Annotated in this window: 104 protein-coding genes and 3 pseudogenes (1 of these 107 cut by a window edge); 55 read left to right on the plus strand and 52 right to left on the minus strand. The window is 60.3% G+C overall.

Annotated features, from left to right (window positions below; genetic code table 11):
- The first annotated feature begins 233 nt into the window (after positions 1-233).
- The 6 genes from FHT93_RS32070 (at position 234) to FHT93_RS32095 (ending at position 6585) form a co-directional block, all read left to right on the plus strand.
- Positions 234-1217 (plus strand): arabinose ABC transporter substrate-binding protein, encoded by a 984-nt coding sequence (locus FHT93_RS32070; RefSeq protein WP_018115414.1) that lies wholly within the window; start codon positions 234-236, stop codon positions 1215-1217.
- A gap of 69 nt (positions 1218-1286) precedes the next feature.
- Positions 1287-2792: an L-arabinose ABC transporter ATP-binding protein AraG gene (gene araG, locus FHT93_RS32075; RefSeq protein ID WP_183851158.1), complete on the plus strand. Its 1506-nt coding sequence runs from the start codon at positions 1287-1289 to the stop codon at positions 2790-2792.
- A 17-nt stretch (positions 2793-2809) separates the two neighbouring features.
- Complete coding sequence (araH, locus tag FHT93_RS32080) at positions 2810-3766, plus strand: L-arabinose ABC transporter permease AraH (RefSeq protein ID WP_183851159.1); 957 nt, start codon at positions 2810-2812, stop codon at positions 3764-3766.
- 144 nt (positions 3767-3910) lie between these two features.
- A complete protein-coding gene (locus tag FHT93_RS32085) occupies positions 3911-4645 on the plus strand; it encodes an FCD domain-containing protein (protein ID WP_018115411.1) in 735 nt (244 codons plus the stop codon).
- A gap of 135 nt (positions 4646-4780) precedes the next feature.
- Entirely contained in the window at positions 4781-5485 is a 705-nt protein-coding gene (locus tag FHT93_RS32090) for a GntR family transcriptional regulator (RefSeq protein WP_018115410.1), read from the plus strand.
- 158 nt (positions 5486-5643) lie between these two features.
- Complete coding sequence (locus tag FHT93_RS32095) at positions 5644-6585, plus strand: dihydrodipicolinate synthase family protein (protein ID WP_113013793.1); 942 nt, start codon at positions 5644-5646, stop codon at positions 6583-6585.
- 121 nt (positions 6586-6706) lie between these two features.
- Here the strand turns inward: FHT93_RS32095 and FHT93_RS32100 are convergent, their stop codons facing one another.
- Complete coding sequence (locus FHT93_RS32100; protein WP_018115408.1) at positions 6707-7060, minus strand: helix-turn-helix transcriptional regulator; 354 nt, start codon at positions 7058-7060, stop codon at positions 6707-6709.
- Between the two features lie 49 nt (positions 7061-7109).
- Positions 7110-7310: a hypothetical protein gene (locus FHT93_RS32105; RefSeq protein ID WP_018115407.1), complete on the minus strand. Its 201-nt coding sequence runs from the start codon at positions 7308-7310 to the stop codon at positions 7110-7112.
- 152 nt (positions 7311-7462) lie between these two features.
- Between FHT93_RS32105 and FHT93_RS32110 the strand changes: the two genes are divergently transcribed.
- Positions 7463-7948: a hypothetical protein gene (locus FHT93_RS32110; protein WP_018115406.1), complete on the plus strand. Its 486-nt coding sequence runs from the start codon at positions 7463-7465 to the stop codon at positions 7946-7948.
- Positions 7945-8172 (plus strand): hypothetical protein, encoded by a 228-nt coding sequence (locus FHT93_RS32115; protein WP_018115405.1) that lies wholly within the window; start codon positions 7945-7947, stop codon positions 8170-8172. Before FHT93_RS32110 ends, FHT93_RS32115 begins: the two co-directional genes overlap by 4 nt.
- On the opposite strand, the gene FHT93_RS32120 is transcribed toward FHT93_RS32115, so the two are convergent.
- Complete coding sequence (locus tag FHT93_RS32120) at positions 8138-9196, minus strand: LysR family transcriptional regulator (RefSeq protein WP_018115404.1); 1059 nt, start codon at positions 9194-9196, stop codon at positions 8138-8140. The genes FHT93_RS32115 and FHT93_RS32120 overlap by 35 nt on opposite strands.
- 376 nt (positions 9197-9572) lie before the next feature.
- On the opposite strand from FHT93_RS32120, the gene FHT93_RS32125 reads away from it, so the two are divergent.
- Positions 9573-9818 carry a hypothetical protein gene (locus tag FHT93_RS32125; protein ID WP_183851160.1) on the plus strand — a complete coding sequence of 82 codons (246 nt, stop codon included), beginning with the start codon at positions 9573-9575 and terminating at the stop codon, positions 9816-9818.
- A 41-nt stretch (positions 9819-9859) separates the two neighbouring features.
- Here the strand turns inward: FHT93_RS32125 and solA are convergent, their stop codons facing one another.
- The 6 genes from solA to FHT93_RS32155 all read right to left on the minus strand — a co-directional run bounded on the left by solA (position 9860) and on the right by FHT93_RS32155 (position 15682).
- Positions 9860-10990 carry an N-methyl-L-tryptophan oxidase gene (gene solA, locus FHT93_RS32130; RefSeq protein ID WP_183851161.1) on the minus strand — a complete coding sequence of 377 codons (1131 nt, stop codon included), beginning with the start codon at positions 10988-10990 and terminating at the stop codon, positions 9860-9862.
- 9 nt (positions 10991-10999) lie between these two features.
- Positions 11000-12493 carry a histidine ammonia-lyase gene (hutH, locus tag FHT93_RS32135; protein WP_183851162.1) on the minus strand — a complete coding sequence of 498 codons (1494 nt, stop codon included), beginning with the start codon at positions 12491-12493 and terminating at the stop codon, positions 11000-11002.
- The gene (locus FHT93_RS32140) at positions 12490-13266 is read right to left on the minus strand and encodes an ATP-binding cassette domain-containing protein (RefSeq protein WP_018115400.1); all 777 of its coding nucleotides are present in this window, start codon (positions 13264-13266) and stop codon (positions 12490-12492) included. Before FHT93_RS32140 ends, hutH (FHT93_RS32135) begins: the two co-directional genes overlap by 4 nt.
- A 27-nt stretch (positions 13267-13293) precedes the next feature.
- Positions 13294-13998 carry an ABC transporter permease subunit gene (locus FHT93_RS32145; protein ID WP_018115399.1) on the minus strand — a complete coding sequence of 235 codons (705 nt, stop codon included), beginning with the start codon at positions 13996-13998 and terminating at the stop codon, positions 13294-13296.
- Positions 13999-14008: 10 nt separating this feature from the next.
- Complete coding sequence (locus tag FHT93_RS32150; protein ID WP_018115398.1) at positions 14009-14734, minus strand: ABC transporter permease subunit; 726 nt, start codon at positions 14732-14734, stop codon at positions 14009-14011.
- 105 nt (positions 14735-14839) lie between these two features.
- Complete coding sequence (locus tag FHT93_RS32155; protein WP_113013788.1) at positions 14840-15682, minus strand: transporter substrate-binding domain-containing protein; 843 nt, start codon at positions 15680-15682, stop codon at positions 14840-14842.
- Positions 15683-15858: 176 nt separating this feature from the next.
- On the opposite strand from FHT93_RS32155, the gene hutC (FHT93_RS32160) reads away from it, so the two are divergent.
- Positions 15859-16614, plus strand: coding sequence for a histidine utilization repressor (hutC, locus tag FHT93_RS32160; protein WP_183851163.1), 756 nt, complete (start codon positions 15859-15861; stop codon positions 16612-16614).
- A gap of 50 nt (positions 16615-16664) precedes the next feature.
- Here hutC (FHT93_RS32160) and FHT93_RS32165 read toward each other — a convergent pair whose 3' ends face one another.
- From FHT93_RS32165 to hutI, 5 genes are read right to left on the minus strand one after another with little or no spacing between them, the layout of a single operon-like run.
- Positions 16665-17249 (minus strand): HutD family protein, encoded by a 585-nt coding sequence (locus FHT93_RS32165; protein ID WP_183851164.1) that lies wholly within the window; start codon positions 17247-17249, stop codon positions 16665-16667.
- A 3-nt stretch (positions 17250-17252) separates the two neighbouring features.
- Positions 17253-18941 carry a urocanate hydratase gene (gene hutU / locus FHT93_RS32170; protein ID WP_113013785.1) on the minus strand — a complete coding sequence of 563 codons (1689 nt, stop codon included), beginning with the start codon at positions 18939-18941 and terminating at the stop codon, positions 17253-17255.
- A 17-nt stretch (positions 18942-18958) separates the two neighbouring features.
- On the minus strand, positions 18959-19759 hold the full coding sequence (gene hutG / locus FHT93_RS32175; protein ID WP_183851165.1) for an N-formylglutamate deformylase: 801 nt from the start codon (positions 19757-19759) through the stop codon (positions 18959-18961).
- 1 nt (position 19760) lies between these two features.
- A complete protein-coding gene (gene hutH, locus FHT93_RS32180; protein ID WP_183851166.1) occupies positions 19761-21296 on the minus strand; it encodes a histidine ammonia-lyase in 1536 nt (511 codons plus the stop codon).
- Positions 21293-22552, minus strand: a complete 1260-nt coding sequence (gene hutI, locus FHT93_RS32185; RefSeq protein WP_113211050.1) for an imidazolonepropionase — start codon at positions 22550-22552, stop codon at positions 21293-21295. The genes hutH (FHT93_RS32180) and hutI overlap by 4 nt, the downstream gene beginning before the upstream one ends.
- Before the next feature lie 124 nt (positions 22553-22676).
- Between hutI and FHT93_RS32190 the strand changes: the two genes are divergently transcribed.
- Together FHT93_RS32190 and hutC (FHT93_RS32195) are read left to right on the plus strand one after the other, a co-directional pair.
- A complete protein-coding gene (locus FHT93_RS32190; protein ID WP_183851167.1) occupies positions 22677-24023 on the plus strand; it encodes a formimidoylglutamate deiminase in 1347 nt (448 codons plus the stop codon).
- 57 nt (positions 24024-24080) lie between these two features.
- Positions 24081-24806 (plus strand): histidine utilization repressor, encoded by a 726-nt coding sequence (gene hutC / locus FHT93_RS32195; RefSeq protein WP_112969753.1) that lies wholly within the window; start codon positions 24081-24083, stop codon positions 24804-24806.
- A 231-nt stretch (positions 24807-25037) separates the two neighbouring features.
- On the opposite strand, the gene FHT93_RS32200 is transcribed toward hutC (FHT93_RS32195), so the two are convergent.
- Complete coding sequence (locus FHT93_RS32200) at positions 25038-26063, minus strand: LacI family DNA-binding transcriptional regulator (RefSeq protein WP_018115388.1); 1026 nt, start codon at positions 26061-26063, stop codon at positions 25038-25040.
- A 268-nt stretch (positions 26064-26331) separates the two neighbouring features.
- Between FHT93_RS32200 and FHT93_RS32205 the strand changes: the two genes are divergently transcribed.
- The 5 genes from FHT93_RS32205 (at position 26332) to FHT93_RS32225 (ending at position 31975) form a co-directional block, all read left to right on the plus strand.
- Positions 26332-27378 carry a sugar ABC transporter substrate-binding protein gene (locus FHT93_RS32205; protein WP_183851168.1) on the plus strand — a complete coding sequence of 349 codons (1047 nt, stop codon included), beginning with the start codon at positions 26332-26334 and terminating at the stop codon, positions 27376-27378.
- A gap of 68 nt (positions 27379-27446) precedes the next feature.
- Entirely contained in the window at positions 27447-28268 is an 822-nt protein-coding gene (locus FHT93_RS32210; protein ID WP_018115386.1) for an ATP-binding cassette domain-containing protein, read from the plus strand.
- Complete coding sequence (locus FHT93_RS32215) at positions 28265-29524, plus strand: ABC transporter permease (protein ID WP_018115385.1); 1260 nt, start codon at positions 28265-28267, stop codon at positions 29522-29524. The genes FHT93_RS32210 and FHT93_RS32215 overlap by 4 nt, the downstream gene beginning before the upstream one ends.
- 24 nt (positions 29525-29548) lie before the next feature.
- A complete protein-coding gene (locus tag FHT93_RS32220; protein WP_112542079.1) occupies positions 29549-30277 on the plus strand; it encodes an SDR family oxidoreductase in 729 nt (242 codons plus the stop codon).
- Positions 30278-30340: 63 nt separating this feature from the next.
- Positions 30341-31975: an FGGY-family carbohydrate kinase gene (locus FHT93_RS32225; protein ID WP_183851169.1), complete on the plus strand. Its 1635-nt coding sequence runs from the start codon at positions 30341-30343 to the stop codon at positions 31973-31975.
- 27 nt (positions 31976-32002) lie between these two features.
- Here the strand turns inward: FHT93_RS32225 and FHT93_RS32230 are convergent, their stop codons facing one another.
- A complete protein-coding gene (locus tag FHT93_RS32230) occupies positions 32003-32896 on the minus strand; it encodes a helix-turn-helix domain-containing protein (RefSeq protein WP_183851170.1) in 894 nt (297 codons plus the stop codon).
- Positions 32897-33188: 292 nt separating this feature from the next.
- On the opposite strand from FHT93_RS32230, the gene FHT93_RS32235 reads away from it, so the two are divergent.
- On the plus strand, positions 33189-34640 hold the full coding sequence (locus FHT93_RS32235; RefSeq protein ID WP_183851171.1) for an aldehyde dehydrogenase: 1452 nt from the start codon (positions 33189-33191) through the stop codon (positions 34638-34640).
- Positions 34641-34667: 27 nt separating this feature from the next.
- Here FHT93_RS32235 and FHT93_RS32240 read toward each other — a convergent pair whose 3' ends face one another.
- Positions 34668-34904, minus strand: a complete 237-nt coding sequence (locus FHT93_RS32240) for a hypothetical protein (RefSeq protein ID WP_183851172.1) — start codon at positions 34902-34904, stop codon at positions 34668-34670.
- A gap of 56 nt (positions 34905-34960) precedes the next feature.
- Positions 34961-35203, minus strand: coding sequence for a DUF982 domain-containing protein (locus tag FHT93_RS32245; protein ID WP_112969640.1), 243 nt, complete (start codon positions 35201-35203; stop codon positions 34961-34963).
- A gap of 450 nt (positions 35204-35653) precedes the next feature.
- Between FHT93_RS32245 and FHT93_RS32250 the strand changes: the two genes are divergently transcribed.
- Both FHT93_RS32250 and FHT93_RS32255 read left to right on the plus strand, forming a co-directional pair.
- Positions 35654-36454, plus strand: a complete 801-nt coding sequence (locus tag FHT93_RS32250) for a GNAT family N-acetyltransferase (protein WP_018115378.1) — start codon at positions 35654-35656, stop codon at positions 36452-36454.
- Between the two features lie 97 nt (positions 36455-36551).
- Positions 36552-37019: an MEKHLA domain-containing protein gene (locus tag FHT93_RS32255; protein WP_112969642.1), complete on the plus strand. Its 468-nt coding sequence runs from the start codon at positions 36552-36554 to the stop codon at positions 37017-37019.
- Positions 37020-37098: 79 nt separating this feature from the next.
- Here FHT93_RS32255 and FHT93_RS32260 read toward each other — a convergent pair whose 3' ends face one another.
- Entirely contained in the window at positions 37099-38037 is a 939-nt protein-coding gene (locus FHT93_RS32260) for a sugar-binding transcriptional regulator (RefSeq protein ID WP_183851173.1), read from the minus strand.
- Between the two features lie 84 nt (positions 38038-38121).
- Here FHT93_RS32260 and FHT93_RS32265 point away from each other — a divergent pair.
- From FHT93_RS32265 to FHT93_RS32330, 14 genes and pseudogenes are all read left to right on the plus strand, one after another.
- Positions 38122-38394, plus strand: a pseudogene (locus FHT93_RS32265) (HAD family hydrolase); the annotation flags it as partial.
- Positions 38395-38434: 40 nt separating this feature from the next.
- Positions 38435-39979, plus strand: a pseudogene (locus tag FHT93_RS32270) (ABC transporter substrate-binding protein); the annotation flags it as partial.
- A gap of 82 nt (positions 39980-40061) precedes the next feature.
- Positions 40062-41078 (plus strand): ABC transporter ATP-binding protein, encoded by a 1017-nt coding sequence (locus FHT93_RS32275; RefSeq protein ID WP_113148043.1) that lies wholly within the window; start codon positions 40062-40064, stop codon positions 41076-41078.
- Positions 41075-42058, plus strand: coding sequence for an ABC transporter ATP-binding protein (locus tag FHT93_RS32280; protein ID WP_183851174.1), 984 nt, complete (start codon positions 41075-41077; stop codon positions 42056-42058). The genes FHT93_RS32275 and FHT93_RS32280 overlap by 4 nt, the downstream gene beginning before the upstream one ends.
- 11 nt (positions 42059-42069) lie before the next feature.
- Positions 42070-42999 (plus strand): ABC transporter permease, encoded by a 930-nt coding sequence (locus FHT93_RS32285; protein WP_183851175.1) that lies wholly within the window; start codon positions 42070-42072, stop codon positions 42997-42999.
- A 9-nt stretch (positions 43000-43008) separates the two neighbouring features.
- Entirely contained in the window at positions 43009-43887 is an 879-nt protein-coding gene (locus FHT93_RS32290; protein WP_113206401.1) for an ABC transporter permease, read from the plus strand.
- A 32-nt stretch (positions 43888-43919) separates the two neighbouring features.
- Positions 43920-44658, plus strand: a pseudogene (locus tag FHT93_RS32295) (glycerophosphodiester phosphodiesterase family protein).
- 584 nt (positions 44659-45242) lie between these two features.
- Positions 45243-45809 carry a TadE family protein gene (locus tag FHT93_RS32300; protein ID WP_246715536.1) on the plus strand — a complete coding sequence of 189 codons (567 nt, stop codon included), beginning with the start codon at positions 45243-45245 and terminating at the stop codon, positions 45807-45809.
- A complete protein-coding gene (locus tag FHT93_RS32305; protein WP_183851176.1) occupies positions 45796-46389 on the plus strand; it encodes a TadE/TadG family type IV pilus assembly protein in 594 nt (197 codons plus the stop codon). Before FHT93_RS32300 ends, FHT93_RS32305 begins: the two co-directional genes overlap by 14 nt.
- Positions 46390-46424: 35 nt before the next feature.
- On the plus strand, positions 46425-47786 hold the full coding sequence (locus FHT93_RS32310; RefSeq protein ID WP_162729967.1) for a Tad domain-containing protein: 1362 nt from the start codon (positions 46425-46427) through the stop codon (positions 47784-47786).
- Positions 47787-47989: 203 nt separating this feature from the next.
- On the plus strand, positions 47990-48976 hold the full coding sequence (locus FHT93_RS32315; protein ID WP_183851177.1) for a phosphodiester glycosidase family protein: 987 nt from the start codon (positions 47990-47992) through the stop codon (positions 48974-48976).
- 361 nt (positions 48977-49337) lie between these two features.
- On the plus strand, positions 49338-50003 hold the full coding sequence (locus FHT93_RS32320) for a nitroreductase (protein ID WP_183851178.1): 666 nt from the start codon (positions 49338-49340) through the stop codon (positions 50001-50003).
- Between the two features lie 157 nt (positions 50004-50160).
- The gene (locus tag FHT93_RS32325; protein ID WP_183851179.1) at positions 50161-50460 is read left to right on the plus strand and encodes a DUF982 domain-containing protein; all 300 of its coding nucleotides are present in this window, start codon (positions 50161-50163) and stop codon (positions 50458-50460) included.
- Positions 50461-50688: 228 nt separating this feature from the next.
- A complete protein-coding gene (locus FHT93_RS32330) occupies positions 50689-51180 on the plus strand; it encodes a GNAT family N-acetyltransferase (protein ID WP_183851272.1) in 492 nt (163 codons plus the stop codon).
- 227 nt (positions 51181-51407) lie between these two features.
- Here the strand turns inward: FHT93_RS32330 and ehuA are convergent, their stop codons facing one another.
- The 11 genes from ehuA to FHT93_RS32385 form a co-directional block, all read right to left on the minus strand.
- The gene (gene ehuA, locus FHT93_RS32335; RefSeq protein WP_183851180.1) at positions 51408-52187 is read right to left on the minus strand and encodes an ectoine/hydroxyectoine ABC transporter ATP-binding protein EhuA; all 780 of its coding nucleotides are present in this window, start codon (positions 52185-52187) and stop codon (positions 51408-51410) included.
- Positions 52184-52873 (minus strand): ectoine/hydroxyectoine ABC transporter permease subunit EhuD, encoded by a 690-nt coding sequence (gene ehuD / locus FHT93_RS32340; protein ID WP_183851181.1) that lies wholly within the window; start codon positions 52871-52873, stop codon positions 52184-52186. Before ehuD ends, ehuA begins: the two co-directional genes overlap by 4 nt.
- An 11-nt stretch (positions 52874-52884) precedes the next feature.
- Complete coding sequence (ehuC, locus tag FHT93_RS32345; RefSeq protein ID WP_112542096.1) at positions 52885-53550, minus strand: ectoine/hydroxyectoine ABC transporter permease subunit EhuC; 666 nt, start codon at positions 53548-53550, stop codon at positions 52885-52887.
- 60 nt (positions 53551-53610) lie between these two features.
- Positions 53611-54462, minus strand: coding sequence for an ectoine/hydroxyectoine ABC transporter substrate-binding protein EhuB (gene ehuB / locus FHT93_RS32350; protein ID WP_112542097.1), 852 nt, complete (start codon positions 54460-54462; stop codon positions 53611-53613).
- A 61-nt stretch (positions 54463-54523) separates the two neighbouring features.
- Positions 54524-55537: a N(2)-acetyl-L-2,4-diaminobutanoate deacetylase DoeB gene (gene doeB / locus FHT93_RS32355; protein ID WP_183851182.1), complete on the minus strand. Its 1014-nt coding sequence runs from the start codon at positions 55535-55537 to the stop codon at positions 54524-54526.
- A 4-nt stretch (positions 55538-55541) separates the two neighbouring features.
- Positions 55542-56720 carry an ectoine hydrolase DoeA gene (doeA, locus tag FHT93_RS32360; protein WP_183851183.1) on the minus strand — a complete coding sequence of 393 codons (1179 nt, stop codon included), beginning with the start codon at positions 56718-56720 and terminating at the stop codon, positions 55542-55544.
- Entirely contained in the window at positions 56717-57730 is a 1014-nt protein-coding gene (gene eutC, locus FHT93_RS32365) for an ectoine utilization protein EutC (protein ID WP_183851184.1), read from the minus strand. The genes doeA and eutC overlap by 4 nt, the downstream gene beginning before the upstream one ends.
- On the minus strand, positions 57727-58746 hold the full coding sequence (gene eutB / locus FHT93_RS32370; RefSeq protein WP_183851185.1) for a hydroxyectoine utilization dehydratase EutB: 1020 nt from the start codon (positions 58744-58746) through the stop codon (positions 57727-57729). The genes eutC and eutB overlap by 4 nt, the downstream gene beginning before the upstream one ends.
- Positions 58747-58814: 68 nt before the next feature.
- Positions 58815-60263, minus strand: coding sequence for a PLP-dependent aminotransferase family protein (locus tag FHT93_RS32375; protein WP_183851186.1), 1449 nt, complete (start codon positions 60261-60263; stop codon positions 58815-58817).
- A gap of 177 nt (positions 60264-60440) precedes the next feature.
- Entirely contained in the window at positions 60441-61844 is a 1404-nt protein-coding gene (locus FHT93_RS32380) for an aspartate aminotransferase family protein (RefSeq protein WP_183851273.1), read from the minus strand.
- Between the two features lie 13 nt (positions 61845-61857).
- Positions 61858-63336 (minus strand): NAD-dependent succinate-semialdehyde dehydrogenase, encoded by a 1479-nt coding sequence (locus FHT93_RS32385; protein ID WP_183851187.1) that lies wholly within the window; start codon positions 63334-63336, stop codon positions 61858-61860.
- Between the two features lie 120 nt (positions 63337-63456).
- Here FHT93_RS32385 and FHT93_RS32390 point away from each other — a divergent pair, with 120 nt between their 5' ends.
- Positions 63457-63924, plus strand: a complete 468-nt coding sequence (locus tag FHT93_RS32390; protein ID WP_112542103.1) for an Lrp/AsnC family transcriptional regulator — start codon at positions 63457-63459, stop codon at positions 63922-63924.
- Positions 63925-64375: 451 nt separating this feature from the next.
- Positions 64376-65035, plus strand: a complete 660-nt coding sequence (locus FHT93_RS32395) for a response regulator transcription factor (protein ID WP_112542104.1) — start codon at positions 64376-64378, stop codon at positions 65033-65035.
- On the opposite strand, the gene FHT93_RS32400 is transcribed toward FHT93_RS32395, so the two are convergent.
- Positions 65032-66834 carry an ATP-binding protein gene (locus FHT93_RS32400; protein WP_162728503.1) on the minus strand — a complete coding sequence of 601 codons (1803 nt, stop codon included), beginning with the start codon at positions 66832-66834 and terminating at the stop codon, positions 65032-65034. The genes FHT93_RS32395 and FHT93_RS32400 overlap by 4 nt on opposite strands.
- Here FHT93_RS32400 and FHT93_RS35975 point away from each other — a divergent pair.
- The 5 genes from FHT93_RS35975 (at position 66790) to FHT93_RS32425 (ending at position 81569) form a co-directional block, all read left to right on the plus strand.
- Positions 66790-74841, plus strand: a complete 8052-nt coding sequence (locus FHT93_RS35975; protein ID WP_183851188.1) for a peroxidase family protein — start codon at positions 66790-66792, stop codon at positions 74839-74841. The genes FHT93_RS32400 and FHT93_RS35975 overlap by 45 nt on opposite strands.
- A gap of 72 nt (positions 74842-74913) precedes the next feature.
- Positions 74914-76677 carry a type I secretion system permease/ATPase gene (locus FHT93_RS32410; protein WP_112969666.1) on the plus strand — a complete coding sequence of 588 codons (1764 nt, stop codon included), beginning with the start codon at positions 74914-74916 and terminating at the stop codon, positions 76675-76677.
- Positions 76674-79133, plus strand: a complete 2460-nt coding sequence (locus FHT93_RS32415) for a cadherin-like domain-containing protein (protein ID WP_183851189.1) — start codon at positions 76674-76676, stop codon at positions 79131-79133. Before FHT93_RS32410 ends, FHT93_RS32415 begins: the two co-directional genes overlap by 4 nt.
- A 14-nt stretch (positions 79134-79147) precedes the next feature.
- Complete coding sequence (locus tag FHT93_RS32420) at positions 79148-80470, plus strand: HlyD family type I secretion periplasmic adaptor subunit (RefSeq protein WP_183851190.1); 1323 nt, start codon at positions 79148-79150, stop codon at positions 80468-80470.
- Positions 80471-80711: 241 nt separating this feature from the next.
- Positions 80712-81569 carry a polysaccharide deacetylase family protein gene (locus FHT93_RS32425; RefSeq protein WP_183851191.1) on the plus strand — a complete coding sequence of 286 codons (858 nt, stop codon included), beginning with the start codon at positions 80712-80714 and terminating at the stop codon, positions 81567-81569.
- Positions 81570-81855: 286 nt separating this feature from the next.
- On the opposite strand, the gene FHT93_RS32430 is transcribed toward FHT93_RS32425, so the two are convergent.
- Positions 81856-82119 carry a hypothetical protein gene (locus FHT93_RS32430; RefSeq protein ID WP_246781772.1) on the minus strand — a complete coding sequence of 88 codons (264 nt, stop codon included), beginning with the start codon at positions 82117-82119 and terminating at the stop codon, positions 81856-81858.
- A gap of 91 nt (positions 82120-82210) precedes the next feature.
- Here FHT93_RS32430 and FHT93_RS32435 point away from each other — a divergent pair, with 91 nt between their 5' ends.
- Both FHT93_RS32435 and FHT93_RS32440 read left to right on the plus strand, forming a co-directional pair.
- A complete protein-coding gene (locus tag FHT93_RS32435) occupies positions 82211-82498 on the plus strand; it encodes a PRC-barrel domain-containing protein (RefSeq protein WP_183851192.1) in 288 nt (95 codons plus the stop codon).
- Positions 82499-82576: 78 nt separating this feature from the next.
- The gene (locus FHT93_RS32440; protein ID WP_183851193.1) at positions 82577-83080 is read left to right on the plus strand and encodes a cupin domain-containing protein; all 504 of its coding nucleotides are present in this window, start codon (positions 82577-82579) and stop codon (positions 83078-83080) included.
- 77 nt (positions 83081-83157) lie between these two features.
- Here the strand turns inward: FHT93_RS32440 and FHT93_RS32445 are convergent, their stop codons facing one another.
- The 4 genes from FHT93_RS32445 to FHT93_RS32460 all read right to left on the minus strand — a co-directional run bounded on the left by FHT93_RS32445 (position 83158) and on the right by FHT93_RS32460 (position 86576).
- Positions 83158-83337, minus strand: coding sequence for a hypothetical protein (locus FHT93_RS32445; RefSeq protein ID WP_183851194.1), 180 nt, complete (start codon positions 83335-83337; stop codon positions 83158-83160).
- A gap of 36 nt (positions 83338-83373) precedes the next feature.
- Complete coding sequence (locus tag FHT93_RS32450; RefSeq protein ID WP_112969671.1) at positions 83374-84417, minus strand: porin; 1044 nt, start codon at positions 84415-84417, stop codon at positions 83374-83376.
- 348 nt (positions 84418-84765) lie between these two features.
- Complete coding sequence (locus FHT93_RS32455; protein ID WP_112969672.1) at positions 84766-86103, minus strand: GAF domain-containing protein; 1338 nt, start codon at positions 86101-86103, stop codon at positions 84766-84768.
- Positions 86100-86576 carry a hypothetical protein gene (locus FHT93_RS32460; protein ID WP_112542116.1) on the minus strand — a complete coding sequence of 159 codons (477 nt, stop codon included), beginning with the start codon at positions 86574-86576 and terminating at the stop codon, positions 86100-86102. The genes FHT93_RS32455 and FHT93_RS32460 overlap by 4 nt, the downstream gene beginning before the upstream one ends.
- 167 nt (positions 86577-86743) lie before the next feature.
- Here FHT93_RS32460 and FHT93_RS32465 point away from each other — a divergent pair, with 167 nt between their 5' ends.
- Positions 86744-87451 (plus strand): hypothetical protein, encoded by a 708-nt coding sequence (locus FHT93_RS32465; RefSeq protein ID WP_183851195.1) that lies wholly within the window; start codon positions 86744-86746, stop codon positions 87449-87451.
- A 233-nt stretch (positions 87452-87684) separates the two neighbouring features.
- Here FHT93_RS32465 and FHT93_RS32470 read toward each other — a convergent pair whose 3' ends face one another.
- The 4 genes from FHT93_RS32470 to FHT93_RS32485 all read right to left on the minus strand — a co-directional run bounded on the left by FHT93_RS32470 (position 87685) and on the right by FHT93_RS32485 (position 92214).
- Positions 87685-89727 (minus strand): acyltransferase family protein, encoded by a 2043-nt coding sequence (locus tag FHT93_RS32470; protein WP_183851196.1) that lies wholly within the window; start codon positions 89725-89727, stop codon positions 87685-87687.
- Between the two features lie 165 nt (positions 89728-89892).
- On the minus strand, positions 89893-90543 hold the full coding sequence (locus tag FHT93_RS32475) for an alpha/beta fold hydrolase (protein ID WP_183851197.1): 651 nt from the start codon (positions 90541-90543) through the stop codon (positions 89893-89895).
- A 91-nt stretch (positions 90544-90634) separates the two neighbouring features.
- Positions 90635-91171: a cytochrome b/b6 domain-containing protein gene (locus tag FHT93_RS32480; protein WP_112542120.1), complete on the minus strand. Its 537-nt coding sequence runs from the start codon at positions 91169-91171 to the stop codon at positions 90635-90637.
- Positions 91168-92214: a catalase family peroxidase gene (locus FHT93_RS32485; protein ID WP_113211087.1), complete on the minus strand. Its 1047-nt coding sequence runs from the start codon at positions 92212-92214 to the stop codon at positions 91168-91170. Before FHT93_RS32485 ends, FHT93_RS32480 begins: the two co-directional genes overlap by 4 nt.
- A gap of 549 nt (positions 92215-92763) precedes the next feature.
- Between FHT93_RS32485 and FHT93_RS32490 the strand changes: the two genes are divergently transcribed.
- The 6 genes from FHT93_RS32490 to FHT93_RS32515 all read left to right on the plus strand — a co-directional run bounded on the left by FHT93_RS32490 (position 92764) and on the right by FHT93_RS32515 (position 97322).
- On the plus strand, positions 92764-93213 hold the full coding sequence (locus tag FHT93_RS32490; RefSeq protein ID WP_183851198.1) for a hypothetical protein: 450 nt from the start codon (positions 92764-92766) through the stop codon (positions 93211-93213).
- 271 nt (positions 93214-93484) lie between these two features.
- Positions 93485-93757, plus strand: a complete 273-nt coding sequence (locus tag FHT93_RS32495) for a BON domain-containing protein (RefSeq protein WP_112542124.1) — start codon at positions 93485-93487, stop codon at positions 93755-93757.
- Between the two features lie 125 nt (positions 93758-93882).
- Entirely contained in the window at positions 93883-94230 is a 348-nt protein-coding gene (locus FHT93_RS32500) for a DUF1236 domain-containing protein (protein WP_183851199.1), read from the plus strand.
- 122 nt (positions 94231-94352) lie between these two features.
- Positions 94353-95177 carry a DUF1236 domain-containing protein gene (locus tag FHT93_RS32505; RefSeq protein WP_183851200.1) on the plus strand — a complete coding sequence of 275 codons (825 nt, stop codon included), beginning with the start codon at positions 94353-94355 and terminating at the stop codon, positions 95175-95177.
- 54 nt (positions 95178-95231) lie between these two features.
- Positions 95232-95384 (plus strand): hypothetical protein, encoded by a 153-nt coding sequence (locus tag FHT93_RS32510; protein ID WP_183851201.1) that lies wholly within the window; start codon positions 95232-95234, stop codon positions 95382-95384.
- A 177-nt stretch (positions 95385-95561) separates the two neighbouring features.
- Positions 95562-97322 (plus strand): MOSC and FAD-binding oxidoreductase domain-containing protein, encoded by a 1761-nt coding sequence (locus FHT93_RS32515; protein WP_183851202.1) that lies wholly within the window; start codon positions 95562-95564, stop codon positions 97320-97322.
- Between the two features lie 129 nt (positions 97323-97451).
- Here FHT93_RS32515 and FHT93_RS32520 read toward each other — a convergent pair whose 3' ends face one another.
- Entirely contained in the window at positions 97452-97712 is a 261-nt protein-coding gene (locus FHT93_RS32520) for a hypothetical protein (protein ID WP_112542128.1), read from the minus strand.
- A gap of 1149 nt (positions 97713-98861) precedes the next feature.
- Between FHT93_RS32520 and FHT93_RS32525 the strand changes: the two genes are divergently transcribed.
- Complete coding sequence (locus tag FHT93_RS32525) at positions 98862-99218, plus strand: hypothetical protein (protein ID WP_112542129.1); 357 nt, start codon at positions 98862-98864, stop codon at positions 99216-99218.
- Between the two features lie 165 nt (positions 99219-99383).
- On the opposite strand, the gene FHT93_RS32530 is transcribed toward FHT93_RS32525, so the two are convergent.
- The 11 genes from FHT93_RS32530 to FHT93_RS32580 form a co-directional block, all read right to left on the minus strand.
- Positions 99384-100319: an acyltransferase domain-containing protein gene (locus tag FHT93_RS32530; RefSeq protein ID WP_183851203.1), complete on the minus strand. Its 936-nt coding sequence runs from the start codon at positions 100317-100319 to the stop codon at positions 99384-99386.
- Positions 100320-100328: 9 nt separating this feature from the next.
- On the minus strand, positions 100329-101276 hold the full coding sequence (locus FHT93_RS32535; protein WP_348649811.1) for an AEC family transporter: 948 nt from the start codon (positions 101274-101276) through the stop codon (positions 100329-100331).
- Positions 101276-102148, minus strand: a complete 873-nt coding sequence (mdcB, locus tag FHT93_RS32540; protein WP_112969684.1) for a triphosphoribosyl-dephospho-CoA synthase MdcB — start codon at positions 102146-102148, stop codon at positions 101276-101278. Before mdcB ends, FHT93_RS32535 begins: the two co-directional genes overlap by 1 nt.
- Before the next feature lie 11 nt (positions 102149-102159).
- Complete coding sequence (mdcG, locus tag FHT93_RS32545) at positions 102160-102840, minus strand: malonate decarboxylase holo-[acyl-carrier-protein] synthase (protein ID WP_183851204.1); 681 nt, start codon at positions 102838-102840, stop codon at positions 102160-102162.
- Entirely contained in the window at positions 102818-103537 is a 720-nt protein-coding gene (mdcE, locus tag FHT93_RS32550) for a biotin-independent malonate decarboxylase subunit gamma (protein ID WP_183851205.1), read from the minus strand. The genes mdcG and mdcE overlap by 23 nt, the downstream gene beginning before the upstream one ends.
- Positions 103524-104462: a biotin-independent malonate decarboxylase subunit beta gene (locus FHT93_RS32555; protein WP_183851206.1), complete on the minus strand. Its 939-nt coding sequence runs from the start codon at positions 104460-104462 to the stop codon at positions 103524-103526. Before FHT93_RS32555 ends, mdcE begins: the two co-directional genes overlap by 14 nt.
- The gene (gene mdcC, locus FHT93_RS32560) at positions 104459-104773 is read right to left on the minus strand and encodes a malonate decarboxylase acyl carrier protein (RefSeq protein ID WP_113013741.1); all 315 of its coding nucleotides are present in this window, start codon (positions 104771-104773) and stop codon (positions 104459-104461) included. The genes FHT93_RS32555 and mdcC overlap by 4 nt, the downstream gene beginning before the upstream one ends.
- Before the next feature lie 12 nt (positions 104774-104785).
- Positions 104786-106429 carry a malonate decarboxylase subunit alpha gene (gene mdcA, locus FHT93_RS32565; RefSeq protein ID WP_183851207.1) on the minus strand — a complete coding sequence of 548 codons (1644 nt, stop codon included), beginning with the start codon at positions 106427-106429 and terminating at the stop codon, positions 104786-104788.
- A gap of 129 nt (positions 106430-106558) precedes the next feature.
- Positions 106559-107353 (minus strand): alpha/beta hydrolase, encoded by a 795-nt coding sequence (locus FHT93_RS32570; protein ID WP_183851208.1) that lies wholly within the window; start codon positions 107351-107353, stop codon positions 106559-106561.
- A 420-nt stretch (positions 107354-107773) separates the two neighbouring features.
- A complete protein-coding gene (locus tag FHT93_RS32575) occupies positions 107774-108610 on the minus strand; it encodes an acetoacetate decarboxylase family protein (protein WP_348649812.1) in 837 nt (278 codons plus the stop codon).
- Positions 108611-108732: 122 nt separating this feature from the next.
- Entirely contained in the window at positions 108733-111591 is a 2859-nt protein-coding gene (locus tag FHT93_RS32580; protein WP_183851209.1) for a winged helix-turn-helix domain-containing protein, read from the minus strand.
- 401 nt (positions 111592-111992) lie between these two features.
- Here FHT93_RS32580 and FHT93_RS32585 point away from each other — a divergent pair, with 401 nt between their 5' ends.
- The 4 genes in view from FHT93_RS32585 to FHT93_RS32600 are tightly spaced (at most 36 nt apart) and all read left to right on the plus strand, a layout consistent with a single transcriptional unit that may run on beyond the window.
- Complete coding sequence (locus tag FHT93_RS32585; protein WP_183851210.1) at positions 111993-113345, plus strand: ABC transporter substrate-binding protein; 1353 nt, start codon at positions 111993-111995, stop codon at positions 113343-113345.
- A gap of 36 nt (positions 113346-113381) precedes the next feature.
- Entirely contained in the window at positions 113382-114359 is a 978-nt protein-coding gene (locus FHT93_RS32590) for a branched-chain amino acid ABC transporter permease (RefSeq protein ID WP_348649814.1), read from the plus strand.
- The gene (locus tag FHT93_RS32595; protein WP_183851212.1) at positions 114356-115288 is read left to right on the plus strand and encodes a branched-chain amino acid ABC transporter permease; all 933 of its coding nucleotides are present in this window, start codon (positions 114356-114358) and stop codon (positions 115286-115288) included. Before FHT93_RS32590 ends, FHT93_RS32595 begins: the two co-directional genes overlap by 4 nt.
- Positions 115278-115343, plus strand: partial view of an ABC transporter ATP-binding protein gene (locus FHT93_RS32600; RefSeq protein ID WP_210299464.1) — the beginning only. It continues 723 nt past the right edge of the window; the window shows 66 of its 789 coding nt (coding positions 1-66); the start codon lies at positions 115278-115280; its stop codon lies off the right edge, out of view. Before FHT93_RS32595 ends, FHT93_RS32600 begins: the two co-directional genes overlap by 11 nt.

Consider the following 115343-nt stretch of genomic DNA (forward strand, 5'->3'; position numbering starts at 1 on the left):
ATCGGTCACTCGAATGTCAATATATATAGGATTTATTTTCGGGCTCAGAGATGGTCAAGAGCCTGTTTCCCGCCAATTTATCGATCAACGGCGCCGCGTCGGAGACTTCAACTGCCTTTTCACCCGCGAAATCGCAGAAATAATCATACACAAATATTGACTGGTATGATGTTTGTTCCTATTCAGTAGTCGCTGCCGAGTGAGCGGCAGATCGAGATTTAGGGAGAGAGATTATGCGCTTCTTCAAAGCAGCCGTCCTCGCTGGCGCCTTTGCCGTTCTGGCCGCCGGCTCCGTATTGGCGGAGGATGTCAAGATCGGGTTCATCGTAAAGCAGCCGGAAGAGCCCTGGTTCCAGGACGAATGGAAGTTCGCTGACCAGGCCGCCAAGGAAAAGGGTTTCACCGTCGTCAAGATCGGCGCCGAAGATGGCGAGAAGGTCCAGTCGGCGATCGACAACCTCGGTGCGCAGGGCGCCCAGGGCTTCATTATCTGCACGCCTGACGTCAAGCTCGGCCCCGGCATCGTTGCCAAGGCTGCCGCCAACCAGCTCAAGCTGATGACCGTCGACGACCGTCTGGTCGGCGCCGACGGCAAGCCGCTGGAAGACGTGCCGCACATGGGCATTTCCGCTACCAAGATCGGCGAAGGCGTGGGCCAGGCGATCGTCGATGAAATGAAGAAGCGCGGCTGGGACATGAAGAATGTCGGCGCGATCCGCGTTTCCTACGATCAGCTGCCGACCGCCGTCGACCGCGTCGAAGGCGCGATCTCGGTTCTGAAGGCTGCCGGCTTCCCGGCCGAAAACATCTACGACGCGCCGCAGGCAAAGACGGATACGGAAGCAGCGCTCAATGCCGCGACTACCGTTCTCAACAAGCATGCCGACGTGAAGTACTGGATCGCCTTCGGTCTCAACGATGAAGCCGTTCTCGGCGCCGTGCGCGCATCGGAATCGGTCGGCATTCCCGCCGACAACATGATCGGCGTCGGCATCGGCGGTGCGGAATCGGCGATCAACGAGTTCAAGAAGCCGTCCGCAACCGGCTTCTTCGGCACGGTCATCATCTCGCCGAAGCGTCACGGCTATGAAACCGCACTCAACATGTATGACTGGATCGCCAACGGCAAGGAGCCGGAAAAGGTCACGCTGACCTCGGGTTCCCTCGCTCTGCGTGGCGACTACGAAAAGGTTCGCAAGGACCTCGGCATCGAATAATCATCCTCCGACGATGATTTCATCCCGGCGGCGCTATCCGCCGCCGGGCCTATTCTCGACGGAGCGATGATGGCCTTCCTCGAATTCAATTCCATTTCCAAGGGCTATCCGGGCGTCCAGGCTCTGTCCAACGTCTCCTTCGGTGTCGAAAAGGGCGCCGTGCACGGGCTGATGGGCGAAAACGGTGCCGGAAAATCCACTCTGATCCGCGTGCTCTCCGGCGACCAGTCGGCTGATGAAGGCAGCATTCTCATCGATGGCGTCGAGCAGAAATACAGCTCCGTCCGCGATGCCTTCCATGCCGGCGTCATCGTCATCCATCAGGAGCTGCAGCTCGTTCCAGAACTGACGGTTGCCGAAAACCTCTGGCTCGGCCGTTTTCCCGGCAAGGCTGGTGTCATCAACGGCAAGACACTGATCGAGACGGTGCGCGCCAGGCTCGACGAGATCGGCATCGATGTCGACCCTTCCGCAAAAGTGTCGTCTCTTTCGATCGGCGCCCGCCAGATGGTCGAGATTGCCAAGGCCGTGATGCTCGATGCGCGGGTGATCGCGCTCGACGAGCCGACCTCGTCGCTCTCCTCGCGCGAAAGCGAAATTCTCTTCACGTTGATCGGCAAGCTCAAGGCCAAGGGCACGGTCATCCTTTACGTCTCCCATCGCCTGGACGAGATCTTCCGTCTCTGCGACAGCCTGACGGTGTTGCGCGACGGCAAGCTCGCCGCCCATCATCCCAAGGTCGCCGAGACGACGCGCGAGCAGATCATTGCCGAAATGGTCGGGCGCGAGATCAGCAACATCTGGGGCTGGCGCGCGCGGCCGCTTGGCGAAGTGCGCCTCGAGGTCAAGGCCCTCTCGGGCTCCAAGCTTCGCACACCCATCAGCTTCTCCGTCCGCAAGGGCGAAATTCTCGGCTTCTTCGGCCTGATCGGTGCGGGTCGAAGCGAGATGGCGCGGCTACTCTATGGTGCCGACCATCGCCATCAAGGCAGCGTCACAATCGACGGCGTGGCCGTTTCCGCCAACAACCCGAAGGCGGCGATCAGCGCTGGCATGGTGCTCTGCCCCGAGGATCGCAAATTCGACGGCATCATTCAGGGCCGGTCGATCGAGGAAAATATCGCGATCTCCTCGCGTCGCCATTTCTCGCCCTTCGGTGTCTTGAACCCGAAGAAGGAGGCCTCGGTCGCCGAGCAGTTCATTGCCAAGCTTCGGGTGCGCACACCCTCGCGCAAGCAGGACATCATCAATCTCTCCGGCGGCAACCAGCAGAAGGTCATCCTCGGCCGCTGGCTCTCCGAACAGGGCGTCAAGGTGCTCGTTATCGACGAGCCTACGCGCGGCATCGATGTCGGCGCAAAGTCGGAAATCTACGAAATCCTCTACGAACTCGCCGCCGGCGGCATGGCGATCGTCGTCATCTCCAGCGAGTTGCCCGAGGTCATGGGCATTTCCGATCGCATCATGGTCATGTGCCAGGGCCGCGTTGCCGCCAATGTGGCGCGCGCCGATTTCGACGAACGCAGCATTCTGACCGCGGCGCTGCCCGACAAGAATGCCGCCGGCACAATCTAATTTCAGGAAGAGCAGTCATGAACGCGTTGAAAAAAATATTTCTCGGCGAACAGGGTCTGGTGGTGATCTTCGCGATCGCCTTCGTAATCGTCTCGCTGACCGTGCCGAGCTTCCTGACCGAACGCAATATGCTGGGCCTCCTGCAGTCCGTGGTGACGATCGGCATCGTCGCCTGCACCATGATGTTCTGCCTTGCCTCGCGCGACTTCGACCTCTCGGTCGGCTCCACTGTTGCCTTTTCCGGCATGATCGCCGTGATGGTGTCGAACTCGACCGGCTCCATTCCGCTTGGCCTGCTGGCAGCCCTGATCTGCGGCAGCATCGTCGGCGTCGTCAATGGCGTGGTCATTGCCCGCTTCCGCATCAACGCGCTGATCACCACGCTCGCCACCATGCAGATCGTCCGCGGCCTCGCGCTGATCGCGTCCGACGGGCGCGCCGTCGGCATCAACGATCCGGCCTTCTACCAGCTGGCGCTGTCGCGTTTCCTGACGGTGCCGACGCCGATCTGGATCATGATCCTGCTCTTCATCGTCTTCGGCTTCGTGCTGAACCGCACCGTCTTCGGCAAGAACACGCTGGCGATTGGCGGCAATCCGGAAGCTTCGCGCCTTGCCGGCGTCAATGTCGTCAATATGCGTATCTGGATCTTCGCGCTGCAGGGTCTCGTCTGCGCCATCGCCGGCATCCTGCTCGCATCGCGCATCACCTCCGGCCAGCCGAATGCGGCCACCGGGCTTGAGCTTTCCGTCATCTCGGCCTGCGTGCTCGGCGGCGTGTCGCTTGCCGGCGGACGGGCGGCGATGACCGGCGTGATCGTCGGCGTGCTGATCATGGGCATTGCCGAAAACGTCATGAACCTGCTCAACATTCAGGCCTTCTATCAATATGTGGTACGCGGTCTTATTCTGCTGATCGCTGTCCTGCTCGACAATATGCGCTCGTCGGCTGCCGGGCGCGGCAGCCGTGCGTGATGATCGGATTTCTTGGGAGAAGCCTGCTGAGCCTGAGGTTGTCCATTGATGAGAAAGCATGACGCTGCTCATGGTGACAACAAGACCAGCGGTATGGGGGACGTTATGAGCACGCGATCGGGACTTCTGCGAACGGGAAGTGCGGTGGCCAAACCCGAACAGGGACGCCGCACGGTGCGCGAGGAGCTTTTGAAGAAGCTCATCGGCCAGATCGTGTCGGGCGATATTGCCGAAGGATCGTTGTTGCCGAATGAAGCCGAGCTCTCCGAGGTCTATGGTGTCAGCCGCACCAGCCTGCGCGAGGCCATGCAATATCTCTCGGCGCTCGGCATGGTGCGCTCGCGCACCCGTGCCGGCACCAGCGTGCTGCCGCGCGAGAACTGGAACTATCTCGATCCGCTGGTCCTCGATGCGACACTCGAATTCAGCGATGACCGCGGTTTCTACGATTCCCTGCTCGACGCTCGCCAGTTGCTGGAGCCCGCGGCTGCCGCACAGGCGGCTGCGAACGCCACAGCCAAGCAGCTCGCCCAGATCGCCGCAGCCTTCGAGGACATGGTGGCGGCCAACGCCCGCGATAATGAGGCCTGGAGCCAGGCCGACCTCGAATTTCATACCGCCATCATCAATGCGAGCGGCAACTGGGTCTTCCGCCAGTTCGCCACCGCCATCCGCGCCGCTCTGCTTGCAAGCTTCCGCCTGACGAACCGGGCAAGCCAGAGCCACGACTACGCCATCGCCCGGCACCAGGACGTGCTCGATGCGATCCGCATGCGCCGGCCAGATGCGGCGCGCTTTGCGATGGAGCAATTGATCGGCACGGCCCGCATGGAGTTGAGCGACGCTCTTCGCGTCAGCAAGCCGGGCAAGCAGGAGTAGGTGCTGACACCTCAGTCCGGCAAAGGAACATTCAAAATTCCGTCTGCCGACAGAAAGTATATAGTGTTTGAAGTCGCCTGACGGATTCGCTAGTAGACGGGTATAAACTCGGCTGCTTGAAAGGAAAACCGAAGCGTGGACGAGATCGAAAAACTGCAAACGCACCGGCGCGGCTCCGGCGTATCGACGGTTTACGAGACGCTTCGAAACGAGATCATCGAGTTGAAGCTGCCGCCGGGCAGCCCGATCGACGAACAGCAGTTGTCCGATCGGTTTGCGCTATCGCGAACGCCGATCCGCGAGGCACTCGTACGGCTTGCCGCCGAAGGTCTGATCACGACGCTCACCAACCGCGCGACGATTGTCTCGAACATCGATTTTCTCGGCTTGCCGGAATTTTTCGATGCGCTGACGCTGATGTATCGCGTGACGACGCGGCTTGCAGCCGCCAACCACTCCGAAGGTGATATCGCCGTCATCCGCGTTCAACAGAAGGCCTTCGAGATTGCGGTCACTGACCGCGATGTCCTCGGCATGATTTCGACCAATCGCGACTTCCATATCGCGATCGCGCAGGCCGGCCGCAACCGCTATTACGTCGAACTCTTCACCCGGCTGCTGGACGAAGGACGTCGCATTCTCAGGCTCTACTATTCTTCCTTCAACGATGTCCTGCCGCGCCAGTATGTCGGCGAGCACGAGGAGATGATCCAGGCGATCATCAAGCGCGACCTGACGCTCGCCGATAGTCTCGCATCTGCCCATGCCGACCAGATCGTCCGGCAGATTCGCTCCTACATTACCGCCGATTCCCGTCACAACGCCGGCCTGGCGCTCTAGCCGCTCCTTTCCGATTATTTCCCCGCCGCCGGAACCGACCCAGGTCATGGTTATGAAAATTCTTGCTTGTATTTTTCTTGTCGACAAGAAGTCGGCAAACTGTTAAATCCGTTCTCAACCCCGCCGTTGGGGAGTTTCCAGAGAACGAGAGATTGACGATGACTGGTTCCGTATTCCAAGGCTGCATCCCGGCGCTGATGACGCCCTGCAAGGATGACCGTACTCCTGACTTCGGCGCGCTCGCCCGCAAGGGCAAGGAATTGATCGACCTCGGCATGTCTGCCGTCGTCTATTGCGGCTCGATGGGCGACTGGCCGCTGCTGACGGACGAACAACGCCAGGAGGGCGTCAAGCGCCTCGTCGAGGCGGGCGTTCCCGTCATTGTCGGCACCGGTGCCGTCAATACCAAGTCTGCCGCAGCCCATGCCGCCCATGCCGCGGCGGTCGGTGCCAAGGGACTGATGGTCATTCCGCGCGTCCTGTCGCGTGGCTCGTCCGTTTCGGCCCAGCGGGATCATTTTTCGGCGATCCTTGAGGCTGCGAAGGGCCTTCCGGCAGTCATCTACAATAGCCCCTATTACGGCTTTGCAACGCGCGCCGATCTGTTTTTCGATCTGCGCTCGCGCTTCTCGAACCTCGTCGGTTTCAAGGAGTTCGGCGGCAAAAGCGACATGACATATGCGGCCGAAAACATCACGTCGGGCGATGATGCGCTGACGCTGATGGTCGGTGTCGATACCGGCGTCTATCATGGTTTCGTCAATTGCGGCGCAGGCGGCGCCATCACCGGCATCGGCAACGCGCTGCCGAAGGAAGTCCTGCACCTCGTTTCGCTTTGCGAGAAGGCCGCCAAGGGTGACGCAGTGGCTCGCAGCGCCGCCCGCGAGCTCGAAGAGGCGCTGACGGTTCTGTCGACCTATGACGAAGGTCCGGATCTCGTGCTGCACTACAAGTATCTGATGGTGCTGAATGGCGAGAAGGAATACACGCTGCACTTCAACGAGACCGACAAGCTGAGCAACTCGCAGCGCCGTCATCTCGAAAACCAGTATCGCCTGTTCAAGAGCTGGTACGCCGCACGTTATCCGAACGCCGCCTGAGCCTGCCGGGAGTGCCGGAGGCCTCGCAGCTTCCTGCGAGGCCAAAACGGGCGTCGCCCCATCAGGTGGGCGTCGCACCGCCGGCAAATGAATTGACCTTGGTCAGGCCGCTTGATGCCGGTCAGTTTGCCACATCGCTGGCGGCCAGGGAGTGGACCAGCATCGTCAGATTGCGTCGGATCTTCACATCGGAGATCCGTCCGATTTCTTCCACGAGATGGGCTGCCTCGTCCTCGACGCCAGCACCCGCCTCCGTTTCGACGCCGTTGACGAACCAGCCGGCATCCACCTTCATGAAGTCGCATAGCCGCAACATGACCGCGACAGACAGTCGGTTTGTACCGTTCTCGTATTTCTGGATCTGCTGAAACGCGACGCCGATATGCGCGGCGAGTTCGCTCTGCGTGACGCCGCGAGCGGCGCGCACCGAGCGTAATCTTTGGCCGATCGCCAAATTCAGTTCCTGATCTTTCATACCTGTCCTTGAGAATACTTCCGTCGACTGCAGGTTTTTCGGGCTCTCTTTACATGATCGGCTTTTGAGGTCCACCTCCATCTGTCAAAAGCGTCAGTTGTTCTTTGAGTTGCCGTTGTTCTGTTTCGGAAAGCCGCGCAATCTCATTTTCGACGAAGCTCGCAATGGCCCGCGGGTCGTCGCCAAACCGGCGTGCCCCTTCCGCACAAAGCGCGATAATGGTTGCCATCGGACTGGCAGGGTCCGTCATATTTGAAATCCCCCCTGAAATCTTCGTCCTTCGCGCAGCACGCGTTCTGCGGTTGAAGTGGGTTGTACAGACAAAGAGGCGGACCGATGGTGAACAAATATCCTAATCTTCGATGCCAAGTCGCAACGACCCCGGATCACGTTCGGGATGCGATGATCTTGAGAAGCATCTGCTTTGTCCATGAGCACGGTATCTCGCCCTCCTTCATCTTCGATGGCAACGATCATCAGGCCACGCATTTCGTCTTTTATGATGGCGAAGAGCCGGTTGGTTCGCTTCGCATCCGCTGGTTCGCTGATTTTGCCAAGTATGAACGAACCTGCTTCCGCGAGAAGTACCGACACCCTTTTACGGTTAAGCGTTGCATTCAGATGACCTTCGATCATGTGGCGCGCAAGGGCTATACGAAGGTTCTGACCCAGGCGGAGCAGCGTCTTGCGCGGTTATGGACCATCCTCTTCGACCTGGAGATCGTCGACAGCCCGCCGGTGGAAATCGCCGGCCATCCGGAGCCCTATCTGACCGTTGTCGGCACGATCCCTGCATCATCTGATCCGATTACCATGGAAAGCAGCAGCGCCCTGCTGTTGCGCGTCGAAGGTCAATGGGACGCCCCAAGTTCGTTTGAGACAGCATGACAATGGCAGGTTTTGGCAATGCGGGCGACAGGTCCGCAACGGCTGCGCTACAGGAAGAAATCCTGACGCGCACGAAACTCCACACCGAAATGGTGCGTCGTCTCGTCAATGATCCGACCGTACAGCCGATTGAGCTGGCCGGCTTCCTCGAGGACGTCGCGAATGCCTATCTTTCGATTTCGGAAGAGCTCAGCCAAATTGTGAAGGCGGCGGAGGGGCGATAGTTTCGAGCATCTTGCGCAGGCTTTCTTCCTGCTCATGCTGCCCGGACGGGAAGGTCAGGCCGGTACTGAACGACGGATTGCTCCTGAAGATATCGACAATCCAGTCATAGACAGCGGCCACCGGCCTCGATTGCCGTCTATTGGCAACCGAGATCAGATAGATGGGCAGGGCGACATGCACGCCGAGATCAAGCGGCACGAGTTCAGGATCTGCAAGCACGTAATTGCCGAGCAACCCCACGCCGGCGCCGTTACGGACAAGAGCAAAATAGGCGAGCGAGTTTTCGCAATTGTGAGTCTGGTGGCCGGCTTCGACAAGGCGGCGCCAGCCATCCCAGATCTCGCGTTCGGAAGCATAATAGTTGCACTGCACGTAGACATGCTGGGAAACGAACTGGCGCTGCGGAACCCCGGATTTCTTCAGATAATCACGGCTGGCAATCGGAACGAGATGAAGAGTGCCAATCTCGACGCAATCGACATCCGCCCGCGAAATCGGCGAGAGCGAGATCATCAGATCGGCCTGGTTCTTCTCGAAGTTGACGAGCGACACCTGCTCCCGGATGTCAAGGTTGAGCCGGGGATAGTTGTCGTTCAGACGGGGCACGGCGGGACCGACGATGGCGACGGCGAGGCCGGATGTTACGCTGACGGCAACCCGTCCGGTAACAGCGTCCATCTCGTCCTTCAGATCGTTGGAAAGGGCAAACAGCTGGAAATCAAGCTCTGCAACCTGGATGGCGAGTTTGCGCCCGGTTTCCGTCAGCGTGACGCCGGAAAAGGTCGAGATGACGAGCTGCGAACCAATCTGGTCCTGCAAGCGCTTCACGTCGCGACTGACCGTCGGCGCACTCGTGCCGAGCAGCTCAGCTGCCTGGGCAAAGGAAGGGCTTTTGGCGACGGCGAGAAAGGTTCTGAGCTCGCGCCAGATTGGCTGCGAAAGCAGACCCCTGATTTCGAGTGGCGATTTATCCAGATCGGCACGTTCGCTGCCGAATGGAAGAGGAGGGAAGGGTTTGTTCACGACCGTCTCGCGTATTAGTGGAGGCGCAACAATATACTTAATCTGGGATTACGGGCAATTGTTGAAGAATCGCAGCTTATCGGTGCGCCGGTCGCCGTTTAGTGGTCGCGATCGCTAATTCTAGTCGCAACTTTCGGGACGCTACTTATAGGGTGTGTAGATATACTTCGGAGATCGGGAAATGCTATCGTTTATCTATCCACAATCGCATAAAGCATTTCGTTTACGCAACTCATAGGGTGTGTTAGCGTTTTCGTAGCGGGCAAGATCCGATTCAACATTCCGTTTCGAGATCGATGCAGGCGGACCTGCTCGATCGCGAAACTTTCGCCAGGCTCGGAGGCAAATCAAGGCGATGGCCGATGGAATTTCTGATATGAATGACAGCAATGGTCCGGTGGGATTTCTGCGACTTTTCCGTCTCATTTCTGCGGCGAGAAAGAGCGCCTCATCGTTGGAGCTCATGGATCTCGTGCGGCTGATGGACATGGCGCTCATGCAGACGGCACTCGACTGGGAAGGGCTTGATGCCGAGAACCTGGATGAGCGCGCATTCGTCAACCTCATCCGCGAGAAGCGGGAAATTGCCGACAGGCCGCGTATACACGCTGTCCCGAACTGACGTGATCATCACCAGCTTCCGAGGGTCGCAGGAGCTTGTGTTCAGATCTTTGCAAAGGAAAAGGCGTTGATGGGGAGGTCGGTCTGCCCATCAATGGCAAGGCCCGCGAGGATTTCGCCGATGACGCTTGTGAACTTGAAGCCGTGGCCGGAGCAGGGCGAGGCAACGACAACGTTCTTTTCGCCGGGCATGTGGTCGAGAAGAAAATCCTCGCTCGGCAGCATCGTATAACGGCAGGTCGTTGCCTTCACGCGAAGGCCGGCTGCGCCCGGAACACGCTTTCTGATAAATCCGTCAAGCAGGGCCCTGTCGGCGTCATTGACGGGCGGGTTCGGCTGGTCGGGATCGATAGGTTCGCGGAAATGTGCGTGTTTGCCGATCTTCACGCCGTCAACCCCGATGGCCGGGAAACCGAAATAGGAGCCCTCCGCACCTTCATCCCGCAGGAAGCAGGGCATCCTCTGCGGCTGAGTGGCAAAACCATCCTGCGGCTGATACCAGGCGACCACCTGACGGATCGGTACGGCTGCCCGCCTGAGCTGCGGCACGAGTTCGGCAATCCACGAGCCGGTCGCCACCACGATCTTTCTTGCCCGATACTGTCCGGTCTCGGAGATGATTGTCACGCCGGCGTCATCGGGCTCGATTGCCGTGATCTTCTCACCGAAGTGCAGAACCGCGCCACCCTCTGCGGCGAGCTTCAGATAGCCCATGACTGCGGCTTCGGGGCGAAGATGGCCGCCCTGCGGATCAAGCAGGCCGATCTCGTGGTCATCGAGCTGGAAGGCTGGAAAGCGCCGCGCCATTTCCGCCTTGTCCAGCGCCTCATGGGCAAGCCCGTGCAGCTCGCAGGAGGCACGCGTACCGCCGACGACCTTGCCGTCGGGGGCGCCGATCTGCAGCACGCCCGTGATCGTCAGGATATCGGTGCGCAGCCGCGCTTCCAGCGATCGCCAGTTCTGATAGGCGCGTTTGAGCAGCGGCACATAGGAAGGATCTTCGAAATAACCGAGCCGGATAAGGCGGCTGTCACCATGCGACGAACTCAACGCATGGGCGGGGAAATACGCGTCAAAACCAATCGCCTTGACACCGCGATCCGCAAGAAAGGCGAGCGCAGCACTCCCCATGGCGCCGAGGCCGATAACGGCGACGTCGAAGCTGGCGTTCATGAAGTCTCCTCAGGGAATTGCCGGTGCAGCGGCCTCGCGCAGAAACCCGCGCAGGGCCTCGATGTCACGCGAAAGAGGCCGATCATCAGCATAGGCAGGGACGATGGCGCGCACCGCTTTATAGATTGCATCCGTTCCCGCTGCCCTCGATGCGGTGCCGACAAGGAATTCGTGCGCCTGTGCAGCCGCCATCAATTCGATCGCCAGAATGTATTCGGCATTGTCGATCAGTGCGAGAAGCTTATTGGCGGCGGCCGTCGGATGCGCCAGGAAATCCTCCTGGAGGCCCGATGTGACGCCGCCATCAGTGGAAGCCGGTGCGGCGAGCCGCCGGTTCTCGTTGGCAAGGGCTGCTGCCGTATATTGCGCGATCATGAAGCCGGAATTGCTGCCGGCATCGCTTGCGAGGAAGGGCGGCAGGCCGCTCACCAACGGATTGACGAGGCGGTCCATGCGCCGCTCGCTCATCATGGAAATCTGTGCGAATGCCGTAGCAAGCCCATCGGCAGCCAGTGCGAGGGCAGGGGCTACGGCATGTGCCTCGGAGGATACGATCGGCTTTTCGGGCGTGCCCGATATGGCGGGATTGTCGGTGACGGAGGCAAGTTCCTCATCGACAACGAGGGCCGAGGCATCAAAGACATCGCGCGCAGCGCCATGGGCATGCGGGATCGAACGCAGGCTGAGGGCGTCCTGCGTTCGTTTGCCTGTCGCAGCTGATATCAGCCCGCTGCCGGCAAGTCGGGCGCGCAGCGAAGCGCCGACACCGGCGATGCCCCTGGAGGGGCGCAGGGCGAGAACAGTTGCATCGAAGGCCGCCACCTGGCAGCCGGCCGCTTCAAGCGTCAGTGCTGCGATCGCATCGGCCCAGTCGAGCAGCCGCTCGGCACGTGCGAGCGCAACGCTTGCGAGACCGGTCGCACAGGCCGTGCCGTTGACGAGGCTCAGGCCCTCCTTGGCGCCGAGCACCAACGGCTCGAGGCCGATGGCGGCAAGCGCATCGCGGCCGCTCATAGGGCTTCCCTTGATGCGGGCGCTGCCTTCGCCGATCAGCACCAGCGCGTTGTGGGCATTATGGGTGAGGTAGCCCGCCGAACCCTTGGAGGGAACGTCGGGAATGCAGCCTTTTTCGAGAAAAGCGGCGAGATGGCGGACGATTTCGGGGCGCACGCCGGAATGCCCGTGGGCAAAATTGGCAATCTGTGCGGCGATGATGGCGCGCACCTCGCGCGGCGCCAGCAATTCTCCGACGCCAACAGCATGGCTGAGAATGATATTGCGTGACAGCCGGCTCTGTGAGGCCCGGTCAACCACGGTGTCCGAAAGCGCGCCAACACCGGTATTGATGCCATAGGCCCTGACGCCGCTCTCGACGATGCGCTCGACGATGCGGCTCGCATGCGCGACACGATCCCAGGCCGCTTGCGATAGGGCAAGCGTCTCCCCCTCGGCCACGCGTGCGATGTCGCGCCAGCCGGCGGCTTTATCGATGGTGATGATCATTGGCCGTTTCCGAAATGGCCGATGAACTGGCGGAAGGCCGGTGATGCGCCGCCGCCGAACATTTCGTCCGGCGTGCCGCTGCTTTCGACCAGCCCTTCGCGCATGAAGACCACGCGGTTCGACACATTGCGGGCAAAGCTCATTTCGTGGGTGACGACGAGCATGGTCATGCCCTCTTCAGCAAGCGCGCGCATGACGCGCAGGACTTCACCCACCAGTTCCGGATCGAGCGCCGATGTCGGTTCGTCGAAAAGCATCACCTTCGGCTTCATGGCGAGCGAGCGGGCAATTGCTGCACGCTGCTGCTGGCCGCCGGAAAGATGTGCAGGGTAGGCATGGCGCTTGTCGGCAATTCCGACCTTTTCGAGCAGCGCTTCGGCTTCGGCAATGCATTCGGCCCGCGGCCGCTTCAAGACATGGACCGGCCCTTCGATGACATTCTGCAGGATGGTCATGTGGGACCACAGATTGAAGGACTGGAAGACCATACCGAGTTCGGAGCGGATGTGATCGACCTGCTTCTGGCTCGCCGGCTTCGTCTTGCCGTTCTTGTGGATCATCTCGATATGTTCGCCGTCGACCCAGATCTCACCATCGGATGCGATCTCCAGCAGGTTGATGCAGCGCAGGAAGGTGGATTTGCCGGAGCCGGAGGCGCCGAGCAACGAAATCACGTCACCGTCCTGAGCGTCGAGCGATATGCCGCGCAGCACCTCATGGGTGCCGAAGCTCTTTCTGATATTGCGGACCGAAAGTCGGGTTACGCCGGGCATGGAAGCTCCAATCACGTTCAGTCGGGTTCAAGCCTTCAAGGCCGGCGGAATGGCGCGGCGATGACGGGAAAGCCAATATTCCAGCAGGGCCATGGCCTGCAGGATGATGAAATTCAAAACAAGGTAGATGATGGCCGCGCAGAGGAACACTTCCATCGTCCGGTAGGTCTGCGAGATCAGCCGCTGCGCCACGCCCGTCACTTCCCAGACCGTCACCAGGCTGGCAAGTGCAGTCGATTTCATCATCAGGACGATTTCGGTCGAATAGGCCGGCAGCGCATGTCGGAAGGCGATCGGCGCCAGGATGCGGCGCACCATCAGGAAGCCGGACATGCCGATGGCGCGGGCCGCCTCGATTTCCTTCGGCGAGACGGCGCGGATGCCGCCACGGAAGATCTCGGCGGAATAGCCGGCGGTGCAGAGTGCGAGCGACAGCACCGCGCAGACCATTGGCTCACGCAGAAAGGGCCAGAGGAAGGAGTAGCGGATGACGCCGAACTGGCCGAGACCGTAGAAGACCAGGAACATCTGGATCAACAGCGGCGAGCCGCGGAAGACGAAAATATAGCCCTTGGCGAAGCCTGACAGGATCGGATTGCCGCTGACACGCATGGAAACGATGACGAGCGCGAGCAGCCCGCCGAAGAAGATCGACAGGAAGAACAGGATCAGCGTCGTCGGCACAGCCTTGAGCAGCGTGACCATAGTGCTGGAAAGGAAGGCGATATCCATTTGGTCCTCCCTAAGCCTGGCCCATGGCCGAAGCCGGCATGCTGCGATTGGCCTTGCGCTCGGCGCCGTTAAAGACGCGGTCCGACAGGCTGGTGAGGATCAGGTAGAGAGCGCCGCCGACAATGTAGAACAGGAAATATTGTCGGGTCGAACCGGCCGCGACCTGGCTCGAACGCATCAGCTCGGCAAGGCCGGTGACGGAAATCAGCGCGGAATCCTTCAGGCTGAGCTGCCAGACATTGCCAAGGCCGGGAATGGCAAAGCGTAGGACTTGTGGAATGACGATGCGGCGGAAGCGTAACCCGCGATGCATGCCGATTGCCGAGGCAGCCTCGAGCTCGCCCTTGGAAATGGCAAGATAGGCGCCGCGATAGACTTCCGCCTGGTAGGCGCCGGAGATGATGCCGACGGCAAGCGCACCGGCAGCAAAGGACGGCAGGCCGAGGAAGCCCTCATAGCCCATGGACTGGCCGATGGCGGTGATCGCCGTAGAGCCGCCGAAATAGATCAGGTAGATGATTAGCAATTCAGGCACACCGCGGAAGACGGTTGTGTAGATATGGCCGATCGCGACGAGGATGAAGTTTCCGGAGAGCTTCGCCCCGGCGATGATCGCGCCGAGCACGGCGCCGATGGCCAGCGCCGTGGCGGTGACACTTAATGTCAGCAACAGGCCGAGAAGCAAAAACGCTCCCCACCCGGTTGAACCGAATCCGATGAGTTCGAGTGTCGCCATGGGCCTTCCCCAGCGCTGTCGTCGTCAAAATGACGGGCGGTCAGAATAGCACGTGGTCCCCGATCAGAAAGCGGAGACCACGGAACGCGGCTTTGCGTCGAAAGCTTAGTTCTGCGGGCTGACGTCGACCTTGAACCATTTCATCGAGAGGTTCTTGACTGTGCCATCGGCGAGTGCGGACTTGATCGCTTCGCTCAACTTGTCGCGCAGGTCAGTATCGGCCTTGCGGATGCCGAGGCCTTCGCCTTCGCCCCAGATCGAGCCTACGATTTCAGGGCCGGTGAAGGCGAGCGTGTCGTTGGCGGAAGCAAAGGCATTAGCGAAATAGACGGCGTCGTCGAAACCAAGGTCGATACGGCCGTTCTGCAGGTCGAGGTCGCGGTCGGCGCCCGTTTTGTATTCGCGGATCTCGGCGATGCTGCCGAAATTGTCATAGACGAACTTGGCATAGACGGTCGCAGCCTGAATACCGATCGTCTTGCCCTTGAAGACTTCCTTGAGCGCGTCGATTTCCTTCACGCCGGTCTGGCCAGGTGTCATCTTGATAATTGCGCCGGTGCCGGCAGCATTCGCAAGCGGGCTATCCTTGGCGGTCGCGAAGGCTGCTGGCGTTGCTGCATAGGGAACGGTGAAATCGATGACCTGCTTGCGCTCTTCGGTAATCGACAGTGCGTCCATGATGACATCGAACTTGCCGGCATTCAGCGCAGGGATCATGCCATCCCAGTCGGAAGCTACCAGTGTGCACTCGATCTTGGCGCGTTCGCACAGAACCTTGGCGAGTTCCGGTTCGAAGCCGCCGAGCGTGCCGTCGGCATTGGTGAGGTTCCAGGGAGCGTAGGCGCCTTCGAGCGTGATGGTCGCCTTCGTCCAGTCCTTGGCAGAGGCAGGCGCCGCTAAGGCCGCTGCCGTCATCGCGCAGGAAAGAAGAATCGTGCTGAACTTCATTGATGTGATCTCCTCTGAGATTGGACAGACCTTGCGGTATGAATGCCGATCTTCGCCGGCTTGCCTGCTATTTTTTGATCAGCAGGTTGTATAGGGTACCATATGAGATATTTTGTGTTATGCAAGTGGAAAGTCGATTTAGAAGGCAGATTCCACCGGTGCAAAGGGAATAGGCAATGAAGCGTTCCAACGAGATGAAGCGTGAACTGGCGGAAAATGACGGTGGCCCGCTTTATGCCGGCGTCAAGCAGGTCATTCTCGACCGGATCCGCAGCGGCGAATGGCCGCCACGCCACCGGGTTCCCTCCGAAAACGAGCTGGTGGTGGAGCTCGGCGTCAGCAAGATGACCGCCAACCGGGCGCTCCGGGAACTGGCGAACGAAGGCGAACTCCTCCGCATCCAGGGCGTCGGCTCCTTCGTTGCGGAACGCAAGGGCTATTCGGCGCTCTTCGAGGTGCGCAATATCGCCGACGAGATCGCTGAGCGTGGCCACACACACGAGGCGACAGTCATCGTTTTGGCCGAAGAGACGGCTTCTCCGGAGGTTGCCGACGCGCTCGAACTCGATATCGGCGCGCCGGCTTTTCACTCGCTGATCGTCCACAGCGAGAACGGCGTGCCCGTGCAGATCGAGGACCGCTTCGTCAATCCTGGAGCGGCGCCCGACTATCTGGCGCAGGACTTTTCGACCCTGACGCCCAATGCCTATCTGACCACGGCGGCGCCGCTCAGTGCATCGGAGCATATCGTCGAGGCTGTGATACCGCGCGCCTGGGAATGCAAGCTGCTGACAATCCTGCAGAGCGAACCGTGCCTCGCCATTCGCCGTCGCACCTGGTCGGCCCGTCAGGTGGTTTCGACCGCGCGTCTCGTCTATCCCGGACATCGCTACAGGCTGGAAACGCGTAGCGGCAAAATGTTCGAGGAGTGATCCAGTTGTATATGGTACCTGTCGCGAAAGGGCCCTGTTGCCGGAAGGTGTCATTGCTTTTCCGCCCGGCCGATTGAAATGGCGTAGCAAAGCGCCCGGCCGTCGAGGCTGAGCCCATCGCTTCTGCCTTCCTCGAATAACAACGCATCACCGGCGCCAAGCTCGATCCTCTCCGGACCTGCGCCAACAGTCACGGTTCCGCTGGCGCAGAAGAGCATGAAGCTCCCTCGCGTAAACTCCTCCCGTTTCTCACCATCGATCTCGATCCGCGCAACAGCGTGCCGGAACGTGCTGCGTCGGGTCATGACATTCAGGTCGGTGATCGCTCCATCAGGCAGCGTTGCCGAGACCGCAATATCTGCAGCAAAGGCAAGCGGATCGCTTTCCCGTGTCAGGACCACCGGATCGCGCCCCTCGATCAGGAGCCGCATGCCATTACCTTCCAGGATCGACAGCGTGCGGTCGATCCCGGGAAAGATTGAGAAAGGGCCGTCGGAGGCGACCGTCGCCATGCTGACCCGCCAATCGAAATCGGCAAGTCCTGCGCCCTGGGGCGAAATGGCGATTTCCACCGTTTCGCCGCCGCCGTTCTTCCACGGCATGCGCTTGTGATCGGCAGAGCGCAGGATCTTCATGGCTCAGTTCCCGAGGATGCCGGGCAGGCGCAGGCCCTTTTCCTTGGCGCAGTCGATTGCGATGTCGTAGCCGGCATCCGCATGGCGCATGACACCGGTCGCCGGATCGTTCCAGAGAACATTTCCGAGGCGGCGCGCCGCATCGTCAGTACCGTCAGCGCAAATGACCATGCCGGAATGCTGCGAGAAGCCCATGCCGACGCCGCCGCCGTGATGCAGCGATACCCAGGTGGCGCCCGACGCGGTGTTGAGCAGCGCGTTCAGAAGCGGCCAGTCGGAGACGGCATCCGAGCCGTCCTTCATCGCTTCTGTTTCGCGGTTCGGCGAGGCGACGGAACCGGAATCGAGGTGGTCGCGGCCGATGACGACAGGGGCCTTCAGCTCGCCGTTCCTGACCATCTCGTTGAAGGCGAGGCCGAGGCGATGACGGTCGCCGAGGCCGACCCAGCAGATGCGTGCCGGCAGGCCCTGGAAGGCGATGCGCTCCCTGGCCATGTCGAGCCAGTTGTGCAGGTGCTTGTTGTCGGGCAGCAGTTCCTTCACCTTGGCATCGGTCTTGTAGATATCTTCGGGATCACCCGAGAGGGCCGCCCAGCGGAACGGGCCGATGCCGCGGCAGAAGAGCGGGCGGATATAGGCCGGCACGAAGCCCGGGAAGGCGAAGGCGTTTTCGAGACCCTCGTCCTTGGCGACCTGGCGAATGTTGTTGCCGTAGTCGAGCGTGGGAACGCCAGCGTCCCAGAAGGCGACCATGGCCTCGACATGGGCCTTCATCGAGGCGCGGGCTGCAGCTTCGACCGCCTTCGGATCGCTCTCGCGCTTGGCCTTGGCTTCGGCAACGGTCCAGCCAACCGGCAGGTAGCCGTTGCGCGGGTCATGCGCCGAGGTCTGGTCGGTGACGATATCGGGGCGCGGGCCGCCGGCCTTCATGCGACGCACCAATTCCGGAAAGATTTCCGCGGCATTGCCGACAAGGCCGACCGACTTGGCTTCACCAGCCTTGGTCCAGCGCTCGATCTTTTCCAGCGCCTCGTCCAGCGTATGGGCCTTTTCGTCGACATAGCGGGTGCGCAGGCGGAAATCGATGCGGGTCTCGTCGCATTCGACGGCAAGGCAGCAGGCACCGGCCATGACGGCTGCCAGAGGCTGGGCGCCGCCCATGCCGCCAAGGCCACCGGTCAGGATCCACTTGCCCTTAAGGTTGCCATCGTAATGCTGGCGGCCGGCTTCGACGAAGGTTTCGTAGGTGCCCTGCACGATGCCCTGCGTGCCGATATAGATCCACGAGCCGGCCGTCATCTGGCCGTACATGGCAAGGCCTTTCTTGTCGAGCTCGTTGAAATGATCCCAGGTCGCCCAGTGCGGCACGAGATTGGAATTGGCGATCAGGACGCGCGGCGCATCCTTGTGGGTGCGGAAAACGCCCACCGGCTTGCCGGACTGAACGAGCAGTGTCTCGTCTTCGTTCAGCGTCTTCAGCGTTGCCGTGATCCGGTCGAAATCGTCCCAGGTGCGGGCGGCGCGGCCGATGCCGCCGTAGACGACGAGCTCATGCGGGTTTTCGGCGACGTCGGGGTCGAGATTGTTCATGAGCATGCGCAGCGGCGCTTCGGTCATCCAGCTCTTGGCGTTGAGCTGATCGCCGCGTGGGGCGCGGACGTCGCGGATATTGTGGCGCGGGTTTACGGTCATGATGATGTTCCCTTGTTTTAGCGTTTCAGACCGAGCGCGATCTCTTCGATCCGCGTCAGGATGGATTTGAGATGGATGCGCAGCTTGTCAGCCTTGGCGTCGTCATAGACGAAGGGCGATGCTTCGGTTGTCAGATGCGTTGATTGGGCAAGCTCCATCTGGATGGCGTGGACGCCGGTTTCCGGCCTGCCGTAATGGCGGGTCGTCCAGCCACCCTTGAAGCGGCCGTTCAGAATGCTGTCATAACCCGTCGCAGCCGCGGCAATGGCGACGGTCGCCTGTTCGATTGCCGGATCGCAGGTCTTGCCCATATCCGTGCCGATATTGAAATCCGGCAGCTTCCCGTCGAAGAGGAAGGGAATGTGCGAGCGGATGGAATGGCAGTCGTAGAGCACGACGACACCGTGAATGGCTTTCACCCGCTCGACCTCGGCCGCAAGGGCGGCATGGTAGGGCGCATGGTATGTGCGCAGTCGTTCGGCGATATCGGCTTCGGTTGGTTCTGCCCCGGTCTTCCAGATCGGCTTGCCGTCGAAATCCGTCTCGGGGATCAGTCCGGTCGTGTTCTGGCCGGGATAGAGGCTCGTGCCGGCGGGATCGCGGTTGGCGTCCAGCACATAGCGGTGGAAGGTGGCGCGCACGACGGTCGGGTTGTCGAGCAGGCCGTCATAGAGATGGTGGATGTGCCAGTCGGTATCGGCAAGCAGCCGGCCGGTATCGTTGAGGCGCTCCCAGATATCGGCGGGAACATCGGTGCCCGTGTGCGGAAAGCCGAGGATGACGGGGGACGTGCCTTGCTTGACCTCGAAAACAGCCATGTCAGACCTCCAGAGCCGGCAGGATGCCGCTTGAAACAGATGCGTTGAGAGCGCCGCCGCCAACGAGAATGCTGGCCGCCTTCAGGTCATTTGCCATGTAGCGATCCTCCTCGAGCGAGGGCACGACGTTACGGATCGCGGCGATTGCTTTCGTCAGTTCGGGGCTGGTCGCAAGCGGCGCGCGAAGCTCGACGCCTTGCGCTGCGGTCAACGCTTCGATGCCGATGATCGCAAAGAGATTGTCCGTCATCGGCAGAAGCCGGCGTGCGCCGTGGCAGGCCATGGAGACGTGGTCTTCCTGATTAGCCGAGGTCGGCGTCGAATCGACCGAGGCAGGATGCGACATCTGCTTGTTTTCGCTCATCAGCGCCGCGGACGTGACTTCGGCGATCATCAGGCCGGAATTGAGCCCTGGCTTCTTGGCAAGGAAGGCCGGCAATCCGTACGAAAGCGCGGGATCGACGAGCAGCGCGATGCGGCGCTGGGCGATCGCCCCGATCTCGCAGACGGCAAGGGCGATCTGGTCGGCGGCGAAGGCAACGGGCTCGGCGTGGAAATTGCCGCCGGAGACGACCGAATTATCCGAGAGCACCAGCGGATTGTCCGTCACTGCGTTAGCCTCGATTTCCAGCGTGCGTGCAACCGAGCGCAGGAGGTCCAGGCAGGCGCCATCGACCTGCGGCTGGCAGCGAATGCAGTAGGGATCCTGCACGCGCTCGTCGCCTTCGATATGGCTCTGGCGGATCGGCGAGCTTTCAAGCAGAGCGCGAAGTGCTGCAGCCGTATCGATCTGGCCGCGATGGCCGCGCAGCGTATGGATATCGGGATGGAACGGTGCGGACGAACCCATGGCGGCATCCGTCGACATGGCGCCGGTAATTAGCGCCGATTGCGCCGCCCGGTGGGCGCGGAAGAGACCGGCGAGCGCGAGCGCCGTCGAGGTTTGCGTGCCATTGATGAGCGCCAGGCCTTCCTTGGCGGCGAGCACGATGGGATGCAGCCCGGCCTTGAGCAGCGCGGTTGCGCCATGCAGCCTCTCGCCCCCGAAGAACGCCTCGCCATGGCCCATCATCACGGCCGTCATATGGGCAAGCGGCGCAAGGTCGCCGGAAGCGCCAACCGAGCCCTTTTCCGGAATGACAGGGATGACGCCGCGAGCCATCATCGCTTCGATCAGGCGCACCAGTTCCAGCCGCACGCCGGAAGCGCCGCGGCCGAGCGAAACGAGTTTCAGCGCCATGATCAGGCGCACGACATTTTCCGGCAGTGGCTCACCGACACCGCAGCAATGCGACAGGATGAGGTTGCGCTGCAGGGTCGCCACATCGGCGCTGTCGATCTTGATCGAGGCGAGCTTGCCGAAGCCGGTATTGATACCGTAGACCGGCGCATTGCCGGCGGCGATCTCGGCGATGCGGTTCGCCGCCTTGATGATGCCGACGTCGAAGGATGGGTCAAGCTTTGCCGGGACGCAGGTCCAGTAAATCGTTGCGAGATCCTGCAGCGAGACGGAGCCCGGATGGAGGGTAATGGTCATCGGTCGATCCTCTGGCCCTTGAAAATATGTGCGTGAAGTGGGTTGAAGCCGATGCGGTAGACGAGCTCGGCGGGGCTTTCGATATCCCAGATCGCCAGATCAGCAGACTTGCCGGCCTCGATCGTGCCGGTCTCGCTAAGCAGGCCGAGTGCCCGGGCGCCCTCGCGGGTTGCGCCGGCGATGCATTCCTCCACCGTCAGCCTGAACAGCGTCGCCGACATGTTCATGGTGAGCAGCAGCGATGTTAGAGGTGAGGTGCCGGGATTGCTGTCCGTGGCGATGGCGATGTGCACGCCGGCCTGCCTCAAGGCCTGAACCGGCGGCTTCTGCTTCTCGTTGATGGCGTAGAAGGCACCCGGGAGCAGAACCGCAACCGTGCCGGCCGCCGCCATTGCCCGCGCCCCATCTTCATCCAGATATTCCAGATGATCGGCCGAAAGCGCACCATAGGAGGCTGCGAGTTTCGCGCCGCCGAGATTGGAGAGCTGTTCGGCATGGAGCTTGACGGGAATACCGAGCGAACGGGCCTTGTCGAAGACCCGCGCGATCTCGTCGACTGAGAAGGCGATGCCTTCGCAAAAACCGTCGACGGCGTCGACGAGGCCTTCGGCACGTGCCCGCTCCAGGCCCGGCAGGACGACATCGGAAATGTAATCCTGGTTCCGTCCCTTGTATTCGACGGGTGTTGCATGGGCGCCGAGATAGGAGGTGATGACCCTTACCGGCCGATGGTCTGCAAGTGCGCGCGCGGCGCGCAGCATCTTCAGTTCCGCCTCGATATTGAGCCCGTAGCCGGACTTGACCTCGATGGTGGTCACGCCTTCCGAGATCAGCGTGTCGAGCCGCGGCAGGGCGGCCTCGACGAGGCCTTCGACGGACAGCGCATTGGTTGCCTTCACCGAGGAGACGATGCCGCCGCCGGCGCGCGCGATCTCTTCATAGGTCGCGCCTTCGAGCCGCATCTCGAATTCCCGCGCACGGTTGCCGCCATAGACGATGTGGGTATGGCAGTCGACGAGGCCGGGCGTGACCCAGCGGCCTTCGAGATCGGTAATGTCGGCCGCCTCGATCAGCCAGGACGGCAGTTCGGCTTCCGGCCCTGCGTAGAGGATGCGCCCGCCTTCACAGACGACGGCGCCTTTTTCGATAATGCCAAGGCCCGGCAGATCCTCCCGCAGCGTCGCAAGGCGCGCATTGCGCCATAACGAGCGAGCGCTGGAATTGCGGCCCGATCCGGAAAATTTGTTCCCACTCATCAGCTTTACGCCTTTCCTTATGGCTGAATATGTATATACATAATAAAAAGGGTGACAAGTAGAAATTTATGGCCTTTCGCATAAAGGCAAGCGAAGCGGTCAATTGCGAAACGGGAGAGCGATCATGACGAAACTTCATGCGGCGGCTGCCTTGTTGGCCGAAGGCTGGCGCAAGAATGTGCGCCTGACGCTTGCGGACGGACGCATTGCCGCAATCGAAATGGATGTTGCGCCTGACGCCGATGACGAGCGTCATGCTGTCCTGCTGCCGGCAATGCCGAACCTCCACAGCCATGCCTTTCAGCGGGCGATGGCGGGGCTTGCGGAAGTGCGCGGCCCGGCCAATGACAGTTTCTGGAGCTGGCGCACCGTCATGTACAAATTTGCGCTCTCGATGACGCCAGACCATGTCGAAGCTGTAGCGGCGAAACTCTATATGGAAATGCTGGAAGCCGGCTTCTGCCGCGTCGGCGAGTTCCACTATCTGCATCACGACAAGAATGGCAGCCCCTATACGAATATCGCCGAAATGGCCGAAAGGATTGGTGCGGCGAGTGCCGAAACCGGCATCGGATTGACGTTGTTGCCGGTTCTCTATGCCCATTCCGGCTTTGGCGGTGCGGCGCCCATCGAAGGGCAGCGCCGCTTCATCAATTCCGGCGAGAGTTTTGCGCGGCTGATGGAAGGTTGCCGACAGGTCACAGGAAGGCTCCCTGGTTCGCAGATCGGTGTCGCGCCGCACAGCCTGCGCGCCGTCACCCCGGACGAACTATCTGTCGCCATTGCGCTCGCCGATGACGGCCCCATCCATATTCATGTCGCCGAGCAGGTCAGGGAGGTTGAGGATTGCCTCGCCTGGTCCGGCGCAAGACCTGTCCAATGGCTGCTCGACAATGCGCCGGTTGATCTGCGCTGGTGCCTCATCCACGCAACCCATATGACGGCGGACGAAACACGGCGGACGGCAAGGAGCGGCGCCATTGCCGGCCTCTGCCCGATTACCGAAGCCAATCTCGGCGACGGGACATTTTCGGCACCGCTATTCTTGTCCGAAGCCGGGCGCTTCGGCATCGGGTCCGATTCCAACATTCTCATTTCCATTGCCGCGGAACTTCGCCAGCTCGAATATTCCGAGCGTCTGGCGCTACGTGCCCGCAATGTCATCGCCACCACTGGCGGCTCCACCGGCCAGGCCCTCTTTGAACACGCGCTAGCCGGCGGTGGTGCGGCATTGAAGGCACCGGCGGGTCTTGCTGCAGGCAACTATGCCGACATCGTATCGCTTGATACGAGAGCGGTTCCCTATCTTTCCGAAAGCCAGGTTCTCGATCAGTGGATCTTTGCCGGCGATGTGGCAGTCGACACCGTCTGGGCGCTCGGCCGCAAGCAGGTCGAAGACGGCCGGCATCTGCGTCGGGACCTGATCGACCGGCGCTTCATCGCGGCGATGAACGAGCTCCTGGCAGCATGACGACCTTTCCTCCGCGCTTCCCAGGCGCTACAGCGGGAGGGAAGCCGGAGCGTAATGATGAATGAACCCAAGGAAACGACCTTACACCAGCGTATCCTCAGTGAGATCGAGGGCCGTATCGTTTCGGGCGAATGGCCGCCTGGCTACCGCATTCCCTTCGAAGTGGAGCTGACCAAGCAATACGATTGCTCCCGCATGACGGTAAACAAGGCCCTGACCCAGCTGGTGAAGGCCGGTCTTATCGAACGCCGCAAGAAATCCGGCAGCTTTGTCATGCAGCCGCAAGCGCAGGCCGCGGTGCTCGAGATCCACGATATCAAGGCGGAGGTTCAATCCCTCAATCTCGCCTATTCGTACAAGGTCGCGAAACGCGTGCGCAGAAAGGCGCAGTCTCAGGATCGCCAGATGCTGGACCTCCAGCAAAATTCCAGCCTGATCGAAGTCATCTGCACGCACTATGCCGGATCGAAGCCATTCTGCCTGGAAAAGCGGTTGATCAATCTTCAAACCGTGCCGGAAGCAGCAGACGAGGATTTCGAGGAAACGGCCCCGGGCCCGTGGCTTCTGAGCCTGGTTCCGTGGAGTGCGGCGGAGCATAAGATATTTGCAGTTGGTGTCGATCAAGAGGAAGGCGCCATGCTTTCCATCCCCGAGGCAACTGCTTGCCTCGTCATCGAACGACGTACCTGGAACAAGTCCGGGCCGGTAACGCATGTGCGCTTCGTCTATCCCGGAAATCGCCACGCGCTCTACGCGCGCTTCACCCCCGAAGCGGTGAAATAGGCCTGTTTCCCCGCAGAAAAGGCGTCCGGTCACCTCGTATGACCGGACGCCTGTTTTTGCCGCCGCACTGGGTCGACGGCTTCCCATAGAGAGCGACTTTCCCAGCGTCAACATCCCTAAAACAAGGGTATTGCGAAAGTCGACGCTTACCTTAAAGCAACGGATTGTTGGGGATTTCTGTCAGCACCTCGCCGACAGGATCGTCGCCTGGCCCGCAGCGGACAGCGCTGCCTAGGCTTCCTGCGCTTCCGGAATGAGCGGCGGCACCTGGATGACAACAGGCTTGTCGGCACCGGATTCGATGAGCTCGAAAACCTTGTTCAACATGCCCGGCACGTCCTGGCGCACCATCTCGATGCCATTGCCGAGCAGAGTCACAAAAGGGTCCCAGTCGAAACAGCCGAGCACAAGGCTGCGGTCGTCGAGATGGCCTGAGCGGCGGATCCAGCGCATGACGCCTTCGAGCGAGATCGTCGAGTTGACGAACATGCCTTTGGGTAGGGCATTGCCGCGCAGCGCGCGCTCGTCCAACGCTTTTTCGGCCTTTTCAGGGGCATAACCGCAGGCGAGGATATTCTCCTCGTGCACGGCGACACCGAGATCTTCATGCGCAGCGCGAAAGCCGCGGATGCGCTCGGCCGTGTTGTGGTCGCTGCCGCGCCCGCCAATGAAGAGCAGCGGCTCCATCCTGCCGAGCCTTTGCTCACTGTTTTTCAGGATCCGGCGTGTCAGTTCCCGCGCGCCGGCGAAATTGTCCGAGATGACCGAAGGGGCAAGCGCGCCTGGAAGGTCGAGGTTGAAGCTGCGCACGCCGGCCGCCGCACACATTTCAGTGATCCGGTCGGGATCGGTCGCGCCCGTCGCGATCAGGCATTCGACCTGGTAGGAGAGCATCGTACGTGCCGCCTCGACCTCCAGCTGCGGGTCGCGGCGTGTACAGGTGATGATCGGAAAAAGGCCGCGTGCACGCGCCATGTCCTCGAAGAGCTCGACGATCGATCCGAAATAGCGGTTGTCGTATTTAGGCACGATCATGCCGATGATATGGGATTTTTCGCGCCTCAGCAGGCTTGCCTGCATGTTCAGCGCATACCCCTGCTCCTCGGCGATCCGGATGATCTTTTCGGCAAGCTGGCTGCTGATCCTGCGCTTCTTCCAGTTGCCATTGAGCACGGCGCTGACGGCGCTGGCCGATGTGCCGGCAAGCTCCGCCAGATCATAGATCGTCGTCCTCTTCGTCTGCTTCACCTGATTCAAAATGCCTTCTCCGTTTGACGGTAACTTGACATCAATCTGCGGAAGTGGCAATTCTTGCTTCATCGATTGAGCAAGCTTGCGCAATCGATGATACAAACCGGTTAATCGGCCGGTACAGGGAGGTATTTCTAAGGGCTGCGGAGAGGCTGTCCTTTTGCAGGGGCGCTTTGCTCGCCGGTTTTATGGCGGCGAGAGCGGCGAGCGGGCAAACCGCAGTGACTTCCAGCAATGCCTGGTCCTGGCTTTCGATCACACCAAGGAGGAGAAAATGAATTATCGCAATTTGCTCATGGCATCCGTGACAGTTTTCATGGGGCTTGCCGGTGCGGCTTCAGCTCAGGAAGCTGCGACCGTCGCTTTCCTGATGCCTGACCAGGCATCCACACGTTATGAGCAGCACGATTTCCCCGGCTTCAAGGCTGAGATGGAAAAGCTGTGCCCGAAGTGCACGGTCATCTATCAGAACGCCAACGCCGACGCCTCGCTGCAGCAGCAGCAGTTCAACTCGGTGATAGCCCAGGGCGCCAAGGTCGTCGTGCTCGACCCCGTCGATTCTGCCGCCGCCGCTGGTCTCGTCGAGATCGCCCAGTCGCAGGACGTCAAGGTCATCGCTTATGACCGCCCGATTCCGGACAAGCCGGCTGACTATTACGTCTCCTTCGACAATGAAGGCATCGGCTATGCCATCGCCAAATCGCTCGTCGAACACCTGAAGGCTGCCGGCGTTGCCGATGGCGCGGGCGTGCTCGAAATCAACGGCTCGCCGACCGATGCGGCCGCAGGCCTGATCCGGGATGGTATCCATCGCGGTCTGAAGGAATCGGCGTACAAGACGCTTGCCGAATATGACACGCCGGAATGGGCGCCGCCGAAGGCACAGGAATGGGCTGCCGGCCAGATCACCCGCTTTGGCGCCGACATCAAGGGCGTGGTCGCCGCCAATGACGGCACGGCCGGTGGCGCGATTGCGGCCTTCAAGGCCGCCGGTGTCAAGCCGGTTCCCCCGGTCACCGGCAATGACGCGACGATTGCAGCGCTTCAGCTGGTCATTTCTGGCGACCAGTACAACACGATTTCCAAGCCATCGGAAATCGTCGCGGCAGCCGCTGCCAATGTTGCGGTGCAGATGATCAAGGGTGAAAAGCCCGAGGCCAAGACGACGCTTTACAATACGCCGTCTCAGCTGTTCATCCCTGCCGTCGTGACGGCAGAGAACATCAAGGCAGAAATCTTCGACAAGAAGATCCAGACGCACGAGCAGATCTGCACCGGTGAATATGCCGAAGGCTGCAAGAAGCTTGGCATTACCAACTAAACGCGGTTGAGTGAACTCCGGCCGCGCCCGTCGCGGCCGGATGCCCCTATGGCAAGAAGGACTGCCCCATGAGCAGGGATCTGAAGGATATGCCGGAGAAGGGTCAGACGATCCTCCGGTTGAGCAATATTTCCAAAAATTTCGGCGCCGTGTCGGCGCTGACCGATATCGAACTGGACGTGAAGGCCGGCGAGGTCGTGGCGCTGGTCGGTGACAATGGTGCCGGCAAGTCGACCCTGATCAAGGTCCTGGCGGGCGTGCACCAGCCGTCGTCCGGAACGATCGAGTTCTGCGGCCAGAACGTCACGCTCGACAGCCCCGGCAAGGCGCTGGAACTCGGCATTGCCACTGTCTTCCAGGATCTCGCGCTCTGCGAAAACCTCGACGTCGTCGCCAATCTTTTCCTCGGCCATGAAATCTCTCCCTGGGGCCTCGATGAGGTGGCCATGGAAGTGCGAGCCTGGACGTTGCTCCGGGAACTTGCCGCCCGCATCCCCTCGGTGCGCGAGCCGATCGCCTCGCTTTCCGGCGGCCAGCGCCAGACGGTTGCCATTGCGCGTTCGCTGTTGCTCGATCCGAAGATCATCATGCTGGACGAGCCGACCGCAGCTCTCGGCGTCGCCCAGACTGCGGAGGTGCTGAACCTGATCGAGCGCGTCCGCGAGCGCGGCCTCGGCGTCATCATCATCAGCCATAATATGGAAGACGTGCGCGCCGTGGCGGACCGCATCGTCGTGCTGCGCCTTGGGCGCAACAATGGCGTCTTCACGCCGGATTCTTCCAATCAGGAACTCGTCGCCGCCATCACCGGCGCCACCGAAAACGCCGTCTCCCGGCGCATCGAGCGCAAGACGGGTGCTGCCCATGAAACCAGCGGGAGGCCCGCATGAGCCAGAAGATGTCAGAGACTATCCGCCAGCCGGCTACCCTTGACCGCAGCGACGAGCGCGTCCGCCACGACGACAACATTACGGGCATGGTCAAGGCCTTCTTCGACCGCGTCCGCTCGGGCGATCTCGGCATGCTGCCGGTTTTTGTCGGCCTGATCGTCATCTCGACGGTCTTCTCACTGCTCAATCCGGTGTTTCTGGCGCCGAACAATCTCGTCAATCTGCTGTTCGACTGCGCCACCGTCGGCGTGATCTCGCTCGGCATCGTCTGCGTGCTGATGCTCGGAGAAATCGATCTCTCCGTCGGTTCGATGAGCGGTCTTTCCTCTGCCATCCTCGGCGTGCTTTGGGTCAACATGGGCTGGCCGATTCCCCTGGCGATCCTGGTCGCGATCGTTGCCGGCATTATCGTCGGCGCGCTCTACGCTGTTCTCTACAACAGGCTCGGCATGCCGAGCTTCGTCGCCACACTGGCCGGCCTGCTCGCGCTGCTCGGTATGCAGCTTTATATCCTCGGACCAACCGGCAGCATCAATCTGCCTTACGCCTCGCCGCTCGTCCGTTTCGGCCAGATCCTCGTCATGCCGGACTGGCTGTCCTACGTGCTTGCCCTGCTGCCGGGCGTGGTCCTTGTCGTCAATGAAATGCGAAAGCGCCGCCAGCGCCAGGCCTCGAATCTCTCCTCGCCACCGGTTGGCGCTCTCGCGATCAAGGCGATCGTGCTCACTGCCGCGCTGGAATTTGCCGTCTATTATCTCAATCTCGGCCGTGGCGTGCCGTGGATGTTCGGTCTCTTCGTCGCCATCGCCGTCATCCTCAACTACGCGCTGACGCGCACAAAATGGGGACGCTCGATGTTTGCCGTCGGCGGCAATCGCGAAGCGGCACGCCGCGCCGGCATCAACGTGCGTCGCATCTATCTCAGCGCTTTCGTGCTTTGCTCGACGCTTGCCACGATCGGCGGCATCCTGTCGGCCTCGCGACTTGCCTCTTCCAGCCAGCAGGCCGGCACCGGCGATGTGAACCTGAACGCCATTGCGGCGGCGGTCATCGGCGGCACCAGCCTGTTCGGCGGGCGCGGCAGCGCCTATTCGGCTCTGCTCGGCATTATTGTCATCCAGGCGATTTCCAACGGGCTGACGCTGCTCAATCTCAGCTCGTCGCTGCGCTACATGATAACAGGTGCTGTTCTTGCCATCGCCGTCATCGTCGATTCGCTTGCCCGCCGGTCCCGTGTCAGCCACGGCCGCGCCTGACCCGCATTCTCAAGGAGTATTCACGTGACTGATCTCATGAAAGGCAAGGTTGCCGCCATTACCGGCGCGGCATCGGGCATTGGCCTGGAATGCGCCCGCACGCTTCATGCCGAAGGTGCAACCGTCGTGCTCATCGACCGTGCCAAGGACAAGCTCGAGTCTCTGTGCAAGGAGATCGGTAAGGGCGCCCTGCCGCTCGTCGTCGATCTTCTCGACGGCCCGCAGGTCTCCGGCATGTTGCCGCGCATCCTGGAAGCCGCCGGCCGGCTTGATATCTTCCACGCCAATGCCGGCGCCTATATCGGCGGGCCGGTCGCCGAAGGCGATCCGGATGCCTGGGACCGGATGCTCAACCTCAATATCAATGCTGCCTTCCGCTCGGTCCACGCCGTGCTGCCGCACATGATCGAGCAGAAGACCGGCGATATCCTGTTTACAAGCTCGATCGCCGGCGTCGTGCCGGTGGTCTGGGAGCCGATCTATACGGCCTCGAAATTTGCCGTTCAGGCCTTCGTCCATTCGACCCGCCGCCAGGTCGCACAGCATGGCGTGCGCGTCGGCGCCGTATTGCCGGGACCGGTCGTCACCGCGCTGTTGGATGACTGGCCGAAAGCCAAGATGGAAGAGGCGCTCGCCAACGGCAGCCTGATGCAGCCGAAGGAAGTGGCCGAGGCCGTGCTCTTCATGCTATCGCGGCCGCGCAATGTCACCGTCCGCGATCTGGTGATCCTGCCGAACAGTGTCGACCTCTGAGGTTGACAGGTCCGGTTCCGGATTGCTCTAGAACCTGAAACTGCCGATTTGAAACGAGAGATCATGAGCGACACTTCACGCACGCCACCAGCGGGTGCCAAACATGTTATCGGCGTCGATGTCGGCACCGGCAGCGCCCGTGCGGGCCTGTTCGACCTTGATGGGCGGATGCTTGCATCCGCCAAGCGGGATATCACGCTCTTCCACGAGACCGGTTCGATCGTCGAGCAATCGAGCACCGAAATTTGGGCAGCGGTCTGCGCCGCCGTTCGCGAGATCGTGGCGACAAGTGGTGTCGATCCGGCTTCGGTTGCCGGCCTGGGTTTCGACGCGACCTGCTCGCTGGTCGTGCTCGGCAAGAATGGCGGACCACTGCCCGTCGGTCCTTCGGAAGATCCGAACCGGGACATCATTGTCTGGATGGATCATCGCGCCGTTCCGCAGGCGGAGCGCATCAACGCGCTCGGTCATGACGTCCTGCGTTATGTCGGCGGACGTATCTCGCCCGAGATGGAAACACCGAAACTGCTTTGGCTGAAGGAAAACCGGCCGCAGGTTTTCGATGCCGCCTGGCAGTTCTTCGATCTCGCTGATTTCCTGACCTGGCGGGCAACCGGCGACCTGTCGCGCTCGACCTGCACGGTCACGTGCAAGTGGACCTATCTCGCCCACGAGAAACGTTGGGATGCCTCCTATTTCCACCAGATCGGCCTCGGCGTACTGGCCGACGAAGGTTTTACCCGTATTGGGCAATCGATCGTCGAGCCGGGTTCGGCACTCGGTCAGGGACTGACCGCGGCTGCGGCCGGTGAACTTGGTCTCCTGCCGGGAACTGCGGTTGCCGCCGGTCTCATCGATGCGCATGCCGGCGGTATCGGAACAGTCGGGATCGGCGCCGGCCCGCAGGCCAATCTCGGCTACGTCTTCGGCACCTCGTCCTGCACCATGACATCGACATCGCAGCCGGCCTTCGTTCCGGGCGTTTGGGGTCCCTATTTTTCGGCCATGGTGCCGGGCATGTGGTTGAACGAGGGCGGCCAGAGTGCGGCAGGCGCGGCCATCGATCAGTTGCTCTCTTTCCATCCGGCTGCCAGCGAGGCGCGAGAGCTTTCGAAACGTGCGGGTGTTCCGCTGCCGGCCCTGTTGGCGGATATGGCGGTGCGGAAGGCAGGGCGCTCCTCCGATGCTGTCGAGCTTGTCGCAGGCCTGCATGTCGTTCCCGAATTCCTCGGCAATCGCGCACCCTTTGCCGATCCGCATGCCCGCGCCGTGATCGCCGGCCTCGACATGGAGAGGGATATCGACAGTCTGGTCGCACTCTACATCGCCGGTCTTTGCGGCATAGGCTATGGCCTGAGACAGATCATCAACACCCAGGCCGATGCCGGCGTTACCATCGAGAACGTCGTGATCAGCGGCGGCGCCGGCCAGCATGATTTCGTCCGTCAGATGCTTGCCGATGCGAGCGGCAAGCCGGTGATCGCGACGAAGGCCGAGGAACCTGTCCTTCTGGGCGCGGCGATCCTCGGCGCCGTCGCGGGCGGTCTGTTTTCCGATATGCGCGCGGCGATGACGAAACTCTCGGCCGTTGAGAAGACCTATGAGCCGGGGCAAGGTGCGATCGCTGATCGTCACGCAAAGCGTTATGAGGGTTTCAGGCAGTTCCAGACGCTGACGCGTGAGTTGCGGAAATTCTGAACGGCCGTCGTCCCAGTCGCGCGTATCTCACGGCCAGGCGGCAAAGGACGGGACGAGGTCTTTCTCCGACTGCGCGGCGATCTTGCGCCGGTAGGCGCCTGGCGGCTCGCCGACACGGCTCTTGAAGAAGCGGCTGAAATAGCCGGGATCGCGAAAACCGAGCCCGAAGCCGATCTGCTCGACCGACTGCTGCGATTGCCCAAGCCGCAGTTTCGCCTCGGCGATCAACCTTTCGTGGATCAGTTCCAAGGGGCTTTTCCCGACGCCCGCGATACAGACGCGATGCAGATGGTCATAGGTGATGCCCATGGTGCGAGCGATATCGGTAATCGCCGGCTGCTCGCGATAGCGCAGTTCGACGATCTGCCGGAACCGCTGCAGCGTCATTGCCCCGGTGCCAGACGTCGTCGGCAAGGAAGCTCCGGAGGCTCGCCAGAGCCGCAATAGCACGACGGAGAGATAGGCGCTTACGATGGCAGTTCCTCCCGGTAGAAGATGCTGTCCTTCCTCGGTCATCACCGCGAAGGCGCGACCGATGTCGGCTGCAGGCCCGGCAAGGTTTTCGCCTTGAGCGACGACGATTCGCTCGATCATGTCGTGCAGCTGGACGGCAGCCGGACTGTCGCCGACCGTCCTGTGGACGACATTTTCGGCGGCCAGCAGCATCGCCCCTTCACCGCCGGCAGCAAGGACGAATCTGCCCGCAATCCGTCGGGGCAGCCAGAGCAATGCCGGTGCTGCAAGCCCGAGTTCCTCCTGCCCGTCGATGAACAATGTCGCCTTGCCGCGGGAGACGAAGAAGGCCCTGTAGGAGGCGCGGCTGTCACGGGTGCCCAGGCTCCAGGTCTGGCTACCGAGACCGGCGGCAATCGCCGCCGCGATGACAGACAGAGCTGGCGTATCAAGCGATCTTTCGGCCATGTCTGCCTCGAAACTGAAAACGGTAGTGCTGCCGTTCTTGCCCGGCAAATTCTCGGAAAAAGTACAATAGACTGCCAGAAATATCCATTCTATTTCGTGGCGGATTGGTTCCTACTGGATTGCGAGGAGAGCCTGAAATTCAGGCAGCAGGGTGAGGAACTTCCCGTGAAAGACGTCGATTGCCGGGCGTAAGCGCCGGATTTGAATGAGCCCGGCATATGCCGGAAACCAGCAAACATCATCGCGCCATCCCGTGGGAGGGACAGCAGGCGCATATGGGAAAGGGAACGAGATGGTAGACCTGATGTTTCTCATTGGTGGCCGCACCATGCCGGCTTCGAATGGCGTGACTTTCGAACGGCTGAACCCGATTACCGGTCAGGTGGCAACCACGGCCGCTGCGGCAACGCTGGACGATGCGCATGCGGCCGTCGTTGCAGCAGCTGCAGCCTTTCCGGCCTGGTCGGCGCTCGCTCCGACTGAACGGCGCAAGCGCCTTTCAAAGGCTGCCGACCTCCTGGATTCCCGCACGGGCGAATTCATCGCCGCGATGGCCGAGGAAACCGGCTCGACTGCTGCCTGGGCAGGCTTCAATGTCTATCTCGCCGCCAACATGCTGCGTGAAGCCGCCGCCATGTGCACCCAGATCAGTGGCGAGGTCATCCCGTCGGACAAGCCGGGCCTGATGGCAATGGCCGTGCGGCAGCCAGCCGGCGTCGTCCTCGGTATCGCTCCCTGGAATGCTCCTGTCATCCTCGGCGTGCGTGCAGTCGCCCTGCCGCTTGCCTGCGGCAACACCGTTATCCTCAAGGCGTCCGAGCTTTGCCCCAGGACACATCACCTGCTCGGCGAGACATTGCAGGAAGCAGGTCTTGGTGACGGTGTCGTCAATGTCGTGACCAATGCTCCTGCCGATGCCGCGACCGTTGTCGAAAAGATGATCGCCCATCCGGCGGTACGCCGCGTCAATTTCACCGGTTCGACCCGCGTTGGAAGGGTGATTGCAGAGGTTTCCGCGCGCCATCTGAAACCCGTGCTGTTGGAACTCGGCGGCAAGGCCCCCTTCCTGGTGCTTGATGACGCCGATATTGGCGAGGCGGTGAAGGCCGCGGCCTTCGGCGCCTTCATGAACCAGGGTCAGATCTGCATGTCGACCGAGAGGATCGTCGTCGACGAGACGGTTGCCGACGAGTTCGCCGATATGTTCGCCCGCAAGGCCTCGACGCTCGTCGCCGGCGATCCGCGCCAAAGCAATTCGCCGCTCGGCTCGATGATCGGTCTTGATGCGGTGGAACGCGTCAACGGCCTGATCGAGGACGCGGTTTCCAAGGGGGCACGCCTGTTGGCAGGTGGCCGTGCAGTCGGAACCCTGATGGATGCGACGGTACTCGACCACGTGACGCCGTCGATGCGGATCTATGGCGAGGAGAGCTTCGGTCCGGTCGCCTGCATGGTGCGCGTGCGTGGTGTCGATGAGGCGGTCCGTGTTGCCAATGATACGGAGTATGGCCTGTCTGCCGCAGTCTTCGGTCGGGATGCCACCCGCGCGATGGGGGTCGCAAGACGGATCGAAAGCGGCATCTGCCATGTGAACGGTCCGACCGTTCATGATGAGGCACAGATGCCGTTCGGCGGCGTGAAGGCCTCCGGATATGGCCGCTTCGGCGGTAAGGCCGGCATCAACGAATTCACCGACCTGCGGTGGCTTACCGTGGCATCGCAGCCGGGGCATTATCCAATCTGATGCCAGGACTTTGTAGTCGGGCACGCCTTACAGGCGATGGCAGACGGTCACGAAATTCGTGCGTGGAATATAGCGGTATTCCACGATCATGTCCGTGCAATCGAGACATCGACGCTGCACATAGCGCGCACGAACGATCGGCTTCGGTCGATGCTTGGCGACATGGGGTCGTTCATAACTTTGAATCATGTCGGCAGAATTGACCGGGCCTGTCGAAATGGCGGCTACGGCCAACGTCAACAACGATACCAGCAAGGCGCGCATGCAGCTCTTCTCCTCGGAAATAAAGGTGGGCGCGCATATGTGCGCGCCTCCTGGGCTTAATGTGTGCTGAGCTTCGCTTCTGCTGCGGCGGCGAGAAAATCGTCCCTTGCGGTTTCCACGCTGATGCGCCCTTCGACGGCACCCTTGCAGGCGTTGCTTGCCTTCACGAATTTCGCTCCCGTGCGTCGCGGCCACATGTCATGGAGATAGATGAGCGCATCGAACGGGCCTCTGACGGTCCGGGATCCGGCGTTGTCGAACTGGATCTCGACCGGCTCGCTCCATTGGGTATTTGGCATCGTTTTTCCTCCTCCTGTCGCGAGCCCCACAACGTCGCGAACGGGAATTTGTTCCCGCGCTGAAGATCGGTTGGTTAATCGCGGCTTTACCGCAGGTGTGCAAACGGCAGCTCTCGGCCGTCCCGAATTTCTGGACGCCCGCCATCGCCTGCTATTAGCCCACCTTGTCCCGCAGGGGATGGCAGTTCCCACTGGATCCTCTCATGTCTAGCCATTTCTGAGGGTTGTGCGTTGTGACTGCGCACCGCACGTTTTGCGGCGCAATTGAACAGCCCTCTGGACTTCTAAATCCCAGCCTTATCTTTCTTGATCGGATGCATACTTTATCAGTGAATGCGATACAGGTTATTTGAACACCCGCGATCCTGCTCTCGAAAGGACCGGGAGGATCGGTCCGGGGCAAATACGCAGCAGTTCTTGGCGACGGGTCGATGAAAAAGAGGAAGTAAATTGAGCATTTCAAGCGGCAGAATTGCCTGGGAAGAGGTCATCGAGGCCAAGGCTTTTATTGATCTTGCGAGGGTCACGCCCCAACCTTTTAAAGACAGCGTCGAGTTTACCTGCCTGCCGGTGGCCCAAGGCTGCGCCATTTCGCTGCCTACAGCTCCTGCTGTTGGACTCAATCGCATTCTTGCTTTGAATAGCAGAGACGAACTCAATGTCGCATTCGAATGGATGAAGACCAGAACGGGCAGGCGGCATGTTCAGATCAGCGAAACCTCCGCCTCCAACGAATTGCGTGACTGGATCCTGGAGCAGAAGCTGGTCGAAGATGGCGCCTGGGCAAAACTCACGCGGCCTGCACCATCCACCCCGCTTCCCGTCGAAGGGCCTGTGCGGGCACGGCTCGCCGGTATCGAGGACGCGCCGATTGTCGGCAGGCTGATGTGCGCAGGCTTTGCTTTTCCGACGGCGCTTGAACCACTGTGGTCATCCCTGGTCGCCAAGAAAGGCTGGGCCTGCTTCATTGCGGAACTGGACGGCACGCCGATTGGGACCGGGGCGATGTTCGTTGAGGACGGATGTGCCTGGCTGGGAGTCGGAACGACGCTTGCCGAATATCGGAATCTCGGTGCGCAAAAAGCGCTGATCAATGCGCGATTGAACGAGGGCCTTGCTCAGGGTGTCTCGCTGTTTGCGGTGGAAACAGCCAAACCGGAAGAAGGACAACCGAACATATCATTCGGAAACCTGACGAAGGCAGGCTTCAAGCCATCCTATATTCGCAAGAATTATCTCCTGCCGAATTAAGTCCTTCCCGCAGATGCTGATTGCCGCACCGGTGCCATATCCCGTGACTAGATCGGAACAAGCCCCGTGAAGCGGCCGGACTTGAGAAGGAAACGAGATGCAGTTGAACGGCGAACTGAACCCGAACGATCCCGAATTCTTTGAGCTTCTCACTGGAAGCTTCAGGCGCCTTCTCGGACGAGACCTTCTCCCCAGGGATCGAGGGCCTGAATGGCTCTACGGCGATGCCCCGTTTGTGGTTCTTGCCCATAATACTGCGCCCGATCCGGTCTTCGTCTATGCCAATGGTGCAGCACAGAGGCGGTTCGGGTACTGCTGGAGTGAGTTCGTGAAGCTGCAGTCGCGTTTATCCGCTGGCCCAAGCGAGCGGTCGGAGCGCCAGGCGTTGCTCGATGCGGTGGCACGCAACGGATTTATGACGGGCTATCGGGGCTTGCGGGTCACAAAGTCGGGGAGCCGGTTCTGGATGGAAGATGGAATAGTCTGGCAGCTTCGCACCGCAGACGGACAGGATTTCGGTCAGGCAGCGACCTTCTCGCAGTGGGCCGAGGTGCCGCCCTCCTAAACCGCCGTCTTGTATCGCCCTGGTACGTGGAGGCACTTCTGTCGGTCGCCTCCCATAGACGCAGGCACGGCACCTCAGCTCATCCGTCCGCCAGCAACGCCCCTGCGCTCTCCTCATCCGTGATCAGCGCGGTTGCGAGTCCGGCGCGTACGGTGGCGCTGAGGATGGCGTGTTTGTGCGGACCGCCCGAGGCGACGATGCGGCAGGGGATCTTGCGGTAGTCGGCGAGGTCGGGGGCCAGCACCTGTGCGTTCAGCGGGTGGGGGACTGGGCGGCCCTCGGCATCGATATAGCGGCCGAGCAGGTCGCCGACGGCGCCGACGGCGATGAGGTCACCGACGTCGGTTCCTGCCGGCAGGCCGTAGCGCACCTGCAGGGATTGCCTGGTCACGTCGCCGACGCTCAGGTAGGAAATATCCACTTCGCAGGTCTGGCGGAAGATGCGCTCGAAGACCGATTGCGTGATGATCGCCTCGCGCGATTGCGGGCTCTCGGCATAGATCGGCGCCGCGAAATAGTGGCATTGGGCCTTCAGAACCTGCGCGAAGGCGCGCACGACCTCGAACGTGTTGATCTCCGAGCCGCGCGTCAGGCCGCCCATCATCGAGCGCAGCTCGATCCCGGGCTGGCTTGCCGGCGTCATGTGAGTAATGGTCTCGCGCAGCGTCGCGCCCCAGCCGACCCCGATGGAGCGGGGCTTGCGGGCCTGGATCAGCCGGTCGAGATAGGCAGCCGCGCCGCGGCCGAGCGCCTGGTGCAGAAGCTGCGGATCGGCAGGGGTGGGCACGACGACTGCCGCCTCCAGGCCAAAACGTTCCTGCAGACGCGATTCCAGCTCCATGCCGGCGGCAAGCGGCGAGGTGAAGCTCACCCTGACGATGCCTTCCTCAAGGGCTGCGGCCAGGAACTCGTTTACCCGGCGACGGGTGAGGTACATGCGCTCGGCGATCTGCGCCTGCGTCAGCCCCTCGACGTGATAGAGCCAGGCCGCCCGGATTTTCAGTTCATGCGATTCCATCAATCCCCATCCCAAATGTACCCTACATGCCCCGACGTTACATATTTCACACTGGTGTAACATATGTAACGTAATGCCGTCTGCATGACGATAGAACTTCTGATCTTCGATTGCGACGGCGTACTGATCGACAGCGAGCCGCTGGCGAGCGGCGCGCTGGCACAGGCTCTGCAGCGGGCCGGCGTTCCCTTGAGCCACGCCGAAGTCCACCGTCGCTTCACCGGTCTTTCGGGCGAGGCGGCCGGCCGCCTCTGTCGCGAGGAACTCGGCCTTGCCGATCCGGCTCATGTCTTCGCCGATGCAAAAAGCGCGCTCTACGCGGAATTTTCCCGTTCGCTGCGGCCGATGGCCGGCATCGAAGAGCTGGTGCGGAATGTGAGGCAGCGCAAATGCGTCGCGTCCAACAGTCATCACCATCGCGGTGCAGAAGATCACCAACAACAATTCGCTCGACGTCTATCACGAGCAGTCGAACGTCGGCGAGCGCATCTTCTTCCCGAACCTCTGGGAAGGCCTGATCCTGCGCGACTGGATGGGCAACCAGGGCCCGGTTCCAGGTCTTGCGACCGAATGGAAGCGTATCGACGACAAGACGCTCGAACTGAAGCTGCGCCAGGGCGTCAAGTTCCACAACGGCGACGAAATGACCGCCGAGGATGTCGCCTTCTCCTTCTCCAAGGAGCGCGTGTTCGGCAACACGGAACCGGCCGGCGGCAAGACCATTTTCGAAGCCGACCACAAGCCTGCGACCGCCAAGGAACTGCCCGCAACCGTTCCCGGCGTCGGACGTCGCCTGTGGCCGGCGCTCGCCGGTATCGAGATCGTCGACAAGTACACCGTGCGCCTGCACAACGCCACGCCCGACGTGACGCTGGAAGGCCGCCTCTATTCCGCCGGCAGCCAGATCACCAACCGCCGCGCCTGGGATGAAGCCGCAAGCTTCACCGAATGGTCGCGCAAACCGATCACGACCGGCCCCTACATGGTCGCCGAGTACAAGCCGGACGTTTCGCTGACGCTTGTCGCCTTCGACGAATATTGGGGCGGCCGCCCGCCGCTCGAGCAGATCCGCTTCGTGGAAGTTCCTGAGGTCGCCTCGCGTGTCAACGGCCTGCTGTCCGGCGAATACGACTTCGCCTGCGACCTGCCGCCGGACCAGGTCGCTGCCGTTCAGGCCGCTCCTGGTTACGAGATCCAGAACTCGACGATCTGGAACCACCGCGTTTCCGTCTTCAACACCCAGAATGAGATCCTCGCCAACCCTCTGGTTCGTCGCGCCATGACCCATGCCATCGACCGCCAGGCGATCGTCGATGCGCTTTGGGCCGGCAAGACGGTCATCCCGGCCGGCCTGCAGTTCGAATCCTTCCGTACCGGTGACATGTTCATCGAAGGCTGGGCGCCCCCGGCTTACGATCCCAATCTCGCCAAGGACCTCCTGAAGCAGGCCAACTACAAGGGCGATGCAATCCCCTACCGCCTGCTCAACAACTACTACACGAACCAGACGGCCAACGGCCAGATCATGGTCGAGATGTGGAAGCAGGTCGGCCTCAACGTCGAGATCGAGATGAAGGAAAACTGGGCACAGATCCACGATACGGCAAGCGTCAAGGGCGTGCGTGACTGGTCGGCCTCCAACACGATCAACGATCCGATCACGCCGATAGTCGTGCAGTTCGGCCCGAATGGCGACGCCCAGCAGAAGAAGGAGTGGACGAACGAGGAGATGAACAAGCTCTCCGTCGTCATGGAAACCTCCACCGACCGTGCACAGCGCAAGAAGGCCATCGCCCGAATACTGGAAATCTGCGAGCGCGAAGACCCGGTCTATCAGGTCCTGCACCAGAATGCCGTCTTCACCGGCATGAAGTCCTCGCTGAAGTGGAAGGCCGCTCCGGCCTTCGCCATGGACTTCCGCGCCGCAAACTGGTCGATCTGATCGGTCCGTCACTCCGGTCTCCGGCGGCTGAAGCGCTGCCGGAGATCCTCTTTTTGGTGCAAGCGAAAAGCGGGGATGAAAGATGGGCGCGACCGGCTCCAATCTCGTGGAACTGCGTGACCTGACGGTCGCCTTCGACGGCGTGCAGGTTCTCCACGGCATCGATCTCGATGTCGGCAAAGGCGAGGCGCTCGGCCTCGTCGGCGAATCCGGCTGCGGCAAGTCGGTCACGTGGCTCGCGGCCCTCGGCCTGCTGCCCGGCAAGGCCCGCGTTTCCGGCTCGGTGCAAATCGAAGGTCGCGAACTCATCGGCGGATCGCGCACGGTGCTGGAAAGCGTGCGCGGCAGCCGCATCGCCATGATCTTTCAGGACCCGTCCAGCTCGCTCAATCCAGTGCTGCGCATCGGGCGGCAGATTTCCGAGGCGCTGTCGGTCCATCGCGGCCTGCGCGGCGAGGCGGCAAAGGCCGAGGCGCTGCGGCTGATCGATATGGTCGGCATTCCCGATTCGCGCCGCCGTTTCGATCTCTATCCGCATGAATTTTCCGGCGGCCAGTGCCAGCGCCTGATGATTGCGATGGCGCTGGCCGGCCAGCCCGACCTTCTGATTGCCGATGAACCGACCACCGCACTCGATGCGACGATCCAGGCGCAGATCCTCGATCTCTTGATCCGTCTGCGTGCCGAAACCGGCATGGCGACCGTTTTCATCAGCCATGATCTCGGCGCCGTCAGCCAGGTCTGCGAGCGCGTCTGCGTCATGTACGCCGGACGCATCGTGGAGGAGGGCAGTGTCGAACAGCTCTTCTCCGAGCCGCGCCACCCCTATACGCGCGGCCTGTTCGATGCCATTCCGCGCCTCGACGGCGGCCGCGAACGGCTGATCCCCATTCCCGGAACCGTTCCCAATCCGAAACATCTGCCGGAGGGCTGTTCCTTCTCGCCGCGGTGTCCGCGCGCCGTCGAGGCCTGTCGCAGCGAGCAGCCGCCGCTCGTTTCGCTCGATGGCGGCCGCAAGCTCGCCTGCGTACGGCCGGTGCCTGTCGCGGCTGCCGTCGAGACCCGGTCGTCCCGTATCGCCGAAGGCCTGCTGCAATGACGCCGCTCATCGAAGCCCATGATCTCGTCCGCATCTATCAGATCCGTCACGGGCTGTTCGGCCGGCCGGCGCCGGTGCGCGCCGTAGACGGCGTTTCGCTCTCGGTCGTGCCGGGCGAAACGCTCGGCATCGTCGGCGAATCCGGCTCCGGCAAATCGACGCTCGGTCGTATGCTGCTCGGCATCGATGATGCGCAGCAAGGAAGCGTGCGCTTTCAGGAGCAGCCGATGCCGGTGCGAAACTCCGCGGAATGGCGGGCACTGCGCGCGAAGATGCAGCTCGTGTTCCAGGACCCGCTCGCCGCACTCGACCGCCGCGTGACGATTGCCAGGCAGATCGCCGAGCCGCTCGATATCCACAAGCTCATTCCCAAAGAGCACCAGACTGACCGGGTGACGGAACTGATGAGGGCCGTCGGCCTGCGCCCGGACCAGGCCGATCGTTATCCTCACGAGCTATCGGGCGGCCAGCGCCAGCGCGCCGTGATCGCCCGGGCGCTCGCGTCGCGGCCGAAGCTGCTCGTCTGCGATGAGCCGGTGTCGGCGCTCGATGTCTCCATCCAGGCGCAGGTCGTCAACATGATGCGCGATCTGCAAGAGAAAAACGGCATCGCCATGGTCTTCATCAGCCACGACCTGAAGGTGGTGCGCAACATCGCCGACCGTGTCGCGGTCATGTATCTCGGCCGCATCGTCGAGGAGGCTTCTTCCGACGTTATCTTCCGCGCCCCGCAGCATCCCTATACGAAGGCGCTGGTATCCAGCGTGCCCATTCCCGGCAAGCCGCTCGAAGGCCGTGTCGTCCTGCAGGGCGAGCCGCCGAACCCGGCGAGCCGCCCCTCCGGCTGCGCCTTCCACCCACGCTGTCCGCTGGCGCGGGAGATCTGCCGTTCCGTCGTGCCGGAACTCAAAGATATCGGCGGGGGCCGCACCGCGGCCTGCCATGTCGTGGCAGGCGAAACCACGCCGGTCGCGGCATAGGGGAGGGTTCCATGATCCGTTTCATTCTCGTGCGCCTGTTCCGTGCTCTCCTGACCATCATGGCGGTCGTCACCTTCGCCTTCGTCGTGCTGCGCATGTCGGGCGATCCCGCAACTGTCATGCTCGGGCCTGATGTGCCGAAGGAGGCGGTCGATGCCTTCCGCAAGGCATGGGGCCTCGACCAGCCGCTGTGGATTCAATATCTCGCCTATATCAAGTCGATCTTTACCGGCGATTTCGGCGTCTCGATGCGCGACAAGGCGTCCGCACTGAACCTCGTGCTGGAACGCGTGCCGGCGACGCTGCAATTGACCATCCCGGCGCTCATCCTCAAGCTCATCTTCGGCATTCCCTCCGGCGTCTATGCGGCGCTGCACCGGCAGAGTTTTTCCGACCGTGGCGTGATCCTGCTTGCCGTCCTTGGCTTTACCATTCCCTCCTTCGTCATGGGTCTGCTGCTCGTGCTGATCTTCTCGGTCATCCTTGGCTGGCTGCCCTCGGGCGGGCAGGATACCTGGATGCACGGCATATTGCCGACGCTGACGATGAGCATTGGCGGCATCGGCATCCTCGCCCGCTTTTCGCGCAGCGCCATGATCGAGGTGATGGGCCAGCCCTATATCCGCACCGCCTCGGCCAAGGGGCTGACATGGCGCGACGTGGTCTGGAACCATGCATTGCCCAATGCGGCAGTGCCGATCGTCACAATCGTCGGCTTCATGGTCGGTTCGCTGATTGCGGGTGCAGTCGTGGTGGAATCGATCTTTTCCTGGCCCGGCATCGGCCGCCTGCTGGTAGTCTCGGTCACCAATCGCGATCTCGCGGTCGTGCAATGCATCCTGCTGATCATCGCCGTCGCCATGGTCGTATCGAACCTCGTCGTCGACCTGCTCTACGGCTGGCTCGATCCGCGCCTTCGCTCGCATGCGGCCGGACATTAGGAGAAACCGATGGCTACTGTCGATCTCGCCGCAACGCCGGCTTCCGGAAAGCCCAACCGGCTCATCTCCTTCCTGCGCCGCAACGTCCCGCTGTCGGTGGCCTTCGGTCTGCTGTGGCTTGCGGCAATGGTCCTGACCGCCGTGCTCGCCGACTATATCCGCCCGTTCAACATCACCGCCATGGATCTCGGCAGCCGGCTTTCGGCGCCGGGCGGGCTCAAGCATCTGCTCGGCACCGACGAACTCGGCCGCGACGTACTTTCGCGCCTCATCCAGTCGATCCGGGTGTCGCTCGTCATCGCCTTCGGCGCGACGATCCTCTCGGCGCTCTTCGGCACACTGCTCGGGTTCCTCGCGGCGCGGTTCCGCGGGTTCGTGGAGCATCTGGTCCTGATGCTCGCCGATTTCCAGGCCGCTCTTCCCTTCCTCATTATGTCGCTGGCAGTGCTGGCCTTTTTCGGTTCCTCCATGCTGCTGCTCGTCTGCCTCATGGGTTTCTACGGCTGGGAACGTTATGCGCGCATCGCCCGCGGCCTTGCGATCTCCGCCGGCGCCCAGGGCTATGCGGCGGCTGTGGTGCAGCTCGGTGCCACGCCTTCGCGCGTCTACCTGCATCATATCCTGCCGAACGTTGCCTCGACGCTGATCGTTTCCATGACCCTCACATTCCCGGAAATCATCCTGATGGAAAGCGGGCTCTCCTTCCTCGGCCTCGGCGTGCAGCCGCCCGAAACCAGCCTCGGTAACATGGTGGGCTTCGGACGCGAATATCTGACGCGAGCGCCCTGGATCATGCTGGCGCCCGCCGCCGTGATCATGCTGACGACGCTTTCGATCTCGCTCGTCGGCGACTGGTTGCGCGACAAGCTCGACCCGACGATCCGCTAGTGCTGTGAAATCAATATACTGAAGGAATTTCCATGACGCTCATCACCGGCCATCGCGGCGCCCGCAACCTCTGGCCCGAAAACTCGCTCACTGGTTTCCGCAACGCGATCACGCTGGGCGTCGACGCCATCGAATTCGACGTGCACCTGACGCGATCGGGCGAGCTCGTCGTCATCCACGACGCCACACTGGAGCGCACTGCCGAAGGCGCTGGCCCGGTGCAGGACCTGTCGGTGGAGGCCCGCAAGGCGACCCTGCTGAAAGGTACGGACGAGGCGATCCCGACGCTCGCCGACGTGCTCGGCGTGCTTGCCGCAAACAAGGGCATTGACCTGCATGTCGAGATCAAGATCGACGAGACCGGCACGCCCTATCCTGATATCGCCGCACGCGTCGCAGCCGAGCTTTCGCGCTTCGGCGTCGGCGAACGTTCCTACCTGACCTCCTTCGATACGTCGGTGCTGGAGGATTGCCGCCTGCATGCGGCTGATGTTTCGCGCCTCGTTTCCGTCAATGCCGTCTGGAAAGCAGGGCGGGCTTGCCGCCTTCATCGACCGCGTGGACGAACTGGTGGAGATCATCGCCATCCATCACGGGCTGATGGAAGCGGAATGGGACCTGATCCGCAGCCGGCTGCCGATGGAACGGCTCTGCGTCTGGACCCTCAACGACGAGCCCGGCATCCACCACTGGCTGGAACGCGGCATCGGCAGCTTGACCTCGGACAGCCCGGATCTGGCGCTGAAACTGCGTGCCGGCATCGCTCCGTGAGCTATGGCTTTGCTTCTTCGCCCTAGCGGGGGAACGGCCCACTAAGCCTGTGCCACTGGATCAATGACACGGTCATGGCGCTGTGCTTTTTGCGGGTCGGCTTGGACATCATGTGAAATGGTCGACGGCCAGCTTTCGTCCTCATATCGAAAGCAGTGCCACCGATGACATCATTCACTTAGGCTCTATCATCAAGCCAGGCTGCTCGCAGTCTGGCCAAGATATCATCAATGCGAACCCAACGGATTTAGGTCAAGGAGCTAGGGTAGGAGCAGGATTCCCTGTTGCTCCAGCCCCTGTTTGTGGCATCAGTCGCAGCGAAGCATTCATGGCTGGCGGCATTTGCAAAACGACTTCGTCATCGGCCTACGTTTTTCGGGTATGCGGTGAGGCCGGCACCCAGCGACACCCTCGTCAAACATCGGTCAGTTTCCCCTATCGGTTCAGCAAAGCCTATCCGGGAAACGCAGTTTTATAGTGCTAAGCCTTGGTTGCATAAAATGTGATCGTTTCTTTTAGAACGTTGTGAACATTCCGGCGATACTGCTTCCTCAGGTTGAATAATTCGGTGGATGAGGTGTGTTTTGAGAGGTCTCGCGATCGGACGATTTCGTGCGTCTGAAGAGGGCGCCACTGCCGTTGAATTCGCGATCATTGCCCCCATCCTGATCTTCATCATGTTCGCCATTATCGAGACGGGAATCGCGTTTGCCGCCGACATCCTTTTGAAGAACGCGACTTATGACGCTGCAAGAACAGGCAGGACGGGCTTCATCTCGGAAAAGTCCACTCAGGACGCGACCGTGAAGCAGAAAATCAGATCTGAAGCTGGCGTCATAATGGATGCCGACAAGCTCGTTATCACGAGCCTCTCCTATAAGAGCTTTGACGCTCTGAAAAAGCCGGAGCCTTTTATCGATAAGAATGGCAATGGTGTCAGAGACAACGGCGAGAACTTTACGGACGTCAACGGTAACGGCGTCTATGACAAGGACCAGGGCGCCAGCGGCTATGGTGGCACGGCACAGGTCGTTATCTACACGGTGACCTATCCCTGGTCGTTCCACACACCTTTTCTCAATCGGCTCATCGGCAACAACGGCACCGTTGAACTGACGGCAACAGCGGTGGTCCAGAATGAGCCCTATTGAGATCGTATGCCGTGCGGCCAGAGAGTGGGTTCTCCTCATCCGTCGCCTTGTGCACGATGACAACGGCGTTGCCGGAATCGAGATGGCCATCATAATGCCTGTGTTGCTGCTGCTCTTTTGCGGCGGGGGCGAAATCGCCCTTTATGCGCGATCTCATTTCCAGGCCTCGCAGATGGCGTCCACGGTCGCCGACGCGGTTTCCCGCTACGAGACTCTGACCGCCTCCGACGTTGCATCGATATTCACGGTCACGTCCGAGATCATGGGAACCGACGACTTCGGCAAGAACGGTTATGTGATCCTGTCCTCGGTATCGCGTACGGGGGGAGCCACTTCTATCGTGGCCTGGCAATGCAAGGGCGGCGCACTTCCGAGCACGAGCAAGATCGGCATCGTGAACAAGGCGGCGACGCTGCCCGGTAACCTCACGCTAGACGCTACCGACAACGTTATCGTCGCCGAGGTTTTTTACCGGCATACGCCGATATTCTCGAACTTCATCTCCATCGAACCGCAACTCTATGAGACAGCGGTTTTCCGTCCCCGTCTCGGTAGCCTCACAAGCGCGCCCGGATGCTAGCTGCAAGAAAGATTGATCCAATGGGATTGGGATCCATGATCACGGGTTTTTGCCGGGACAGAGATGGCGCGGTATTGCCATTCGTTGGCATCGTCAGTCTCGTACTGATCGGTGCTACCGGCTTCGGCATCGATGCCGCCCGGCTGATGCTCTTGCATTCGACGCTGCAGCGTTCGATCGACGCGGGAGCGCTGTCTACCGTTGCCAAGCTCGACACCGCGACGATCGATGTCCAACTCCGCAAGTTCACGGTGGCTAACTTCGGAGACGGGCAGATCGGCGCGACGCTCGACAGTCTCACCTGGACGATCTCGAGCGACAACAAGACACTGACCGTAAAGGCGAGCGCCAGCGCACCGGCATCGCTCATGAAGATTCTCGGTATCCAGACGATCAGCACCAGCGCAGAGAGCGTGATCGAGCGTTCGACGAGTGGCCTTGAACTGGCGCTGGTGCTGGACAACACCGGCTCGATGGCCGGCTCAGGTATTACCAGCCTCAAGAGTGCTGCCAATACGCTCGTCGACATTCTCTATGGCGACAAGCCCATTGCCGAAAACCTCTATGTCGGAATCGTTCCTTTCTCGCAGACGGTCAATGTCGGAAAGGCGCACACGGATTGGCTGCAGGCGGGATCGCTCGCCGCGCTCGACTGGGGAACAACCTCGTGGGGTGGATGTGTCGAGGCGCAGAGCGCAACCGTGGACGATGTCTCGGACACAGTGCCGTCCACCAATCCAATTGTGCCCTACTACTGGGAAGACAGCGATGGCAACGACTGGATCAGCGTCAACAGCAAGGGCAAGAAGACTTATGACGCGACGCTCGATGAAACGAACGGTCCGAACAAGAACTGCCCGGCCGAAGTCACGCGGCTGACACCCGAAAAGGCGAAGGTCGTTTCCGCGATTAACGCCATGAAGGCGGTCGGCAATACGCACGTCAACTTCGGAGCCGTCTGGGGATGGCGGATGCTCTCACCCAAGTGGCGCGGTCTTTGGGGTGGCGACATGACGACATACAAGCTTCCGCTGGACTATTACACGCCGCATATGAGCAAGGCGGCGGTGATCATGACCGACGGTGCAAACACGATGTCAGAGCAGGTCTACAGCGCCTATGGCTGGCTTGCCGACAAAAATCTCGGAACCAGCAATTCCAGCACTGCAGTGACCGAACTCAACAATCGACTGAGCAAGGTTTGCACGGCCATGAAGAATGCCGGCGTTATCGTCTACACGATCGCGTTCAACAATCCCGGCACCAGTACGCAGAATCTCCTGCGTGGTTGCGCGAGCCAGAACGCATTTTACTTCAACTCGCCTAGCACCGCAGCGTTGCAATCCGCCTTCAAGCAGATTGGCAACTCACTATCGAATCTCAGGGTTAGCAGGTGAGACGCTGGCTCGATTTTCGTGCCTTCAGCGGGGCGCTTCGGCTATTGGGAGTATCTCGGGCGGCTGAGGACAAAAACGAGATCGCACGCCGGGCCGCGCTTTAGTTGAATTTGCCACCAAAAAGCTTTCTTGAAACAGCAGTTCCATCGCTGAAGCAGCTTTGCCGAGCAGCTAACAATGGTTTTTGAGGCCAAGGGACCCGTATGTCGTTGAGAGCCAGGATCTTCATTGCGGTCATCGCTGCTGTTTCGATCGTCGTGATGGGAGGTTCCGCGTGGTTATGGGATCGGTCCGGCGCTTACGGCTTCAATGTGATTTTGCGAAGGGGCGGGACCTACTGGATCAGCGTTAAAGCCAACGATCCGCGCTTGTCTCCCGCCATGCAGCTGTCTCTGACCAATCCCGAGCCGGTCGCAACAGCCGGTCAAGTCATTTGGCGCGAAGTCGAGAAGGGCTTCGAGGTGGCGGAACTTCCCGTCATGGTCGGCGGCCACGAAATCGATACCATCCTGCTCAATCGGATCGATCCCATGCTGTATCGGTTCGTGGCGAGGAATGCGTCTGCCGGCGACCGGGGGATCGACGAATGGGAGAAGGCGGTCCCACAGGCGGTGCTGATCGTTAACGGCAGCTACTACGATCACAAGGGCGAGCCTGACACGCCGATCCTCAGCGACGGCGTGCCAATGGGACCGGCGGACTATGACGCCAAGGCAGGAGCCTTCGTCTCCGGCGAAGGCTTTGCGGATATCAAGGGTCTGTCTGCACAATCATGGCAAACGGCTTTTCAAGGGGCGACCAACGCAATGGTATCCTATCCCCTGTTGCTCGGCGCCGGCGGTCAGACGCATGTGCCAGTCAAAAGCCGGTGGCTTGCCAACCGGACTTTTGTCGCCAAGGACAACGATGGGCGCGTGATCATCGGCACGACAAAGGAGGCCTTCTTCTCGCTCACCGGCCTTGCCGATTTCCTGAAGGACTCGCCGTTGAACCTAAAGGTTGCTCTGAATTTCGACGGTGGCCCGATCGCTTGCCAGAGCGTGCGTTTGACGGGATTTCAGCGAAAGTTCTATGCGCGATGGGAGGCGCAGGTCGAAGTCGACGAAGTGCGGCTGCTGCGGTGGCCTCTTGGCAGTGCAAGTTGGGCGATGCCTATGGTGCTGACAGTTGAACGACGTACAGACGGTTAGGACTGTAACCTGCAACCTGGATTCCGCTGCACGTGGGGGCGCTCATTCGTATCCGCTCATTGCAACGGCATGCCCCGCGAAGGACGCCGAAGTCATGTTTCGATGAGGCGGCGAGGTCGCATTCGACGCGGCAGATAAGTGAGCCGCCGGTAGGCGGAGTCGAGGAAGGCTGGTGCGATTTCGCGCAGCCTTCTTCGTCCCTACCCTATTGCGTCCTGCGGGTACTTTCCAAGAGCGGCAAAAGCCGCGCGTGCGAAGGATATAGACACTAAGTTTGGGTTGTCTGTTGGTCCGGGAGGCGCGCAATTAGACCCCGCGGCATTTGAGCGACGTGAATGCCGGCAGCACGGAGGAAAACGTCATGGATGTGTATGAGGCAGTGACAAGCCGCCGGTCTGTGCGAGGGTTCAAAGACGAGCCTGTATCGAGGGAGATACTGGAGCGCGTGCTCGACGCGGCTTCTTGGGCGCCATCCGGATCGAACATCCAGCCGTGGAACACTTACGTCATTACTGGCGCGCCGCTGGTCGAGCTCAAGACGTCCGCTGTCGAGCGCGTCGCCCATGGCGATCCGTGGGACGAGCGACAGTACGAGATGTACCCGTCTTCGCTGAAGTCCCCGTATGCGGATCGCCGGTCAGCTTTCGGACGAGAACGCTACAGCGCGCTCGGCATCGCACGTGAAGACTGGGAGGCGCGCCAGCGCGCAGCCATTGCCAATTGGAACTGTTTCGGCGCACCCGCCGCCCTGTTCTGCTACATCGACCGCGACCTAGGGCGACCTCAATGGGCCGACGTCGGCATGTATCTTCAGACAGTCATGCTGCTGCTCCGCGCCGAAGGCCTGCACAGTTGCCCGCAGATGGCGTGGTCGCAGGTTCGCGAGTCTGTCGCGGAGATCCTATCGCCCCCGGACAGGCTGATCCTCTACTGCGGCATGTCGATCGGATACGAAGACCCCACCGTTAGCTATCCTCGGACGGGTCGAGTTCCACTCGCCGAAACCGTCACGTTTGTGGGGGATTAGTCCAAAGGTGCAGCGCCGAGCCAGAAACGGGGAAAATGATCAAGGCTCAATTGGGAATGAGCCAGCGGCGCCAAGGCGCTGATTCTGCGACCTGCGACTCGACTCATTTGATTCCCGTCCCATGTGAATCGGTCGAGACATCGAGAGGTACTGCGTCATGGACAATCTTCACAGCTCGACACTGATCCGCCCGCTTCACGTCGAGATCGACGGCGCGGCGAAATATCGTCAGGCCCATAGCGTTGAGGATCTCGCCGCTTTTCTGCTGAGCGAAAAGTGGCCGCATCTCGAAAACGATCCCGCCGCATTCCACCGTGCGCTCGCGACCTCGATGGACGCCATGCAGCTCTATCTCGATCCGGAAATTGCACGCCAAGCCTTCGTGGCGGCAGCACATGCATCGAGAATGCATGTCCTGCCGGATGACATGAAAGATAAGAAGGCCGGCAAACGATGACAAAAGCCCCCGAGTCGGCGACGGCATCCGCGATAAACCAGGTTGCCGCAGCAGGCTTGCATGAGCAGCGTGCCGCTGGTACCGATGTTCAACTCTTGGAGATGCCTATGCTTGCCGCCCGCCTCACCTGCAATTCGCCGGCCGTGTCGCCGGAGATTTCAGCCTGCTGCCTAGCCCAAGGCTGAAGCTCAAGCGCGTCTCGGCCAATGATCGCCTTCGAAAGGCGTCATCTCCAAAGCTGAGAAACTCATGATCATTTCCCTTACATCGAGCGCCTTCGATGCGCTCGCCGATGGCGTTGTGCCGTCGGGCCTTCGTCTCCTGCAGGATAGCGCCATCGCACCACGGGAGGTCCTGTGCATGCTCTCCGATCTGAACCGCGCCATCGCGGCCGATTTCACTCCATCTGCCTGGATGATCGTCGATGGCGACGAGGTCGTCGGCCTCTGCTCGATCATCAGAGCTCCGGAAAATGGCGAACTGCATATCGGTTACGGCGTCGCGCCCTCGCGTGAAGGCCGGGGGATAGCGACCGCAGCCGTCGCGGAACTGCTGGACTGGGCGCGCAGCGACCCTCAAGTCAAAAGCGTGTCTGCAGAAACGGCCGTCGCCAACGTTGCCTCCCAGCGCGTGCTGGAGCGCAACGGCTTTTCACCTACGGGGCGAAGGAGCGACCCCGAAGACGGTCCGCTTATCTGCTGGGCGGTCGCCACTTTGTGACGACGTCGATGAGGGAGTGGCATTGTCCTCTCCCTCGTGACGGCGGCGGGATTGGCAGACGCTCCAACCCTGTGCGACACCGTCAAGCCGATGTCGGCGGCTTGCGGAGGGGACAGGCCGCCTGATCCGGCGCTCAAAAACAATTGCTGAGGAGTGAAGCGGGCGGCGCTCGTTCCGTCGCTTTGTTGCGGCCTTCCGCTTACATATCCGGCCGCTCGATTTTCTGATCAGCCAAGGACGGATGACAGAAATTCGCGTGTCCTCTCCGCTTGCGGCGAACCGAATATCTTGTCCGGCGCGCCCTGTTCGCAAATGCGACCCTTGTCGAAGAAACAGACGCGATCCGATACTTCTCGGGCAAAGCGCATTTCATGGGTGACGAGCAGCATGGTCAGATCATGTTCATGTGCCAGTCCGCGGATGACGGACAGCACTTCGCCGACCAGTTGTGGATCGAGCGCCGAGGTCGGCTCATCGAAAAGCAGAACGCGTGGACGCATGGCAAGCGCACGGGCAATCGCCACGCGCTGCTGTTGCCCGCCGGAAAGCTGTACCGGATAGTGGTCCTTCTTATCGGCCAGCCCCACCATCTGCAGCAGTTCAATCGCACGTGCTTCCGCTTCCGCTCGCGCCATTCCCAGTACCCGTACGGGCGCTTCGACAACGTTACGAAGGACCGTCATATGAGGAAAGAGATTGAAGCTCTGAAAGACCATGCCGACGTGATTGCGGATCTGGCGCAGGTGCTTTTCCGAGGCTTGGAAAGGACCTTTGCCGCTCGCCTCGTGGTAGGACGTGCCGGCCAGGGTCAGCGTGCCCTCCTGGAACGGCTCGAGCGTCATCAGGATGCGCAAAACCGTGGATTTACCGGAGCCGGATGGTCCGATCAGGGTGACCTTTTCGCCTTTCGCAACACTAAAATTGAAGTTGTCGAGTACGGTTAGAATACCGAAACGCTTGGTGACGTCGCGAAATTCGATAATGGGTTGCTCGGAGGTATCGGTCATCGCAAGGGTATTCCTGCTTTGGGAAGAGCTCTCTGCAGGCGGTGGAGGCCGGCCGAGCAGATCAGCGTCAGGAGAAGGAAGATCACGCCGACAAGGGTCAGCGGCACAAGGTATTCGAACGTGCGCTCGCCAATCATGTTGGCAAGCCCCATCATTTCGAGAACGGTCACGACGGAAAGAACCGGCGTTTCCTTGATCATGGCGACGAGATAGTTGCCCATGGCCGGCACGATGCGCGGAACAGTCTGCGGAATGACGACATCGCGATACGTCTGCATGCGCGACAGGTTGAGCGCGGTTGCTGCTTCCCACTGCCCGCGCGGTATGGCTTCGATGCCGCCGCGATAGACTTCTGACGTATAGGCCGCATATTGCAGACCGAGCGCCAGTGCGCCGGTGAGGAACGCGGGCAGCACGATACCGAAATCGGGCAGCACGTAGTAGAGAAAGAACAGCTGCACCAGAAGCGGCGTGTCGCGCAGGAACTCGACGATGAGCGCGGTTGTCCAGGAGATCGCGATGACGCGGCTGCGACGCAGCAGTGCGAACACCAGGCCAAGCACCAGCGCGATCCCGAAGCCGGCAGCGGCCGCCTTCAATGTGACCGTCAACCCAATCAGGATGATCGGCAAGATCGAGGTCGTATAAGTGACCCAGGTTGTTGTGTCCCACTCGTAACCATACATCGTTGCTATCCTTACGAATGGCCGCCGCGGGGAAAGACATCGCCGCGTCGTACGAAGTGCTCGATCACGCGAACGGCTGCCATCAGGACAAGCGACATGGCGAAGTAGCACACGAGCGTGACCGAATAGATGCTGGCGCTGTCCAGCGTGATGTTGCGGATGGATTGGGCTGCGAAGGTAAGATCGGCAATCGAGATCAATGACACCAGCGAGGACAGCTTCAGCGTTTCGATGGCGAGGTTGCCGAAGGCCGGCATCATTTCGACGACGGCCTGCGGCAGCGAAATGCGAAAGAGGGTCTGGACGCGGTTGAAGTTCAAGGCCCGGGCGGCTTCCAGCTGCTGCACGGAGACCGACAGGAGCGCCCCGCGGACGATTTCGGCGCCATAGCCGCCGACATGGGCGGCCAATACCAGGATGCCGGTGGTGATCGGATCGAAACTCAGGCCGACCAATGGCAGCGCGTAATAGAACCAGAACAGCTGAACGAACAGTGACGTCCCACGAAATACTTCCGTGTAACACAGCGCGACGGCCGACAGGACCGGTCCTCCCTCGACACGCAGGATGCCGAAGACGAAAGCGAGCAGCGCGCCACAGACGATCGCTGCCACGGTGATCGTCATCGTCACAATAGCGCCGTGCCAAATCATGGGAAGATAGGCTGTCCAGCTCATCTGGCATTCTCTCCGAATGAAAGCAGGTGGCGCCCAGTCCGGGACCGGGCGCCTTTGTCGTTACTTCCCGGCGCAGAGATCGGCGACGTTCTTCTCAGCTGCTGCCGCAATGCTCTGTTCCGATAGACCGTACTTCATGAGGATCTTCTTGTAGTCGTCCGTCTTTCGGAACGCGACAAGTGCAGTGTTGAACGCGTCGCGCAATTCCTTGTCTTCCGGACGGAAAGCAAAGCCGCCATAATTGCGGACCGGCGCGTCCTTGACGATCGGGTCCTTGAACGGCGCGACCTGCTCGACATTGGCTTGATCCTTGGCGAGCGCGGAGACCGTCAGCTCGGTGGCCGCATAGGCATCGACGCGGCTCTGTACAGTTGGGATCGCATCGGCATTCGCCGGAATGAAGACGATCTGGTCGTCCTTGACGCCGACGGCGCGCAGGAAGTCGACATTGTTTGCACCCGAAACCACCGCAACTTTCAAGGACGGGTCTTTGGCGATGTCGGCATAGGTTGTCAGACCCTTCGGATTGCCCTTTTTGACCAGCAGTCCCTCGCCGTAGGACGAGTTGGGTTCCGTAAAGGCGACCTGCTTGCAACGCTCGGGGGAAATGTTCTGCTCTGCGGCGGCAAAATCGAAGCGACGCGCCTTAAGGCCCGGGATGAGCGTGCCGAAAGGTGTCACCGTCCAGTTGATTTCCTCGATGCCCATGGATTTCAGGACGGCATTGGCAACGTCGGGTCCGATGCCGGCAGAGGTGCCGTCCGGCTGCATATAGGAATAGGGGACCTCGTTGGCTGTGGCGGCCCGGATAAATCCCTGCTTCTTGGCCTCTTCGACGGTCAGTGCGCTGGCCGATGTGACGCCGATGCCGAGCGCAAGCGCGGAAAGGCAAATGGTTTTTGAGATGCGCATTCGAATTCTCCTCTGGTTAAGGTTTTGTGGTCCGTTTTCGGATCTCACGTCTTTCGTCTGGTCAGGTTTTCTCCGTGATCGTTGCGATGACGGAAAGGCAGTCGCCGGCCTTGATCAGGCCGGGCACATGGCGGGCCGCGAGCACGCCGTCCATGGCGGCGCGGTATTCGATTGGCGCAACGCCTGTCTTCCCGACGGAATACACACGGGCGACGATTTCGTTCCTTTTGACCGGCTCGCCCAGATCAAGGGCAAAGGCGATAAGTCCGTCGTCCTCGGCAAAGGTGAAGCAGTCGGCCGACGGCATATCCAGCCAGCGGGTCGGCCGAGCGTCGGGCGCGCCCGTCAGGATTCCGGCATGGCGCAGGAGATTGATGGTGCCCTTCCGCGCGATCTCGATCGTGCGCGCACTTGCCGTGCCGGCCCCGCCAAGCTCGGTGGTGACAAAGGTCTTTCCCATTTCCTCGACGGTCGTATCCAGCATGCCGACCGCATCGATCTCCAGCATCCTCATTGAATAGGGGGCAGCGAACGCCGCAACGGCATCGAAACAGCGCGCCTCCTGCGCCTTGTCGGGCAGCTCGTGGGCTGCGGCATAGGGCAGGAAATCGAGCGTCCTGCCGCCGGAATGGAAGTCGAGGACGACGTCGGCGAGCGGTATCAGATGGCGCGTCATATAATCCGCGATCTTCTCCGTCACGCTACCATCCGGGCGACCTGGAAAGCTGCGGTTCAGATTTCCGCGATCGATCGGCGATGTGCGTGTACCGGCCCGGAACGCCGGGTAATTGAGCGCCGGGACTATGATGATGCGTCCGTTGACCTCCGAAGGATCGAGCGATTGCGCCAACTCGAAGAGGGCGGCTGGTCCTTCGTATTCGTCGCCATGATTGGCGCCGGTCAGTAGAGCGGTCGGGCCTTCGCCATTGGCGATGACGCAGACCGGGATCATGATCGAACCCCAGGCGCTGTCATCGCGGCTGTAGGGTAGGCGCAAATGCCCGTGCTGCACGTCCTTCGCGTCGAAATCGACGGAAGGGGCGATTGGCGAGGGACGAGGCGTGCCGGTCAGCATCCCATCAGCCCTTCACGAACAATTGGCGCGGCACGTTCGACAGGCATTCCACGCCTGTTTCGGTGATCGCAATGCTTTCGGTGATTTCGAGCCCCATGTCCTCGAGCCAGAGACCGGTCATGAAATGGAAGGTCATGCCAGGCTTCAGTTCCGTGCGGTCGCCCGGGCGCAGGCTCATGGTGCGTTCGCCCCAGTCCGGCGGATAGGAGAGACCGATCGGATAGCCGGTGCGGTTGTCCTTGATGATCCCGTATTTCTTCAGAACGGCGAAGAAGGCGTTGGCAATGTCCTCGCAGCTATTGCCCGGCCTTGCTGCGGACAGGCCCGCTTCCATGCCTTCGAGCGTCGCCTTTTCCGCATCGAGAAAGGCTTGAGTAGGCTTGCCGAGAAACACGGTGCGCGACAGCGGGCAGTGGTAGCGTTTGTAGGCGCCGGCGATCTCGAAGAACGTCCCTTCGCCCGAGCGCATCGGCTTGTCATCCCAGGTCAGGTGTGGCGCGGAAGCGTCCGCACCCGATGGCAGCAGCGGCACGATCGCCGGATAGTCACCGCCGAATTCATGCGTCCCGCGAATGCCTGCGTCATAGATTTCGGCGACGAGATCGCATTTGCGCATGCCGGGCTCCACGACCTCGACAATGCGCTTGTGCATCAGCTCGACGATCTTGCCCGACTTGCGCATGTAGTCGAGCTCGGTCGAGCTCTTGACCGCGCGCTGCCAGTTGACGAGGCCCGCCGCATCCTTGAAGCGGGCGTTGGGCAGATGCTTTTGCAGAGACGCGAAGGCGGCCGCCGAGAAATAGTAGTTGTCCATCTCGACGCCGACAGTCAGGCTCGACCATTTCCGCTCATCGATGATCTGCGCCAGGAGATCCATCGGGTGGCGCTCGGTCGACTGGACGTAGTGATCCGGGTAGCCGATAATATTGTCATGGTTCAGATAGGCGGTGCGCTTGGCGCCATTGGCATCCTGCTTGCGACCGTACCAGATCGGCTCGCCGCTCGGCGGCACCAGAACGCATTGATGCACATAGAAGGACCAACCGTCATAGCCGGTGAGCCAGTGCATGTTGGACGGATCGGTGACGATCAGGAGATCGATCCCCGCCTTTTCCATCGCCTGACGGGTCTTCGACAAGCGCGCGGCATATTCCTCGCGCGTAAAGTTCAGCGTCACGCTCACGCTGCATCTCCCATTTTGATGTCGTTTTCGATCGTCCGGCCGCTTCCTGCGTCTCTTGCGCGGGCAAGTGCCAGATTGGCGATGGCAGTGTCCTGCACGCCTGTGCCTGTGAGGTCTGCGAAGGTGATTTCGTCTGCGCTCGACCGACCGACCGCCGTGCCGGCGATCACGGTTCCGAGTTCGGCAAACTGCTGGTCCAGCGTCACTGCGCCGGCCTTGATGGCATGGTGCAGTTCGCCGAGAATGCGGGTCTGCGAGAGCCGATCTGCAACGTAAGCGGCGCGAGCAAAGACGGCGGGGTCGATCTCGTTCTTGTGCTCTGCGTCCGACCCCATTGCTGTCAGATGCTGACCGGGTTCAAGCCATTCGGCCATCAGGATCGGCTTTTCTGCCGGTGTCGTCGTGACAACGATATTCGCGCCTCGGATGGCTTCACGCGGATCGGCAATGGCGGCGACTTCGATTGCGTGGTCGCGCGCCAAATCGGAAGCGAGCGTATTGGCCTTTGCGCGGTCGCGTGCCCAGATCCGGGCCGATTTGATCGGCCGCACAAGCATGAGAGCTTCAAGCTGCAGTCGCGCCTGCATGCCTGCACCGAAGATCGTGGCAACGTGGGCGCCTTCACGCGACAGATGGCGTGCGGCGACCGCACCGGCCGCTGCCGTGCGCACATCCGTCAGATAGCCATTGTCGAGAAGAAGGGCTTCGACCAGCCCGGTCTTCGCGCTCAACAGGATCATCAGTCCGTTGAGGCTTGGCAGGCCGATCTTGGGATTATCGAAGAATCCGGGGCTGACCTTAATGGCGAAACCGTCGAAACCCGGCACATAGGCCGTCTTGACGTCCACCTCGCCACGAAACTCCGGAATGTCGAGGCGCAGGATCGGCGGCATGGCAACGGCTTTGGTCGCGAGCGCAGCGAAGGCCTGTTCGACACAATCGACCGCGGAGACATCGAGCTTGACGACAGCGCGAAGGTCTTTTTCCATCAGAATGCTGATGCGGCTCATGTGGCAGCCTCCGCGAGGATTCTCTGGTGCAGGGCCGGGTCAATGTTGCCGCCCGAGATGATGAGAGCGGCAGGGCCGGAAACTGCGATCTTGTTTGCGAGTATGGCGGCAATACCGACCGCGCCGGCACCCTCGACGGTCATGTCCTCCTGTCTCGCCGCATGTCGGATCCCCTCGGCGATCTCGTCTTCAGTGAGAAGGACGATATCGTCGAGCAGATCGCGGCAAAGCGTGAAGGTCACATGGTTTGAAAGACCGATGCCGCCGCCCAGCGAATCCGCCAGCGTTTCCTCCTCTCGGATCGCGACAGGCTTGCCGGCGGCGATCGCCGCATGCATAGCCGCGCCACGCTCCATCGATATACCGATGACGCGAGCTTGCGGCTTCAAGGCCTTGATGGCAACGGCAACGCCGCCAGCAAGACCACCGCCGGAAAGAGGCACGAGCACGGTTGCGAAATCGGGAAGGTCCTCGACAATTTCGAGGCCGATCGTGCCTTGACCGGCAACGACGTCCGCATCGTCGAAGGGCGGGATCGGCGTGAGGCCACGGCTCTCGGTCAGGCGCTCGGCTTCCACCTGAGCATCGTCCTGAGATATGCCGATGATGCGGATCTCGGCGCCCAGCGCGCGGATCGCTTCGACTTTGTTGACGGGAACGAGCGATGACATGCAGATGGTGGCGGGAACGCCGAGTTCGCGTGCGGCATAGGCGACGGCGCGACCGTGATTGCCTGTCGAGGCAGTGACGAGACCACGCTTGCGTGCCGCGTCATCCAGCGAGAGGATCGCGTTCATCGCGCCGCGCAGCTTGAACGCGCCGATCGGCTGGCGTGTCTCGAGCTTGAGATGGACGGGCTGACCGGTGCGCTCAGACAGAGAACGGGAGTAAACGAGCGGCGTGCGCATCACCCGGCCGAAGATGCGAGCGGCAGCCCGCTCGATGTCCGCCAGCGCGACTGGCAGCACCTTTTCCTCGGTCGATCTGGACAGGAATTCGCTCTTCATGATTGTCATGTTGGGAGCGAAGTAAAATCATGTCAATTATTATATTGTAATGATTCAATGATTATCTTGGGCGGGCTCTACCCGATGGCGCCGATGTCATAGACCGGTGGCAATTGCTCGAAGGCCTGCCGTACGATCGTCAGTGCCCTGGCCAGGCTTGCATGGTTCATGCGTCCGCCCAAACAGATGCGAATGCCACCGCCATGGCCGGGGCCGGCAATGAAAGGTTCGGACGGCGTGACCGCGACATTCTGGTTGGTCAGTGAACGAACCAGCCCGTCCTCGGTCCAGTACGGCGGAACCTTGAGCCAGGCGCAGAGCGAGAGCGGATGACTGGAGGCGATATGGTCTCCGAGGATTTCACTGGCGATAGTTTGGCGCGCTCGCGCTTCGTCACGCTGGATTTCGACCAACCGCTGCGCCGTGCCGTTCTCGACCCAACGCGTGGCGATTTCGCCGGTCAGATAGGTGCCGCTCCAGCTCGACACACGCAGGATCGAGGCGGCGCGAATGGAATAGGCGGGTGGAACAACGAGATAGCCAACGCGCAACCCCGTCAGCACCGCTTTGGTGAAGCTCGTGACGAAGAAGCCGAGTTCGGGCAGCATCTCAGTGATCGACGGCAGGTCTTCCTCGATCAACGGGCGATAGACCTCATCTTCGATGACAAAGATATTATAACGTGCCGCAATCGCGGCTATCTCGCTCCTGCGGGCCGCGCTCGTGACATGACCTGTCGGATTGTTGAGGGTCGGGATGAGCACCAGGGCTCGGACACCGCCTGCAGCACAAACGGCCTCCAACGCATCGGGCAAAATGCCTTCACTATCTGTCGGCAAACCCTTCAGGCTGAAGCCAAGGACGTTCGAAAGCCCGATGATGCCGTGATCGGTGAGATTCTCACACAAGACGACGTCTCCGGAGCGGACAATGCAGCTCAAGGCGAGAAAAATGGCATGGGCGGCACCATTGGTGACGAGGATGCGCTCTACCCCGGCAGTGACCCCGAGCATGCGCAACCAGGCGCGCGCCGTTTCTCGGTGGCGATCAAGGCCCGCCACGGGGCGGCACGGGCGCATGAAGCTTGCATTGTCGCCATCGGCGAGCTCGCGAAGAATCTCGCGCGATGCGGTCTCATGTGCATCGAGATAGACGCCGCGGATAATGGAAAGATCGAGCACCTCGTTGGCGCTATGATCAAGCATCATGCGCCCGGCCCGGTCCGTAACCCGTGTCTTCACGAAAGTGCCGCGACCGATCTCACCGCTCAGATAGCCGAGCCGTTCAGCCTCCTTGTAGGAGAGGCTGACGGTCTGGACGGAAAGGCCAAGTTCACGCGCCAGATCGCGATGCGTCGGCATGCGATCCATTGGCTTGAGCACACCGGCATCGATATCGGTGATGATGCGCTCGGTGAGGACTGCATGCTTCGTCTCGCCTTTTTGCTTGGCGAGGCTTGGTCGCCAGACCACCGGCTTCGTCGCCGTTGTCGGAGAAGCGTTCAGCGGATTGGCTTGACGTCGCATGAAATTGTCTCGTTTTGAGTACGATCATTTCATGACATTATGCACGCTTCTTCTGAAAAGATGAAGCGCTATGCATGTCGAGCCGTGATTGCTTCAGAAATAATCACAATCATCGCGACTTTGTTCGCAGATCGGCAGTTGCGGGCGAGAGTTTCTCGCCCGCCGGCCATGCTTCCATCAGATCTTCTCGCCAGCCTTGATCAATTCGTCCATCACGGAGCGGACGGCGGATTCAGCAATGGCGACGATTTCGTCGACTTCGTCCTTCGTCGTGACGAGCGGCGGGGCAAAACCCAGGATATCGCCATGCGGCATGGCACGGGCAATCAGCCCCCGACTGCGCGCCGCCTTCGAGATCCGTGCACCGACAGTCATGCCGGGCGCAAAGCGTGTCTTCCTTTCCCGATCGGCCACGAATTCGATGGCGCCCATCAGGCCGACGCCTCGCACTTCACCAACGATCGGGAGCTGAGCAAACTTGGCCTTGAGCTGCTCCTGGAAATAGCTGCCGACGGTGCGGGCATTCCCCGGCAGATCCTCCTTCTCGACGATGTCGAGAACGGCGTTCGCCGCTGCGGCGCCGATCGGGTGACCTGAATAAGTGTAGCCATGCGAGAAAGAGCCGACGCGATCAGCCCCTTCTTCCATCACCTTGTAGACCTTTTCGCCAACGATTGCGCCCGACAGCGGAAAATAGGCGGAGGTGAGACCCTTGGCGACGGTGATCAGGTCGGGTTCGATGCCGTAATGCTGCGATCCGAACATCGAGCCGGTGCGTCCGAAACCGGTAATGACTTCGTCGGCGATGAGCAGGATGTCGTATTTCTTGAGGATCTTCTGTACCTCCTCCCAATAGCCCTGTGGCGGCGGCGTGATGCCGCCGGTGCCGAGCACGGGTTCGGCGATGAAGGCACCGATCGTGTCCGGGTCTTCACGCAGGATCAGGGCTTCGAGCTCGTCAGCGCGGCGTTTGGAAAACTCGCGTTCCGTTTCGCCGGCTTCGGCGCCCCAATAGAAATGCGGTGCACAGGTGTGGATAATGCCCGCACGCGGCAGGTCCATATGGTCATGGTAGAAACTCATGCCGGTCATGGAGCCGGAGACGACGCTGCAACCATGATAGCCCCGTTCGCGGGAGATGATCTTCTTCTTGTTCGGCTTGCCGCGCAGGTTGCTGTAATACCAGACGAGCTTGGCTTGCGTTTCGTTGGCGTCGGAGCCTGACATGCCGTAGAAAATCTTGCTCATCTTGCCGGGCGCCATTTTCACCAGCCGATCGGAAAGGATCGCGAGCTCATCCGTCGTGTGGGCGGCATAGGTGTGGTAGTAGGCGAGGCGATAGGCTTGGCGCGAAATGGCCTCGGCTACCTCGGTACGGCCATAGCCGATATTGACGCAGTAGAGACCGGCGAAGCCGTCGATCAGCTGCTTGCCGTGCGCATCCTGAATACGGATGCCTTTGCCGGTTTCGACGATCGTCGGATCGCCCATCTTGCCGCTGGCGAAATCCTTGAGCTGCGTGAAAGGGTGCAGGACCGAATTACGGTCCATCTCGGCGATCTGATTGGGATTGACGGTCATGGCGCGGATCCTTTCATGCAGCGAGGTTGCCGAAGCAGACATATTTTGCTTCGAGATATTCCAGGAGGCCGTGGCGCGAACCTTCGCGACCAAGGCCCGATTGTTTCCAGCCGCCGAATGGTATCGGGGCGCCGGTGAATTTCGGTGTGTTGACGGCGATCATGCCGTATTCGAGCCGGTCGGTCAGACGCATCGCGCGGCTGAGATCGTTGGTGTAGACGTAGGCAGCCAGCCCCATTTCCGTGGCATTGGCACGTGCGAGCACTTCCTGCTCGTCATCGAAGGGCAGTATCGCTGCGACCGGGCCGAAGGTCTCATCGCGGGCAATCAGCATCTCGTCAGTGACATCGGCGAGCACGGTCGGTGTCACGAAATTGCCGCCAAGCGGGCTGTCCTGTCCGCCGCAGACGAGACGCGCACCGGCCGAAAGCGCCTGCGCGATCTGCTGGCGGCATTTTTCGGCAACCGAAGCGCGCGTCATCGGCCCGATATCGGTGCCGGCTGCAAGGCCATGACCGACGTTGAGCTCCATGGTCGCCCTGGCGAAGGTTTCGACGAAACGATCATAGTGCCCACGCTGGACGTAAATCCTGTTGGCGGCGAGGCAATCCTGTCCCGACGTCGCGAATTTTGCGCCCACACAGCCCCTAACAGCCTTGGAAAGCTCGGCGTCGTCGAACAGGATGAAAGGTGCGTGGCCGCCAAGTTCCAGCGAGGCCTTCTTCACGGTCGCCGCCGATTGCGTCAGCAGGATCCTCCCGACTTCCGTCGAGCCGGTGAAGGAAAAGGCACGCACATCCGTGTGTTCGAGCAGGCGGCGCGCAAGCGGGGCCGCCTCCCCGGTGAGAACCTGGAATACGCCGGCGGGCATCCCGGCCTCCTCAGCAAGCTTTGCCAGAGCAAGAGCAGACAAAGGTGTTTCCGGGGCGGGCTTGACGATCATCGTGCAGCCGGCTGCGAGCGCGGCACCCGCCTTGCGGGTAATCATCGCAGAGGGAAAATTCCACGGCGTGATCGCAACCGTCACGCCAAGCGGCTGCATCTGCACTGAAAGGCGGCTGCCCGGCAGGTGGCTCGGTATCGTTTCGCCATAGGCACGCTCGCCTTCAGCCGCGAACCAGTCGAGAAAGTTTGCGGCATAGGAAATCTCGCCAAGCGATTCTGCCAGCGGCTTTCCCTGTTCAGCGGTCATGATGACTGCAAGGTCCTGCGCGTTGTCGCGCATCAACTTGCTCCAGGAACGCAGGATCTGGCCCCGTTCGACTGGAAGCCTGTCACGCCAATCGAGAAAGGCATTTTTCGCGGCGTCGACGGCGGCATCGGCATCTTCGAGCGAGCAGGCCGCGACATCGGCGAGGTGCTCACCGGTTGCCGGATCGATGACGCTGAGCGTCTCTCGCCGGTGTGCCCAGTTGCCGTCGAGAAACGCGCGGCGCTCGATCAGATCGGGTCGTTGCAGGTTTTTCAGCGCAGTGCTGGCGATACCCTTCATGCGGAGCTCCAGGTGGGTTTACAAGGAGACTAGCCGTGCATCATGATCGAGAGGCTGCATTGAATTGACGTTCTGTGCAGGAATTGGGCTTAATTTGCACACTTAACGCAGGATTTCTGCATGACCACTCTCGATAGGGCCGATCGCGCACTGCTTGACGCCGTCCAGAAGAACAACCGCCTAACCTCGGAAGAACTGGCACAGATCGTCAATCTCTCGCCAACTGCCTGTCAGCGACGACTGAAGCGGCTGCGTGAGGAAGGAGTGATCGAGGCAGACGTGTCCATCGTCTCGCCCAAGGCTGCCGGGCGCGGCATCACCATGATTGTTCTTGTCTCTCTGGAGCGCGAACGGGCAGACATCGTCGATCGCTTCAAGGCGGCGATCCGCGCCACCAAGGAAGTGATGATCGGCTACTACGTGACGGGTGATGCCGATTTCATCCTGGTGATTACCGCGAAGGACATGGAGGACTACGAAGCCTTCACACGCAGGTTCTTCTATGAGAACCACGATATTAAGGGTTTCAAGACCATGGTGGTGATGGATCGGGTGAAAGCTGGTTTTTCATTTCCGATAGAAGATTGACTGTCGGCTGTCGCGCCTTCGAACGTATTTTACAACAGCCTTATCGTTCCAAGCCTGCCGATTTGCGGCATCCTCCACCGGTGCCGAGAAGGTGCCGTCCGCCTGAAGGTGACGGCTCTCGACGTTGCAAGACGTGCCCTCATCGTCTCCACCAGATTTCCATTGCTTCAGTTCGTCGCGGTCGAGCCCGAAATAGGCAAGCGTTTTGACCGGCGCGGAAAGTTCGCGCTGTCAGCGTTGCTTTCGCGGAATGCGCGCACCGGCGATGACACGATCCGCCACACCCGAGGCAGACTTGGAATTGCGCCTGGACTGAACGCAGCTCGGGCGAGGGTGGTATGCGATTGGAATTATACTCCACCCATGAGAGTAATAGCCATAAATGGCTACATAGACAGGAAATTAAATTGCGAATACAAATTAAGCAATTACTGGGTACAGGGTGCATAACATGAGTCCAATCTCAGTAGCGTTGGTCGACGACCATCCGCTAATGCTGGCAGGATTGACGGAGATCCTTAGGAAGCAGCCGGCATTTGCTGTCGCAGCGACCGGGTCGAGCGCTGAGGAGGCATTGGAGATTGGCCTGCGCCTGGCGCCCGACGTTTTCATCGTCGATCTGATAATGCCGGGAAACATGTTCGACACGATCTCGAAACTTGTCGAAAAAATACGAACAAAGATCCTGGTCTTCACAGCCATGACGGGCAGCGATTACGCTGTGCGAGCACTCAATGCCGGCGCTAGCGGCTATGTGCTCAAAGGCAGTAGCGCCAAGGAGCTCATCCAGGCCATCGCAACCGTCCACCGTGGCGATATGTTCATCACTCCCGCCTTTGCCTGCAAGGTCATAGAAGAGCTCAAGATAGCCTCGCTGCGAAAAGTGACGGGTACGGAAGTGAAGCTCAGCATCCGCGAGGGCCAGATCATCCGCATGCTGTTGCGGGGATTCACGAACCGTCAGATCGCAGCCGACCTGCAGATCGGCGAGAAGACTGTGAAGAACTACATGACGATACTCATGCAGAAGCTGAACGCGCGAAATCGGCTGGAAGTCCTACTCGCCGCTCAAAAGCTTGAGAGTGGAACAGACACCATTCAGCGCCACTAGATACTGTTGCCTTCCATCGGCACGACGACCTCAAGCTCGGTTCCCGAGCGCGGGCCGTGGCGAATCTGAACACGACCGCCGAAGGCCTCAACGCGATTGCGGATGCCCTGCAGGCCGAGCGGTCTGTGGTTCCCTCTCGGGGTGCTCTTTCCAAAGCCCGGGCCGCCGTCTGCAATGACGACAGTGATGGCCGACAGGTCTGCCGAAGCAGAGACCCGCTGGTCACGGCCGCCGCCATGCCGAAATGCGTTGCTGAGCCCCTCTTGGACCACCCGATAAAGACAGATCTTCAAAGGATGCGCGACACGCTCGGGCAACTCGTCGCACTCCGATGTAACTTTCGAACCGGTTGCATATTCGTGCCGGTCGATCGCCATGCGCAGGGCCGCCTTCAGCGGCAAATGTTCTATCTCCGGCAAGACCAGCCCTGTCGACAGTTCACGCAACTCTGTAAGCACCTGGCTTGCGATACGTGAGGGAGCAAGATCGGCCTCTTGCACCCCGGATGCGTTCTCGACGGTCGCGGGGGTCGATGAAACCGGTGCCTCTGTATTTTCTCCAAGCTTGAGGATCAGCAGGCTGAGTAGCTGAACAGGACCATCGTGAAGATCCGCACCAATGCGGTTGAGAAGCTGCTCGTTGGACTTAGAGGCATCCATGCGCGCCCGATCGGCGGCCTTGCGAAGCTCGGTGTTCTGCTTGGCCAGCGTCTGAGCCTCGGTCAGTTGTGATTTCAGCGTCATCCTTTGATTGGCAATGATATTGCTCGCGCGTCGAACGATGAGGAACAGCAACGCCATGATGGCCAATGTTGTTGCGCCGACGATTGCCCAGGTCTGGCGTTGGACCCGGGCTCGCTGGACGACGAATTCGGCGGCGTCCTCGTAGAGTTCTCCTACGGCAATGATGTCGCGCGTGCCGGAACGATAGATCGGCGCGTAGATTTCGATTAACGGTCGGCCGGTGGTCGCCTCTCCTTCCTCACCGTCGTTATGGCCGTCTTCAAGCTGGGCGACGACCTGGCCCGAAAAAGCCAGGTCGATATCCGACGACGGGAAGGTTTTCCCGATGAGAGACTTGTCGGTGCTGTAGATCACTGCCCCATCACTGCGCCAGATCCTGAAGCCTTCGACACGGCGCGCGAGATCGGTGCCGATCAACAGATCGTCGAGTTCCTTGCGGCGGGCTTCGGCCACCTGGGGGTCGCTCGACGTTCCCTCGATGTGACGAGCAAGAAAGCCCTCCATGTAAAGGGCGCCGGATTCGGCCCGACTTCTCAGCTGATTTGCCGCAATCTGGCCGTTCAGCCACTCTCCCAGGATTGCCATCGAACTGCAGATGACCAGTCCCGCCACAATCAAAAATTGCTTCGTCAAATCAAGGCTGTGCCAAGTTGCCAGGATCTTGGAACTCAAGCCGCCGCAGATCTTCGTGAACGGGACGAAAGTCACTTTTTCTTCCGGGCCTAACGTCCCGGCCTCCTGAAGACCAAAGTCCGTAAATGTCTGCGGACCTTTGGAACTATCTCTTCGCCTTGCCAAAAGACAATATTTGATCGTCGCAGACAATCCTGAAGATTTTCTATCGGCTTTCGCAAATTCATCTCCGAAACGCCGGTAGAAGATCTGCAGCAGAGCTGCCTCTGTCTGCCATCGCAGGCCGGAAAGAAGCATTGCCGGAACGAACCGTTTCCTGAGCAATCCAAAGGGGGGAGTAAAATGGTCACCTATATTCGATCGGATCTCGATTTCATCTTGAAGCAGATCAAAATTGCCGAAGCCGATGCCGCTTTCCGGCAAGGCACATCGACCGGCGATCCGAACAACGTGGCAAAGCCGCTTTTCGGAGTCGGCGGCTCGATCCCGACCTATAATCTCGCCTGGGGCCTGCGCACTGTCGACGGCACATACAACAATCCGCTGCATCCGGAATGGGGTGCGGCCGACAACGAGTTTCCCGAAAACCTCGGCACGCAGTTCAAGACGGTCATGGTGCCTGGCGGACCGGGAGGCGCCCTGGTTCCCGTGACCTACCAGCCTGGTGTCGACAATGACGGACCCGGCACGGCGGGGCCCAGCGACGTCTTCGACCCCACGGTCCGCACGATCTCCAACCTGATCGTCGATCAGACGCTCGGCAATCCTTCGGCGATCCTGACGGCCCTGCAGCGCGCCGGTATTGTCCCGGCAGCGCAGCAGATGACGGTGACCGCCCAGATCACGGCGGCCTACGAGCCGCTGCGTCCATTGTTCAACGACGTGGGCACGGCCGAGCGGCTAAACGCCGAGGCACAGGCCGCCGCGTCCGCAAGCCCCGGTAATCAGGCCCTGCAGGACGCCGCCGCCGCGACCGCGGCCAATCTGGCGACCGCGCAAGCGGCGCTTGATGCGCAAGATGACGCTTTGATGGCTCTGCTCGAGGCAAACGGCGTCGAACTCGAAGGCGTCAATGTTGTCATCACCAATGCCGCGCCTGACGAGGGCCTGTCGGCGCCGTTCAATTCCTGGTTCACCCTCTTCGGCCAATTCTTCGATCACGGTCTCGACCTCGTCGCCAAGGGCGGAAACGGCACGGTCTTCATCCCGTTGATGCCCGACGATCCGCTCTATGTCGAGGGAAGCGATACCAATTTTATGGTGCTCACACGCGCCACCCTTGCCGGCCCCGGCGCCGACGGCATCATGAATGACGACCCGGCAACGGCCGTCAACGAAGCTGCCGACAATACCGATCGTCCGGTAAACACGACGACCTCATTCGTCGATCAGAATCAGACCTATACGTCCCATCCGTCTCATCAAGTCTTCCTCAGGGCCTATGTATTTAACGCTGCCGGCGACCCGGTCTCGACCGGCAAGCTCATCGAGGGCGGCAATGGCGGCATGGCGACATGGGCGGACCTGAAGGCGCAGGCCGCTTCCATGCTGGGCATCCAGCTTGCCGACGCCAATGTCGGCAACGTTCCGTTGCTCGCCACGGACCCCTATGGCGAATTCATCCGTGGACCGAATGGTTTCCCGCAGATGGTGACCACCACAGGCCTTGTCGAAGGAAATCCTCTGGCCAATGGAGGATTGGGCGTTGCCGTGCCGGCAAATGCGATCCTGACCGGCCACGCCTTCCTTGCCGATATCGCGCATAATGCGGTGCCGGGTGGACTGGCCGACGGCGACATCGAGATCGGACTTGATAACCCGGGCAACGAGCCTGGAGTCTACGACAACGAATTGCTCGATGCGCACTATGTCGCCGGCGATGGCCGAGCCAACGAGAATATCGGCCTGACTGCGGTGCACCACGTGTTCCACTCGGAGCACAACCGGCTGGTGGAACACACAAAGGATGTTGTGTTCACGGATGCCGTTGCCATGCTGGGCGGCGGCGCGTCACAGGCAGAGGCAGTGGCCTTTCTGAACGAATGGCTCATTGACGACGTTGCCGAGGTTCCAGCCTCGGCGGCTGGCCTCGTCTGGGACGGCGAGCGCCTCTTCCAGGCTGCCAAGTTCGGCACCGAGATGCAGTATCAGCATCTCGTATTCGAAGAATTCGCCCGCAAGATCCAGCCGAACATCAACGTCTTCCTGGTTCCCGACGGCTACGACGTCACCATCGATCCGTCCATCGTCGCCGAATTCGCGCATGTGGTCTATCGTTTCGGCCACTCGATGCTGACGGAATCGATCGACCGCTTCGATCCGAACTTCAACCCAGACCATATCGGCCTGATCGAAGGTTTCCTCAATCCCCTGCAGTTCGAAAACAACGGCGGCACGGAAACTGTCGATGCCGATATTTCGGCAGGCGCCATCGTTCGCGGCATGACGCGGCAGGCGGGCAACGAGATCGACGAGTTCGTCACCAGCGCCCTGCGCAACAACCTGCTCGGCCTACCGCTCGATCTTGCCACCATCAACCTGGCCCGCGGGCGTGACACCGGCGTACCGTCGCTGAATGCGGCCCGTACGCAGTTCTACAACGCCACCAATCAGGATGTCTTGCTCAAGCCCTATGAGAGCTGGGTCGATTTCGCCGGCCATCTGAAGCACGAGGCCTCGATCATCAACTTCGTCGCGGCTTACGGCACGCATTCCCTGATCACCGACGAGACGACCCTTGAGGGTAAACGTAACGCCGCACTTACCCTAATCACCGGCGTGTCGGTCGGTGGAATGGAGGTTCCGCTCGATCGGCTCGACTTCCTCAACGGAACCGGGGCCTATGCCGGCGGTTCGCTTGGCGGCCTCAACGATGTCGATCTCTGGATCGGCGGCCTGGCCGAAGCGATCATGCCCTTCGGCGGCATGCTTGGCTCGACCTTCAATTTCGTCTTCGAAATGCAGATGGAAAAGCTGCAGAACGGCGACCGTTTCTACTATCTGCAGCGCCTCGATGGCTTGCATCTCTTCGGCGAGATGGAGAACAACTCCTTCGCCGCGATGATCATGCGCAATACCGATGCGACCCACCTGCCATCCGATGTCTTCTCGACCCCCGGTCTCATTCTCGAGGTCAACCAGACCAGGCAGTTCAACGATCTCGACGGCGACGGTACTCTGGAGAGCACCGATCCGGTTGGCGACGGCATCCTGACGCAGCTTGTCATCCGCAACAATCCGGCAACACCGGGCGCAGACACCAACTACCTGCGCTACACCGGCGGCGACCATGTGGTCATGGGTGGCACTGAAGCCAACGACACCATAATCGCAGGTATCGGTGACGACACGCTGTTCGGCGATGGCGGCAACGACCGGCTCGAAGGTGGCTTCGGCAACGACATCATCAACGGTGGCGACGGCGACGACATCATCGTCGACAGCGGCGGCGACGACAATATCAAGGCCGGCAAGGGCAACGACGTGGTTCACGCCGGCCCCGGTCTCGACCTCGTCATGGGCAATGACGGCCAGGACTTCATCTTCCTCGGCACGGACATGGGCTCCGAAGTCTTTGCCGGCACCGGCAACGACTTCATCTACGGCAACAAGAATGCCGAACGCATCCTCGGCAACGAGGGCAATGACTGGATCGAAACCGGCACATTCGACGGTGCACCCGGGGATAACTTCGACGAAATCTTCTCGCATGACGAGATCGATGGCCACGATGTGTTCCTCGGCGATGGCGGCTTTGACGAGTTCATCGGCGAGGGCGGCGACGATATCTTCGTCGGCAGCGCCGGTCGCGGCAAGATGGTGGGCATGTCCGGTTTTGACTGGGCGACCTACAAGGACAACCCGAACTTCGTGAACGCCGATCTGTCGATCCCGATCGTCTTCGACGAGGCACCAACGCTGCCCCAGAATGCTGCGCTCGACGAATACGAGTCGGTCGAAGGTCTGTCGGGCACGAAATTCGGCGATGTCCTGACTGGCACGAACACGCTCGCGGCAGAGCGGCTCCCCGCTACTCAGGGCGGCACCGAGGGCTATCAGGGCAGTGCGCTGACGGCCGAGGGCATCGCTCTCATCCAGGGCCTCCAGGAAATCCTTGGCGCGGGAGTGACGGAATTCAGCGCCGGCGACATCATCCTTGGTGGCGACGGCAGTGACATCATGAAAGGCCTTGCCGGAGACGACATCATCGACGGCGACAAATGGCTCGACGTCCAGATCGGTGTCTTTGCACCAGGCGACACGCAACATACCGGTCAGCCGATCGCGCTGCACAACAGCATGACGACGCTGGCTGCCGCGATGTTCAACGGTTCGATAAACCCTGGCCAACTGGCGATCGTGCGGACCATCCGGACCGATACGACGGCTGGTGATGTCGATACGGCAGTGTTCCAGGGTGCGAGGGGCGACTATACGTTCGGCGCGACAGCCGATGGGCAGGTCACCGTTACAGACGTTACCGAGCTCAACCTCGATGGCTCCGACCGGCTGCGAAATGTAGAGCGCCTGCAATTCACCGATGGCAGCGTCGGCATAATCGTCGGTACCGAAGGCAACAACGTTCTCAATGGCACAACCGGCGACGACCTGATGCTAGGCCTCGGCGGCAACGACGTCCTCAACGGCGGCGACGGCAACGACATCCTCGTTGGTGGGCCGAGCACGGCAGGCGCCTCAGGCACTTATGCCGATAATTTCGACAACACCGTGCTGAATGGATCGACTGGGACGGCAGTATGGGCGACGCCTTGGGTTGAAACAGGAGACAACGGCAATACGAATAGCGCAGCCGCAGGCCAGATCCGCATTGACGACGGTACCAACGAGTTGCGCCTGCGCGATGATGACAACGATCCGGGTAACGGCACGGCGACGATCACGCGATCCGTCAATCTGTCGGGCGCATCGAGCGCCACCATCAGCTACACCTACAATGAGAGCGGCTTCGACGCGGGAGAAACGGTCACGGTTCTGTTTGCCGCCGATGGCGTCAACTTCAATCAGACGATCCAGACCATAACCGGCGCATCCAACACAGGATCGATAATCAACTTGCCATTGAACGGACCGTTCGGTGCCAATTCGGCAATCAGGTTCGTAGTGGCCGGCACGAACAACAGCGGCGACTTTGTCGGGATCAATAACCTGTCGATCGCCTTCTCCAGCGCCACCGAGACACTGAACGGCGGCGCTGGCAACGACACCTATGTCATCAATCTCGGCGACGGCATCGACGTCATCAACGAAACAGCCGGTACCGACCGCATCACTGTCGGAGGCACCGTGCCGCCGGCACTACCGGCCGCTCTTACCGGGCTCAACATGTTCGAAGTGACCGCCGGCGGCGGCAACGACGACCTGGTCATCCAGTTCAACGGCCAGCAGGCAACCGTCGCCGATCACTTCGACACCGCCGGCGAAGCGGTGGAGTTCATCAACTTCAACGGCAGTACCTTCGAAGGCTATGTTCTGACCGGCGACTATGCGCTTAGCACGGATGACAACGGCGAGCGGACGGCGGCTGTCGGCATCAACACGGCACTCGCAGGCACGACGGCTAACGATACCCTGACCGGCAATACAGGCTTCGACCTGCTGTTCGGCCATGAGGGCAACGATACGCTCAATGGCGGGCTTGGTGAGGATCTGCTCGTCGGCGGCGCCGGTAACGACACGCTCGACGGCGGCGACGATATCGACACGCTGGTCGGCGGCGCCGGCAACGACACCTATATCGACGATACCGGCGAGGATCTGATCGTCGAGGCCGCGGGTGGCGGTACCGACACGGTCGAGACGACAGCGGCACTCTACACACTGGCCACTTTCGCCAATGTCGAGAACCTGACCTATACGGGTGTCGACGCCGACCAGTTCGTCGGCACCGGCAACGATGGCAATAACGTCATCACCGGTGGCGATCTCGCCGACACGCTGACGGGGCTTGGCGGCAATGACACGCTGAACGGCGGCCTTGGTGCCGACGCCATGCTGGGTGGTGTCGGGGACGACATCTATTCTGTCGACGATGCCGGCGACGTGGTGACGGAACTGGCGGCAGGCGGCACGGACCGGGTCGACTCCAGCGTCGACTACACGCTCGGGGCTGAGGTGGAGAACCTCAATCTCATCGGCGCAGCGGTCACCGGACGCGGCAACACGCTCGCCAACACGATCAACGGCAATGGCGCCGCCAACCAGCTCTTCGGCGGCGGCAACAACGATACGCTCAATGGTGCCGCCGGAGCTGACCTGCTCGACGGCGGCGATGGCAACGACACGCTGAATGGCGGTGACGACAACGACACCATCATCGGCGGTGCCGGCAACGACACGATCGATGTAGGCGGCGGCGTCAACACCATCATCTACAATTCGACCGGCTTCGGAGCCGATATCATCAACAGCTTCGATGCCACCGGCGGCACGCCGGCGAACCAGGATCGCATCGACCTCAGCGGGCTGGGGATAACGGCGGCGAACTTCGCCAATCGGGTGTTCGAATCCGCCAGTGGCGGCAACACGATCATTACCATCCGCGAGAACGGGCCGGCCTCGACCATCCAGGGCACGATCCAGATCAACGGGGTCAACAATGCCGGTATCGACATCTCCGACTTCACGCTCGCAACTGCCGGAAACGTGATCAACGGCGCTGCAGCCGGCCAGACGCATAATGGCACCGCTGGTGCGGACACGATCAATGCGCTTGGCGGCAACGACACCGTCAATGCCGGAGCCGGCAACGACATCGTCAACGGCGGCACAGGCAACGATACCCTGAACGGCGATGCCGGTGACGATACGTTCAACTGGAACGCCAACAACGCGACAGCGACGTCGCTGGCCAATTCCGACGGGCGCGACATCGTCAATGGCGGCACGGAAGGGCAGGCCGGGGACACTTTCGTGATCACAGGCAACAGCGCGGTTGCAGAAACCTACCGCATCTATACCCGTGCTGCATGGGACGCATTGGCCGGCAACAATGGCGCAAGCCTGAATGCCGCTACAGAGATCGTCATCACGCGGGGCGCCAATACCGATTTTGCCACCTCTGTTATCGCCGAGTTGCGTGAGATCGAAGAGATCCGGATCAACGGTGTCGATCCGTCCGGACCCGGCTCTGCCGGAGGCGATACGTTCCAGGTGATCGGCGACTTCTCGGCAACAAGCCTGCGGCTGAACACGATCACAATTGATGGTGGCGCCGGTGATGACACGATCGACATCTCGGCACTCACCTCTGCGCACCGCATCGTGTTCCGCTCGAACGGTGGCAATGACACGATCGTCGGCACCTTGCGACCGCAGGACGTCATCGACCTGCCCGCGGGCACGAGCGCCGATGATTACGAAATCACGACGGATGAAAACGGCGTGACCACAATGACAAGCAGCCAGCACAGCATTCGCTTCACCAGCGAAGGCGGCCTGCCGCAATTCAACGGCGAGGTCGATGCAGAAGAAGAGGTGCCGACGCCGGAAACGCCGACACCACCCGTTCCCGAAGCAGCAACGGGAACCACGATCGTCGGCACTGTCGCCGCCGATGTGCTTGTCGGCACGGCAAGTGGGGAAATGATCGTAGCATTCGCCGGCAATGATGTGGCGACCGGCGGCGCCGGCAGCGACATCATGCGGGGCGATGACGGTGACGACCTCCTCAGTGGGGAGGCAGGCAACGACATGGTCTTCGGCGGCGCCGGAAATGACGACCTTATGGGCGGCGGTGGAAACGACATGCTCTATGGTGATGCGGGATCCGACCGCATCTTCAGCGACGAGGGCGCCGACATGGTCTCCGGCGGCGCCGGCAACGACACGGCCCATGGCGGCGACGGCGACGATACGTTCATCGCCGAGGCAAGCGACGGCGACGACATTTATTATGGCGATGCCGGCAGCGACACACTGGACATGGCAGCGATAACCGCCAACCTGACGGTCGATCTCGGAAGCGGCTTCAAGGGCAGAGGAAGTGCATCGAGCAGCCAATCCGGCAACGACACGCTCTGGAGTGTAGAGAACGTCGTCACGGGCTCAGGCAACGACACGATCACGGCCAATGCTTCCGCCAACATCATGGATGGCGGGGCCGGAAACGACAGGTTCGTGTTCCAGTCCGAAAAGGATGCGGATGGCGATACAATCATCGGCTTCCAGCCTGGAGACAAGATCGACCTCAGCGCCACGGACGCCAACAACGGTGTCTCCGGAAATCAGACGTTCACATTGGTCGCCGGATCCACGCTCAGCGGCGCTGCGCAACTCATCGTCACCCACGAGACCCGTGACGATGGCGATTACACCGTCGTCCAGGCAAGCGTTGACGGCGATAGCAGTGCCGAGCTTCGCCTCAGCGTAAAGGGGAACCACAACCTCACCACTTCGGACTTCAATCTGTAATGCGCCAAACGCGGCGCGCCGGTCAGACCGGCGCGCCGCTTAGCTCAATATAAGCAGGAAGTGGTGAACGATATGCGTCCTAAAACTCCGCTCACCGGCAGCAAGCGCAAACAGATCGGGAAACTGACCCATGGATTAAGGGGCATATTGGTGTTCCTGGTCATCACGTCGGGGGTTATCAACGTTCTGGCGCTGACCGGTTCCTTCTACATGCTGCAAATCTATGACCGTGCGCTGACCAGCGGCAGTGTCCCAACCCTCCTTGGACTTTCGGCACTGGCAATCGGCCTCTATCTGTTCCAGGGATTCTTCGACATCATCCGATCGCAAATTCTGGTGCGCATGGGTGCGCGGCTCGACAGTCGGATCGCTCCCATGGCGCATCAGGTCGCGATCGACATGCCGCGGTTCGGCTTTTCGACAGCTGAATCGCTGGAGCGTGGACGCGATGTCGATACGGTTCGTGCCTTCCTCGGCAGTCAAGGCCCGGTTGCCCTATTCGACCTGCCATGGGTGCCGCTCTATCTGATCTTCGTCTACATGCTCCATCCCTATCTCGGAGCACTCACATTCGCCGGCGCGTTCATCCTCTCGATACTGACGATCGTGGCAGAACTCATGACGCGCCGTTTGGCGAGCGCCACGCATAAATCGGGGATAGAGCGCAACGCCATTGCCGATTCCAATGCTCGCAACGCCGATATCCTCAAGGCGATGGGCTTTGCAGGGCGCGCGGTCGATCGCTTCAACCGTGCCAATCAGGACCATCTCGAGCTGCAGACCCGCACCAACGATATCAGCGGTACCTTCGGAGCGATTTCGCGTGTGCTTCGCATGATCCTGCAGTCTGCCGTGCTTGGCCTCGGCGCCTGGTTGACGATCAAGGGAGAGCTGTCGGCGGGTGCAATCATCGCCGCTTCGGTTGCCTCCGCACGCGCGCTTGCGCCCGTGGATCTCGCAATTGGCAACTGGAAGGGTTTTGTCGCCGCCCGTACGGCCTTCAACAGGCTGAAGGAGACGGTCATCGCGCTTTCGGGCACAGTTGCGCCGATGGCGCTGCCAGCGCCTGCCCACTCGCTGAAGGTCGAGAAGATAACAGTCGCTGCGCCTGGCTCGGGAAGGGTCCTTCTCAGTGAAGTCAGCTTCGAGATCGCCGCAGGCCAGGCGCTCGGCATAATCGGTCCAAGCGGTGGCGGCAAGACGACGCTCGCACGCGCCTTGACCGGTGTCTGGCCGACCCTTCGCGGCAGCGTCAGGCTCGACGATGCGGAACTCACGCAATGGTCGGATGCGGATCTTGGCCAGCACGTCGGATACCTGCCGCAGGATGTGGCGCTCCTGGACGCGACGATCGAGGAAAACATCTCGCGCCTGGAGCCGCAGGTCGATCCGCGCGCGATCGTCGAAGCCGCTCAAACCACGGGTATTCATGAGATGGTCGTGCGCATGCCCGATGGCTACCGCACAGCCCTCGGGCCGCAGGGCATCTCGCTTTCTGCCGGGCAGCGCCAGCGCATCGGTCTTGCAAGGGCGCTCTACCGCAATCCCTTCATCGTCATCATGGATGAGCCCAATTCAAACCTTGATGGCGAGGGCGAGACAGCACTCACCCAGACGATCAGGGCAGTGCGCGCCCGCGGTGGCATCGCAATCGTCATCGCTCACCGGCCGAGCGCACTCGCCGCCGTTGATATGGTTGCCGTCATCCAGAATGGAAAGATGATAGCGTTCGGACCCAAGGACGACATCCTCAAGCCATCGGTTGCGGACACTGGCAGCAAACCTGCGGCCGCAGCTCAGGTCGGCTCGCGTATGACAGCGAGGATGTCAGAATGATCGAGGTCAAGGCAACCAAACCCGTCAAGGAAGATCACGACGCGCACGATCGCTATGTTCTCAAGAATGAGGACAAAAACAGCAAAGTGCCGATGTTCCTGACGCTCTTTCTCACAGGATTCGCGCTCTATCTGAAGAGCGCACTGTCAGGGCAGCACGAAGGCCTGCCGGCAGGAGAGGCGGCTCAGCGCCCGTCCACGGATGCCGACGAGGGCCTGCCTGCGACCGATCCCGCCACCACTGGCTCCTTGGCAGGAACAGCGATCGAGGAGGAAGCGGCACCGCCTCCAAGAAAGGCGGGAGGAGTGCATCTGTCAAACCACAAGAACGCTGTGAGCTACCTGCAATCGGACTCGCCGCCGATCGAATTCGGCAGGCTGAACCTGCCGAGCCTTGCTCTCCTGAAAACGTCAGGCGGGATCTCCGTTTCCTTCCACGCATCCAACGATAATGCCTGGACCGTCGGCAAGCCAGCATCAATCGTTCCGGTGCGCATGTCCAAGGATCAGGCCTGGACAGGTTCCGACAGGGCCGCTTCAGCGACACCGCAGGCGAAAGAGGACAAGCCGGTTCAGCAGGAGAAGGCACACAACCGTGCGCCACGGGTCGGCAACCCGGTGACACTCGCCGATGTTTCCGGCTGCACGATTGCCTTGATCGGCTTGGCCGATTTTTTGCGCGGCACATCGGACCCCGATGGGGACGCACTGTCGGTCAAGGACATCAAAGTCTCATCCGGCAAGCTGGTGCAGGCAGACGGCGGATGGTCTTATCAGGCCGAAGGGCTTGGTCCCGTGACCATCCACTACCAGATTACCGACGGCACCGCCTCGGTGCAGCAGACTGCGCATTTCTCCGTCGTCGAGACTACACCAATAACCGGTACTGACGGAGACGACCTGCTGGTCGGTACCAGTTGCGTCGATGATATCGACGGACTGGCCGGCGATGACAATATCGACGCCAGAGACGGAAGCGATACCGTGGATGCCGGCGATGGAAACGACAATATCGTTGGCGGCAGCGGAGACGATACGATCTTTGCGGGCAGAGGCAATGACATCGTTCTCGCCGGTCTCGGCGACGACCACATCTTCGGAGGCGCCGGCGATGACCGCCTGTATGGCGAGGAGGGTCGCGACAGTATCTTCGGAGACGCCGGCGACGATCTGCTGAGTGGCGGTGCCGATGGCGACATCCTGCACGGCGGCGCCGGCAATGACGCTTTGAAAGGCGATGACGGCAACGACGTTCTCGAGGGGGGAGATGGAAACGACAGCCTAGCCGGCGGCACCGGCAGCGATGTGCTGCGCGGCGGCAGCGGCGAGGACACGGTCAACGGCGAGGATGGCAACGACACGGTTGCCGGTGATGCCGACCGGGTGAACGATACTTACAACGGCGGAGCCGGGATCGACAGCATCGATTATTCTGCGCTTGTGGAGGTAGCCGAGATCAATCTGGCAGATGGCACCGCTTCCGGAGCCGAGATCGGCACCGACTCGATTTCGAACTTCGAAATCGTACGCGCTGGCGCAAACGATGACACCGTTACTGGCAGTGCCGGGGCAGAAGAAATTCATGGCAACGGCGGCGATGACCATCTGAGCGGCGGAGGCGCTTCGGATGTCGTCAACGGCGGCGATGGCAATGACGTCGTCACAGGCGACCTCGATTGCGTGGCAGATAGCTACGATGGCGGAAGCGGAATGGACACGCTCGATTATTCAGCCGCACTCATGTCCGTCGTCGTTGATCTCGCTGCTGGTAGCGCATCCGGTCAGGAGATCGGCACCGATGGAATTAGCAACTTCGAGATCATCAGCACCGGCGAAGGTGACGACCTCCTGCGCGACGGTGACGATGCCGATTGTATCCTCGCCGGCAAGGGCGATGACACGGTCGCCGCGGCTGCCGATGCCGCGGATGACGACTTCCGGGGTGAGGACGGTTTCGACACGATCGACTATTCCCAGGCCGCCCACGGCGTGCTTATCGACCTGACGACCGGCAAGGCCACCGGTTTCGATGTCGGTCATGACAGCATCGACGGATTTGAAAAAATTATCGGTGGTTCGGGCGATGACATCGTCCGGGCCGGACCGGTGGCTATTGTCGTCGAGGGCGGGGCGGGCAGCGACACGTTCGAGTTCAGCGTTCCTGCAAGCCAAAGTGCCGCGGTCGTCCATCAGATTCTGGACTTCATGGTCGGGGACCGTATCGACGTCTCCAAATACAAGATCTTCGAGGAGGTCATGGACGGGCTGGAGGATCGCTTCGAGGATATTTACGGCGAGAAGGCCGACTCCGAGCCCCTGCCGATACGTGTACGTCATGAGGGAACGGATGACATGAGCCGCACCTTCATCGAAGTCGATATGGACAAGGATCAACATTACGAAATGACGATCAATCTGACGGGGCACCATCTCCTCGTGATCGTCGAGAACACCTGAGGGGGAGACAAGACGTGTCTGCAAAGCAACCGAAAACTCAATCTGCTCCTTCACCCGAGGTAAACAACACTTTCCCTGTCACATCGCGAGTTCTTGCCGGCATAGCGCTCGGCCTCCTGCTCTTTGCAGGAGCAGGCGGCTGGGCAGCGACGACCCAGCTGCAAGGCGCGATCATCGCGTCAGGCGTCATCAAGGTCGATCGAAACCTGAAGTCGATCCAGCATCGCGATGGCGGGATCGTCAGTGAGATCGCAGTCAAGGAAGGGGACGTCGTGAGCAAGGGGCAGGTCATGCTACGCCTCGACGATGCCCAGACGCGCGCCGAATTGTCGATCGTCAGGACGCAACTCATCGAGCTCGCGGCACGCCAGGCGCGCCTGATCGCCGAACGGGACAATCAGGAGGAACTCGTTTTCGAGCCGGCGTTCAGCGCCGAGTTTCCCCTTATCTCATCCGGCGAGCTGCGATTGTTTGATGGAAATCGTCGCAACCGGCAAAACCAGAAACAGCAGCTCCAGTACGGAATATCCCAACTTGAGGAGGAACTGAAAGGCCTCGTCGCGCAGCATCAGGCAAAGGCCGATGAACTCGATCTCGTGAGGGTCGAACATAGCAAGATCAAAGGCCTGGCGGACAAGAAGCTAGTCGACACGTCCCGCAAATACGTGATCGACCGCGAGCTCGCGAAGCTGACGGGAGAGAGCGGGGAGATCCAGGCCAATATTGCACGATCGCGTGCGCGGATGAGTGAAATCCAGGTCCAGATCATTGCCATCGATGAAGCTGCGCGCACCGAGGCGCAACGAGAGCTGAGTGTCGTCGAACCGAAGCTGTCCGAATTGCGGGAACGACGGATCGCTGTCGAAGACCGGCTGTCACGGACAGATATTCGGGCGCCACTGACCGGGACAGTGAACGAGCTTTTCGTGCATACGATCGGCGGCGTCATTACGCCGGCTGAAAAACTGGTGACGCTGGTGCCGGCCGACGCTTCGCTGAAGATAGAGGCGAGGCTCTCCCCCACCGATATCGATGAGGTTTTCATCGGCCAGGACGCCAGGCTGCGGTTCTCCGCCTTCAACCAGCGTGCAACGCCGGAACTTGACGGCAGCATCGCTTATGTCTCCGCAGCCACCAGCACAGATCCAGCGACAGGCCAGATATTCTACCTTGCCGACGTGGCCGTGACCGCAACAGAGCTCGCCAGACTTGGAAACAAGAAGCTTCTTCCCGGCATGCCTGTTGAAGTGTTCGTCTCGACCAAAGAACGGACAGCGATGTCGTTTCTCGCCAAACCGCTCACTGATCAGTTCAGCCGGGCATTCCGCGAGGAATAGTTCCTTATTCGGTCGTCCTGCCGCATGGAGTGACGCGACGAAATATCCCCTCGTTGTCCGACCCTGCAGAACTGGGCGAAGCCCGTTCGACTTGCAAGCCCGGACCTGAGGGTGCAAACTCGGTCCGGAGCGAAAAAGGGACGTCGCAGAAGCGTCCTGGAATCCGGCGTTACGGCGCCTGGTCCCCCGAACTCGATGAAGCCGGCGCATGTCGCGGCGGCCGCGAGAAAGGGTGACCAGAATGTCCTCGCAATCCAATTCCCGTTTCGTTGTCGTTCACGAAGACGACGTCGGCATCAGCCACGGCGCCAATACTGCTTTCCTCGAGCTCGCCCGCCTGGGGCTGTGCACCGCCGGCTCGGTGATGGTGCCGTGCCCGTGGTTTGCCGAAATCGCTGCCATCGCCCGCGACAATCCGGAACTCGATCTCGGCGTGCACCTGACCCTCAACTCGGACATGAAGCCCTATCGCTGGCGTCCGCTGACCGGCGTTTCGGATAAGGGCCTCACCGATCCCGCGGGTTATTTCTGGGCCGAGGTGCCCGACGTGCGCCGCAACGCCGATCCGGCGGCAGTGGAGCGTGAGCTGCGCGCCCAGATCGAGGCTGCGCTTGCTGCAGGCTTCGATGTGACACACCTCGATTGCCACATGGGTACCGCGATGATGCCCGAGTTCGTCACCGTGTACGAGCGGCTGGGTGCCGATTACCGCCTGCCGATCCTGCTTATGAAGGACTACATGACGTTCTCCGTAATGGACTATGTCGGTCCGGTGACGACTGCGGAATTCGACGCAGCATCGGGAAGGGCGCGCCAGCGCGGGAATCCGATTGTCGACCTGCAACTGGAAACGCCCTGGGCATGGCCGCAGGGCATCGAGGCGGCCTATCGCGACCTGTTCTCACGTGTGCCCGAAGGCGTGAGCTGGCTTGCGCTGCATTTCAATGCACCCGGCGAGATTGAGCACATGGCGAGCGATGCGGCATTCCGGACGGGAGAATATGAGTTCTTTCGCAGTGGACGGGCCGCAGAGCTGATGGCCGAGTTCGGCATCGTGCCGGTGGGTGTGCGGAATTGGCGGGACCGGATGCGCGGATAGGAGACGATCCATGTCCAAATCAACGAGGTATGATCCATGGACATTTTCATGGTCGTTCTAGATTGTGCGAAAGTGCGCTGTCAGATGCGCTGACATCGCGTATAGGTACATAAGTGATTGTGCAGAGGATCGCCGCCGACTTCGAGGGAAAGAGCGCCACAGGTACATTCCTGCATGCTAGGTGGCAAAAGGCCAATTCCGCATTGCCATTGGCTGCCGGTCCTACGATCCGGAATCGGCATGGTCTGTCACATTCGAGCTCATGGCCTCGGAACCGCGTGGGCGGCTACCAGAATGCCTGAACGGCGACGACGACGACGATAAATGCAACCACGACCACTGAAGCCATCCGTAAAACAGTGCGATTGGCTTGGGCGAGTACCTGTGGCTTCGGGTCTCGCTTGGGATTGAATTTGTGGCGACGTTTCTGTGGTGCTGCCGCCTGGGACGGTTTGTTTCCTGCTGCCATGGCTGTTTCGCTCGACGTGGTGGATTTCTGCAAAGCTAATTTAGCATGAAAGCTACTTGACGCGGCGGTGACGTCAAGCATTGCGGCGAACAGAGAGCGCCGCCTGCCGAGGCAAAGAGGAACAAATGAGAGCTTGTGCGGTTCATGCCTCACACAACAAAGGAGGAATCTCATGGATTATAGCAATCATGTTCGGCTCACACCGGATGAACTCACCCCGACAAACCTCGAAGGCGCGACCGTCTACGGAGCTAATGACCAGAAGGTTGGAACGATAGATCACATCCACGGGACCAGCCTCGCCGTTATCGACGTGGGTGGCTTTCTCGGTATTGGAGCCAAGCCAGTTGCCGTCCCATTCAAGGATTTCGACTGGATGAGAGATGAGGACGGCGTCATTCACGCCGTGACTGGCTGGACCAAGGATCAGCTCAAAGACATGCCCGAGCATCGGGATTGAAGCGAAGCCCGGCCCAAGTGCCGGGCTTTCCGCTCCGCCGGTGTATTATTCCGCATTGTTCTTGTGATGGGGGAAGACATGGAAGCGCAAACGATCTTTTTTGATAAAAGCGACTGGGTGCCCAACAACCAGACGCTTCCGGTTATCGTCTATCGTGAAATCTTCATCTGCGATGATGGTTGTGAGGAATTCGCGCGTCTATTCACCTCGCACGGATGGGAAGGTGTCTGGCGCGATGGTGTTTTCGATTATCAACACTATCACGCGGGTGCTCACGAAGTGCTTGGTGTCGGAAAAGGAACGGCGAAACTTCTGATCGGCGGCCCTACCGGTAAGGTGCTCGAGTTGCACGCGGGAGATTGTCTCGTCCTTCCAGCGGGGACGGGACATCAAAACCTGGGCGCAAGCAGTGATTTTCGAGTGGTGGGCGCCTACCCGCCAGGCCAACACGCTGACGTTCAGACAAGCGCTGCGACCGCAGAATTCCTCAAAACGATCGCCGAGGTCGCGCTGCCCGAAACCGATCCGGTGCAAGGCGTCTCTGGCCCGTTGTTCGAGGCCTGGCATCTCGGCGATAGGTAGGGCAGCCGATTCAGGCGTTGATTCAACCCGCATCGGCTTCGTGCGGGTTCGACCCGGAGAAGGTGAGGAGTGTTGAATTAGGGCTCGGGACCACCTGGAACAGGGAAGATCCGACCACTGGCCGCGAAGACATCATCGATGTCGCTCGCTTGCGCAACCGGGCAGGTGATATAGAACGCGCGTGCATGGGCGGTGTCTGCCACCGCCAAAATGCTCGACGAAGGCCCCCTTCTGGTGAGGCCTTCGATCTTTATCATCCGCGCCTCGTCACAGCCGAAAGCCCGGATTTCTGATCAGAACGTGCGCTGCAGACGCAGGAAGCCCGACGTGACGTCTTCGGCACCATCCGGATCGAGATACTGAAGGGAGATCTTCGCAGCAAAATTGTCGACGAACTGGTAGTCGATCGTCAACCCGACCTTCCAGGCATCGTTGTCGTCGTTGAATTCGTCACCGACGATGCCGTAGTGGCCGTAATACTGGAACGCCGGAGTGAACTTCAGCTTGTCGGTCGCCTTGACAGCATACTCGCCAGCGACAACCCACTCAGCCTTGTTGTAATAGGCATTCGGATTGCTGGAGTAGATACCGGCGAGGCTGAGAATGCCGGGGCCGATAGGAACCGTACCCATGGCGCGAACGGCGCCTTCTTCATTGTCGGTGTCGTAACCAGCCGTGACCTGATACGTGAACACACCTGCCCTGCCAGCGACGGCGACTCCTACGCCCCAGTTGTTGGCGGCTTCACCATGGTAGAACGGGCTATCTTCCAGCTCGTCGACGCTGATGCCGGCGTAGAATTCGCTCGTCTCATACTGGTAACGGATGGAGTTATGCAGGGTGACAGGGGAGCCGATGTCGTCGGTTTCGCCGGTGAGACCATCGTCCCACCAGGAGTAGAAGAGACCAGCGCGGAAGCCGGCGATATCGATATAGGCGGAGTCGAGCTGGGCCTTCTGGTCTGTCGCGTTGTCGGCATTCGTCTGGATGACGACGAGACCGGTGAGCGGGCCGTATTCGGTATCGCTCTTGGCCGTGAACTGAACCTGGCCTCGCGTGCGGGCGTCCCAGTCGGAATCATTCGGAACAGAACCGCCGCCGCTCGCGCTGATGGAGCTTGCGTTCGGAGCAACGTCAACCTGAAGACGGATGTAACCGTTGATCTTCAAGCAGGTTTCCGTACCCGGGATGTAGAAGTAGCCGGTGCCGTAGGCGTCGCAGACGCGGACGTATTCAACCGGTTCCGGTTCTGCAGCGACGATCGCGTCAGCAGCCTGAGCGCCGGAAACCACTGCCATAGCGGCTGCAGCGGCAAGGAGGATACTCTTGATGTTCATGATGATCCCTTTTCGTTGAGGCGCCGATCCTTGGGAAAACGAGGCGTCACGATAACGAGATCGGATCGCATGGACTATGAGCTCACGCAACAATGTGACAGTTTATGACAGGTCGAGCGCAAGTAGTGTATCCGAAACCACACATCACACTCACCGACGGAAACGTCGTTGATCGGGAGAGCGTTGCGCTGCAAAAACTTCGTCTGAACCGGGCGCGCCTCCGGAAATGCCTGTCACCAAAGCCTCTTCATATCGAGAAACTCTTCCACGGCGCCTTGTGCTCTGGCGGTCAAATCGGCTTTCTCGGGGTGAGGAGCAGGCTGTCTGCAACTGATCTGCCAGGATGGCTTAGTCCTCGATGACCTCGATCTCTGGTAGGCCGGCGAGCGACAGGCGTAGGCGGCCGCGCTCGGCACGTTCCAGCATGATAGGCCCGGCCTTCTCCTCCAGCCGCCGGCGAAGAAGGATGAGCCGGGTCTCAAGGTTGTCCTTGAAATCCGGCAACTGCAGGCGCCGGTCGCGGCGGAGCTCGCGGTTCAGGAAGTCCTGCTTGCCGCTACGCCGGTAATCTTCAAGAAAGTGCAGTAGCAACCGGCCCGGCACGCCGCGGATCAGGTATTCATCGTCAACGAATAACGAGCCGTCGCGCTGATAGAAGCGCACTGCGATCCGCCGACCGGCCGGCACGTGCTCCACCGGCGAACCGCCCTCGGCGCCCCGGCTCGTCTCGGGCCGCTCTGGTCCATCAGACAGGAAGGAGAGGGCGGTGGCGAGGTGTGCTGCCACCACCGTCAGCGCTTCTTCGTCTCGGTGCCGAAAGGTGAAGCGTTCTGCCGACTCCAGGAAGAGCACGCCCACGAGCGTTCCCCGTGCGGCGAGCGGCAGCGCGATCTGGCTGAGCGGCTTGTCGAGAGCCGGAAGCGGGATCGGCGTCGCATCGTCGACGCCCGCCATCGCCCGCACCGCCTGGATATAGCGCAGGCCGCGGCTGAGGTCGGTGATCCGCACGTTGCGCTGCTGTTCGGCTGCAGCCCCGATAATACCGCGCCCGAGCGGCACCTCGGCACCGAAGCCGAACTGGTCGTAGCCGCGGCTGGCGATCGTCGTCAGGCCGCCGCGTTCGCCGTCCGGCACCAGCACCATGGAATGGTGATAGCCGAAGAGCTCGCCCAGGCCCTCGAGCGTGGCGTCCAGCAGGGTTTCCGGATCGCTGCAATCCGACATCCGCGCCGTCAGCCGCGCCACCTTGCCCATCAGGTCGGGCAAAGACAGCGGCTCCGGCTCGACCAGCGGATGGGCCGCAGGCACGGCCTGACAGTCCTCTACCCGGTAGATGTCGACGGCGCGCAGCTTCATGATCCCGCTCATCCGGCTTTCCAGGATCGCCAGATGGATCGCTACCCGCTCGAATGTCTCGCCCTCTGTTTCGGAGCGTGTGAACACCAGGTCGAGCACGTGCTGCTGGCCGCTATAGCCATCGACCACCATCACGGTCGCAAGCCCGTTGCGCGCCACATTGATGGCGGTCTTGGAGAAGAACTGGTTGGAGAGCGCGACATGCGTCTCGTCGACGTAATGCACGTGTGAGAGGTAGGAAATATTGGGCATTCCGTCGTCATCGGTGGTGGCGATGACGGAGGGGATGACGCCTTCAAAACTGTCCCGCAGCCTATCGAGCGGGATCATGCGGCAGCTTCCGGCGTCAGCCTGCGTCCGGCGCCCGGCCCCGGCGTCTGCTCGAAGATCGCCTGCGGTGCGATCGTCAGGCAGACGAGTTCCTGATCCGAGAGCGTGCTGGAGAGCTGCATCCGGGTGACACCGAGCGCCATCATGCGCGCGAGCTGCTCTGCGACATAGGCCACGCCCCGTGCCCGATGGGCCTCATCTGCCGGCCCCGCCTCCACGACCCGGCCCTTGATCTGGCAGGCCTTGTAGTCGGTGGCCCGCACATAGGTCGTGGCAATCGGCCGGCCCACCAGCGCCTCGCCCACGGCTCTTGGCCATTGGCTGCGGGAGGCGAGAAAATGCAGATTCCCGCTCTGCCGGTCGACACGCACGCCGGAACCGCGGCCGATCATCGGCCGGCCGGCCTCGTCGCGCGTCGCAAACAGTATCATGACGGGACTTTCTATGAATTCCACCAGTTCCGGCCCGAGCAATGCTTCCCTCCCTGAGACCAGGCGATGATAGTTAGTTAGGATATTCTTAGCAATCGTTCCAATTGCTTAGGATGGTTTTAGGAAGCGCCTCGCAGTGGCCTCGGCTATCTCCCGCTTATCAGCCCGGCGCAGGGAAAGAGGCGCCGGCCAACGAGAGGAAGACCAACATGAGCCATGAATTCTCGCTTGCCAGCATCCCCGATCTCAACGGTCGTTACGATATTTACGGCGCGATACACAAAGGCCTGCGCAAGGCCGGCTGCGACCTGCTCGCCCGCCTCGGCACGGCCGATTTCCAGAACGTCGAGGAGACGGTCTTCCTGATCGGCGACCTGCGCCATTACCTGATGCTTGCCGCTTCCCACGTCATGCACGAGGACGACAACATCCACGTGGCACTCGCCGAAAAGGGTGTCTCGACCGTCACGCTGGATGAGCAGCACGACGACCACCGCACCGCCTTCCGGGAGCTGGAAGAACTCGTTGTCGCCTGGGAAAAGGCCTGGCCGCTGCACAAGTCCGCCTGCGGCCGCAAGCTCTATCTCGCCTTTGCCGCCTATCTCGCCGACGATTTCGCGCATATGCACGAGGAAGAGGCGGTGACCGGCCCTCTGCTGTGGCGTCACTTCAACGACCAGGAAATATTCGGCATCGAGATGCGCATCATCGGCTCCCTGCCGCCGGAAAAGAGCATGGCCTTCATGCGCATCATGATCCCGGCGATCAATCCGGCCGAGCGCGCTGCACTTTTGGGCGCCATGAAAAAGGATGCGCCGCCGGAAATCTTCCAGGCCGTCATCGACTTCGCCGTCCGTCCGGGGCTTTCGGCCGGCGATTTCGCCAAGCTTGCCGATGCACTGAAGCTGGCAGCCTGAGAGGCGGGCGGCGGGCAGTCGACAGATCGCCCGCTGCTTGCCCGCAACGCTAGGAGAAAATCCATGTGCAAACCGAATGGCGCGGCTGCCATGCCGGTCGAATGTCCGTATCGCGGCGATTGTCGTCTCTGTCCGACGTTATCCGTAGTTCCGGCGGCGGGGGAGACAGCTGAGCACATTGGTGGGATCCTCCGGCAAAATGATCCGGATTCCCAGCTTCGCCTGATGCTCGTTCAGATGTTTTGCGCCAACTTGAACACGGATGCGAAAAGGTAGCCGAGGCTTTTGGCAGCAGAGGCGGTGATGTGATCGGCATCCATATAGAGCGGAACGCCGGCGCGCGAGGCATGACAGCGGGCGTTATCGCAGAAGGAAGGCAGCGGATCGACGATCATCGCGTCGTATTCGGCGGCAGATTTCTCCAGAACGGAGCGAGCAAGCGCCTGCCGTTCTGCGATGTAAGACAGAGGCGGGGCAATGTCCGGTGAAGTGCCTTCAAGCTTGGCCTTGGCAAGTGCTTCTGGCACAAAATGCCCCATCTCAGGCACGTCCATGACCAGGACGACCTTGACGCCTTCCTGCTTCAACTGCGCCAGGGTGTTGTCAAGCGCCGCTGCGACGGGCTTTGAATAATCAGCGAGGTTCGGGGGAATTGAAGCGTCGAAATAATCGCCCTGGTTCGGCAATTCGGACTGGTGAACGTATTTGGGCCAATAGGCCAGCATGAACACGAGCGGGATATGCTTCTCGCGGATCAGGTCACGCACCGAGTCATTAAAAGCGGCGCAACGGCGCGTGTCGCCCTTGGTCGCAAGTGGTACGTCGTTAAGCGGCGGGCAGGAGGCGTGGGCAGCAAACATGCCGCCGAAGCCTCCGGCGGCCGCGGCGGCATCGATTGCCGGCGCCATCGCGGCGGCATGGGAATCGCCCCAGACGAGGAAGTCAGGACCGAGATCGCTGAGGTCACCGAGGGCGCAGACCCTGCCGCTTTCGACATCGGCATCGGATGGCCCCTTGTGATCGGATTCGCTGAAACAGCCCGCCTGATAGAAATGGCTGCGGTCATAGGTTGCCGCATAGATGGCGCGGACATCGGCCGGCAATCGGCCGGGCGCTCCGCCGCTCATGACCACCAAGGCCCCGGCACCCGCCGTTACCCCGACGAGCAGAACCGCCATTGCCGGAAGAAGCCTGCCCGTAAGCAGGACACGGCCCTTGCGGAACGGCCTTTCGACGAAGTGCCACGAAGCGACGGCGACAACGAGCGAGGCCAATATAACGACGAGACGCAGCGCGGGCGTGAGTTCATGATCCGTGAAATACCGCGTAAAGACGATGATGGGCCAGTGCCAGAGATAGAGCGAATAGGAAATCAGCCCCACGAAGACCATCGGCCGTAGCGCCAGAAGTCGGCCGACGATGCCGTTGCCGGCGCGCGCATGGATGATGCAGGCCGCGCCGAGACAGGGCAGCAATGCGGCAAATCCCGGGAAGGCCGTTTTCTCCGTAAAGACGAAGACCGCAATGCCGATCAGCACGAGGCCGATCGCCGCCAGAACTTGTCGGCCTGTTTCGCTGCGCAGCTTGGGTATGGCCCCCAGGCCCAGGATGACGCCGATCAGAAGCTCCCAGACGCGATATTGCGAAAGGTAGAAGCCCGCCGTCGGATTTTGGTTCAACACCCCGATGCTGGCAGCGAAGGATGCGGCCAGCGCGACGAGCATGACCGGCATGATCTGCCGCGGCGCCAGCCTCTGCAACAGGATCATGAGAAGAGGAAAGCCGATGTAAAACTGCTCTTCAACCGCAAGTGACCAAGTGTGCAGCAACGGCTTCATCTGGGCACCGATGTCGAAATATCCCGCCTCCTTGGCAAACTGAATATTCGACGCGAAGAGGGAGGCGGCGGTCATGCTTCGGGCGAAATACAGAAGCTCCTGTGGCATGAAGGCGAACCATGCCACGACGGCGCACGTCAGCATCATGGCAAAAAGGGCGGGAAAGATGCGACGGATGCGCCGTTGATAAAAGCCCGCGAGACTGAACTTGCCGAGTGCCATCTCGCCTGTGATCAGGCTGCACATCAGGTATCCCGAGATGACGAAAAACACATCGACGCCGACAAAACCCCCACCAAAACCGGGTACGCCAGCGTGAAAGAGGACGACCGGCAGGATGGCGATAGCGCGCAATCCGTCGATATCGGCCCGATAGGGTAGATGATTTTCACCGTTCCGAAGAGAAGATCGAATGGGATTTTCTCCCCTGATGAACATTATACATCCTCGGTGGTGTCGTCTGAGATCGAGGGCAGACCTATTCGACTCAATTAAGGTATTTTAAGGCAAGGCATCCCAAAAGCAGTGCGCCGGCTAGCCAAATTGCGATCGCGATCAAGCCGGCCCCCGCTAACCAAATAGGAGGCAGGTTCCGTCAAGGGCTCATTGGTGGAACTTGCCATCTCGAAGAAACGAAAGGGCTTGCGCCCACATGATTTTACTTGATGGAATGAAAGTGTGATTGGCCACGATTGCGATATGGTCGGCAGCTCCGACAAGTCGCGTGCTTTCTACAGTCACCTTACCGTCGTTGGCGTTTCGATAGCCAATGATCAAGGATGAGACGGGATCGATGGTTCGGGTTCCCGCGATGATACCCAGTTCGAAATCGACCGGACCGAAAATATGGGCGAATGTACTCTGATCGGTAGCGAGCTGCTGGCCGGCAGGGCCGTAGGCTGATTTATACAGCGGCACCTTTTTCAAGAAATCTGCGACCTGACTGCCATTATTTGGAGTCCCGATCATCACCACCCGCCCGAGATTTGATGGTCGATAGTTCTTCAACATGGCCCTGATGACCAATCCGCCCATGGAATGTCCCGCCAGGTGAAGACGGCCTTCTTCGTTGCTCTCAGACGCATCTTCGACTTCCTCGGCAACGATCTCTGCCAGCTTTTCAATGGGGTAGCGGGACGAAGGGTAGTCAACGTTGCGAGTAATGTAGCCTTGGGTCTGCAGGTAATTTTCGAACTTGCGCATGGAAGCGCTAGTCCTCCTGATGCCGTGAAGGAGAACAACGGTGTCGGTCATGTCAAATGCCGTGACTCTGTCGATGGTCAGGATCTCGACGTCTCATCAACTTCGTTCTTAGCCTTGACCACAGTTCAGCCGGTACACGCCGCTACTTGCCCAGCAACATTGTACCAAGGACTCCATCGCGGCGGACGAGTCCGTGAAAAAGGGCTGCGGCGAGATGCAACAACACGAGAGCGAAGAAGGCGAAGGCAAGATACTGGTGCGCGGTCCAAAGGAGTGTGTGCAGGCTGTCGCTCTGCGGCAGGATTGCCGGAAGCCTTATTCCGCCGTACAGCACGATAGGATAAGCGGCTGCGGACATCATGGCCCACCCGATCAGAGGCATGCCGATCATCAGCGCGTACAAGGCGAGGTGAGACAGATACGCGGCAAGTTTCATCGGTTCGGGCAGATCTGCAGGCAACGCAGGTGCGCCTGATATGAAGCGGACCACAAGACGAACCAAGGCAAGAACGAGAATCGCAATGCCCAGTGTCTTGTGTGTCACCAGCAGCGGCAGATATTGGCGTCCGACAGTGGACACCATTCCGACGCCAATGAACAGCATTGCTAGGATGGCGATCGCCATCAGCCAATGCAACAGACGCTGGACGATGGTGAAGTGCGTGTTGGTGCCTGTCATGGCTTTGCGCTCGCTGTCGTTCGGGGATAATGGCTCGCTTCCGAGGTACGCAGATCGTAGGATCTGGCATAGGCGGCCGAACGGGCTGCCGGGAACGGATCATCGGAAACCTTTATGCCGTCAGGCAGAATAGTCGGATCGAAATTGATGTCCCGGCACGGGCCGTCGGCCTCCGGCTCGATTTTCTGGACAATCAGTGTACCGGCATCCACGGTTCGCCGCTCAGGCGGCCAAGCTTTGGTCGGATCCGCTGTGGGATCGGACGGCTCGGCCACCGTCAAAACGAGCGTCCAGCGCTGCGGCGACTTCGCGACGCGTTCGGCAATTTCGTCTTCGAGATGGTTGGGGCCGAGCTTTGCAAAATCCTCGCTCGTAATCGGTATTGCCTGGGCTTGCGCACGCAGCGACCAGCGCACTGCATGCTCGGCGCCGTCACGATTCGCGAAAATGAAGGCGTTTAGGCTGTTGAACGTCTCTTCGGCGTAGCTCGCGGTCCAGGGAGCCGTCGTCGCCCATGCGCCGAACGCTGCGAACTCCGGATGGGCCGTCACGAAGCCCTTCATCGCTTCGGGATCCTTGCTCTTTGACGCTTCGAGCAGTTCATAGAAACCTTGAGGAGTGGAGACCGCGAAGACGGGGGGATCGATCAGGGCCATGCGCCAGACGTCCCTGTCCGGTGTCGAGATCTGCACACCGAGCCCGCGCACCCGCACTGTCGGATCCGCCGCATCCGGGTCGGGAGTTGCCAGATTGAAACGACCGAGGACCGGATATTGTCCGGCGGCGAACACCATTGCCCGCGAGAGTTCGACGCCGTTCCCGTTCGCTTCGAATACGCCCGTGAAACAGATGCCCTTCGCGTGATTGCGCCGATGCCCCAGAGCGGCCCCGTCTGGAGGCGCCAAGGCGTCAACGAGCTTTGTGGAAGTAAGGCGGCCGGGCGAAAGCCACCCTGCAGTATAAGCAAACGCGCCGACGCCGAAGGCGACAACGGCAGCGATCAAGACAATCGATCCTAGAGCGGAACGCTGCGGGCTTGGCATCCAAGACTCTCCGTTCTTGTCAGTATCTGCGATGCTAGGAAATCAATTTCAGTGCAAGAGCGGCATTGATCCAGCGTGTAAGCAATCGAGATCCGCCGCTTGCATCGTTGTTTCCATCGCGGAAGATGGCACCCGCGAGCGACTTGGTCAATTCGTTCTCAGGCTGGTATTTACCCCTGACTTCACTGGAATCAAGCCATGTCATGGCCGTGGTTACGGAAGCCGGCGCTTCCTATCGATCATCTTTCAGAATCCCCTTCCACGAATGGCTTGGCGCCATAATTCCTTACGCAAAACATAGGCCATTATCGAACTGCAGAACGGGGCAGGGGTGTTGATCAGAATGCGGACGACAGGTCGGGCGGACGACAAGATCTCCCGAATGATTGAAAGCGGAAGTGGACTCGTCCATCCTCGGTCAGCCCTCGGATTGGCCGGACTTGAAGCTCTACAGGATGAACGATTTGAAGAATGCGATCGCCTACAAGGGCTCGCGTTTTTCGAGGAGCTTCGTAATGTCCATTCTGGCATGACGACGGCAGCGATTCGATGGCAATCCTCTTCAAGACTGTAATCACTGAAAATTCGGCTTTCGAGATGATCGAACAGGCGCTCTCCGGCGCCAGTCAATATGACGGCTACCTCAATGTCGTCAGCGACGCGGGGGAGACCGCAACGTCCTGGGGGCCGGCAATGCACGCCGAAGAGTTCAAGAGCGAAGTCAGCGAGATCTTGAGAGCGACATGGGATGCAGCCCGCTTCTGGGTTATCTACGAGCGCCGCGAGGAGCGGAAGGATGCCAAAGCCACCGACATTCGAAACGCCGCCTTCCATCTCACGCGCGGCTACAGCGGCGTCATCGTCGTCACGCTAAGCCTGCTCGGCAAGCGCGACAGCGACAATGACCTTGAATTCGTCTTCGTCTGCTTCGAGCAGGATTTTCACAGGCGGAATTTTCGGGTCCGCTATGAAGGAAAGCCGGTTCCGAGCCGGGATTGACGCTGTAGCCCGGATCCAGGTCGAGATAATCCACTTCACGCCATGTACGGCAATGGCGATGCAACCGAAGAGTATCGGCACGCCAGTCGGAGCGAAGCGCCGTCATGCCGAGCCACCATGGAGTGACCCGAGCCAATTGTGCTGAGGAGCCTTTCCACGCGTTCGATGGTCCAATGGGACCTAAGTCCGTCTGGCACGATTTGGCGGGGTCACTCATATTAGTATCACGATAGATACGATGTTCCTTTGAGGGGAGGAACCGGGAGGTAGTATGAAATTTGGTTCTGACATTTTCGGCCACGAACAGTGCTGCTCGCAAGGCCATAGTTCTGCGTCGACCATCGCTGCGATCCAGGCCGCCCTATCAGCGGAGCCGGATATTGACAGCAGTGCCATCACGATCCGAATGCTGGGACCGGTCGCCCTCCTCGAGGGCTACATCACGAATGCGGCTGACCGGGATAAAGCGATTTCGATCGCTGCCATCATCGTTGGCTTTCACAATGTCCAGGACCGGATGCTGAGCCGCTTCCCGAGCCAATAAGGGCGCCCGGGGCGATCAGACCAAGGTCCTAATCCGCACGGACTGAAGTCCCTGGTCTGGAACACTCGCCTCCTTTTTCGGTTTGATCCCGCAGCGGAAAAAGACCGCTTTAAAGGAGGAAACAAATGAATATCAAAGCAGTAGGAATTGCGGCCGCCCTTCTGATGGTGTCCGGTACGGCGTTTGCTCAATCATCGACCGTCACGGGCGCAGCCGGCGGTGCCGCCACCGGCGCTATCGTTGGTGATCCGGTCGGCGCCGCTGTCGGGGGTATTGTCGGCGGTGTAGCAGGCAGCGTCATCGATCCGCCACCGCAGAAGGTGGTCACCTACGTGCAGCAAGCGCCCGCGCCCGAGACGCACGTCGTCGTAACGCCGATCCCCGATGAACCCAAATACTCTTATGCGATCGTCAACGATGAGCGCGTCATCGTCGAGCCTTCTTCGCGGAAGGTGATCCAGGTCATCCAGTGACCTCCATGTCACCAAACTGACCCCCAGGCGGCGCTTGCCGTCCATTCATAAAAACAAGGACACGCATGCACTTCGCAAGGACGCGGAGACGAGATGTCGTGCCCATTACCCGGAGATCAATCATGAGAACCAATCATCTCGCCTTGGTCGTTGCGGCGTTGTCGCTCAGCGTATCGCCACTGGCCACCCTGCCTGCTGCAGCACAGGCCAGCGGTACGACCCAGTCCGGCTCGCAGGCCGAAACGCAATCGGGTTCCGGTTCGAAGACCGACACCACGTCAGGTTCGCAGACGGAACAGTCGAAATCCGGCGCAGCAGCCACGGGTAGCGACTGTACCCCGGACGCTTCGGGTGCGTGCCCGAAGGGCAAGGGTCAGTCGTCGGAACAGAAGGGGAGTGGAGGTTCCGATACACAGAAGTCTTCGACGGAAACGAAATCCAAGTCCGGTTCGCAGGACGCTTCTGGCGCCGCCGCGACCGAGCAGAAGTCCAAGGGGGGAGCGAACGAGAGCGGCGGATCCGCCACGACAGGTTCGAAGAGTGGCACGCAGGAGACCAATTCGTCCGGTACTATGACGAAGAGCGGTGATACGTCGAAGCAGTCAACCGATCAGAACACGTCGACGTCCAACAAAAGCTCCACCGAAACGAACGTCAACAATACTACCACGACCAATACCAAGACCAACGTCAACGTCACAGTCGAGCAACAGACTGAAATCAGACAGGTCGTGAAGGAAGTTCATATCCGGCCTGTGAAGGAAGCCGACTTCACGGTGTCCGTCGGAACCAGGATTCCGAAGAAGGTCCGCCTCGAACGGCTACCGCCGCGTATCGTGAAGATCGTGCCGGCATACGAAGGCTACCGCTTCTTTCTCCTTGCGGACGGCCGGATCGTTATCGTCGATCCCGATGCACTCACGATCGTCTACATCATCTCGGCCTAGCAGGCAGCACCCGGCGGTGTCCTCGACCACCGCCGGGGCCGCAGGAGGATTTCCATGATCCACAATGAGCCCAAGCCTTCCGGATTCGCGTTTCCACTTATCCTTGTTCTGGTCGTCATGGCGGCGATGATCTGCGGCTTGGCGATGACGGCCGGTCACACGCCAGCGACCCGGGTATGGGTTCCCGCTACTTCAGCGGCGCTTTGAAGGCGGCTGTGCCGCCGCGATATCGCCTCGTTTTTCGCAAGTCTTCAGGCGGCTATCGCTGTGATTGGCCGTCGCGTTGTGCTCCGACCCGCGCCGGCAAAGCGAAGGCCGCGTGGCTTGACACCGGACCGACGGCGGCCCCCAATACTTTCGTCATGGTCGTCGAAAGAGAGCGTCATGGTACATTTGCTTTCGGTCAACGTTGGTCTGCCGCGTGATGTCGAGTGGCAGGGGCGGCTCGTGAATACCGCAATCTGGAAGATGCCCGTCAAGGGGCCTTGCATGGTGCGCCGCCTGAACATCGACGGCGACGGCCAGGCGGATCGCGCCGGCCATGGCGGTGAGCACCGCGCAGTTTATGTCTACCAGACCGATTCCTATGGGTATTGGGAGGAGCAACTGGGCCGACATGACTTCGTCCATGGCCAGTTCGGCGAGAATTTCACGCTCGACGGTCTTCCGGACGCCGAAGTCTGCATCGGCGACCGATACCGTATCGGCGAAGCTATCTTCGAGGTGAGCCAGCCGCGCGTCACCTGCTATCGGCTCGGTATCCGGATGGGATTTCCGGAAATGCCTGCCCTTCTCGTCTCGCACCGAAGGCCGGGATTCTACCTCCGTGTCCTGAAGGAAGGGAAGGTTCAGGCGGGCGACGAGATCGAACAGGTAGAATCGGCAGAGGAGCGCATGACGGTCGCCGATATCAACGATCTTCTCTACAAGCCTGGGCACCCTCGCGAACATTTGGAACGTGCCTTGCGGATACCGGCGCTCAGCCCCGGTTGGCGGCGCTCGTTCCAGAGCTTGCTGGCGCAATCTCCGAAGAACGGATCTTCGCCTGGAAACGTCGGCCTTACGGGAGCGGAATTCATCGCGCCGGCGTGGGACGGACTTCGTTCGTTCAAAGTGTCGAGCATGACGTCAGAGAGTGAAAGCGTCACGTCTCTGGAGCTTGAGCCAGCCGACGGAAAGCGGCTGCCGGCCTTTCTTCCAGGCCAGTTCATTGTGCTCGGCTTCCAACCCAGAAAGGCTTCGCTCCTGCTGCGGAGCTATTCCCTGTCAGGCTCGTCAAATGACAGGTCTTACAGAGTAAGTATCAAGCGGCAGGATCACGGCGTCGCCGGCGCCTACGTCAAGGACGAGCTGGGCATAGGCGAGACCGTGCAGGCAAGCGCTCCGCGGGGCAGCTTTACCCTGGCAGAGGGCGCGACGCCGCTCGTCTTCCTGAGTGCGGGGATTGGCGCGACGCCCCTCCTTGCCATGCTTCATGCCCTGGCAATCGACCGTTCGGGCCGGGAAATCTGGTGGCTCCATGGTGCGCGCAACAAACGAGAACACCCGTTTGCGGATGAAGTGACAGGGCTTTTGCAACTCCTTCCAAATGCCCGACGTCTTGTCTGCTACAGCGCACCCGATCCGGCCGACAAGACAGGAATTGATTACGACAGGCGATCTCGCCTCGACCTTGCAGCGGTCCAGTCGCTGCGGCTCCCGCTTGACGGCGACTTCTATCTCTGCGGGCCGGCAAGCTTCATGGACGATCTTGCTGCCGGGATTGAGAAGCTCGGAGTCGAGCGCAGCCGCATTCACACCGAAACGTTCGGATCGGGCCGGTCCATCACTCCGGGGATCGCGGCTTCGCCAGGCCGGCAGCCGCATCAACCGGCCGGCCCCCCAGGCGCAGGTGCCGTGATCTCGTTCGCTCGCAGTGGTATGCGCGTCGCTTGGAACCCGAAGTTCGACAATCTGCTTGAGCTTGCTGAGGCATGCGACGTGCCTGTGCGCTGGTCTTGCAGGACAGGTGTTTGCCACACTTGCGAGACAGGCTTGATTTCCGGGGCAGTGCGCTATCGTCCTGATCCGATCGACGCCGCTGCGGCTGGCAACTTTCTCCCATGCTGCTCGCAGCCGGAGGGCGAACTCGTTATCGATTTGTAGCAGGGAATTGACCCGCGAAAGCAATTCGGGATGGGCATGCAGCTCTCCTTCCGATTCAACGGCCGCGTTTCAGGGTCGTGCTTGGGCGAGACGTGAGGCCGACAATGAATATTGCGAAGGTAATCCAGGTCAGGATGCGCGGCGCGGGACCGAGGGCAGCTCCGCGAGTTCGGCTTCCAGTTCACCGCGTTCGCGAAGTTGCGAGATCCCAAGCTGGACGACTTTGATCAGATCGGTCATCCGCTGGCCATGGCTGTTCTGATACTCTTCCAAGGTGGGCGTGCTCAGTATGACATAGGTCAGCGCTGTGACGCGATTGTCCTTCACCGCCTTGGCGCCGAGAGCCCATACGCGGTTGAACAGAATTCGGTCTGAGTCCTTGATTTGCATGACGCTTCACGAGCTGGTTGCACCCTAACCTGATATCGGTCGGGAGGGGTGAGGTAGGGGCACAGGTGCGTTCATCAACCGGACTAAAGTCCGATGCATGACAACAATCGTCGGTTGGTGCGATAGCGTACATTGGCTGCAAGCCGCCTCGACACGTATCCGATGATGTTCGGTGGAAATCGGGGTGCATCCATTTCGGGGTGCCGTGTGCAGAGCGTGATCTGCACGCGGTAGCCGACCGGGCTGGTGAGGAAAGGCCTCGCGTCGGCGGGGGGCTGAATGACGCAGCAGTTCGATTTTTTCGTGTCGGATGAGGCCCGGTCCGAGAAAGCGCCAGGTGCCACCAAACCGAAGCGCCCGCGCGTGGAGACCGTTTGGGCAGCCCGTTGGCTTGATCAGGTCGAATGGTCACAGAGTTCGACGAGCGTCCGCTTTCGAACCAGCCGAGTCACTTGCGAACGGCTTTGCGATCTGTACCGAAGGAGAAAAGGTCCCGACAGTTTGAGCGTCTGCATTATCGGTCCTCTGGTCGAGCCATAATGAAGCCCATACCAATGCGCCAAATGCAACTGCCAAAAAGCAAGCCAGGCCTGCTTCCAGCCAGCGGGGTCTCGTTTTGATCAAGCGTTTGTTAGTGTTGAGCCTGATGATCATCGAATCAATCCTATTGGAGAAGGCCTCAATGTAGCTTCCTCCGGGGTAAGCGTGAGCTCTTTGGCCCCAGCGCCAAATCCAATTGGCGACGCAAGGACCTTCGGGCGGCCCTCCTTATCACGTCGGGCAGGTCGCCGGCTGGGCAGGCGACCTGCCGATGGTCCGATTTCGTCGGCCTCGGCGGGCGGAGAACCAAGTTGCCGGAGCGAGATCAGGTCCAGTGTGCCCTCGGTGGGAGGAGCCGAGAGACCAGTTTAATTTAGATCTTTGTAACGGACGTCGGAACTACACTTAGGTGTGGGCCAACTGAACTTGCTTTCGCGTCTGCAGCTTCCGGTCAAACCCTAAGTCTAGTCTTCGCGGACCAGCGTATGATTTCTCGCAGGCCTTCCCGCCAATAAGCTTCTCGGGTCGCCAGAGTCCGGCGATGAACGGGAAACAAGATCGGCCGCAGTCCCAAGTTGCGGCTCGTGACACTCATCGGAAGGATATACAATGAGCCGCTTTGGGCAATTTGCAGTGGTTGCTGTCGTTTCCTCGCTCGCCTTCGCAGGCGTGAGCCGAGCCGACAGCCTGGATATGAACGATGGCGCCAAAATCGAAAAAGCGCTGCAGACGTTCAGCAGCAACTTTGACGTCCGGGATATCGATGATTACGCAAACTACAAGGATCAGCCGGAAGGCTCTGACGCCGCTCAACCGCGCACCGATGCTGGGGTTCAGCACATCCAGGCTTCCATCAAGGGAAACAAGGATCTGGTCAGGCGTCTCGGCGAGCGCGGAGTCAAGATCGACGACGTCGTCAATGCCGAGCAGGCAGCCGACGGCAGCATGACATTCTGGGTTCGCTAACCCTAAAGGCCTGGAAGATCACAATTCCGGGCCTACTTCATTCGATTGTAGAGACAGAAGCAGGTGAATGGGCGAATTCATGCATGCTCCGATCACCGATTGTAGCTGTTGTTGCCGCTCTTAGACCACATCGGGGCCGCGGCAGCCGTCGTGGCGAGCATGGCCTTAGGGCACCCCATGCGAACCGATCCAATTTACGACGCCCGCAATGGAACTGAATTCGTCGACACTTCGGCTCGGGAGGTCGGCGTAAGACGAAGCCACCATTTCGCTTAGCGCTCTCCCGGGACCGAACTCGAGAAACGATGTTGCCCCCGCTTCTACACAGCTGCTGAGACACTCTGACCACAGGACAGTCTGTGACACCTGTCGCGCGAGTTTGGCAAGACCTGTCCGGGCATCGCCGACGGTCGTGCCATCGATCCCGCTTAACAGGCGAACTCCCGGAGATTGCGGAGAGCAGACCGCCGCAAGCAGGACATCGCGGAAATCATCCGCAGCCTTGCGCAGTAAGTTTGTGTGAGACGCGACCATGACCTGTATAAATGCAACTCTTTGAGCATTTGCGGCACGAGCTGCCTCGGCAATGGCGTCCAGGGCAGGCCGGCCACCTCCGATGATAAAGGCGTCGCCGGGATTGATGATCGAGATTGCTGCTCCGTAACGAGCGCAGAGAATGTCGACCGCATTCCGTGAAAGGCCACGTATGAACAGAAGGCCGTCACCCGGAGTACTTTCGGCGTCCATGATCTCTGCCCGGCGCGCAACGAGGTCCAGGGTCTCCTTGGGTGAGAACAGCCCTGCTATGCCCCAAGCCGCAACTTCTCCGACGCTATATCCGGCAACGATCATTTGCGAAGGCAGGTACGACTTAAAGGTCTCGAATGTCGCCAGCGCCTGCAGCGTGCAAAGTATCTGGCCGGTTCGATTGCCGTGAAGCGTCTCAATCGATTCTCGTTTGACGAGTTCGCGAGGGTCGACGCCGCCAAGCAAGTTCGCGCAATACGCAAAAAGCTCATCGGCTTCCGGTGCACGTTCCGTGAGAGAAAACATCGCAGAATTCTGGTGTCCTTGTCCGGAACACAGGATGGCGACTGGCATGGCGGGCTTTCACCTCGGAAAGAGGATGGCCACAGCGATGGCCAATGTGACGATGCTTGAGACCGTACTTGCGATCACCATCGATCCCGTCGCACGCGAGTCAAGGCGATAGTTGACAGCAAACAGGATCCCGAAAAAACCGGAAGGTACAGCCGCCAGCAAGATGGCGACTTTCGCTGCGTCCCACGGGATCGACAACACCAGTACGACGCCAGTCGTCAGGATGGGGCGCACCAGGTTCGACATGATGGTCGCGCCTATGACCTTCCTGTCGAGTTTGAAAGCCTCCGCGGAAAGGACCACACCTGTCAGGAACAGCGCAACGCCGGGGGCTGCGTGACCAATTAGAAGCAGACTGGCATCGACGACATCACCCGTTTTCAGCCCACTGAGTGAAAATAGTATTCCAAGCAAGGGGGCGACGACGACAGGCTTCGTCAGGGCATGCCACAGACTGTGCGAGATCTTGGGCCGCTGCCCGTTATTCGTGCCGGGCTTGTCGACATGCATCTCGACGAGAAGCAATGACAGCGGGCTAATGATGATCGAGCCACTTGCGAGTACGATCGCGAGCGGCACAGTCCCACTGGGACCCAGCACGTCACTAAGAATAGGAAGACCTACACCTGCCAGATTCGGAAACGCGATCGTGAGTGCCTGCAGCGAGGCGTCCGCCTTGCCGACCTTCATGTAGCGTACTTGAAGTAGATACCAGGCGGCAAACACGACGAGCATGACGCCGCTGCTGATGAGGAAAAGCGGTGCTTGCGCGAGCATTTCGCTACGCGGGGCGGTCGCTGTCGCTGCGAACAGCGACGCGGGCAAGGCAAAGGTCATGACGAGGACGTTCAGTCCCTCAACATGATGATTGTCGACGATAGCCAAGCGCCCAGCAAGGTAGCCAAGCGCCATGACAAAGAAAATAGGAAGCAGCGCGAGTAAGATCGTATGTGCCATCAGATTTCCCGTCTCTCATGCACGTCGACAAACAACGTCATCGCAAGGAGATCTGCCGAACCGCCGGGGCTGAGCCAGCGATCGCGAAATTGTCGATGGATCAAAGCGGCATGACGTTTCCACTGCGGAGCACGGATCCCGCCGTCGTCCAGAAACTCCTGCGCGAGTTGCTTCGCGTAGAGAAGGCCATCCGGGCCGCCCCGATGAAGCAGGTTGGTGTCGTCGAGAGCCGCAATCAGCGCGAAACAAGTCTGGACGCGAGCAGCCTCCGCATCATCCGGACGCGCCTTGATGGCATCTCGTAGGGCGGGCAAACCAACCCGATAGACGGTTGGAAAACCCTCCGCCGCTTCGAGGCGCGCACCGCCGGCGCCAAAGCGACGTCTCGCCCTGTCGCCATGGCTGTGCAACAGGATAGGACCGTCGAGAATGTCATGCCCCCAGCGTTCTGAGACGATTGCACCAAGCGAAAGGTCGTCGGCGACAACGCCGCTTGCTCTCGCACCCGCTGCCGCGCACAAAAGTCCCATCCCGAATATCGCACCCCTATGGGTATTGATGCCGGAGGTGGCGGCACGCATCGCGGCTTCCGCCTCGATGCCGATGACCCGCAGGCGCCCCATTTCACAGTCCTGGGCCCCGGCTTCCGCCAGCGCTCCGAGGAAGGGGCTTATTGCTGCGGCGCTTTCACGAAACGTCTCGCAATTCATGTCGTCGTGGCTGCCGCAGTCAATGTGACTGACGAGCCCCGGTTTCGGCCAGGTTTCGAGCTCCAACAAAAGGCAGGCCGTCGCTGTGGACGCGATGTAGTTGAGGTTTGCTGGCCGCCTATCTCTGGCATGTGATCGTTCGTGCGTGGCGGGAGGGGGCATCAGGAAATTTCTCATAGGTGCGTACCCCCGTTCAGAAATGCCGTCGGGTGGCACAGCATCGTTCCCGAGATGGATTTGACGAGAATGTCACCAGTTGAGCCAAGAAACTCCCGCCAGTGAACTCCGGCGCCGTCATCGCGGATGAACTCTCCATCCAATCGCATCGGAGCCATCGACTGGATGCCCGCCAGATCGTTGGCCAAGGAGACGGCGTTCGTATTTCGGTGGAGATAAAACAGAAAATCGAGATCGGAGCTGGAGGTCAGATAATCCAGACCCGTAATGACACTCCATCCAAGACTGCCAAAGACCCTGACTTCGATCGCGTGCCGGGACGCCAATTCGCCGATTTCCCGCAGCGTCGGAATCCATTCACTGGGTGATTTGGGGTGAACCGCTTCCAGAACAGGAGGGCGATCAACTGACAGGATCTGATGTTCTTGAACTACCAGGGAGAGCCGTTTCTTTCCGGCAGATGGAGGCAAGGGCAGGCCGACGGAAATGCCTGCCGGCCCTCCCGGCTCCGGCCGGCGAGCGACCACGGGCCAACCGCGTCTGCGCCATTCAGCAATCAGAGGCTCGGAAGAAAGGCAAGAATTGTCCTCGATCATCGAGGTCCATGACAGCGGATCCAACGAAACCAAATCGTGCCGCCTCGGCGGCACGATGTTACCGTGCGAGTGCGAGCGCATGAACCCGCTCCGCAATTTCGGCAGCCTTTATACGGCCCTTGCGTTCCTTGCCCAATGAATCGCGAATATCACGAATGTCCGGCAGATCGGCCAACAGTGCATTGAGCTGTGCCGCAAGAGAGTCGGTCTCACTCCATATTCGGTGAACCGCCCCTGTCTGTGCCAGGTTTTCGAGGCCGGGCGCGAAAACCGGCGTCGATTTCGCTTTTTCTTCGAGAACCTCGACAGAAAGCTTTGTCACCTTCGACATCGAAGGCAGGTCCATGACCGCAGGAGACGCCCCCGGTAGTCCGACCAATACCCGTGTTGCCAATGCCGTCGCGAGAAACGCCCCGGCCGCGGAATGGCCGTAGAGGATGCCGATGGTCGGCCGACCGTGCATGTCGGCATAAATCAGGCATTTGGCGAGGTGCGCCAGGAATTCATTCAGGCCCAGCAGCTCGTCGCGCTTGCTCATCCGCTGACTGTCGCTGTCGACGATAACAAGAATCGGGCCGCTGCCCGTTTTCAGGGCGCCGAGGACGAAGCTTGAAAGGCGGATCGCCTCGTCTACGCCCAATGCGGTCCGGTCCGAAACGCCGATCACCAGGCCCTGGCCTCCGGCTTGGAGGGAGCCGTATCCGGTAAGGATACCGTTGTCGTTCTCCACCTTGCAGCCGTCGGGAAAAAGCGAGGCCAAGATTTCATCGAGCGTCATGGGGGGTGCTCCGCAGTTTGTCGGCGAGGGATATGAATTTTTCGGTTGGCATTCCGGGCACCGAAGCGGCCTCGGGCACACCGATCGCCTTCCAGATATCGAGAGCGTCGCCAGACGCGCCGAAACTTTGCAAGCGCTTCTCGAGGCGAAGCTGCTCGTTCAAAAGGGTCTCGAGGGTGAGACCCGCAACGGTTTCTACGAGTGCCGACGCCGCCTCTCGAAACGCTTCTGCCGTGTCGTCGACAAAGACATCGGCTGCGCCGATCAGATGTCTGTGTTTTCCGCCCATCGTTCGCCACACCAAAGCGCGATCGCGGGAATCGAATTCTTCGATCCCTCGGTTCGTCTCGATGACTTCCGGTCCGGAAACGGCAATGCGTCCTTGTTCGGAGACGACGAGAGCGGAGCAGCAGCCGGCTGTCAAACCGCCTCCGCCGTAGCAGCCCGCGCGGCCGCCGATAAGCCCGATGATCTTCACGCCGGCGGTCCTTGCTTCGACAACGGCCCGCATGATTTCGGCAATCGCGAGCTCTCCGGCATTTGCTTCCTGAAGCCGCACGCCGCCCGTATCAAAGAGGATCAGCAAGGGTATCGACTTCGCATCCCGCGCAGCGCGCAGGAGGCCTGTCAGTTTGGCCCCATGGACCTCGCCGAACGCGCCGCCCATGAAACGGCCTTCCTGGGCCGCAATGAACACAGGGGATCCTGCGAGCAAGCCACGTCCGATGACTATGCCGTCGTCGAATTGCTCGGGGAGATCGAAGACGCGAAGGTGGGGGCTGACCTCCCGCATTTCCGGTCCGAGGAATTCCTGGAAGCTTCCTGCATCCAGCACAAAGTCGACACGTTGGCGCGCGGAAGCCTCGTACCAGCTTGAAGACATCTCACGCGGCTTTGCAGGCCGCGGTCTTTCTGCAGAGCTCATTGTTGTTCCTCCATCACGCTGACCGCCTGCGCCAATCGCAGCATCACCGTATCCGGTCGTGCACCCCCATCGTTGATGGACAACTTGAGCCCACCGGGCGCGTATCGCTCGACAAAGTCATCGATGACAGCGGTCCAGACTTCTCTGAACCCTTCGGCTGCCGTCCTGATTTCGACCTGGCAGTGGTTGTCGGGCAGGACACGCTCGGCGAGGACTTCGAGATTTCCGGAGGCCACTACACCAACGATTGCGAGGCTTCTGTCGCCGGAAGCCCGCCTGTTGGTCGTGTGGTGAAAGGTAAGATCTTCCATCACGTGTTCCTTTCACCAGTTGCGAAACTTCGAGGGAGGGGAATAAAGACCGCCCGACCATCGGACGAGATCCTTGATGGAGCGAGCTGCCAGCAGATTTCGATCCACGTCGAGGAGGTCGATGCCGAGATCTTCCGGGCGTCGGATCACGCCACGTTCCCTCAGGTGCTGGACTATCTTCTTGTCGCGCGCGCGGCCAACGTCGGTATAGCCTGCCACTCCGCGGATGGCCTGTTCACGCTCCCGGCTATCCCGGCACAGGAGGAGGTTTGCTATGCCTTCCTCCGTAACGATATGCGTCACGTCATCGCCGTAGATCATGACCGGAGCCAGATCGAGCTTGAGTTTTTCAGCGAGGGCTAAAGCGTCCAGCTTCTCGACGAAGAGGGGGACGTTTTTTTCTCCAAACGTTTCACCGATCTGAACGACGAGCTTGCGACCGCGGCGCAATGGTCCAGGTATATCGGGATCAGCTTCCTTGCCAGCCTGGAGCCATGGCTCGCTCGGATGACGCCGACCCCGCGGGTCGGAACCCATGTTCGGCGCACCGCCGAAGCCTGCGATACGCTGGGTCGTAATCGTGGATGAGTTGCCGTCGAGGTCGATCTGAAGTGTCGAGCCGATGAACATATCGCAGGCATAGAGACCCGCTACCTGGCTAAAAGCCCTGTTCGAACGCAGGGAACCGTCCGCACCGGTGAAGTAGACATCGGGTCGGGCGCGGATGTAGTCGTCCATCCCCACTTCCGAGCCGAACGAGTGGATCTGTTGGACCCAGCCGGATTCAATCGCCGGAATCAACGCGGGATGGGGGTTCAAAGCAAAGTGGGATGCGATCTTGCCCTTAAGTCCGAGCTTGTCTGCGAACGTGGGAAGAAGGAGTTCGATCGCTGCAGTACTGAATCCGATCCCGTGGTTCAGACGTTTCACGCGGTATGGCGCATAGATCCCTTTAATGGCCATCATGGCCGTGAGGATCTGCGTTTCCGTGATAGCGCCTGGATCGCGCGTGAACAGGGGTTCCACAAAAAACGGCTTGTCGGCTTCGACGACGAAATCAATGCGATCTCCGGGGATATCGACACGGGGGATCCGATCGACAATCTCGTTGACCTGGGCGATTACGACCCCGTCCTTGAAGGCGGTCGCTTCGACGACGGTAGGCGTGTCTTCCGTGTTCGGTCCCGTATAGAGGTTGCCGTCGCGATCAGCGCTGACTGCGGCGATCAACGCGACATTGGGCGTGAGATCGATAAAATACCTGGCAAAAAGTTCGAGATAGGTGTGAACCGCGCCCAGTTCGATCTTGCCGCCGAACAACATTTTCGCAATGCGTGCGGATTGGGGACCTGAGTAGGCGTAATCGAGCCGCTTGGCGATGCCGTGGTCGAACAGATCGAGATGGCTGGGAAGAACCACGCCGGACTGTACCATGTGAAGGTTGTTGACCTTTGTTCGGTCGACGGCCAGCAACGCGCTGCTGAGCAAATCAGCCTGCTTCTGATTGTCACCCTCAAGGCACACGCGATCGCCAGGACGGACCACCGCCTCCAACAGCCGGGTCGCGTCACGTGCCTCGACGATTTTTCCCTTCGCCAGAGCACTTCCCGCCTTGATGCGGGCAAGGTGCTCTTCGCGGTGTCGTTGCCAGTTCATCGTCTTCTGGGCTCCTGCTTGTCAGTTGGTCGACAACCGCGCGGTTTCGATTTGACCGATTGGGATCTGCGTGCGGAGGAATGTCTCCGCATCTGTGGGCGAGCGGTTGCGGCTATATGGCAAGGCGCGTTACTTCTTGGCGGTCGAGGCGTCTTGCTCAGCCTCGCGGGCAGCTCGGATGATCACCTCTGCCACTTGCCGGGGATGGGATTCGTATACGGAGTGGCTTGCTCCCTTGATCTCGATCGTGCGGCTCTTCGCTCTTTCGTAGTACCAGCGCTCCAGATCCGGGTTGATGATCTGGTCATTCCCGGCGACGATTGCCCAACTCGGCTTCGTTTTCCATGCCGCTGCAGTCAGCGGTGTGGTGAACACTTCGGCTGCCGCAAGCACCTGCGACCGGGCCTCGAATTCTGCCTGCCCTCTTGGCATGTCCGGAGCGAAGAGCTTCGGGAAGTCGACCGGGTTCAGGTACGTATAGCCGTCAGGCGTCTTCTTGATTGCGCCTTCGGTCTTGGCCAGGACGCTTGGAGTTTTCTTTCCAAGGGTGCCTTCGTCTTCGCCGACATCGGGTGCGTGTGCGGCGACGTAAACCAGCGCTGTCACGTTCGGGTGGACGCCCGCCTCGGTGATGATCGAGCCGCCGTAGCTGTGACCGACGAGAAGTGTCGGGCCGTCCTGAAGGTCGAGAACGCGCTTGGTTGCAGCCACGTCGTCCGCGAAGGACGTCTCGGGCTCCTGGGCCATCGTGACTTTGAAACCCTCCTTGGTCAGGATTTCGTAGACGGGTTTCCAACCAGAGCCATCCACCCAGGCGCCGTGCACCAGAACGATATTCTTGAGCGGTTCAGCGCTCGCGGGCGCCGCCAGCGCGATGAATGGAAGGGTGGCTGCAAGGGTGACATAGGTCTTGAGCTGTTTCATGGCTATGGCTTCCTGTGTGGTTGCATTGAGACAGGGCTCGGCATCTTGCGAGCACAAAAAGTAAGTCATGCGACTGAACTGGAATTCTGTTGCAGAAATCCGATCACGCCTTGCTGCAGTCACCGACAACGGCATCAAACCGCGTCGCTACCTGGTCGTGAAATGGGCATGTGATTGGGTAGGCTGTTTTCTCCGCATAAAAACTAGCTTCGATGGTCCCGTTCGAGAATCACACCTAGGTGTAGGACGGGCACGACCATTGCATGGAAAGGACAAGGAGGACGGACATAGCCTTTCGGCCGCTCTGGGAACCGGTTCCGGACCAGACATCCATGGGGGCATCCGCTTGTGTGCACGAATTCGCCATGTGCCGTGCGACGACATGGTCGCACAGCACCACCAGCAGGTGCAGCGAGCCCCCTAAGCCAGATAGTCCTTGAGTATGGGAAGATCGGAGACCGAGTACGACATGCCGAAGCGAAATCCTCGCCCCACCTCTCGCGGCGCCAGGGCATCCATATCCTCACCTTCGACATGGGGTATCGAAAGTTCTGCGGACCCCGTCCAGAAATCCGAAAACGTAAGATTGTCCATCAGCGACAGCGTCAATTCGTCGACCGCGGGTCTGCCCTGCTGGCTGGCACTTAGCGATGGGAAATATCTCCGTATCGTGGTCGGCCGATTGAACACCTTTGCCGGGTCCATCACCTTTTCCCGGAGTTCGATCCGAGCTGTTGCCATTCGCTCTCCGTGAGATGAAACACTCGCGCCGAAACGGCTTCCCGGTTCAAGCGGGCAGGCGGCGGCACCCGGCGCAGAAAAGCTCCTTGTTTGATAGATGCTGCCAAGTTTCTTGGGATAACCCTGAATCCAGCCGCGTGCGATCGCCGCATCGTTATCGACAAAGATGAAAGGACAAAAATTGACTGGGCGGCCTTCGAGACGTGCTTCCACCAGAATGAACGCCTCGCGGTACTGATAGCGGGCCGGGTCCGTGTGCTCGTCGTTCGAGCCTGTGAACTGCCAGTCGAGAAACCAGAAGAACGTGCGCCCCTCCGATTCGTCGTCCGGCGTCAGACCCATAGGAAGTAGGGCCGCGACAGCGGCGGGATCCGCCCAGTATTCGACGGCGATGCAATCGCCGGCATAGTGCCAAGGTGGCGGCGGGGTCAGTGAGGACTTACCGTCCGGCGTCAGCGGAACTGTATATCCCGAGAGCATTCGTCGCGCCTCCATCAAATGGCCGGTCGGAAGCACGAGATCTCCCGTTCTCTCGCATGGAACACACCTATACCGGGAAATACGAGTTTAGATTTGTGAATCGTTGTGAAGGTCCGAAGCGCTGCGGCGAAGCGATCCCAAATCGAGGCGCACGGATGTTACCGGAGTTCGTCGAGCAGCTGGCGTGCCGAGCTGATTTCCCAAGCCTCAACGTCGCCGTTGAACCGGGAATGCACAGCTAGAATAAGAGACTTTGCCTCCACGGATTTTCCTTTTTGGGCCCAGATGCGAGCGAGCGAGGTCGCTGCTCCTAGTTCCCAGCTCAAAGCATTCTGCCGGCGAGCAATCTCGATGGAACGGGTGAGGCAAGCTTCTGCTTCGGCGGAAGGTGTCGAAATTGCCATTAGCACTTCGCCTTTTGCGTGCAGTAGGGCTGGCAGCCAAAGTGTGGCGCTTGCCTGATCGGCCTGGTTTAGGGCGTCGTTGATCATGAACAATGCCTCGTCGTAATCACCTAGCCGTCTCAGGCCTTCGGCGAGCGCACGCCGTGTCGCCAGTGTCTGCACGTGATATTGATTATCGCCCATTGTCTTCAGCGCATCGCGTAGCATGTTGACGCCTGGTTCGACCTCACCGCGCGCAATCATGAGCTCACCACGTAGCGCAAGGCCGACAGCTTTTTGCGCATGGAGCGAGTATCTGAGGGCGTGAGCAATAACCTGTTCGCAAAACGAAAACGCCTCTTCAGATTGGCCACCCCAGTGCAGAACCGGAATGGAATCCAGGAGGACCGCGCAAAACAGCACCGGGTGCGATGAATCAATCACGCGCGAGATCGCCTCGCGTGCCTTTGCGATACCCTTCGTCTGTGCGCCGCTGATCCAGAGCGAGCGAGCATATGTGCCGAGCGCCCGGACATGGTAGTCGTACCCAAAGTACACAAATTCTGACGGGGCGGTGTTAACAGCAAGTCTAAACCCGCGCTCACCGTGCATGACAGCAGCGGACTGATTTCCCGCAATGTGGTGGGACGCCGCCAGGGCCCATTCGCTCATTGCGTTCTCCGCCACCCCCCCAAATTTTTCCGACAGGGCTGCAGCACGCTTTGCGACGTCCAGGGCCCTCGTAAACTCGCCACGACGGGTAAAGAAGACATTCAAGCCGAGAAGCAGGTAATGCTGAAGCCGATCCTCGCCAAGCTTTTCAGAAAGCTCCAGGCCACGTTCGAGAGCTGCTTTGACTTTTTCGCTGTCATCCCACAGGTACATCGATGAAAGCGCGAGTGCTTTCTGCAGGTAGAGTTCTCTTCGTTGGCCCCGATCGCTCGGCAGAAGTGCCGCCATCGCTTTGCTGCACCAGTTACTGCATTCGGCGAGCAGCGGGAAAGATGCAAGGAACAGGGGAGCGGCATGGGACGTGAGCTCAATGCCGATGCAGACGCTTCCAGAACTGGAAAAACACCAGCCCAACGCCTGGCGGATATTGCCGATATGCGGCGCGTATGCCTCGACATTGTGCCCATGTGAAACGAGATCATCGGTTTCATGCATTTTCAAAAAGTCGGCGAAATATTGTGCGTGTCGCATCGCCACCGCGTCCGTTTCGCCGCTGGCCGCGAGTTTGGCGGCGGCATAAACGCGTGTCGTGTCGAGAAGCCGATACGTGACGATCCCGTTGGCGGGCGATATCCAGATAAGAGACTTGTCCACCAAGCTCGCAATGGCATTGGTGGTCCGGGTTGTGTCTTCCGAGGACCCGGCGACTTCGATAGCAGCCTCAAAGGTAAATTGTCCGACAAAAATCGAAAGCCTGCTCAGCACCTCCTGCTCAATGTTGGACAGGAGATTGTAGCTCCAGTCGAGCATACCCTGAAGCGTTTGGTGACGAGGCACGGCATTGCGGCGCCCCTGCAACTGGAGCTCGGCGTCGTTGCCCATGAGATCGAATGTACCTTGGATGCCGAAAGTGCCGACACGGCTTGCGACAAGCTCGATCGCCAGGGCGATGCCGTCGAGGCGGCGGCAGATATTGGCGACCGTCGGTGCCTCTGCGTCAGTAAGGCTCAACCTATGCCCAGAAGATGCAGCCTTCTCCATGAAAAGTTTGACAGCAGGAGAGCCAAGGGCCTGGGATGCCGTTGTCACCTCGCCGCGCGGCGTATCAAGAGGCAGAAGCAAATGCACGTTCTCACCGTCTACGCGCAACGCCTCACGACTGGTGGCCAATAAATGGAGCGATGGCGCAGCATGGAAAAGGCGTTCGGCAAGGGCTGCGGCGGCCGAAATGACATGCTCACAATTGTCTAACACCACGAGGATCTTCTTCCCGGATACAAACGCCAGGATGAACGGTTCTACCTCAGGGCCTTGGACAAAACAGCCGAGAGCTGAGGCGACTGCATTTGGAACCTGCTGGGCATCCTGGACCAGAGTGAGATCAACGAAATAAATCGCGCTCCCTTCGAATTCCTGGCGAAGCGAATGAGCGACCGCCACAGCGACGGTGGTTTTTCCGATGCCTCCTGGACCTACGACTGTGACAAAGCGGCGTGACAAAACCAACAGCGACAGGACATTCACTGTCTCTGTTCGACCAAAAAGAGATGGCAATGCATGGGGAAGGCTCTGAGAACGCAGCTCGCTCGTCTCAGCAGTCGGCGATCTCTCAGGTGTGACCGGCCCTCGACGGATTGCTGCTGCGAAAGTATATCCGCGCCCTGCGACGTTCAATACATAGCGTGTGTCATCCTCGCCGTCTGCCAAGGCCTTTCTCAGGGAGGCGATGTGAACCCTGAGGTTCGACTCTTCGACCGTGAGGCCCCTCCAGACGAGCTTTGTCAGCTCGTCACCCGTCAAGATCTCGCCGGGTCGCTGGGTCAGCGCGATGAGGATATCAAGCGCACGGCCGCCAATTGCAACCTGTTTGCCGTTCTTAGCCAGCAAACGTTCGGAGGCGATTAATTGAAACGGACCGAAATAGAGACCCTTGCTGGTGTCCGGATCGCTCTCATTCCACATGACAACCGTCCTGGATGTCTCTACCCAGCATGACTGAGTCAGCGTCCGCTATAGCGCAACCGATCAGAAGAATAAAAAATCCGTTTTGTCGCTGCTTCAATTTCATTGGCCTCATTACATCCTGTTGCCGGCGATCATCCCGACCGGGTGAGGTCGGCAATACAGCTGTAAAAGAAAGCTTGCCGCGGCCTTTCTTTGAGGCCGGCATCTCAATGCTGCGATGTGGTCACAATAAATGAATGAGAGGAGCGTCTCCGCTCAAAGTCCACTTGGAGGCCTGCATTCGTCGGACCCGTCTGTCAGACGCCGGCAGACATCGCTTTTGCCGATCGCTTAACCCAGGTGGTCGTCTCATCGGGCCTGTTGGGTCACGAGCTTGATTGGCAGCGATTAGAAACCGAATGCTGCCGTTTGTCCATGGGACATGCCAGGCAGTTCCGCAGGACTTGACCTGCATTGATATTTTGAAAGCGTTGGATTTTAATCGCGTTTCGGACACAAAATGGGCTCTCCCGATGAGTTTGTTTCCCAAAGCCGCGATTTTCATAGGCTGTCTGGTGGGCGTCGCCCTAGTGTCCGGTGATGCGGGCATCGCCAATGCGAAAGACATGTTCATCGGTGCGTTGATTGAAGCATCGGGGCCGATGTCGGAAATGGGGCCATCCGTTGAAAAAGCGGCGAAACTTGCGGTGTCGGTGAGCAACATCGCTGCGAAGGAGGCCGGACTTGATCTTTCGGTCTATCTGGTCAGCGCGGATTCTCAAGGAAACCCTCAGGCGGCCGTCTCTGCCGCGCGGACGCTCGTGGACAAAGGCGTTTCGTGCATTCTCGGACCGGCAACCACGCCCGAGTCAATCGCCGTCCTCAACGGCGTGACATTACAGCGAAGGATTACGTTGTGGCCGCAGGCATCCAGCACGCGGCTGCGCTCTGTCGAAGACGGCGGAACGATTTTCCGCACGCTCGCACCGGATGACCTCCAGTCGAAGGCGTTGGTCCGGGCAATCGAGACCTATGTCGGTGCCCGCAAGAGGGTTGCGATCCTCTTTCGAAACGAGCCATACGGCGACGCTCTCTCTCGCACGTTCAGATCGGATTGGGAGGCAAGCGGTGGAACGATTGTCTCGAGCATCGCATTTGATCCCACGCAGCAAGCCTTCGATTCCGAGGCTACTCAACTTTTCGACGAAAATCCCGACGCCTATGTCGTCATCGATTATCCCGACACCTACGCGAGGCTCGGGGCAGCACTCGTCCGCAGCGGTAAATTCGACCCAAACAAACTGTTTGTTGCGGATGCGTTGTCTTTCGCCAGAGTGCCCAAGAGCATTCCGGCGCGGGCCATCAACGGGGCTTACGGCGTTGCAGGCGGATCCCCCCGTGGAACCCCGGCATACCGACTGTTCAACGAACTTTGGCGGCAGGCGGGAGGGGCGGAAGCCGGTTCCTATGCGGCGAACGTGTTCGATGCGGGTATTCTCTGTGTTCTTTCGGCCATTGAGGCTGGTGCAACCGATCCAGAACTCATTCGCCAGAAGGTCCGAGAGGTGACAAGGGAAGGGGCGAGGCAATTCACCCTTGAGACATTGACGGAGGCCGTGAAGGATGCCGCGGCGGGAAGACCGATTGATTATATCGGGGTGTCGGGAGCATTTCGCTTTGCGCCGAACGGAGATCCTACGAGCGGTCTTTATGATATATTCCAGTATCGGAACGGCGAGCAGGTGACGGTCAGGCAAATCGACGTGAGGTAAGCTTTGACGAACCGGAGGAGTGGCCGAGGCTTGAGAGTGTCAGCGACCGCGCAAGCCTACTTTACGGGAGTGCCGAAACCGGCGAAACTGCTGGTATCTCTCTTCTTTATCTTCCTCTGCTTGATTGCATTTTTTGGAACCGTGAAAGTCTCGCAAGCGACGATCAACGGATTTGTAACTGGTAGCTACCTCGGCCTCGGTGCAATGGGGCTGACGCTCATAATGGGCGTCATGAAACTCGTGAACCTCGCATACGGTGATTTTCTCGTGGCTGGGGCATACTTCACGTTGATGTTCACCGCGCTGGGTACGCCACTGCCGCTGTCGGTGCTGCTGGCCATCTTGGGGACAGCGCTTCTCTCGATTCTGGCCGAAAAACTCGTTTGGCGCCCATTACGGAATGCTGGCGCAAGCACACTTCAATGCTTCTTGTCCGCAATAGGATTAAGCTTTCTCATTCGCTTCACGATTCAGTTTTTTGGCGGCAGCGAGTCACGATCGTTCGATATTGACGTCCTGTCGACGATGGTTTTAGGGCCTTTTCGCGTGGGGACCCAACAGGCGCTCGGTTTCGTCATGGCCCTGGCAGCTTTGTCGATGCTTGCAACAGGCCTATGGATCAGTGGTGCGATGAAGACGATGCGGGCGGTTTCTGACAATCGTCTGCTTGCCGAAGTTTGCGGTATCGGTGTCGGGCACACCATAGATCTCACATCACTCTTGTCGGGCCTGCTGGCTGGCGCCGCCGGCATTGTCTATGCGACAGCTGTCGGAAGTTTCAATCCAAATTTCGGTCTGACCTTGTTGCTCAGCTTGTTTGCTGCGGCCACGCTCGGCGGAATTGGCAATATCTACGGCGCAATGCTCGGGGGCTTGGTGATTGGCCTCTCCCAGGAGTGGTCTGCTTTGTTGCTCGGCGCAAAATGGAAGCCCCTCGTGGCTCTGGTTTTCCTGGTTCTCATGCTCCTTGCTGTACCTCGCGGCATCTTCGCTCGCGCGCAGCGCCGCCCATGAGCGTGGATTTCTGGATCAATGTCGGGGTGATCGCGGGCATCTACGGAATACTCACGCTCGGGCTCCAGCTTAACACCGGAGTCACGGGTCTGCTGAATTTCGGCCAGGCAGGGTTTATGGCAATCGGTGCCTACGGGGCAGGGATACTGGTCGCCGAAGCCGGGTTTTCCCTGTGGTTGGCATTTTCGGCGTCTCTGGTTTTATCTGCTGCGGTCGCGATGGTAATTGGATGGTCAACGAGCAGGCTCGGGCCGGATCAGTTCGCAATCGTGACGATCGCATTTGCCGAGATCGTTCGGCACATCCTGCAAAACACTGACTTCAGCGGCGGCAACCAGGGCCTGATCGGTTTCGATGTGGAATGGCGATCGGCCAGTGAGTGGATCACTTTATTATTCTCAGGGATCGGTCTTGGTGAATACAAGCAAATCCCTCTCTTGCTGTTCGTGTGGATCACGTTCGCGGCACTAACGGGACTGATGAAGATGCTCGAGTGGACACCATGGTCCAGGGTCCTCCGTGGCATTCGCGATGACGAGACAGCGATCGCCGCGTTGGGAAAAAACACGCTGTGGTTCAGGATGCAATCTTTGGCAATAGGCGCAGCACTCGCCGCGGTAGCCGGATTCTTCATCGCTCTCGATGTGACATATTTATATCCAGGCATCTTCGACCCGACCTTTACGTTTTTCGGGTTTGTCATCCTGCTTATTGGGGGCCTCGGAAACTACTGGGGAATAATGTTGGGAAGCGTGGTGTTTTGGACGCTGATGGAGGGGTCACGGCTCATCGAGACGTCGCTCTCCGCGACCGAACAGGCGTCTCTCCGCTTCTTGGTGGTTGGATTATTGCTGATCGTCCTCAGTCGCGTTTACCCCCATGGTTTCTTGGGCAACAGCAGGGGACGGGGACGCGCCCATGACTACTGATATGCCCATCTTGCGAGTAGCAGGTATCTCCAAAGCTTTCAGCGGACGGTGGGCC

The sequence above is a fragment of the Rhizobium sp. BK379 genome (assembly GCF_014193955.1).
GTDB lineage: Bacteria > Pseudomonadota > Alphaproteobacteria > Rhizobiales > Rhizobiaceae > Rhizobium.

Excerpts from the sequence above, each read along its gene's own strand:
- ehuA (WP_183851180.1), bottom strand. The coding sequence starts at position 52,187 with ATGACCGATACCTCCGAGCAACCCATTATCGAATTTCGCGACGTCACC.
- FHT93_RS32285 (WP_183851175.1), top strand. The coding sequence starts at position 42,070 with ATGATCCGTTTCATTCTCGTGCGCCTGTTCCGTGCTCTCCTGACCATC.
- FHT93_RS32425 (WP_183851191.1), top strand. The coding sequence starts at position 80,712 with ATGTCCTCGCAATCCAATTCCCGTTTCGTTGTCGTTCACGAAGACGAC.
- FHT93_RS32375 (WP_183851186.1), bottom strand. The coding sequence starts at position 60,263 with ATGCGACGTCAAGCCAATCCGCTGAACGCTTCTCCGACAACGGCGACG.
- solA (WP_183851161.1), bottom strand. The coding sequence starts at position 10,990 with ATGAACGCCAGCTTCGACGTCGCCGTTATCGGCCTCGGCGCCATGGGG.
- FHT93_RS32145 (WP_018115399.1), bottom strand. The coding sequence starts at position 13,998 with ATGGATATCGCCTTCCTTTCCAGCACTATGGTCACGCTGCTCAAGGCT.
- FHT93_RS32520 (WP_112542128.1), bottom strand. The coding sequence starts at position 97,712 with ATGCAAATCAAGGACTCAGACCGAATTCTGTTCAACCGCGTATGGGCT.
- FHT93_RS32470 (WP_183851196.1), bottom strand. The coding sequence starts at position 89,727 with ATGTTCATCAGGGGAGAAAATCCCATTCGATCTTCTCTTCGGAACGGT.
- FHT93_RS32505 (WP_183851200.1), top strand. The coding sequence starts at position 94,353 with ATGAGAACCAATCATCTCGCCTTGGTCGTTGCGGCGTTGTCGCTCAGC.
- FHT93_RS32390 (WP_112542103.1), top strand. The coding sequence starts at position 63,457 with ATGACCACTCTCGATAGGGCCGATCGCGCACTGCTTGACGCCGTCCAG.
- FHT93_RS32240 (WP_183851172.1), bottom strand. The coding sequence starts at position 34,904 with ATGCGCGCCTTGCTGGTATCGTTGTTGACGTTGGCCGTAGCCGCCATT.
- mdcC (WP_113013741.1), bottom strand. The coding sequence starts at position 104,773 with ATGGAAGATCTTACCTTTCACCACACGACCAACAGGCGGGCTTCCGGC.
- FHT93_RS32100 (WP_018115408.1), bottom strand. The coding sequence starts at position 7,060 with ATGAAAGATCAGGAACTGAATTTGGCGATCGGCCAAAGATTACGCTCG.
- FHT93_RS32475 (WP_183851197.1), bottom strand. The coding sequence starts at position 90,543 with ATGACCGACACCGTTGTTCTCCTTCACGGCATCAGGAGGACTAGCGCT.
- FHT93_RS32570 (WP_183851208.1), bottom strand. The coding sequence starts at position 107,353 with ATGAAACAGCTCAAGACCTATGTCACCCTTGCAGCCACCCTTCCATTC.
- FHT93_RS32455 (WP_112969672.1), bottom strand. The coding sequence starts at position 86,103 with ATGATCCCGCTCGATAGGCTGCGGGACAGTTTTGAAGGCGTCATCCCC.
- FHT93_RS32490 (WP_183851198.1), top strand. The coding sequence starts at position 92,764 with ATGGCAATCCTCTTCAAGACTGTAATCACTGAAAATTCGGCTTTCGAG.
- FHT93_RS32105 (WP_018115407.1), bottom strand. The coding sequence starts at position 7,310 with ATGACGGACCCTGCCAGTCCGATGGCAACCATTATCGCGCTTTGTGCG.
- FHT93_RS32410 (WP_112969666.1), top strand. The coding sequence starts at position 74,914 with ATGCGTCCTAAAACTCCGCTCACCGGCAGCAAGCGCAAACAGATCGGG.
- FHT93_RS32215 (WP_018115385.1), top strand. The coding sequence starts at position 28,265 with ATGAGCCAGAAGATGTCAGAGACTATCCGCCAGCCGGCTACCCTTGAC.
- FHT93_RS32280 (WP_183851174.1), top strand. The coding sequence starts at position 41,075 with ATGACGCCGCTCATCGAAGCCCATGATCTCGTCCGCATCTATCAGATC.
- hutC (WP_183851163.1), top strand. The coding sequence starts at position 15,859 with ATGAAGCGTTCCAACGAGATGAAGCGTGAACTGGCGGAAAATGACGGT.
- mdcG (WP_183851204.1), bottom strand. The coding sequence starts at position 102,840 with ATGCGCTCGCACTCGCACGGTAACATCGTGCCGCCGAGGCGGCACGAT.
- FHT93_RS32515 (WP_183851202.1), top strand. The coding sequence starts at position 95,562 with ATGGTACATTTGCTTTCGGTCAACGTTGGTCTGCCGCGTGATGTCGAG.
- FHT93_RS32495 (WP_112542124.1), top strand. The coding sequence starts at position 93,485 with ATGAAATTTGGTTCTGACATTTTCGGCCACGAACAGTGCTGCTCGCAA.
- FHT93_RS32585 (WP_183851210.1), top strand. The coding sequence starts at position 111,993 with ATGCTGCCGTTTGTCCATGGGACATGCCAGGCAGTTCCGCAGGACTTG.
- FHT93_RS32255 (WP_112969642.1), top strand. The coding sequence starts at position 36,552 with ATGCAGTTGAACGGCGAACTGAACCCGAACGATCCCGAATTCTTTGAG.
- FHT93_RS32235 (WP_183851171.1), top strand. The coding sequence starts at position 33,189 with ATGGTAGACCTGATGTTTCTCATTGGTGGCCGCACCATGCCGGCTTCG.
- FHT93_RS32325 (WP_183851179.1), top strand. The coding sequence starts at position 50,161 with ATGGACAATCTTCACAGCTCGACACTGATCCGCCCGCTTCACGTCGAG.
- FHT93_RS32530 (WP_183851203.1), bottom strand. The coding sequence starts at position 100,319 with ATGCCAGTCGCCATCCTGTGTTCCGGACAAGGACACCAGAATTCTGCG.
- mdcA (WP_183851207.1), bottom strand. The coding sequence starts at position 106,429 with ATGAACTGGCAACGACACCGCGAAGAGCACCTTGCCCGCATCAAGGCG.
- FHT93_RS32525 (WP_112542129.1), top strand. The coding sequence starts at position 98,862 with ATGAGCCGCTTTGGGCAATTTGCAGTGGTTGCTGTCGTTTCCTCGCTC.
- FHT93_RS32275 (WP_113148043.1), top strand. The coding sequence starts at position 40,062 with ATGGGCGCGACCGGCTCCAATCTCGTGGAACTGCGTGACCTGACGGTC.
- FHT93_RS32115 (WP_018115405.1), top strand. The coding sequence starts at position 7,945 with ATGACAATGGCAGGTTTTGGCAATGCGGGCGACAGGTCCGCAACGGCT.
- FHT93_RS32225 (WP_183851169.1), top strand. The coding sequence starts at position 30,341 with ATGAGCGACACTTCACGCACGCCACCAGCGGGTGCCAAACATGTTATC.
- ehuD (WP_183851181.1), bottom strand. The coding sequence starts at position 52,873 with ATGTATGGTTACGAGTGGGACACAACAACCTGGGTCACTTATACGACC.
- FHT93_RS32320 (WP_183851178.1), top strand. The coding sequence starts at position 49,338 with ATGGATGTGTATGAGGCAGTGACAAGCCGCCGGTCTGTGCGAGGGTTC.
- FHT93_RS32440 (WP_183851193.1), top strand. The coding sequence starts at position 82,577 with ATGGAAGCGCAAACGATCTTTTTTGATAAAAGCGACTGGGTGCCCAAC.
- FHT93_RS32290 (WP_113206401.1), top strand. The coding sequence starts at position 43,009 with ATGGCTACTGTCGATCTCGCCGCAACGCCGGCTTCCGGAAAGCCCAAC.
- FHT93_RS32245 (WP_112969640.1), bottom strand. The coding sequence starts at position 35,203 with ATGCCAAATACCCAATGGAGCGAGCCGGTCGAGATCCAGTTCGACAAC.
- FHT93_RS32310 (WP_162729967.1), top strand. The coding sequence starts at position 46,425 with ATGATCACGGGTTTTTGCCGGGACAGAGATGGCGCGGTATTGCCATTC.
- hutC (WP_112969753.1), top strand. The coding sequence starts at position 24,081 with ATGAATGAACCCAAGGAAACGACCTTACACCAGCGTATCCTCAGTGAG.
- ehuB (WP_112542097.1), bottom strand. The coding sequence starts at position 54,462 with ATGCGCATCTCAAAAACCATTTGCCTTTCCGCGCTTGCGCTCGGCATC.
- eutC (WP_183851184.1), bottom strand. The coding sequence starts at position 57,730 with ATGAGCCGCATCAGCATTCTGATGGAAAAAGACCTTCGCGCTGTCGTC.
- ehuC (WP_112542096.1), bottom strand. The coding sequence starts at position 53,550 with ATGAGCTGGACAGCCTATCTTCCCATGATTTGGCACGGCGCTATTGTG.
- FHT93_RS32315 (WP_183851177.1), top strand. The coding sequence starts at position 47,990 with ATGTCGTTGAGAGCCAGGATCTTCATTGCGGTCATCGCTGCTGTTTCG.
- hutH (WP_183851162.1), bottom strand. The coding sequence starts at position 12,493 with ATGATCATCACCATCGATAAAGCCGCCGGCTGGCGCGACATCGCACGC.
- FHT93_RS32395 (WP_112542104.1), top strand. The coding sequence starts at position 64,376 with ATGAGTCCAATCTCAGTAGCGTTGGTCGACGACCATCCGCTAATGCTG.
- doeB (WP_183851182.1), bottom strand. The coding sequence starts at position 55,537 with ATGCTGACCGGCACGCCTCGTCCCTCGCCAATCGCCCCTTCCGTCGAT.
- FHT93_RS32465 (WP_183851195.1), top strand. The coding sequence starts at position 86,744 with ATGAGCCATGAATTCTCGCTTGCCAGCATCCCCGATCTCAACGGTCGT.
- FHT93_RS32230 (WP_183851170.1), bottom strand. The coding sequence starts at position 32,896 with ATGGCCGAAAGATCGCTTGATACGCCAGCTCTGTCTGTCATCGCGGCG.
- FHT93_RS32580 (WP_183851209.1), bottom strand. The coding sequence starts at position 111,591 with ATGTGGAATGAGAGCGATCCGGACACCAGCAAGGGTCTCTATTTCGGT.
- FHT93_RS32415 (WP_183851189.1), top strand. The coding sequence starts at position 76,674 with ATGATCGAGGTCAAGGCAACCAAACCCGTCAAGGAAGATCACGACGCG.
- FHT93_RS32210 (WP_018115386.1), top strand. The coding sequence starts at position 27,447 with ATGAGCAGGGATCTGAAGGATATGCCGGAGAAGGGTCAGACGATCCTC.
- FHT93_RS32380 (WP_183851273.1), bottom strand. The coding sequence starts at position 61,844 with ATGACCGTCAATCCCAATCAGATCGCCGAGATGGACCGTAATTCGGTC.
- FHT93_RS32480 (WP_112542120.1), bottom strand. The coding sequence starts at position 91,171 with ATGACAGGCACCAACACGCACTTCACCATCGTCCAGCGTCTGTTGCAT.
- hutH (WP_183851166.1), bottom strand. The coding sequence starts at position 21,296 with ATGACCATTACCCTCCATCCGGGCTCCGTCTCGCTGCAGGATCTCGCA.
- FHT93_RS32165 (WP_183851164.1), bottom strand. The coding sequence starts at position 17,249 with ATGAAGATCCTGCGCTCTGCCGATCACAAGCGCATGCCGTGGAAGAAC.
- FHT93_RS32535 (WP_348649811.1), bottom strand. The coding sequence starts at position 101,276 with ATGGCACATACGATCTTACTCGCGCTGCTTCCTATTTTCTTTGTCATG.
- FHT93_RS32110 (WP_018115406.1), top strand. The coding sequence starts at position 7,463 with ATGATCTTGAGAAGCATCTGCTTTGTCCATGAGCACGGTATCTCGCCC.
- hutG (WP_183851165.1), bottom strand. The coding sequence starts at position 19,759 with ATGGCTGTTTTCGAGGTCAAGCAAGGCACGTCCCCCGTCATCCTCGGC.
- hutU (WP_113013785.1), bottom strand. The coding sequence starts at position 18,941 with ATGACCGTAAACCCGCGCCACAATATCCGCGACGTCCGCGCCCCACGC.
- FHT93_RS32510 (WP_183851201.1), top strand. The coding sequence starts at position 95,232 with ATGATCCACAATGAGCCCAAGCCTTCCGGATTCGCGTTTCCACTTATC.
- hutI (WP_113211050.1), bottom strand. The coding sequence starts at position 22,552 with ATGAGTGGGAACAAATTTTCCGGATCGGGCCGCAATTCCAGCGCTCGC.
- FHT93_RS32385 (WP_183851187.1), bottom strand. The coding sequence starts at position 63,336 with ATGAAGGGTATCGCCAGCACTGCGCTGAAAAACCTGCAACGACCCGAT.
- FHT93_RS32125 (WP_183851160.1), top strand. The coding sequence starts at position 9,573 with ATGAATGACAGCAATGGTCCGGTGGGATTTCTGCGACTTTTCCGTCTC.
- FHT93_RS32485 (WP_113211087.1), bottom strand. The coding sequence starts at position 92,214 with ATGCCAAGCCCGCAGCGTTCCGCTCTAGGATCGATTGTCTTGATCGCT.
- FHT93_RS32150 (WP_018115398.1), bottom strand. The coding sequence starts at position 14,734 with ATGGCGACACTCGAACTCATCGGATTCGGTTCAACCGGGTGGGGAGCG.
- eutB (WP_183851185.1), bottom strand. The coding sequence starts at position 58,746 with ATGACAATCATGAAGAGCGAATTCCTGTCCAGATCGACCGAGGAAAAG.
- araG (WP_183851158.1), top strand. The coding sequence starts at position 1,287 with ATGGCCTTCCTCGAATTCAATTCCATTTCCAAGGGCTATCCGGGCGTC.
- FHT93_RS32435 (WP_183851192.1), top strand. The coding sequence starts at position 82,211 with ATGGATTATAGCAATCATGTTCGGCTCACACCGGATGAACTCACCCCG.
- mdcE (WP_183851205.1), bottom strand. The coding sequence starts at position 103,537 with ATGACGCTCGATGAAATCTTGGCCTCGCTTTTTCCCGACGGCTGCAAG.
- FHT93_RS32095 (WP_113013793.1), top strand. The coding sequence starts at position 5,644 with ATGACTGGTTCCGTATTCCAAGGCTGCATCCCGGCGCTGATGACGCCC.
- FHT93_RS32430 (WP_246781772.1), bottom strand. The coding sequence starts at position 82,119 with ATGCTTGACGTCACCGCCGCGTCAAGTAGCTTTCATGCTAAATTAGCT.
- mdcB (WP_112969684.1), bottom strand. The coding sequence starts at position 102,148 with ATGCCCCCTCCCGCCACGCACGAACGATCACATGCCAGAGATAGGCGG.
- araH (WP_183851159.1), top strand. The coding sequence starts at position 2,810 with ATGAACGCGTTGAAAAAAATATTTCTCGGCGAACAGGGTCTGGTGGTG.
- FHT93_RS32260 (WP_183851173.1), bottom strand. The coding sequence starts at position 38,037 with ATGGAATCGCATGAACTGAAAATCCGGGCGGCCTGGCTCTATCACGTC.
- FHT93_RS32205 (WP_183851168.1), top strand. The coding sequence starts at position 26,332 with ATGAATTATCGCAATTTGCTCATGGCATCCGTGACAGTTTTCATGGGG.
- FHT93_RS32500 (WP_183851199.1), top strand. The coding sequence starts at position 93,883 with ATGAATATCAAAGCAGTAGGAATTGCGGCCGCCCTTCTGATGGTGTCC.
- FHT93_RS32450 (WP_112969671.1), bottom strand. The coding sequence starts at position 84,417 with ATGAACATCAAGAGTATCCTCCTTGCCGCTGCAGCCGCTATGGCAGTG.
- FHT93_RS32555 (WP_183851206.1), bottom strand. The coding sequence starts at position 104,462 with ATGAGCTCTGCAGAAAGACCGCGGCCTGCAAAGCCGCGTGAGATGTCT.
- FHT93_RS32445 (WP_183851194.1), bottom strand. The coding sequence starts at position 83,337 with ATGATAAAGATCGAAGGCCTCACCAGAAGGGGGCCTTCGTCGAGCATT.
- FHT93_RS32595 (WP_183851212.1), top strand. The coding sequence starts at position 114,356 with ATGAGCGTGGATTTCTGGATCAATGTCGGGGTGATCGCGGGCATCTAC.
- FHT93_RS32305 (WP_183851176.1), top strand. The coding sequence starts at position 45,796 with ATGAGCCCTATTGAGATCGTATGCCGTGCGGCCAGAGAGTGGGTTCTC.
- FHT93_RS32155 (WP_113013788.1), bottom strand. The coding sequence starts at position 15,682 with ATGAAGTTCAGCACGATTCTTCTTTCCTGCGCGATGACGGCAGCGGCC.
- FHT93_RS32140 (WP_018115400.1), bottom strand. The coding sequence starts at position 13,266 with ATGCCCGGCGTAACCCGACTTTCGGTCCGCAATATCAGAAAGAGCTTC.
- FHT93_RS32190 (WP_183851167.1), top strand. The coding sequence starts at position 22,677 with ATGACGAAACTTCATGCGGCGGCTGCCTTGTTGGCCGAAGGCTGGCGC.
- FHT93_RS32070 (WP_018115414.1), top strand. The coding sequence starts at position 234 with ATGCGCTTCTTCAAAGCAGCCGTCCTCGCTGGCGCCTTTGCCGTTCTG.